This is a genomic window from Candidatus Harpocratesius sp. (assembly GCF_054039255.1).
In genome coordinates, this window is record NZ_JBPLBG010000071.1 from 115344 (window position 1) to 230686 (window position 115343).

111 protein-coding genes, 2 tRNA genes and 1 pseudogene (2 of these 114 cut by a window edge) are annotated in these 115343 nt (G+C 30.3%); 50 read left to right on the forward strand and 64 right to left on the reverse strand.

Translation table 11 applies throughout. From position 1 onward, the window contains the following. The 3 genes from ACXLDF_RS15725 to ACXLDF_RS15735 all read right to left on the reverse strand — a co-directional run. A protein-coding gene (locus ACXLDF_RS15725) for an archaeosine biosynthesis radical SAM protein RaSEA (RefSeq protein WP_457559502.1) crosses the window boundary here: on the reverse strand, window positions 1-417 show its beginning. It extends 702 nt beyond the left edge of the window; 417 of the gene's 1119 nt are visible here — the first part of the coding sequence; its start codon is at window positions 415-417; the stop codon falls past the left edge of the window. Further along, window positions 414-2840 (reverse strand): DUF5591 domain-containing protein, encoded by a 2427-nt coding sequence (locus tag ACXLDF_RS15730; RefSeq protein ID WP_457559503.1) that lies wholly within the window; start codon window positions 2838-2840, stop codon window positions 414-416. The genes ACXLDF_RS15725 and ACXLDF_RS15730 overlap by 4 nt, the downstream gene beginning before the upstream one ends. A 61-nt stretch (window positions 2841-2901) precedes the next feature. Continuing rightward, on the reverse strand, window positions 2902-4131 hold the full coding sequence (locus ACXLDF_RS15735) for an ArsA family ATPase (RefSeq protein WP_457559504.1): 1230 nt from the start codon (window positions 4129-4131) through the stop codon (window positions 2902-2904). Window positions 4132-5008: 877 nt separating this feature from the next. Here ACXLDF_RS15735 and dnaG point away from each other — a divergent pair. Further along, entirely contained in the window at window positions 5009-6355 is a 1347-nt protein-coding gene (gene dnaG / locus ACXLDF_RS15740) for a DNA primase DnaG (protein WP_457559505.1), read from the forward strand. Window positions 6356-6530: 175 nt separating this feature from the next. On the opposite strand, the gene ACXLDF_RS15745 is transcribed toward dnaG, so the two are convergent. The 9 genes from ACXLDF_RS15745 to ACXLDF_RS15785 all read right to left on the reverse strand — a co-directional run bounded on the left by ACXLDF_RS15745 (window position 6531) and on the right by ACXLDF_RS15785 (window position 11047). After that, on the reverse strand, window positions 6531-6737 hold the full coding sequence (locus tag ACXLDF_RS15745; protein WP_457559506.1) for a protein translocase SEC61 complex subunit gamma: 207 nt from the start codon (window positions 6735-6737) through the stop codon (window positions 6531-6533). 70 nt (window positions 6738-6807) lie between these two features. Continuing rightward, complete coding sequence (gene ftsY / locus ACXLDF_RS15750; RefSeq protein WP_457559507.1) at window positions 6808-7710, reverse strand: signal recognition particle-docking protein FtsY; 903 nt, start codon at window positions 7708-7710, stop codon at window positions 6808-6810. Between the two features lie 29 nt (window positions 7711-7739). Continuing rightward, complete coding sequence (gene pfdA, locus ACXLDF_RS15755) at window positions 7740-8165, reverse strand: prefoldin subunit alpha (RefSeq protein ID WP_457559508.1); 426 nt, start codon at window positions 8163-8165, stop codon at window positions 7740-7742. Window positions 8166-8354: 189 nt separating this feature from the next. Continuing rightward, on the reverse strand, window positions 8355-8591 hold the full coding sequence (rpl18a, locus tag ACXLDF_RS15760; RefSeq protein WP_457559509.1) for a 50S ribosomal protein L18Ae: 237 nt from the start codon (window positions 8589-8591) through the stop codon (window positions 8355-8357). Between the two features lie 74 nt (window positions 8592-8665). Then, entirely contained in the window at window positions 8666-9340 is a 675-nt protein-coding gene (locus ACXLDF_RS15765) for a translation initiation factor IF-6 (protein WP_457559510.1), read from the reverse strand. Window positions 9341-9423: 83 nt separating this feature from the next. After that, window positions 9424-9924: a 50S ribosomal protein L31e gene (locus ACXLDF_RS15770; protein WP_457559511.1), complete on the reverse strand. Its 501-nt coding sequence runs from the start codon at window positions 9922-9924 to the stop codon at window positions 9424-9426. 39 nt (window positions 9925-9963) lie between these two features. Next, window positions 9964-10122 (reverse strand): 50S ribosomal protein L39e, encoded by a 159-nt coding sequence (locus ACXLDF_RS15775; protein ID WP_457559512.1) that lies wholly within the window; start codon window positions 10120-10122, stop codon window positions 9964-9966. Window positions 10123-10206: 84 nt separating this feature from the next. Then, entirely contained in the window at window positions 10207-10563 is a 357-nt protein-coding gene (locus ACXLDF_RS15780) for a DNA-binding protein (protein WP_457559513.1), read from the reverse strand. Between the two features lie 52 nt (window positions 10564-10615). Beyond that, on the reverse strand, window positions 10616-11047 hold the full coding sequence (locus ACXLDF_RS15785; protein ID WP_457559657.1) for a 30S ribosomal protein S19e: 432 nt from the start codon (window positions 11045-11047) through the stop codon (window positions 10616-10618). 1123 nt (window positions 11048-12170) lie between these two features. Here ACXLDF_RS15785 and ACXLDF_RS15790 point away from each other — a divergent pair. Then, on the forward strand, window positions 12171-12431 hold the full coding sequence (locus tag ACXLDF_RS15790; RefSeq protein WP_457559514.1) for a hypothetical protein: 261 nt from the start codon (window positions 12171-12173) through the stop codon (window positions 12429-12431). An 863-nt stretch (window positions 12432-13294) separates the two neighbouring features. Continuing rightward, window positions 13295-13570: pseudogene (locus tag ACXLDF_RS15795) on the forward strand (peptide-methionine (R)-S-oxide reductase); the annotation flags it as partial. A 206-nt stretch (window positions 13571-13776) separates the two neighbouring features. On the opposite strand, the gene ACXLDF_RS15800 reads toward ACXLDF_RS15795, so the two are convergent. From ACXLDF_RS15800 to ACXLDF_RS15810, 3 genes are all read right to left on the reverse strand, one after another. After that, window positions 13777-14238, reverse strand: a complete 462-nt coding sequence (locus ACXLDF_RS15800; protein WP_457559515.1) for a Mov34/MPN/PAD-1 family protein — start codon at window positions 14236-14238, stop codon at window positions 13777-13779. Between the two features lie 116 nt (window positions 14239-14354). Continuing rightward, window positions 14355-15002 carry a ThiF family adenylyltransferase gene (locus ACXLDF_RS15805; RefSeq protein WP_457559658.1) on the reverse strand — a complete coding sequence of 216 codons (648 nt, stop codon included), beginning with the start codon at window positions 15000-15002 and terminating at the stop codon, window positions 14355-14357. Then, window positions 14930-15160: a hypothetical protein gene (locus tag ACXLDF_RS15810; RefSeq protein ID WP_457559516.1), complete on the reverse strand. Its 231-nt coding sequence runs from the start codon at window positions 15158-15160 to the stop codon at window positions 14930-14932. The genes ACXLDF_RS15805 and ACXLDF_RS15810 overlap by 73 nt, the downstream gene beginning before the upstream one ends. Window positions 15161-15368: 208 nt before the next feature. On the opposite strand from ACXLDF_RS15810, the gene ACXLDF_RS15815 reads away from it, so the two are divergent. Beyond that, window positions 15369-16223 (forward strand): biotin transporter BioY, encoded by an 855-nt coding sequence (locus tag ACXLDF_RS15815; RefSeq protein ID WP_457559517.1) that lies wholly within the window; start codon window positions 15369-15371, stop codon window positions 16221-16223. A gap of 166 nt (window positions 16224-16389) precedes the next feature. Here the strand turns inward: ACXLDF_RS15815 and ACXLDF_RS15820 are convergent, their stop codons facing one another. The 3 genes from ACXLDF_RS15820 to arsB form a co-directional block, all read right to left on the reverse strand. Then, window positions 16390-16788: a hypothetical protein gene (locus ACXLDF_RS15820; protein WP_457559518.1), complete on the reverse strand. Its 399-nt coding sequence runs from the start codon at window positions 16786-16788 to the stop codon at window positions 16390-16392. 87 nt (window positions 16789-16875) lie between these two features. After that, window positions 16876-17700 carry a TIR domain-containing protein gene (locus ACXLDF_RS15825; RefSeq protein ID WP_457559519.1) on the reverse strand — a complete coding sequence of 275 codons (825 nt, stop codon included), beginning with the start codon at window positions 17698-17700 and terminating at the stop codon, window positions 16876-16878. Between the two features lie 104 nt (window positions 17701-17804). Then, complete coding sequence (gene arsB / locus ACXLDF_RS15830; protein ID WP_457559520.1) at window positions 17805-18896, reverse strand: ACR3 family arsenite efflux transporter; 1092 nt, start codon at window positions 18894-18896, stop codon at window positions 17805-17807. 152 nt (window positions 18897-19048) lie between these two features. On the opposite strand from arsB, the gene ACXLDF_RS15835 reads away from it, so the two are divergent. The 5 genes from ACXLDF_RS15835 to ACXLDF_RS15855 all read left to right on the forward strand — a co-directional run bounded on the left by ACXLDF_RS15835 (window position 19049) and on the right by ACXLDF_RS15855 (window position 22440). Further along, on the forward strand, window positions 19049-19507 hold the full coding sequence (locus ACXLDF_RS15835) for an ArsR/SmtB family transcription factor (RefSeq protein ID WP_457559521.1): 459 nt from the start codon (window positions 19049-19051) through the stop codon (window positions 19505-19507). A gap of 246 nt (window positions 19508-19753) precedes the next feature. Beyond that, window positions 19754-20482 carry a YhbY family RNA-binding protein gene (locus tag ACXLDF_RS15840; RefSeq protein WP_457559522.1) on the forward strand — a complete coding sequence of 243 codons (729 nt, stop codon included), beginning with the start codon at window positions 19754-19756 and terminating at the stop codon, window positions 20480-20482. A gap of 22 nt (window positions 20483-20504) precedes the next feature. Next, complete coding sequence (locus tag ACXLDF_RS15845; protein ID WP_457559523.1) at window positions 20505-20951, forward strand: ribonuclease P protein component 4; 447 nt, start codon at window positions 20505-20507, stop codon at window positions 20949-20951. 34 nt (window positions 20952-20985) lie between these two features. Beyond that, the gene (locus ACXLDF_RS15850) at window positions 20986-21669 is read left to right on the forward strand and encodes a hypothetical protein (RefSeq protein WP_457559524.1); all 684 of its coding nucleotides are present in this window, start codon (window positions 20986-20988) and stop codon (window positions 21667-21669) included. Between the two features lie 384 nt (window positions 21670-22053). Beyond that, entirely contained in the window at window positions 22054-22440 is a 387-nt protein-coding gene (locus ACXLDF_RS15855) for a hypothetical protein (RefSeq protein WP_457559525.1), read from the forward strand. A 48-nt stretch (window positions 22441-22488) separates the two neighbouring features. On the opposite strand, the gene ACXLDF_RS15860 is transcribed toward ACXLDF_RS15855, so the two are convergent. Next, window positions 22489-22560, reverse strand: a tRNA-Gly gene (locus ACXLDF_RS15860). Between the two features lie 127 nt (window positions 22561-22687). After that, a complete protein-coding gene (locus ACXLDF_RS15865) occupies window positions 22688-23353 on the reverse strand; it encodes a TATA-box-binding protein (protein ID WP_457559526.1) in 666 nt (221 codons plus the stop codon). A gap of 1038 nt (window positions 23354-24391) precedes the next feature. Between ACXLDF_RS15865 and ACXLDF_RS15870 the strand changes: the two genes are divergently transcribed. The 4 genes from ACXLDF_RS15870 (at window position 24392) to ACXLDF_RS15885 (ending at window position 28963) form a co-directional block, all read left to right on the forward strand. Further along, the gene (locus tag ACXLDF_RS15870) at window positions 24392-24994 is read left to right on the forward strand and encodes a hypothetical protein (protein WP_457559527.1); all 603 of its coding nucleotides are present in this window, start codon (window positions 24392-24394) and stop codon (window positions 24992-24994) included. Window positions 24995-25865: 871 nt separating this feature from the next. Further along, entirely contained in the window at window positions 25866-26249 is a 384-nt protein-coding gene (locus tag ACXLDF_RS15875; RefSeq protein WP_457559528.1) for a hypothetical protein, read from the forward strand. 314 nt (window positions 26250-26563) lie between these two features. Then, on the forward strand, window positions 26564-27187 hold the full coding sequence (locus ACXLDF_RS15880; protein ID WP_457559529.1) for a hypothetical protein: 624 nt from the start codon (window positions 26564-26566) through the stop codon (window positions 27185-27187). A gap of 150 nt (window positions 27188-27337) precedes the next feature. Further along, window positions 27338-28963, forward strand: a complete 1626-nt coding sequence (locus ACXLDF_RS15885) for a right-handed parallel beta-helix repeat-containing protein (protein WP_457559530.1) — start codon at window positions 27338-27340, stop codon at window positions 28961-28963. Between the two features lie 385 nt (window positions 28964-29348). Here the strand turns inward: ACXLDF_RS15885 and ACXLDF_RS15890 are convergent, their stop codons facing one another. The 3 genes from ACXLDF_RS15890 to ACXLDF_RS15900 all read right to left on the reverse strand — a co-directional run bounded on the left by ACXLDF_RS15890 (window position 29349) and on the right by ACXLDF_RS15900 (window position 30028). After that, the gene (locus ACXLDF_RS15890; RefSeq protein WP_457559531.1) at window positions 29349-29495 is read right to left on the reverse strand and encodes a hypothetical protein; all 147 of its coding nucleotides are present in this window, start codon (window positions 29493-29495) and stop codon (window positions 29349-29351) included. Next, complete coding sequence (locus tag ACXLDF_RS15895) at window positions 29492-29779, reverse strand: hypothetical protein (protein WP_457559532.1); 288 nt, start codon at window positions 29777-29779, stop codon at window positions 29492-29494. The genes ACXLDF_RS15890 and ACXLDF_RS15895 overlap by 4 nt, the downstream gene beginning before the upstream one ends. 72 nt (window positions 29780-29851) lie before the next feature. Then, window positions 29852-30028, reverse strand: coding sequence for a hypothetical protein (locus tag ACXLDF_RS15900; RefSeq protein WP_457559533.1), 177 nt, complete (start codon window positions 30026-30028; stop codon window positions 29852-29854). Between the two features lie 1135 nt (window positions 30029-31163). On the opposite strand from ACXLDF_RS15900, the gene ACXLDF_RS15905 reads away from it, so the two are divergent. Together ACXLDF_RS15905 and ACXLDF_RS15910 are read left to right on the forward strand one after the other, a co-directional pair. After that, a complete protein-coding gene (locus tag ACXLDF_RS15905; RefSeq protein WP_457559534.1) occupies window positions 31164-31613 on the forward strand; it encodes a hypothetical protein in 450 nt (149 codons plus the stop codon). A 262-nt stretch (window positions 31614-31875) separates the two neighbouring features. After that, window positions 31876-32388 (forward strand): hypothetical protein, encoded by a 513-nt coding sequence (locus ACXLDF_RS15910; protein ID WP_457559535.1) that lies wholly within the window; start codon window positions 31876-31878, stop codon window positions 32386-32388. Window positions 32389-32501: 113 nt separating this feature from the next. Here the strand turns inward: ACXLDF_RS15910 and ACXLDF_RS15915 are convergent, their stop codons facing one another. The 3 genes from ACXLDF_RS15915 to ACXLDF_RS15925 form a co-directional block, all read right to left on the reverse strand. Continuing rightward, window positions 32502-33014, reverse strand: a complete 513-nt coding sequence (locus ACXLDF_RS15915; protein ID WP_457559536.1) for a TlpA family protein disulfide reductase — start codon at window positions 33012-33014, stop codon at window positions 32502-32504. Between the two features lie 259 nt (window positions 33015-33273). Beyond that, window positions 33274-36558 (reverse strand): site-specific DNA-methyltransferase, encoded by a 3285-nt coding sequence (locus ACXLDF_RS15920; protein ID WP_457559537.1) that lies wholly within the window; start codon window positions 36556-36558, stop codon window positions 33274-33276. 603 nt (window positions 36559-37161) lie between these two features. Next, the gene (locus ACXLDF_RS15925; protein ID WP_457559538.1) at window positions 37162-38475 is read right to left on the reverse strand and encodes a 4Fe-4S dicluster domain-containing protein; all 1314 of its coding nucleotides are present in this window, start codon (window positions 38473-38475) and stop codon (window positions 37162-37164) included. Between the two features lie 75 nt (window positions 38476-38550). Here ACXLDF_RS15925 and ACXLDF_RS15930 point away from each other — a divergent pair, with 75 nt between their 5' ends. Beyond that, window positions 38551-38730, forward strand: a complete 180-nt coding sequence (locus ACXLDF_RS15930) for an HAD hydrolase family protein (protein ID WP_457559539.1) — start codon at window positions 38551-38553, stop codon at window positions 38728-38730. Window positions 38731-38813: 83 nt separating this feature from the next. On the opposite strand, the gene ACXLDF_RS15935 is transcribed toward ACXLDF_RS15930, so the two are convergent. The 4 genes from ACXLDF_RS15935 to ACXLDF_RS15950 form a co-directional block, all read right to left on the reverse strand. Further along, on the reverse strand, window positions 38814-39002 hold the full coding sequence (locus ACXLDF_RS15935) for a hypothetical protein (protein ID WP_457559540.1): 189 nt from the start codon (window positions 39000-39002) through the stop codon (window positions 38814-38816). 154 nt (window positions 39003-39156) lie between these two features. After that, on the reverse strand, window positions 39157-40944 hold the full coding sequence (locus ACXLDF_RS15940; RefSeq protein WP_457559541.1) for a winged helix-turn-helix transcriptional regulator: 1788 nt from the start codon (window positions 40942-40944) through the stop codon (window positions 39157-39159). Window positions 40945-41020: 76 nt separating this feature from the next. Next, the gene (locus ACXLDF_RS15945) at window positions 41021-42283 is read right to left on the reverse strand and encodes a Loki-CTERM sorting domain-containing protein (protein WP_457559542.1); all 1263 of its coding nucleotides are present in this window, start codon (window positions 42281-42283) and stop codon (window positions 41021-41023) included. A gap of 192 nt (window positions 42284-42475) precedes the next feature. Further along, complete coding sequence (locus ACXLDF_RS15950) at window positions 42476-43465, reverse strand: EamA family transporter (RefSeq protein WP_457559543.1); 990 nt, start codon at window positions 43463-43465, stop codon at window positions 42476-42478. Window positions 43466-43710: 245 nt separating this feature from the next. Between ACXLDF_RS15950 and ACXLDF_RS15955 the strand changes: the two genes are divergently transcribed. Further along, window positions 43711-44259 (forward strand): hypothetical protein, encoded by a 549-nt coding sequence (locus ACXLDF_RS15955; RefSeq protein WP_457559544.1) that lies wholly within the window; start codon window positions 43711-43713, stop codon window positions 44257-44259. Window positions 44260-44646: 387 nt separating this feature from the next. On the opposite strand, the gene ACXLDF_RS15960 is transcribed toward ACXLDF_RS15955, so the two are convergent. Both ACXLDF_RS15960 and ACXLDF_RS15965 read right to left on the reverse strand, forming a co-directional pair. After that, a tRNA-Phe gene (locus ACXLDF_RS15960) sits at window positions 44647-44798 on the reverse strand. Between the two features lie 547 nt (window positions 44799-45345). Then, the gene (locus ACXLDF_RS15965; RefSeq protein ID WP_457559545.1) at window positions 45346-47067 is read right to left on the reverse strand and encodes an acyl-CoA dehydrogenase family protein; all 1722 of its coding nucleotides are present in this window, start codon (window positions 47065-47067) and stop codon (window positions 45346-45348) included. A 224-nt stretch (window positions 47068-47291) separates the two neighbouring features. Here ACXLDF_RS15965 and ACXLDF_RS15970 point away from each other — a divergent pair, with 224 nt between their 5' ends. The 3 genes from ACXLDF_RS15970 to ACXLDF_RS15980 all read left to right on the forward strand — a co-directional run bounded on the left by ACXLDF_RS15970 (window position 47292) and on the right by ACXLDF_RS15980 (window position 49722). Continuing rightward, window positions 47292-47714 carry a hypothetical protein gene (locus ACXLDF_RS15970; protein ID WP_457559546.1) on the forward strand — a complete coding sequence of 141 codons (423 nt, stop codon included), beginning with the start codon at window positions 47292-47294 and terminating at the stop codon, window positions 47712-47714. Between the two features lie 106 nt (window positions 47715-47820). After that, window positions 47821-48606 (forward strand): hypothetical protein, encoded by a 786-nt coding sequence (locus ACXLDF_RS15975; protein WP_457559547.1) that lies wholly within the window; start codon window positions 47821-47823, stop codon window positions 48604-48606. Window positions 48607-49140: 534 nt separating this feature from the next. Beyond that, window positions 49141-49722, forward strand: coding sequence for a 3'-5' exonuclease (locus tag ACXLDF_RS15980; RefSeq protein WP_457559548.1), 582 nt, complete (start codon window positions 49141-49143; stop codon window positions 49720-49722). Window positions 49723-50159: 437 nt separating this feature from the next. On the opposite strand, the gene ACXLDF_RS15985 is transcribed toward ACXLDF_RS15980, so the two are convergent. Beyond that, window positions 50160-51074 carry a 2-oxo acid dehydrogenase subunit E2 gene (locus ACXLDF_RS15985; protein ID WP_457559549.1) on the reverse strand — a complete coding sequence of 305 codons (915 nt, stop codon included), beginning with the start codon at window positions 51072-51074 and terminating at the stop codon, window positions 50160-50162. A 218-nt stretch (window positions 51075-51292) separates the two neighbouring features. Here ACXLDF_RS15985 and ACXLDF_RS15990 point away from each other — a divergent pair, with 218 nt between their 5' ends. Further along, a complete protein-coding gene (locus ACXLDF_RS15990; RefSeq protein ID WP_457559550.1) occupies window positions 51293-52096 on the forward strand; it encodes an SPFH domain-containing protein in 804 nt (267 codons plus the stop codon). 13 nt (window positions 52097-52109) lie between these two features. Further along, window positions 52110-52787: an orotidine 5'-phosphate decarboxylase / HUMPS family protein gene (locus ACXLDF_RS15995; RefSeq protein ID WP_457559551.1), complete on the forward strand. Its 678-nt coding sequence runs from the start codon at window positions 52110-52112 to the stop codon at window positions 52785-52787. 61 nt (window positions 52788-52848) lie between these two features. On the opposite strand, the gene ACXLDF_RS16000 is transcribed toward ACXLDF_RS15995, so the two are convergent. Continuing rightward, entirely contained in the window at window positions 52849-53499 is a 651-nt protein-coding gene (locus ACXLDF_RS16000; protein ID WP_457559552.1) for a CPBP family glutamic-type intramembrane protease, read from the reverse strand. A gap of 59 nt (window positions 53500-53558) precedes the next feature. Continuing rightward, window positions 53559-54293: an ERCC4 domain-containing protein gene (locus ACXLDF_RS16005; protein WP_457559553.1), complete on the reverse strand. Its 735-nt coding sequence runs from the start codon at window positions 54291-54293 to the stop codon at window positions 53559-53561. A 79-nt stretch (window positions 54294-54372) separates the two neighbouring features. Here ACXLDF_RS16005 and ACXLDF_RS16010 point away from each other — a divergent pair, with 79 nt between their 5' ends. The 5 genes from ACXLDF_RS16010 (at window position 54373) to ACXLDF_RS16030 (ending at window position 59551) form a co-directional block, all read left to right on the forward strand. Beyond that, window positions 54373-55071, forward strand: a complete 699-nt coding sequence (locus ACXLDF_RS16010) for a hypothetical protein (RefSeq protein WP_457559554.1) — start codon at window positions 54373-54375, stop codon at window positions 55069-55071. 85 nt (window positions 55072-55156) lie between these two features. After that, window positions 55157-55561: a winged helix-turn-helix domain-containing protein gene (locus tag ACXLDF_RS16015; RefSeq protein ID WP_457559555.1), complete on the forward strand. Its 405-nt coding sequence runs from the start codon at window positions 55157-55159 to the stop codon at window positions 55559-55561. Window positions 55562-55682: 121 nt separating this feature from the next. Further along, window positions 55683-57299: a double zinc ribbon domain-containing protein gene (locus ACXLDF_RS16020; protein ID WP_457559556.1), complete on the forward strand. Its 1617-nt coding sequence runs from the start codon at window positions 55683-55685 to the stop codon at window positions 57297-57299. Window positions 57300-57420: 121 nt separating this feature from the next. After that, window positions 57421-58572, forward strand: a complete 1152-nt coding sequence (locus ACXLDF_RS16025) for a prenyltransferase/squalene oxidase repeat-containing protein (RefSeq protein WP_457559557.1) — start codon at window positions 57421-57423, stop codon at window positions 58570-58572. A gap of 76 nt (window positions 58573-58648) precedes the next feature. Then, window positions 58649-59551, forward strand: coding sequence for a bifunctional 5,10-methylenetetrahydrofolate dehydrogenase/5,10-methenyltetrahydrofolate cyclohydrolase (locus ACXLDF_RS16030; protein WP_457559558.1), 903 nt, complete (start codon window positions 58649-58651; stop codon window positions 59549-59551). A 3-nt stretch (window positions 59552-59554) separates the two neighbouring features. Here the strand turns inward: ACXLDF_RS16030 and ACXLDF_RS16035 are convergent, their stop codons facing one another. Beyond that, complete coding sequence (locus ACXLDF_RS16035; RefSeq protein ID WP_457559559.1) at window positions 59555-60127, reverse strand: hypothetical protein; 573 nt, start codon at window positions 60125-60127, stop codon at window positions 59555-59557. A 276-nt stretch (window positions 60128-60403) separates the two neighbouring features. On the opposite strand from ACXLDF_RS16035, the gene ACXLDF_RS16040 reads away from it, so the two are divergent. Next, window positions 60404-63757 carry a hypothetical protein gene (locus ACXLDF_RS16040; protein WP_457559560.1) on the forward strand — a complete coding sequence of 1118 codons (3354 nt, stop codon included), beginning with the start codon at window positions 60404-60406 and terminating at the stop codon, window positions 63755-63757. Between the two features lie 81 nt (window positions 63758-63838). Here the strand turns inward: ACXLDF_RS16040 and ACXLDF_RS16045 are convergent, their stop codons facing one another. Together ACXLDF_RS16045 and ACXLDF_RS16050 are read right to left on the reverse strand one after the other, a co-directional pair. Beyond that, window positions 63839-65602, reverse strand: coding sequence for a chloride channel protein (locus tag ACXLDF_RS16045; RefSeq protein WP_457559561.1), 1764 nt, complete (start codon window positions 65600-65602; stop codon window positions 63839-63841). 59 nt (window positions 65603-65661) lie between these two features. Beyond that, window positions 65662-66729: a hypothetical protein gene (locus ACXLDF_RS16050; protein ID WP_457559562.1), complete on the reverse strand. Its 1068-nt coding sequence runs from the start codon at window positions 66727-66729 to the stop codon at window positions 65662-65664. A gap of 132 nt (window positions 66730-66861) precedes the next feature. On the opposite strand from ACXLDF_RS16050, the gene ACXLDF_RS16055 reads away from it, so the two are divergent. Together ACXLDF_RS16055 and ACXLDF_RS16060 are read left to right on the forward strand one after the other, a co-directional pair. After that, window positions 66862-67020 carry a hypothetical protein gene (locus ACXLDF_RS16055; RefSeq protein WP_457559563.1) on the forward strand — a complete coding sequence of 53 codons (159 nt, stop codon included), beginning with the start codon at window positions 66862-66864 and terminating at the stop codon, window positions 67018-67020. A gap of 107 nt (window positions 67021-67127) precedes the next feature. Further along, window positions 67128-70085 carry a DUF5814 domain-containing protein gene (locus ACXLDF_RS16060; RefSeq protein WP_457559564.1) on the forward strand — a complete coding sequence of 986 codons (2958 nt, stop codon included), beginning with the start codon at window positions 67128-67130 and terminating at the stop codon, window positions 70083-70085. Window positions 70086-70142: 57 nt separating this feature from the next. Here ACXLDF_RS16060 and ACXLDF_RS16065 read toward each other — a convergent pair whose 3' ends face one another. From ACXLDF_RS16065 to ACXLDF_RS16080, 4 genes are all read right to left on the reverse strand, one after another. After that, a complete protein-coding gene (locus ACXLDF_RS16065) occupies window positions 70143-72083 on the reverse strand; it encodes an FtsX-like permease family protein (RefSeq protein ID WP_457559565.1) in 1941 nt (646 codons plus the stop codon). After that, window positions 72083-72883: an ABC transporter ATP-binding protein gene (locus ACXLDF_RS16070; RefSeq protein ID WP_457559566.1), complete on the reverse strand. Its 801-nt coding sequence runs from the start codon at window positions 72881-72883 to the stop codon at window positions 72083-72085. Before ACXLDF_RS16070 ends, ACXLDF_RS16065 begins: the two co-directional genes overlap by 1 nt. A 155-nt stretch (window positions 72884-73038) precedes the next feature. After that, on the reverse strand, window positions 73039-73272 hold the full coding sequence (locus ACXLDF_RS16075) for a hypothetical protein (protein ID WP_457559567.1): 234 nt from the start codon (window positions 73270-73272) through the stop codon (window positions 73039-73041). A gap of 27 nt (window positions 73273-73299) precedes the next feature. Beyond that, a complete protein-coding gene (locus tag ACXLDF_RS16080; RefSeq protein ID WP_457559568.1) occupies window positions 73300-73434 on the reverse strand; it encodes a hypothetical protein in 135 nt (44 codons plus the stop codon). Here ACXLDF_RS16080 and ACXLDF_RS16085 point away from each other — a divergent pair. Together ACXLDF_RS16085 and ACXLDF_RS16090 are read left to right on the forward strand one after the other, a co-directional pair. Next, window positions 73433-74482 (forward strand): DMT family transporter, encoded by a 1050-nt coding sequence (locus tag ACXLDF_RS16085; protein ID WP_457559569.1) that lies wholly within the window; start codon window positions 73433-73435, stop codon window positions 74480-74482. The genes ACXLDF_RS16080 and ACXLDF_RS16085 overlap by 2 nt on opposite strands. A gap of 94 nt (window positions 74483-74576) precedes the next feature. Beyond that, a complete protein-coding gene (locus ACXLDF_RS16090; protein ID WP_457559570.1) occupies window positions 74577-75386 on the forward strand; it encodes a response regulator in 810 nt (269 codons plus the stop codon). Between the two features lie 3 nt (window positions 75387-75389). On the opposite strand, the gene ACXLDF_RS16095 is transcribed toward ACXLDF_RS16090, so the two are convergent. From ACXLDF_RS16095 to ACXLDF_RS16105, 3 genes are all read right to left on the reverse strand, one after another. Further along, on the reverse strand, window positions 75390-75707 hold the full coding sequence (locus ACXLDF_RS16095; protein WP_457559571.1) for a hypothetical protein: 318 nt from the start codon (window positions 75705-75707) through the stop codon (window positions 75390-75392). Window positions 75708-75870: 163 nt separating this feature from the next. Further along, window positions 75871-76035 carry a hypothetical protein gene (locus ACXLDF_RS16100; protein WP_457559572.1) on the reverse strand — a complete coding sequence of 55 codons (165 nt, stop codon included), beginning with the start codon at window positions 76033-76035 and terminating at the stop codon, window positions 75871-75873. A 57-nt stretch (window positions 76036-76092) separates the two neighbouring features. After that, the gene (locus ACXLDF_RS16105; protein ID WP_457559573.1) at window positions 76093-76287 is read right to left on the reverse strand and encodes a hypothetical protein; all 195 of its coding nucleotides are present in this window, start codon (window positions 76285-76287) and stop codon (window positions 76093-76095) included. A gap of 134 nt (window positions 76288-76421) precedes the next feature. Between ACXLDF_RS16105 and ACXLDF_RS16110 the strand changes: the two genes are divergently transcribed. Beyond that, a complete protein-coding gene (locus ACXLDF_RS16110; RefSeq protein WP_457559574.1) occupies window positions 76422-78512 on the forward strand; it encodes a tetratricopeptide repeat protein in 2091 nt (696 codons plus the stop codon). On the opposite strand, the gene ACXLDF_RS16115 is transcribed toward ACXLDF_RS16110, so the two are convergent. The 3 genes from ACXLDF_RS16115 to ACXLDF_RS16125 all read right to left on the reverse strand — a co-directional run bounded on the left by ACXLDF_RS16115 (window position 78509) and on the right by ACXLDF_RS16125 (window position 84825). Beyond that, window positions 78509-82927, reverse strand: coding sequence for a hypothetical protein (locus ACXLDF_RS16115; protein WP_457559575.1), 4419 nt, complete (start codon window positions 82925-82927; stop codon window positions 78509-78511). The genes ACXLDF_RS16110 and ACXLDF_RS16115 overlap by 4 nt on opposite strands. A 126-nt stretch (window positions 82928-83053) precedes the next feature. Further along, on the reverse strand, window positions 83054-83863 hold the full coding sequence (locus ACXLDF_RS16120; RefSeq protein WP_457559576.1) for a hypothetical protein: 810 nt from the start codon (window positions 83861-83863) through the stop codon (window positions 83054-83056). 167 nt (window positions 83864-84030) lie between these two features. Next, window positions 84031-84825 carry an undecaprenyl-diphosphate phosphatase gene (locus ACXLDF_RS16125; RefSeq protein WP_457559577.1) on the reverse strand — a complete coding sequence of 265 codons (795 nt, stop codon included), beginning with the start codon at window positions 84823-84825 and terminating at the stop codon, window positions 84031-84033. A gap of 194 nt (window positions 84826-85019) precedes the next feature. Here ACXLDF_RS16125 and ACXLDF_RS16130 point away from each other — a divergent pair, with 194 nt between their 5' ends. Further along, a complete protein-coding gene (locus ACXLDF_RS16130) occupies window positions 85020-87122 on the forward strand; it encodes a beta-glucosidase (RefSeq protein WP_457559578.1) in 2103 nt (700 codons plus the stop codon). Window positions 87123-87293: 171 nt separating this feature from the next. Here the strand turns inward: ACXLDF_RS16130 and ACXLDF_RS16135 are convergent, their stop codons facing one another. Beyond that, window positions 87294-87791 (reverse strand): YigZ family protein, encoded by a 498-nt coding sequence (locus tag ACXLDF_RS16135; RefSeq protein WP_457559579.1) that lies wholly within the window; start codon window positions 87789-87791, stop codon window positions 87294-87296. After that, window positions 87772-88773 (reverse strand): diacylglycerol/lipid kinase family protein, encoded by a 1002-nt coding sequence (locus ACXLDF_RS16140; protein WP_457559580.1) that lies wholly within the window; start codon window positions 88771-88773, stop codon window positions 87772-87774. Before ACXLDF_RS16140 ends, ACXLDF_RS16135 begins: the two co-directional genes overlap by 20 nt. A 262-nt stretch (window positions 88774-89035) precedes the next feature. On the opposite strand from ACXLDF_RS16140, the gene ACXLDF_RS16145 reads away from it, so the two are divergent. After that, window positions 89036-89323 (forward strand): histone, encoded by a 288-nt coding sequence (locus ACXLDF_RS16145; protein WP_457559581.1) that lies wholly within the window; start codon window positions 89036-89038, stop codon window positions 89321-89323. Between the two features lie 152 nt (window positions 89324-89475). Here ACXLDF_RS16145 and ACXLDF_RS16150 read toward each other — a convergent pair whose 3' ends face one another. Continuing rightward, window positions 89476-90075, reverse strand: a complete 600-nt coding sequence (locus ACXLDF_RS16150) for a hypothetical protein (RefSeq protein WP_457559582.1) — start codon at window positions 90073-90075, stop codon at window positions 89476-89478. Here ACXLDF_RS16150 and ACXLDF_RS16155 point away from each other — a divergent pair. After that, complete coding sequence (locus tag ACXLDF_RS16155) at window positions 90051-90773, forward strand: glycerophosphodiester phosphodiesterase (protein ID WP_457559583.1); 723 nt, start codon at window positions 90051-90053, stop codon at window positions 90771-90773. The genes ACXLDF_RS16150 and ACXLDF_RS16155 overlap by 25 nt on opposite strands. A gap of 33 nt (window positions 90774-90806) precedes the next feature. On the opposite strand, the gene ACXLDF_RS16160 is transcribed toward ACXLDF_RS16155, so the two are convergent. Next, window positions 90807-91463, reverse strand: coding sequence for an HD domain-containing protein (locus ACXLDF_RS16160; RefSeq protein ID WP_457559584.1), 657 nt, complete (start codon window positions 91461-91463; stop codon window positions 90807-90809). A 306-nt stretch (window positions 91464-91769) separates the two neighbouring features. On the opposite strand from ACXLDF_RS16160, the gene ACXLDF_RS16165 reads away from it, so the two are divergent. From ACXLDF_RS16165 to ACXLDF_RS16180, 4 genes are all read left to right on the forward strand, one after another. Further along, window positions 91770-92987 carry a hypothetical protein gene (locus ACXLDF_RS16165; protein WP_457559585.1) on the forward strand — a complete coding sequence of 406 codons (1218 nt, stop codon included), beginning with the start codon at window positions 91770-91772 and terminating at the stop codon, window positions 92985-92987. 109 nt (window positions 92988-93096) lie between these two features. After that, window positions 93097-93639 (forward strand): pyruvoyl-dependent arginine decarboxylase, encoded by a 543-nt coding sequence (locus ACXLDF_RS16170; RefSeq protein ID WP_457559586.1) that lies wholly within the window; start codon window positions 93097-93099, stop codon window positions 93637-93639. Between the two features lie 72 nt (window positions 93640-93711). Beyond that, window positions 93712-94722, forward strand: coding sequence for a deoxyhypusine synthase family protein (locus tag ACXLDF_RS16175; RefSeq protein WP_457559587.1), 1011 nt, complete (start codon window positions 93712-93714; stop codon window positions 94720-94722). A gap of 76 nt (window positions 94723-94798) precedes the next feature. Beyond that, window positions 94799-95152 carry a hypothetical protein gene (locus ACXLDF_RS16180; protein WP_457559588.1) on the forward strand — a complete coding sequence of 118 codons (354 nt, stop codon included), beginning with the start codon at window positions 94799-94801 and terminating at the stop codon, window positions 95150-95152. A gap of 66 nt (window positions 95153-95218) precedes the next feature. On the opposite strand, the gene ACXLDF_RS16185 is transcribed toward ACXLDF_RS16180, so the two are convergent. The 8 genes from ACXLDF_RS16185 to ACXLDF_RS16220 form a co-directional block, all read right to left on the reverse strand. Next, window positions 95219-96196 carry a DMT family transporter gene (locus tag ACXLDF_RS16185; RefSeq protein ID WP_457559589.1) on the reverse strand — a complete coding sequence of 326 codons (978 nt, stop codon included), beginning with the start codon at window positions 96194-96196 and terminating at the stop codon, window positions 95219-95221. 61 nt (window positions 96197-96257) lie between these two features. Then, window positions 96258-97256 (reverse strand): DUF6206 family protein, encoded by a 999-nt coding sequence (locus ACXLDF_RS16190; RefSeq protein WP_457559590.1) that lies wholly within the window; start codon window positions 97254-97256, stop codon window positions 96258-96260. After that, the gene (locus ACXLDF_RS16195; protein ID WP_457559591.1) at window positions 97256-98599 is read right to left on the reverse strand and encodes a class-III pyridoxal-phosphate-dependent aminotransferase; all 1344 of its coding nucleotides are present in this window, start codon (window positions 98597-98599) and stop codon (window positions 97256-97258) included. Before ACXLDF_RS16195 ends, ACXLDF_RS16190 begins: the two co-directional genes overlap by 1 nt. Before the next feature lie 196 nt (window positions 98600-98795). Then, entirely contained in the window at window positions 98796-100865 is a 2070-nt protein-coding gene (locus ACXLDF_RS16200) for a DNA-methyltransferase (protein ID WP_457559592.1), read from the reverse strand. Between the two features lie 261 nt (window positions 100866-101126). Further along, window positions 101127-101345, reverse strand: a complete 219-nt coding sequence (locus ACXLDF_RS16205) for a histone (RefSeq protein ID WP_457559593.1) — start codon at window positions 101343-101345, stop codon at window positions 101127-101129. Window positions 101346-101891: 546 nt separating this feature from the next. Further along, entirely contained in the window at window positions 101892-102017 is a 126-nt protein-coding gene (locus ACXLDF_RS16210) for a hypothetical protein (RefSeq protein WP_457559594.1), read from the reverse strand. A gap of 16 nt (window positions 102018-102033) precedes the next feature. Next, on the reverse strand, window positions 102034-102213 hold the full coding sequence (locus ACXLDF_RS16215; protein ID WP_457559595.1) for a hypothetical protein: 180 nt from the start codon (window positions 102211-102213) through the stop codon (window positions 102034-102036). 24 nt (window positions 102214-102237) lie between these two features. After that, on the reverse strand, window positions 102238-102390 hold the full coding sequence (locus ACXLDF_RS16220; RefSeq protein WP_457559596.1) for a hypothetical protein: 153 nt from the start codon (window positions 102388-102390) through the stop codon (window positions 102238-102240). Between the two features lie 84 nt (window positions 102391-102474). On the opposite strand from ACXLDF_RS16220, the gene ACXLDF_RS16225 reads away from it, so the two are divergent. Then, window positions 102475-103380 (forward strand): ATP-grasp fold amidoligase family protein, encoded by a 906-nt coding sequence (locus ACXLDF_RS16225; protein WP_457559597.1) that lies wholly within the window; start codon window positions 102475-102477, stop codon window positions 103378-103380. Between the two features lie 119 nt (window positions 103381-103499). After that, window positions 103500-104930: an MFS transporter gene (locus ACXLDF_RS16230; protein WP_457559598.1), complete on the forward strand. Its 1431-nt coding sequence runs from the start codon at window positions 103500-103502 to the stop codon at window positions 104928-104930. Window positions 104931-105163: 233 nt separating this feature from the next. On the opposite strand, the gene ACXLDF_RS16235 is transcribed toward ACXLDF_RS16230, so the two are convergent. Beyond that, the gene (locus ACXLDF_RS16235) at window positions 105164-105961 is read right to left on the reverse strand and encodes a lysophospholipid acyltransferase family protein (protein WP_457559599.1); all 798 of its coding nucleotides are present in this window, start codon (window positions 105959-105961) and stop codon (window positions 105164-105166) included. 432 nt (window positions 105962-106393) lie between these two features. Here ACXLDF_RS16235 and ACXLDF_RS16240 point away from each other — a divergent pair, with 432 nt between their 5' ends. The 3 genes from ACXLDF_RS16240 (at window position 106394) to ACXLDF_RS16250 (ending at window position 108999) form a co-directional block, all read left to right on the forward strand. Further along, complete coding sequence (locus tag ACXLDF_RS16240) at window positions 106394-107287, forward strand: DNA-methyltransferase (protein WP_457559600.1); 894 nt, start codon at window positions 106394-106396, stop codon at window positions 107285-107287. A gap of 65 nt (window positions 107288-107352) precedes the next feature. Continuing rightward, window positions 107353-107592: a phosphoglycerate mutase family protein gene (locus ACXLDF_RS16245; protein ID WP_457559601.1), complete on the forward strand. Its 240-nt coding sequence runs from the start codon at window positions 107353-107355 to the stop codon at window positions 107590-107592. A 159-nt stretch (window positions 107593-107751) separates the two neighbouring features. Further along, window positions 107752-108999 carry a DUF362 domain-containing protein gene (locus ACXLDF_RS16250; RefSeq protein WP_457559602.1) on the forward strand — a complete coding sequence of 416 codons (1248 nt, stop codon included), beginning with the start codon at window positions 107752-107754 and terminating at the stop codon, window positions 108997-108999. 188 nt (window positions 109000-109187) lie between these two features. Here the strand turns inward: ACXLDF_RS16250 and ACXLDF_RS16255 are convergent, their stop codons facing one another. Continuing rightward, the gene (locus ACXLDF_RS16255; RefSeq protein ID WP_457559603.1) at window positions 109188-109565 is read right to left on the reverse strand and encodes a hypothetical protein; all 378 of its coding nucleotides are present in this window, start codon (window positions 109563-109565) and stop codon (window positions 109188-109190) included. Between the two features lie 351 nt (window positions 109566-109916). Between ACXLDF_RS16255 and ACXLDF_RS16260 the strand changes: the two genes are divergently transcribed. The 3 genes from ACXLDF_RS16260 to ACXLDF_RS16270 all read left to right on the forward strand — a co-directional run bounded on the left by ACXLDF_RS16260 (window position 109917) and on the right by ACXLDF_RS16270 (window position 112766). Next, the gene (locus ACXLDF_RS16260; RefSeq protein ID WP_457559604.1) at window positions 109917-111362 is read left to right on the forward strand and encodes a B12-binding domain-containing radical SAM protein; all 1446 of its coding nucleotides are present in this window, start codon (window positions 109917-109919) and stop codon (window positions 111360-111362) included. Between the two features lie 169 nt (window positions 111363-111531). Then, on the forward strand, window positions 111532-112431 hold the full coding sequence (locus ACXLDF_RS16265) for a hypothetical protein (protein ID WP_457559605.1): 900 nt from the start codon (window positions 111532-111534) through the stop codon (window positions 112429-112431). Window positions 112432-112538: 107 nt separating this feature from the next. Continuing rightward, window positions 112539-112766, forward strand: a complete 228-nt coding sequence (locus ACXLDF_RS16270; protein ID WP_457559606.1) for a hypothetical protein — start codon at window positions 112539-112541, stop codon at window positions 112764-112766. Window positions 112767-112772: 6 nt separating this feature from the next. Here the strand turns inward: ACXLDF_RS16270 and ACXLDF_RS16275 are convergent, their stop codons facing one another. Further along, entirely contained in the window at window positions 112773-112988 is a 216-nt protein-coding gene (locus ACXLDF_RS16275; RefSeq protein WP_457559607.1) for a hypothetical protein, read from the reverse strand. A gap of 112 nt (window positions 112989-113100) precedes the next feature. After that, window positions 113101-113982 (reverse strand): hypothetical protein, encoded by an 882-nt coding sequence (locus tag ACXLDF_RS16280; RefSeq protein WP_457559608.1) that lies wholly within the window; start codon window positions 113980-113982, stop codon window positions 113101-113103. 768 nt (window positions 113983-114750) lie between these two features. Between ACXLDF_RS16280 and ACXLDF_RS16285 the strand changes: the two genes are divergently transcribed. Together ACXLDF_RS16285 and ACXLDF_RS16290 are read left to right on the forward strand one after the other, a co-directional pair. Then, window positions 114751-114981: a hypothetical protein gene (locus tag ACXLDF_RS16285; RefSeq protein ID WP_457559609.1), complete on the forward strand. Its 231-nt coding sequence runs from the start codon at window positions 114751-114753 to the stop codon at window positions 114979-114981. A 129-nt stretch (window positions 114982-115110) separates the two neighbouring features. After that, a protein-coding gene (locus ACXLDF_RS16290) for an FAD-binding oxidoreductase (protein WP_457559610.1) crosses the window boundary here: on the forward strand, window positions 115111-115343 show its start. 1354 nt of this gene lie beyond the right edge of the window; only the first 233 of its 1587 coding nucleotides appear in the window; it begins with the start codon at window positions 115111-115113; the stop codon falls past the right edge of the window.

A 115343-nucleotide genomic window follows, 5' to 3' on the forward strand; every position in this document is an offset into this window, starting at 1 on the left:
TTGAAGTTTTTCATCCAATTCTTTAGGATCACAAAAGCTTCCAGAAGTGAACATCTTAAACACAATTTTTTCATTATGATCTTCTAAAAGCGATTTAAATTTCTCAATTGTTGAAATAAATTGTAACCAGTAATGATCTGATGTAATATCGCCTTCAGCTCGATCATTCCAATATCCACACATTGTACAACCTCCCGATGCAGAACCTGCCCAACTACAAGCGCGAGATCGAAAGATTAATGTAATCTCTGTTCCCATTCCAGATTTGAGCCTATCAGGTTTTGAAAAACTAGCAACGGGTTTTGAAAATCGGTGCGTTTTTGCTTTTTTTTGCTTGGATAATGGTCTTTGGCGTAAATACTGCAATTCTTCGCGCAGATAAGAAATTGCAGATGGAAGTCTTTTCTCAGAATTCATTGTTCAATCTCCTTCAGTAAGTCTACATCAGTAGAAGAAGTGGAAAAGTGTTGATCTTTAACTTTTTTTCTCAGTTTACAAACTAAACCATATTTTATATTTCTCAAATCTGCTGGAGCTCGAATTAATTCCCCTACTCCAAGATATTCATTATTGGAATTTAAAACAATTACTTCATCTCCTGGGTGACATAATGAATCCATATTGTCTAAGATTGGTATAAAAACTGTTGTTCCTTTCATAGTAGGTTCAGTAATTTTGACAAAATTCCGACCATGAGAAATTAAACGTTGTGCACCACGAGGTGTGAGCCTAAGAAATCCAGAATTAGTGTGAAGTCGCCCAATCTGAAATTTTCCAGCACCATCATATGTGAATACTTCAAAATATTGAGGATTACGACATTTATTTACAATTATTCCTGTATCCATAAACAAGTCTCCTGCACCTTTACCAAATTGATAATCTAAATTGGCTCGAATCATAATTTCTGCTTCAGTGAGAGATTGAAATATATTTTTTTTTAAAATTTTTTTAGATTGTTTATCTTTATTTGTTATTTGATCTTTTTTTGACAAAACCCAAGATAATTTGATTTCATTAAGAGTGTTTTCTAAGGCTTTTAATCCTATTTTTGATGATGGCGAAGCAGATTCTTCCTGAATTAAAGTATATCTCCAAATGATATTCTTTGACTCCAATTTCAATTTATCTTCAGCTACTTTACACGCTGAGTAATATCCTCCATGAACATGAGCAACAATTATTAAGGGGTGATTATTTTTACTAGCATTTTCATCTTCACCAGTATTTTGATCTTTACCAGTATTTTCATCTTTAATATTTTGATATTTATTAAGCCAATTTGCAAGTAATTTTCCAGTCAAATTAATCTCATATTCATCCCAATCACCAGTTACAGGTATATCGTAATGAGCTGCAGGAAAAATGTGCTCTAATTCTCTTGGGACTACCCCCAAAGGTGAAGTGATAATGACTTGATGTACTTGTGAATAAAATTCTTTTCCCATCGTTTTTCGGATAACCTTCCTAAAATATTGATGAGATTTTGATTGAGAATATGGCTTTTTTGCTGCACATGGAAGAATTACAACAATTTGGTATTTTTGAGCAGGAGTAATTTCATTTTTTACACGTTGAATAAAATTTTGTACTTCAGGTCGAAAATATGATTCAACTCCAATACAATCGACTTTATGAGAATTACATAGTTTATAGCGTGAATTAATTTCATTTGCATAATATTTATCAATAAGTCGAACAATAGCAGCAAATTCAGGTTTTGTATGAGTTTGAGCTTCCAAATATGATCGAAGTGATCCTTCACTTAGATACTGTTCTATACGTCGAATTTCTGTGCGAGCAGTAAAAATATTATGATATAAAATCAAATGCAACTGCTCCAAGTTTTCAGAACCTGTTCCAGGAACCAGTCTTTCCAAATGTTGGCATGCTGGACAAGCGCAAGGAGGAAATTGAAGATTGCGTAGCCATTGAGATGATTGAGAAGTAATGTATAAACCTTGATAAGAATAATAAAAAAGGGAATTTGTTTCAATACAATCAAATCCTAAGTATATAGCTAAAGCATAATTTTGAGGAAAAATCTGTCCTCCAGCGATCCACATCAAATTTGGAGAAGTTTGCATTTTAAATGTGAAAATCCACTCTAAAATTTCTAATTGATTTCTTAAATTGCGAAAAATATTAGTAAATTTTAATCCAAATAATTGATCTTGATGATTCTGAACCCAAGATAAATACAAATTCATGATGGATTTTTGCGTAGTGAAGGGAATTTCTAAAATAAAAAAATCATCTAGATTTTGAGCAAGAATTTGGCTTGAATAAAAATCTAATCGATGTTGAATAAGAGCTTTTTCATAAGATTCATATCGATTATAATCAGTATTTGGAAAATTAGCAGATAATACATGAAAATGCATTTTTGTATTATCTGGAAAAAGAGAAGAATTAGGAAGATGCAAAAGATTATAGTTTAATGTGTTTATAGATGATTGAGAAGATGAAGGATATTCAGTATTTTTTAATTTGTTAATAGAATAAACTCCGAAAAGATCAAGATTTTCAATAATTTGATAAGATTGTTCATGTTCTGGAGAGATAAAATTATTATTTGAAAATAATCCTAAAGGATCAACTGTTAAGGAAGCTAAAAAAGAATGCGTGGTGTTTTTAATTAAATTTTTGTAATCTTCAAATCGTAAAGAGTTTTGATTTGATGAAGAAGAGTTCTCTTTTTTTAAGCTATATGAAAGATTTTCAAATTCATTTATTGGAAAAATCAAATTTGGAGTATAATAGAAAATTTTGCCAGATTTAAATCGCCCTATTCTGCATAATCCTTGTTGATCGCGAATTTCAAATTGCACTTGTGGCATATCAAGAAAATAAAAGCGAGATCATCAAAAAAATTTTGGAATTCGGCTGAATTTATAAATTTTAGCTCTCTCGCCATTTTTGACGAAATTCTTCAATATTTAAGGGATTTTTTTCTTGATTATTTAGAGGTTTCCTTAAATATCGTTTCAATGGATTTAGAATTTCAAAAATAGTCGATTCCTTATAGATCTCTTCAGCTAAGCGTGTTAATCCTTTAATTCCGATTGGTTCATCTTCCAACCAATGTGATTCCCATATTTTTAAATCATGAAATTCATTATGAATTTTTAGGCGATATTTTTCTTGATTGGAGAGAATTTTATCCAGATAGAGTGTTTTTCCCTTTTCTGAAGGCGGGATTAATCTGTTTATATGTAATGCATCTACAGAAATAAATGGATCGGAGAGGATTTTTGCCCTTTTTGCTTCTTCAAATGATGGTTTTTCCGGAATAGAGACTAACCTGAGTGATCCAATTCCTTTTAATAATTCTGCTATACGATCACTGCGTTTTTCCATTTCATAAAGAAGATCTAATATATTTTGGGCTAAATTTTGTTGATCCTCCTTATCTAAAGGGTTAGAAGGTTTTGCTTCCTTATTGATCGCATGTTTTGCCATCCAAATCGCAGGTTGAGCCCATTTTGTTATTGACTTAAATTTATTTAAAGATTCTTGCAAAACTGAAATTATTTTTAAGGTCAATTTCATTAATCGACGCGATGGATCAGCAGGAACTTCAAAAAGTGCAATCATATTTCCTGTTGGTGGAAAATCACAAACCATTATGTCAAATTTCGGTAATAAACTTCGTTCATTTAAAGGTGTTTCTTTATTTTGATCAAGAGCAATATAACGAAGTTTTCTTTCTCCAATACCCTTCATTGGATTTTCTGCATCAATAATACTCTGAAAAAAAAGAGCATTTTTCATAGCAAGGGGTAAATTTTCACTCCGGAGAGATTCTTCTACAATTGCTTCCAATTGGGGAATCATTGCCATAAGTTTTGAAGATTTAAACAATTCTCGTGTTTTTTTCGTTAATTCACCAGTGTAACTTAAAGCATAAAGATCTGGATCAGGTTCAATTACAAATAGATTTGATGTAATTTGTGTTATATCATTTCCAATCTCTTTTTCAAATAAATCGGATAAATTATGTGCAATATCAAATGACACTAATAAAATTTTCTTTTTGGGGAGGTTTTTTGCCAAATATACAGCTGTTGCTGTAGAAATTGAAGATTTTCCAACCCCTCCTTTTCCACCAAATACAAGAATATTTTCCATATTTTAATTATAATTTATCATACTACAATTTCAAATTTTATGGAAAAATATCTTAATAACTCTCAAATTTATCCAAATATTTTTATCTATAAATAAATTTTATAATATTGAGGATAAATATCCTCCAGATACAAGAAAATTCACGGTTCACTTAAGAAACATTCTGGACTTAATAACGAACAAAAGTCAGAAAGGTTCTGTGTTCAACGTGAATGTTAATAGATAAATATTCAAATAACTCTTATATTTCATCTATTATCCTTATCACATCACATATCACAATTATAATTAACATAACAAATATAATCCAAATCAATTATTACCACAATAAAACAGATAATAATTACATTGAGGATAAAAATAAAAATATACAAATTAAGCAAGAAAGTATATAATTAGAAAAGAAGAAAAAGAATAATTCCCTATTGGTTGAAATATGCCAAATATCATATATTACCTGAAGTTGAAATAAATTCAACATATTACGATTGATAATCTTCATTCACAAACAATCAATATCATTGGTTAATATTACTAAAAGATTAATTACTCTAAAGAAAGTAATGGAATCATCAAATTTCGAAAGAATAATAAAGATCAAATAAAACTGCGAATAATAAAATAATAATCAAAGTTAAATTTGAGAATCAATGCAATCTTTAGATAATCTCTTAAAATTATCTTAAATTTACCTTAGATATAAGTTTATTAATAGAATCACTTTAGAGTTATCAATTTATAGAGGTAATATAAGAAAAGACATAATAATAAATCAAAGGGTTAAATTAGACAGACTTTATCATCATTTTTCTGCTTTTTCTAATCAATAATTATATTTTCTTGCGACTCATAAAACAAAAGAAACAGTGAATATATTATGACAAAAGGAATTAATGAAAGTATTGATCAAACAAGTGCAAAATACAATATAATTGCAAATTTTACCGTTAATGGAGTCGTAGAAGTTCAAGATGTTGTAGGAGCACTTTTTGGTCAAACAGAAGGTCTTTTAGACTCTTTAGAATTACGTGAACTGCAAAAAACAGGAAGAATCGGAAGAATTATTGTTAATGCGTCTTCTGAAAAAGGCATAACAACAGGGGAAATCATCATTCCATCAAGTCTCGATCGTACTGAAACAGCAATCTTGGCTGCCACATTAGAAACAGTTGATCGAGTTGGTCCATGTCGAGCTTCTCTTCAGTTAAAAGAAATTAAAGATTTACGAAAATCAAAACTTGCCCAAATTGAAGCTCGTGCAAAAGAATTATTAAAAGATTGGAAAGCAGATACTGCAGATCGAAATTCAATATCAGAGAAAATTAATATTGAATTAGAGAAAGAATCTGTAATAACTTGGAATGGACTTCCTGCTGGAGATAAAATTGAAGAGGCAGATGAAGTTATCATTGTTGAAGGTCGAAATGATATCCAACAATTGCTAAAGATTGGAGTAAGAAATACAGTTGCTGTGAACGGAACATCAATTCCAAAAGTAATTGTAGATTTAACTCAAGAAAAAGAGTGTACTGCATTTTTAGACGGAGATCGAGGAGGAGATATGATACTTAATGAATTATTACAAGTATCAAAAATTAAATATTATGCACGAGCACCTCCAAATAAGGAAGTTGAAGAATTAATTCCAAAAGAATTAGTAAGTTGTTTGCAAAATAAGCGTCTTGTCTCTGATTTGCTTAAAGAAAGAAGAAAACGAAGTGAAAAAGCAGTATTACCACAAACTGCAAAAAAAAATCTAAATCATTCCCAATCATCTAGTGGAAGAATGAATTCAAGTTCTCAACGTCATGGAAGAGAAAAACAAATCCGTACACGACGAAGTATGACATCAGAAAAAGGTTTTCGAGGTTCAAGACAAGATCGTTCCGTTCGTCGTTCAACTCGAGATAAATATGAAAGACCAAAAATCTCACTTTCAAAAGATAAAATCACACCAATTGTGAAGGATTTAATTTCAAGTAATATTGCAGTTGCCTTAAATGATCAATATCAAGAGATATATCGAACAAGCAATGTTAAAATTTTTGAAGAAATGAATTCTAGCATGAAAACCTTGATTATTGATGGAGTTGTAACTCAAAGATTTCTTGATGAAGCATTAAAACAACGAATTAAGCATATTGTGGCTGTAAATATCGAAAAAAATCTTAAAGTTGAAGATCCAACAAGTATAGAACTGTATTACTTTAAAGATTTTCTTTAATATTTAATTAATAATTACATCGTTAATGTCTTTCTTTTTTTTTATCCTTCTTTTCATTTTATCATTCTACTCTTTCTTTCTTTACAATAAAATGTAAATAACAATTAGAATAATCGTGTAGATTAGTTTATTTTCAATTTTTATTCAAAATATAGGAAAAAAGGTTTATAATGGTTTAATTATTGGAAAGTAGGCTTGAAATCAATTGAACGATATAATAAAGGCCACCAATAATCAACATACCAATCGAAGCAACTTTAACCATGGTGAAAAATTCCTTTTTCGTAGGTTTTGTTGAAATTTTAAGAATACGTTTGATATTTAGCCAAAATCGTTGAAATTTATTCATCGTCTCACTAGGACTATTCTTTGCAACTGACATGAGAATTCTTCACCTTTACCAATTTTTTATGAATTAAAATATTTTTGATAAGAGTATTTGTGAATTGTTATTATTTACTTTTTTTACCCATTAATTTTTCAATAAACCAATCAGGATCAAAATGGATTAAATCATCATATCCTTGACCTACACCAATATAAATAATCGGTTTTTTTGTTATATAAGCAATAGACAGTGCTGCACCACCTTTTGCATCTGCATCTAATTTAGTAATGATACTGGCATCAATTCCCACAGCTTCATTAAACTTTTCAGCTTGAAATAAAACATCATTACCAGCTAATGAATCCCCAATAAAAATGATGAGATCAGGATTATTAATTCGTTTTATTTTCTTTAATTCTTCAATCAAATTAAAATTAGTAACTTGACGACCGCTGGTATCAATAATAACTGTTTGAATTTTTTTTGCAATTGCATGATCAATGGCATCGTACGCCACTGAAGCAGGATCTGCTTTATACTTTTGCTTAATTAGTTTCGTATTGAGATTTTTCATATGTTGAGATAATTGCTCAATGGCACCTGCACGGAATGTATCAGCTGCAGCAACAACAACAGAAACATCATTTTTCTTTAATAAATTAACCAATTTAGCAATTGTAGTCGTTTTTCCGGTTCCATTTACCCCTAAAACCATTATTACAAAGGGTTTTCTTGGATTAGGACGATTTTTTATTTTATCAATTAAATCAAATTGATTTTCAACATTTAGTAAAGTATAAATTGCTTTTTCAACTGTCGTGCGAAGTAAATTTTTTTTGCTAAAAGCGCCTACTTCTGTACCAGAAAGCAGTTCTTTTGTTTCTTCGACGATTTTTTCAGCCGCAAAAACAGCCACATCATTTTTTAATAATGTTAATTTTAAATCAGTGAGTACTTTATCCATATTTTTGTCATTTAGGGTTACTTTCAATACTGAAGATAGTCCTTTACGCAATTTTGAAAACATCGAGAAATTTCCTCCTTAATTTCCGTAATTCAACGTTTATAGGTTTGATCAATGATGGGTTGGATCTCTTTTATTTTTAAGCTTATTTCTTGATGATTTTGATTTAATTTTTCTCGAATATTTTCGTATTTTTTCTGTATTTCGCTCATTGTTATCATCGCATCATCAATAGATTTTTCGATTACCATATCTTTCCCAATAGATATTAATATTTTATTAGGATCAATAATTTTTGCATATGTATAGGCATTTACACCAATGTTTATAATAATTTCATGTTCTTTATCTACTTCTTTTAAACCTTGCATGCTTGTTAAGGCAGTTTTTACACCATGAATCTGAGTGTCTAGAAGATTTAATTGATCAATTATCGCTGCTTGTTGATCTTGTAAAACTCGATAAATATAAATAAGTTGATTTATATCTATCGGCGTATTATTTTGGGGTTGGCTCATTGTATATCAGTATTTGGAAAGGTTATTGATTATTTTGGGATTAATTATTGAATCTTGATTCCTAATTTGAATTTTGTTACACTTAAATCGCTTATAGATGAAAAATGAAAGAAGAATTAAAAAAGAGGAAAAGTTATTCAACTGAATTTATTTTAGTTCTGCAAAGTGATCATATTCAATAAAATGGAATTATAAATTTGCAAGTTCTCGAATATATAAATCCGGGCATTCATCCAAAGTTACTTCGGTATTCTCAACAATTTCGATTTTTCTGCGTAAAATACGCTGAGAGGTAATTGCACCAAGAACTTTATCCAAAGCATTTTCTGGTTTGAGCGCCCTAACATATTTAGTAAACTTAAATTTTTGATGTTTTTTAACATATTTTCCTGTGATTTTATAGATTTTTACTTCAGAGTTTGCCATAATCTTTCACATTGTGCTAAATATTAATTTTAAAAAAGAATCATGATTTTAATTTTTTTTGATTATTCTTTTGGTTATTTAATTTGCAATACTTCAAGTAATCGTTGGATTTCTGGTCCGGTTGAATCGCGCCCAAAAAGAGCGCCATAGTCATTTACAACAGCACCTCCACCTAAATAAGGGTTTCCTGTATTAATCGTAGAGACATCAATTTCAACCTTTAAAGTATCTGCAATGATTTCGGCATCATGTTCATCAATCATCGGATGGACTAAAACACCTTTATTATTGGCTAATCCACAAGCTCCAGGTAAGTTGGATCCAGCAAAGCCCAAAACTCTAACAGGAACTTTAAGTACTTTTGAAATAATATCCTTTGCTTCTCCAATTTTTGGTGATATTATCGCACCATGATCATTACATAAAATCAAGTTCCCAAATGCATTTAAATCAGTCTCAACAACAGAAATTTGAAATTCATGAGTCATATTCGCTCGTAAAACTTCCAATTCTGAGTCAAAAATATTATGAGGTACAATAATTCCAAATGAATTCATTGCCACATATGATCCAATGACAGCGCCCCCTCCGATAAAAGTTTCAATCGAAACCATATCGGGTCGAATTTCTTTTATAAATTCAACGATTTTAGGATTAATTTTAGGTGGATGGAGAAAATAAGCATTATTCATGGCTAAATATACTCCGATATTTGGCCCTCCAAAAATATTTTCTTTTTTTATCGGCATATTGAATCAAAGCTCTGTCACATTAAGGAGAAAAGAAAAAATAGTTAAATTTAGGATAAGGTTTAAGTATATTTCAAAAGAATTTATGCTAGATATGCACGAACGATCCCGTCAACACTTTTTGTAACCCGAACACGCACTTTCCGAGGAGGATGTTTGATTCCATTTTCCCAAATTCGTTCATTTAATTCAGGGGAAATATATACTGGACCTTCAGGCTTCATATGGCGGGTTAGGAATTCTTGAAGCACTTTAATGGCTTTTTTGGAAGCTTTCCAACGAGGTGCGCGTTCAAATCCCTTTTTAGCAAGAGGAACAACATAGAATCTTTCTTCTTGAATTTCTTCTTCGAATTCTGCTTCTTCTGCTTCAGCAATTTCTTGTTCAATTTCACTAAGTTCTTCTTCACCTTCAGGTACTTCATCCAAATCGAAAGCATCTACTTCTTTCTTAGCCTCTGCTTGTCTTTTTGCTTCTTCTTCCTTTTTTTTCTGTTCTTCACGCTCAACGCGCTTATCTACTTTTACTGCTTTAAGTTGATTATCTTCAGTTTTAATTTTTTTAATAACTTTCTTTTTTGCCATCTTAATTCATCATCCTGATAAAGAGAATACGATTATCGATTATGATTTTAACCGTTGTGTTCTCCAGTTTCGTCGGCTAAATGGAGTCCAACGAACTTTTCCTTTAGTTTTCATAGTCACCCAAGTTGGAATATTCCCACTTTTCTTTTTATGCTTCATTAAGCGTATTTTTCGGGGTAAATCTTTATTTCTGGCCATTTTTTTCACTTTTTTTTATTATTTCTTAATTATTTTCATTATTTTCATTATTTTCTTCATTTAATTATTTTTCAATTCTTTAATTTACTTAAAAACTATTTTTCCAGTGCGTTTTTTAGTTCGGTTTTGAAGTTGCATGAGTAGGCTTTTAAAAAATTCGTCAGACATGGGAGTTTTGCCACGTAATGCTCCTGATTGATATGCTTGAATTAGTTGAAGTTCAATATTTGCTCCAAATTCAGGTCTAGCTAATTTTATATTAGCCAATCTGGATCTAGCCTCAGATGATAAGATATGCATAAGAAGCATCTGTTTCTGCGCTTCTAAAGCTTGCTTTTGCTGCTGCTGCAAAGCTTCTTGCTGTTGTTGCTGCGCTTGTTGATTTTGCAACTCAGTCATGCGCTGTGCTCTCAATTTTTTTAACTCTTCATCATCACTCATTGGAACAACATCACCTTTAAATAAATTAATTTTATTGATTCTTAAAAATAAATTAGTTGTTTGTCAATTCTGCTCTGATAATTTCTGCAGCGGACTTATCGAGTAAAGAACGACCTTTATTTGTAATATGACGGCCATTCTTTTCAGTTTTTTGAACGTATCCTGCTTTTTCTAGTTGTTGTAAGATTCGCCTAATAATTGAACCAGAACCTTTGGCACTATGCTTTAAATGAACATATCCAGGATCTCTTCCACCATATTCTTTTTTAAGACGGTTTACACCAATAGGCTTACGATAAAGTTTTCGTAAAAGGCTGGCTGCGCGAATATACCAGAAATTTTGGTAATCGACTGGAGGATACTCCTTAAACCATCCGGTTTTCCAAAACATTGCCTCTTTTGGAGCTTTGATGGTTTCCTCAGCTTTTAATTTTTCAGCAACTGCGCTGATCAAATCTTGGGGATATACATCATAGATATTAATTTTCCATTACCTTCCTTTAGCTTGCGCTAAATTTTTATCAATCAAATGTCCGTTTCCACCAATTTTTCCCATACGGGTGGGGCGGAACATCCATTGATCAACACGATCTTTAAAATACGATTTCATTTATTTTTTATGATTTCTACTATTTAGACTTCAATTCTTTAAATTAGTAAACTGATCGAATATCAAATTCATTAATTGTAATTTTTCTTAGGTTTATCAATTAATCGGATTGAAAATTCTTATAATATCGAAATACAAAGAGGTATGTTTTCTCATTTTTCACAAGCAATTCGTTTTATTAATATTACAAATATTAAAACTCAAGAAATTAGCGGAAGTTATTGTGATGGCTCGTAAATCTATGCAAAAAAAGGAGAGAACATTAAAATTGAATTTAATCACATTTTCGGGAATGATTCAGGATTTTTTCAACAATCTGGAATATATATCACCAACTATAAGAACATAAATATTACCTTAAATTCCTATAACGCCACTCAAGATTGAATTATTCAAAATTCTTGTGAAAAATACCATATTAACAATAATATATTAAATACTCAAATAATTCATGGAATTAAGATTAAAAACTGCTCCAACAGAGAAGTAGTACAAAATTTCATTGAAATGCCTGAATATGGAGTAAAATTTTCTGAAAGTTCTAACACAATATATGAAATCAATACTGAAAATTATACAAATTTTGGATCAAATAAAATAATTTTGGATATTTAACATTATCTTTTGTTCCCACTCTTATTAGTCGTGTTTCATATCTTTTTTAATCAATTATAAATATAGAGTGAAGTAGAATGGAGTAAGATGAAAAAAAAGACATTTTTGGAATTTATTTTTCTTTGTCATCGAGATCGGATGGTTTATAGAGTTTTTTATATTAATATTTACCACAAATTTGAATTCTTTTATGGTTTTTTCAATCATTTTTCTTTTTTGCATGATATTCAATAAGTTTTCTACTCTTAAATTGAATAAAAATAATTTACAAGTTGTTTCAAAAAGAAACACATATATAGATTTTTATAAAGGTGGCATACTCCTAATTTCAGCGATAGCGAGTTCAACTTATTTATTATCTGGAAAGTATGACTTTCAATGAATGGTGTTCGAAGATTTTCTGCCAATAAGACCCACCTTTTTAAATCGTGGATATCAATATTTTCATTCAGAAAATTGGCCTGATATTATTACTCTTATCGACTTAGGTCAAATTGTTATTATCTTCCTAATGGTATGGGTTACTTCATTATCGATTCATAAATTAAAAACAAAATATCCAAATTGGATTGTATTTTCTCGAATTATATCAAAAGTTATATCTCTTATTCTAATCTCATTTATATTTGTTGTTATTATTTGAGAGAAATTCAATTTAGAACATATAGATTTTTCTCTTACTTTACTCTATAGAACTTTTTCGGTTTAGCATGATTACTCTTTTTTAGAAGTGGAATAAGTTTTACTAAAAAAATGAATTATTTGCCATATATTTCGTATTTCTTAATAGGCATTTCCTTTTTGTTGAATTTTATGCTCGATATAAATAAATTAAATGTAAATTTTTGTTCAAAAATAATTATTTTATTTCCTTTTCCACTTTTCAATACTACTGTAGTTTTTTTTATTAAGAACATGTTATCAGCGAATATTAATAAATGGGGAATATAGTTCTAAAGATAAGAAAAATATGATTAAAATTGCATATTTTTTCTTTTTTGTGGGTATTGGTATAAATTATTTTCAACCAGCAGAATATTGATCAATTAATGCAATTTTTACATTTTTTGGATTATCTGTCTCTCTTCTTTTTTTTTTTACTTACATACGTTCAATATGAACTTAAATTTAGAAGTCAATTAATTGAAAATCTTGGTCAAAATTTCCTTTTATTCTATTTAATAACAGTGTTTTAGGCACCATGGTTAAAATTGTTTTCTCGAGATCTACTCACTAAAAATCTTTTTCTTGCTTTGACCATTTGTATAATCATTCCAATTGGATTTCTCATTTTATTTGAATGGTTGTTGTCAAAATTCAATATTCGTTCAAAAGTCTATATTTTTAAAAGCCAAAACGTTATAAGGTATTAATTAGGTTTTTTACTGTTTTAAAATTTCCACTTCATTAAAATAGAAGTATTCTAAATTCTTATGAATAGTAGATTTGAAAAAATGAGCAGTAAAAAAATCAGATGCTGAATGGAAATCTCTTCTTACTACTAAAAAATATTATATCTTGCGAAAAAAGGGCACAGAACCTCCTTTTACGGGAGGATATTGGGATTTAATAAAACCAGGTTTTTATTACTGTGCAGTTTGTGGCACATTGCTGTTTTCTTCTAAAGATTAGTTTGTTTCTAGCTGCGGATGACCATCATTCACCCAACTTTGCTCAACAGAAAATATAGATTCGATTAAAGATTTTTCTTTTGGTGTAGTAAGAGATGAAGTTGCATGCAAAAAATGTGGCGGTCATTTAGGACATGTATTCGATGATTGACCCCCCACTGAGAAAGGTTTGTGTATTAATTCAGCGTTTTTAAAATTTTAACCCAAATAACGTGTAAGTCTTCATAATTTTGCAAAATTGTTCAAAATAAAGTAAAATTTTTAGAAATAATTCAAAATTTTTCTTCATCTATTCATATCAATCTTGTATTTTTCTGTAAAAAAAGCGAGAAAAACTTTTAAAATTCAAATTTTTATTCATTTTACAATCTTTAATATACATTGGGAAGGTTTCCTGGAATTTCTATGAAAAATATAAGATTTTATTCTCAAATTTTGATTAGTGATTATCAAAATAATTTCATTTAAAAAATTATATTTTTCATCTCTTAGCATGTCATTCATACTTTTATAATCAATTTGACTATACTTACAAGAACCTTTCGGGTGAGAATGCCAATCTCCAATGTAATCAACATTTTTTTCGGTGTTTCTTACTAAATCTTGAATTTTTGAATAAAGAGATGAAGTATTTCTAATAATACTAAATGGTGATTGATTATATGAATCACTATCAAAAATTATATCTGTAATCTGAAAAAGATTATGCTTAATTTTATATCCAATGAGAACTCCACAAACTTCATTTTTAGATATTCGCGTATACCTAAAAAGTTTTGATAAGTTGGATTTAGATATAAATAATGTGGGTTGATTCACTCTCGAAATTCATCCTCTCTATTTTTAGAAAGTAAATATTGTTTCCATTTCTTCATCTTTTGAAGATTTTTAGTTGCTTTTGGTGAATTTTGAAATTTTTCTCTTATTCCACAAAATTAACAATCGGTTAATCGAAGGAAATGATTTTGATAAATTAAATCAAAATATCTATGAGGACTAATCTTAGATGGTGCATTTTGCCAGATAAAATGATTATATGCGCTTTCTGGAAATAAATTTTGATTGTGAAATAGAGTTCCCAAAGTAAATCGTGCTGTAAATAGTGCGATAAAATTAATATCTATACTGATACCAGGTAAACCAGGTTGATTATATCCGGCAAATTGAATTTCGTGATTATCATTGTCAGGAAGGATTCTAAAATTGTCCAAACTAGGATCTAATAACTGATCTTCAATACACATATAACATGGTGTTTCATTAGGAATAACCCGAAAAATTCTTCCAATTTTTGCATTAGCACCACATAGACTATAAATTACAATTTTATCCAAATCCAAAGCAAATTTATTTAACAATATAGAAGCATTCTTGTTTGCAGTTGTGTTAATTATCAAATCTGCCATTTGCATTATACTAAATAAATCTTCTAAATGATGTACTTCAAAAGGATTAAAACTTATTTCTGTTATTTTAGCATTGGGATTAATTTCTGATATATTCTTTTTTACTACGCTTGTCTTAAATTTTCCAATATCTTGTATATTACCTGTATGACGACAAATATTAACTGGTTGTAAAATATCAAATCACATAAAATAAAATGAGAAATTCCCGATTTAGCAAGTTCACAAGCTATTGTCGAACCTAATGTCCCCAAACCTATTAACATTACTGTTTTTTGGTGTATTTCATTAATTACAGGTTCAAGAATACTATATGTGCGCTGGAAAATATCCATTCAATAATTTGGAATTATCTTCATTTTATGCTTTTAAAGATTCATCTAAAATGATAACTATGATGTCTTTTAATCGTTATCATCATGCAAATATGAATAAATTAGATAAAATCTCTAAACAAACTTATTCGCACTATATCTGTTTTTAGCATTTTTAAACACTTATCTAGAAGATTTTTTATATATATCAATGATTGTCTATATAAGTATGACCCAGTTTTACAATAAGCATGAAAATCAAATTTCTTTGATAAATCTGAAAAATAAAAATGGATATTCTCAATTCTTTATTAGATTAAATGATCTTCTAAGTGTTTTAATGTTTGCTTTATTAACTGGCTTGGGTGGTTTAATTTCGATCAGTCTCCCATTCACACCAGTTCCCATTACGTTTCAAACCTTTTCTGTTCTTTTATCCGGCTATATTTTAGGAAAAAATAAAGGCCCCTTATCCCAAATACTGTACATTTTTGGAGGAATTGCAGGTATTCCATGGTTTTCGGGTATGAAATCAGGAATTTCTGTATTAATGGGTTCAACCAGCGGATATTTAATAGGTTTTGTTCTTTCTGCATGGATAATTGGTTTGATCAAAGAAAAAAGTGATGATCATCTTTCATTTCTTAGAATTCTTTCAATTGGGTTTTTTGCGACTTCAATTATTTATATATCAGGAATTTCTGTGCTTCTAATATTAGGGTTAAAATTGAAGATGGCTTTAAATCTTGGATTATTTCCATTTTTACCTGGTGATATATTTAAATTAATTTTCGTATCTCTTATATTTCGAGTTATTCAATCAAGAGTATCTTACGACTCAGATTTGAACGAAGAAGCATCAAATCCTTATAATAATCAAAAACATTTGAAGAAGATTTTTATCTTTTCTTTGTTGCCTATTGGAATTTTGCTTATATTCATTGTATATCTCTATTCTAATGGTTCAGAAATTCCACCTTATTTGATTTATATTTCATTGATTATTACATTTGGTATGATTTTTTGTTTAAGTGTGATAAATCTCATAATTCCGATGAAAAAAGTGCACAAATTTGAGAATTAGCCAAAAGTAATAGCAATATTTGTGCTCTCTTATTTATTAAGTATGCACATTAAATAATTTTTTAATTTTTCAGTTTGAATTTTAATTTATATTTTGAATATTATTTCATAAATTTGATAATCACTTTCGATAACTCTTAAAATGAATTGAAGGAAAATAAGAAGAATTAAAAAACTAATTTACAATTAGGGTTTGTTAAATGGTGAGGATTATGAATTGCATCAAGAATTGCAGCTCTCCATTTTTTTTCATAGTTTTCTCTTCTTTTTTGTAGATCTTCATTAAAATTTTGTCCATTTTTTTGTGTGATATTTTCATGAAATCCAAACAGTCGAACAATATCATCACTAAATCTTAATGGATCTGTGAAATCGCCCATATTTTTTTGAATATTTTCAGGAATTTCGATTGATTTATTTTTTATAAATGAACCAATTGTTATTGAATTATTATAGATATTGAATAATTCATCTAAAGTTATTTGAATAGTAAAAACAGGCAAAATCTTAGGCCCTATCGTTTCTTGGAAGAAGTATGGACGATTTGCAAGATGGTATACATACAATGTGCTAAATTCATAGTTATATCGTGTATATTCTTTATCTTCTGCTGTCCATGAGAATTCACCTTCTCTACCAATTCTAATGAGAGGCTATTTAGAAATCTCTTCTTCAGGAATATTAATTTCTTCACTCAATTCTCGTATGGCAGTATCAGTATAAGATTCGTTTATTTCATTATGCCCTCCAAAAAAGGCTAAACTCCCAGATCTCTTCCCTCTTTTCTTTGGTTTTACTTGAATGATGATTTTTCGCCTTGTGGGATCTATAAATCCATTATTTTGCATAACTGGAGCAACGAGAATAGCAATAATAGTCTTGTGATAAGCTTGGGGGATGAAATGTAAAAAGGCTCGAGTTGTGAAACCAATTATTGTTTTTTGAATATTATAGATGAGAACTAAGCCAACACTTTCTTGAATTTGCACACCATTGAGCTTTTCAACCATTGCTAACAAGCTTGATTGAAATTCGATTAAATCGTATCCAGTTCGATATTTCTCAATATATTGATTTTTGTAAATATCTGGAAAATACTCTTTTATAATTTTAGAATATTCTTTATTATTCATAGATTTGATGCTCTCAGCATTTAAATCTTCATTTAATATAATGGGAATTATTTTTTTTTTTAATTTTTTGGCTAAATTATATTCTTCCCTGACAGCACTTGATTTTATCGAAAATTCAGATATCAAAATTATAAAGATTTCACTAAAACGAATGTTTCGTTCGATTTCCTTCTTCCATTCTATACCTGGATTTTCTTTCAAAGCATAATCATACCAAAAGCGAAAATTTTTCCCACCAAGAAAATTAGTGATAAGATAAGTCTCATTTTTATCTTGATGAGAATAGCTAATAAATATTTGATTATTTGAGATCTTTTCATGAGTATTAAATTTAGCGATTGCCATAAATAAATTAGGAGAAAAAATTATAAAATATTGTTTATTAACAAAAGGAATTTTCACTTATTGTTATGAACGACTTGTGTAAATTAATTCATTAAATGTGTATATTAGTTTGGAGAATTTGGTGGCCAAAAATGCTTCTTTCCTAAATAACGTCCAAAATAAACTAAACTAAGCATAACTGGAATTTCCCAGAATAAGCCCATAGTTGTTCCTAATGCCGCTAAAGAACCAACTCCATATGCAGCAATTGCAGTAGCTATTGCTATTTCAAAATGACTTGATGATCCAATAATTACTGTAATAACTGCTTCGCGATATTTAAGCTTAAACAATTTTGTGATTAGAACATTAAATCCAACAACAATCACGAATCCAAGTAATAAGGGAATTGAAATCAGCAGCAAATACTGTGGATTATTTAACAATGTATTACCATTTAGGGCAAAAAGAATAATCAAAGTGGTTAATAATGCAATAATTGAAATTTTACCTAATATTGGGCGATAAACATCATTAAACCAATCTTCACCTTTTCTTGGAATTATTATTTTACGGGTCAAAATACCTAAAATTATCGGTAAACCAATAAATACTAAAACTGAAATGGCTAAACTGACCCGATCTACATCAATATCTTGTATTCCAGTGAGAAATGCAACCAATGGAGCGTAAAAAATCATAATTGAAATTGTGTTTAAGCTGGTATTAACCACATTTTGTTCTTGATTCCCATGAGCCATGGAACCCCAAACAAGCACCATTGCGGTGCATGGACTAGAACTGAGCAAAATTACAGCCACAAACAATTGATCGTTATCTCCTAAAAATAATTTAGCCAAAACAAACCCAACTATTGGAGCAATTATCCAATTTGAAAAGAGTGTTAAAACAATCGGTTTTGGATTATCTTTGAGTTTTTTTAATTCAGAAGCTCGCAGGTTCAACACTGCAGGATACATCATCAGAAATAAACAAATTCCAATTGGAATAGAAATTCCACGAATTGACCATGAATCTATCGCAGAACTTAAATTTGTATATTTCGAAAGTAAAATTCCCAGAACCATGCAAATTGGAATCCATAAAACTAGAAATTTTTCGAAAAAATTAAGTTTTTCTTCTTTTTCAATTTCTTGTACTGGCATCATTTTCTTATCAGTTCCTTCATCAGAGACCAAATTCGATTTTTTCATCATATTTACCACTAAGATTTTCCATGCTTTGAAAAATAAAGTATAATTCTGCATATTCTATAATTGTTATTTATATTTAAAAATTGTTATATATATTCGTGATGATAATATTTATAAGGAATTTCGATAATCTATCAAAATAAAGGATGAAAAGGATGCCTTCAAAAGATATTTCCCCTCCCGATTCTGATAACCTTACACCATTTGAAGTACGAATATGTAATATTCTTGGAAACTGCGGTGATATTAAAGACTCTGTGGCGCATTATCGAAATCTTCAGAAAAAGTCAGAGATGATGAGAAAAAATCAAGATTTACAATATATTCGTTCAATTTTTGATGTATTATCAAATTTTGATCGGTTATTAATCTTAGAAGCTTTATCAAAATCTGATATGTGCTCTTGTGAGTTCGAAGCATTATTGCAAAAATCTCAACCAGCAGTTTCCAGGGACTTAAAGAAATTGGAACAAGCCAATCTTATTCAAGGTTGGAAAAAGGGTAATTTCATCCACTATTCTCTTATTAAACCTACTTTTGATCAATTTCGATTAATAATCAATCAGTGGTTGGGGAAATTTGAAAATTGGTTTGGTCAACAACATAAAAATTAAAATTTTTCACACAATACAATTTTATCGCAAAATGATTCAAGATAATCCAAAACTTATTCGCACAATACAAAAATACACTATAACAAAAACTAATCTACACTCAACAATTATTTTATAAAATAAGATTACCATACATTAAAATTCTTAAAAAAAGCACAGATTAAAGAAAATTTGGACATTCTCCTTATTTTTATCTTTTACTCCAAAAATTTATCCATCATGCTTCATAGAATTTAATGACGAGTAATGAACGAAGAATTTCAAACCACCTTACAAAATCGGGCTCACGTTATAATCGGGAAAAATGGAATTACCCCAAATATGCTTATTCATATCACTGAGCTATTTAAAACCAATAAGTTATTGAAAATCAAAATTCTAAAGGATATTGCCCATACTTACGGAGTTGATTATTTTTTAGAATATCTTATTCAACAACTGGGAATATATATATTAGATGTTCGAGGATTTACCGCAATTATATCTAAACGGGCAGTACGCGATGTGCAGATTCCTAAGAAATATCGAATAATGCGAATCCAGAATCTAAAACAAGAAAAACTTAATTCAAATAGTGATTATCAACCAGAAAAGAAAGAAAAAATAGATCAATATGATGAAAACGATAATGAAGACGAACTTGAAGAACCTGAATTTATAGATTACGATGATGAAGAACTTCTTGAACGAATAGATGCAACCAGTGATGAAATTTATGGAAATGCTTCAAAAGATGTCTCAGCACAACCTAAATCACCTTTGAATTCACAAATTGAACCAGAAAAGATTCAACACGCAATAAAAAAGCCTTACAAGAAATCTTCCCCAAAACCCTCTCGAAATGGGCAATATCAAAATAGATCTAATAATAAAAACTCACATCGAAAGAATATAGGAAAATACGGTGGTAATCGTTCCAAACGAGCTCAATCCCGCTCAAAAAAAGCATCACATTCAAAAAAAAGAAGATATTAACTTTTTTGGAGTCTAAGCAATAATGGGAAAATCTAAACGTTATTATTCCAAACGCATGAAACGGCAGAAACTTATGAAACAAGCTGCTCTTGAACGAATTCATGAATTGGTAAAAATGGCAGATGAAATCTTTCCCAAAAATTCTATATTAGCTAATCGGTATATTCAACTTGCCCGGAAACTAGCTATGGCAACTAAGATAAGCTTTCCTTCCGAATATCATCATAAGGTGTGCCATTCTTGTAAACGTTGGTTACGAATTGCTTATAATGTTCGATATAGGATAGGACATATTAAGAATTATGCTAGTTATTTAACTGTAACTTGTTTGAATTGCGGCCATACAACCCGTTATTTATTTAAAGGTCCAGCTTGTCGTAATCTTCGTTGGATTAATGAGAAAGATAAAATTACTCAAAATCCAACAAAATCAATAAACTCAACAAATTCAAAAAATTCTGGAAATTGATTTTTTGCATCAGATTCCAGGAGTGCAACCTGAAATGATTCATTTTATCCTGGTGGACACTGCTATCGAATTAGTCCCAAAAAATATAAGAAAGACACCTAGCTTTAATCGAAATCATCAAAAATATGGAAAAGCAGCTCTATTATTAGATGTCGCATTGCACCATACTACTATGAATAGATTACCAAATGCCCAAAAAAGAGGTCGGCCAGATATTTTACATCACTTTCTTCTTGATTGTTTAGGTTCTCCTTTAAATTTACATGGAAATTTACGACTCCACATTCACTGTCCTTCTGGATTTTTCTTAATTGATTCTACTATGCGCTGTCCAAGAGACTATCTACGATTCAAAGGTTTAATTGCTCAGCTACTAGAATTAGGACATATTCCTCCTAAGAAACCTTATTTAATTTCACAACATAAAGATTCATTCAATAACTGGATTTCCTCGAATTTTTCTTCAGATAGAGCCTTCCTTTTAACTGAAAAAGGACCAACCAAATCTTTTAATGATATTCAAGACCTAATTGGTAAATTTGTGAAGATGTCTCAAGATGTTGTTTTTTTAATCGGAGGCTTTCAAAAAGGGGATTTTTCTACAGAAATCCAAAGTCTTTCAACAACCAAAATTTCATGGGGAAATCACGCTTGGAATTCATGGACAGTAGTAAATCATATGCTGGTCATCTCAGAACTCGCATTAGATTTAATTTAGATTAATTGCACCTCGGTACTCAAAATTCCTTTATAGTAAATAAAAAAAATCTCAATTATGTTAATTATGTGACAATTATTATTTGATATAAACGATTTTTCCTGGATCAGCGAAAAAATATGCTATGATGATTGGATTTTTTAGTTTATTTGCTTATTATCGACATCATTCGCACAATCACAATCACAATCGCCACTACAAGCAACATAGTAATTAACTTTTTCAAGATTTTTTTCTATTTTCTTCTTGTTTTTCTGCGATTTCTTATTTTTTTCTTTTTAATAATGTAAAAATATTATCAAAGATTTTAGTCCAAATTAAAAAAGAACGCATGATTTCACTGAAAAATTTTATTTCTTTTCAAAAATTTACATTTCTATATTTATGGATATCCGTATAACTTTGATTCAGAAATTTTGGGATTTTTTTGATAAGCATCAGTTCGAAAAAGCCCTCTCATTGCTCCACACTGAATTTCAAGCAATATGGGTAACATCTAACGAGTATTTTCAAACAAAAGAAGCATTTATTCAAGCTAATTGTCATTATCCAGGTAAGTGGCACACCCATTTAAAAAGAATTGAGTTATTTGATTCAGAAGCAGTAAGTGTTGTAAAAGTATTTTCTAAATCGAAACCTGCAAAGTATTATGCAACTTCATTTTATAAATTCAAAGAGAATTTAATTTTAGAGATTAAAGAATACTGGGCAACAGTAGAAAATCCACCAGAATGGCGGAAAAAATACGCAACAACTTATTTAACAGAGTGAACCATTTTTAGATTATTCTTGGCTTTTTAAAAGAAAGTATGAAGAAGATGCGTCCACCGGGAATTGAACCCGGGTCCCGGACTTGGAAGGCCCGGATGATAACCGCTACACAATGGACGCAAAAATCCTTTTGAGAAAGAAGTACTGGACTTTTTATGCTGAGTAAAAGAAAGGGGGATGAATTTTAAAATTTACCGATCAACTATTTGAAAATTTTTTCATGAATTGCATCCACAAAATATAAAAATTATAAATCCAGCATTTCGGTGTCTGCATCAGTATTATTTTCGATACTGTTTAATTTTCCCGTATTAAAGAGGTCATTTTTTTTCAATTGAATTGCAAGTTTTTTCAGTGATGATTGGATTGTTGCCAGATTATTAGCTCCGGTGCAAATAACTTTACCAGAACTAAAAATAAGAAAGCAAATTTTATTTGGCTCTGGAATTTTATAGATCAATCCAGGAAAAACTTCAGGTTCGTAAATGGCTCGTTCAAGCATTAACGAAGATAAATCTAAATTAATTTTGGTCTGAAAATCAGCCCTCCCAACCATATTTTCAATACGGATATCTGGTTCTGAAGTCAAAGTGATTCCTGCTAATGAAAGTTTTTTCAATGTTTTTTCCATGATAATTGGGATGTGTTTTTCAAGGCGGACACCAGTGACAACAATTTTTCCACTAGAAAAAATAAGTAAAGTAGCTTTAGGTTTGCTGAATTTGGTGATCACACCAGGAAAGTTCTCCTTTTTCTCAATATCTTTGAATTTTTCGGCTAGAATTGTCAAATTGATAGGGCAGTGAAGATTAATGGTTGCAACTATATTTTCGATCCGCAAGATTAGTTTATTTGGAGTTTTTCGCTCGTTTGTGGAAGAATTTTGAGGAGTATGGGATGATTTTGTGTTCATTAATCAATTTCACTTTAAATGTGCATTTTTTCTAATTTTGGGAAGATTTGGAAATTATTAAGAATTTTTGATAGTTTTGATATTTTTGAAAGTTTTTTTTAGATTTATATGAAATATTAAATTTTTCAGAGTCTTTGGAGTATTTAGAGTCGTTAGAGTCTTTGAATCGTTTTAGTTTTCAGAGTTAATATCATTAATCTAATTATCGATATTATTTGTTTAGATACTATCCGAGATGGTAGATATATTTGAAATACTAAGGATTGAGTCCATTTATTTATAAATCAACAGCCAACTGACATATTAGATTGAATTCAAGATGGTATTGGTGGTGAAGTTGCTAATTTTGTTCGTAATATTGATTGTAAAATGATTGTTTAAGAAATGATTAGTTGATAACTATGAATGTTATTATTGTTAAGAACGATCAGTTTAGTATTTGAATCTTTATTTCGTGAAATTCGCAAAAAATTTGTTAAAAAAAATCCAAAAATATCTTAATTGAGTGGATATTAGGTTTTATCAATTTTAAGTTTTTTTCCTTTACTTTAAATTTTGGCACGTTTTTGGCTAAATTATCCCAAATTTAATTGAATTGTCTTTTTCTAAGTCAAATTTATGTCTTCAAAAATATCATAGTAAATTCATCAGTAAATATATTTTGAATTGAAATAAATCAATATCAGAGATTTCATATGATATATTGAATGAATTTTCATTTTTATTTTTGCATTTTACCCAATAAGCTTATATCCTTTAGTTACTTTACTATATATATCAAGCTTGCGAGAATCCAACCTATGATAATCAATGAGTATAAATATCGACCTATAATTCAGTAATTACAACTTACAGATTATATTTTTAGCTTAAAAATCAATTATTTTCAAATGTGGCAGCCTAAAATGTATCAAATAACTATAAAACCTTTTGCACCTTTAGATTCCTGTTCGACACTATAAAAAAAAGTTAATTCTGCAATATTTTAAACCAAAAAGGTTAATTGAAAGTTATTTTCAAAAATCTGAAACCATATATGTGCCAAAAACAATATATCTACGAAAATTTCGTAGTATTCCTCAAAATACTTTTAGGGATTTTTCAGAAAATAATATATCAAAACGCGAGTGGGAAATGCTTCAACTGTTTCTTGAATTTAAAAGATATTTTATTTATATTTTCGAATTAAATGATTTATCATATTTCGATGATCTCCAAAATGATCTTGAGATAAACGGGACACCTTTTAAAGGAATATTTCTTTATGATATCATCGCTATTGAGCTATTTAGAAGACAACTTGAATTCAAAGATTTTACAGGAATAGAGAAGCTTTCCTATTTCCTTTCTGAACATCCATTTAAAGGAATTGTTCATGATCAATACTATTTTCGTACAGTAAACAATATTAGTTATATATTAAATCTAATTCCTTCAGATGCGTTTATTAAAGTTTTCCATAAGTTTGAACAAGAAGCCATCGATCTTGGCATCATTATTCTTAGTATTCTTTTATATGATTGCCAATTCGTTCATGGGAATTGTAACAATAATTATAAAGATGAAGACGCTAAGCAAGCAAAACGATATAATGATCCTGATGCAGATTTAATCGGCATAACGGTATCAAGAAGGGAGTAGGGTATGAAGTATCTATCTTTTATTATTATTGTGGTTCAGGAAATCATGTTCTCCCTGTACATTTTGAGAAATTTGTATGAAATCGGAATTAAAATCCTATAGTGAGAGAAACTCTATCCAATTTTCGTAAGTTATCAATCAGAAAAGAATAGATGTTCGTGATCATGGATACTGGAGATTATTCTAAAAAGAATTTGGAAAATTGTATAAAACTTAGGCTTTATCCCTTAATTAAGGTTAAAAAAAATTTGAAAAATCAACCCAATAAAGAATTAATAAAGGGTTTTTATTTTAACACAAGATATTTTAAAAATATACAAAATTAGTTCGGCTATTGAAGCGGGCCAGGCTTCAAACAATACATTTCATAACAGTAAACAGCTCAACACCCGTGGTATATGTATGCCAGAAATCAATCGTGTATTAAATTATATTTTAGATTTGCTACGGGCATTAACCGCTGTAAAACTAGGTAAAACTGATCTTCTTGCCAAGTTGAGCGCTTTTTTTCGACTAGAGAACATATGACAAAAGGAACTTGGATTAAAATGGCTAAACAAGTAAATTTTCAACCTTTGCTTCTTCCAAGCATGATTGCATGACAAAAAGCCTTTTGGGATAAACGGCTGAAGTGGAAATCATAATTGAAAAAAAGCGAAAAAACTTAAAACTCCAAAATCTGATGGATTTTAAAATTCGAGGATCTTTTTAAATTTTTAATTTTATTTCCCAATCGTAAATTTTTCTAAAAATATCAATTCATCTGTTTACTATTCATAATAATTTTCTAGATAAACGGTAAATATTCATTCAGAAATGCTTGGTTAAAGATTTCCATAAAGTTTAAGTTACACATTTGTTTTGAATAATTATGACAACTCGCCTTAAAATGCCCGTTACAAAAAAATATCATGATATTGTGATAGAATTTGAAAACAATGACAAGATTGTTCTTAAATCAATTCAAATATGTTGTCGAATTTGTCAATATTCCCTAATTGGAGATGATGGAACAAAAAAGCGAGGAAAAACTCGCGTACAAAGTTACCAATGTCGAAATCCTAAGTGTTCTTTCCTAAATATTGCAAAACAAGGAAAACAATTTATTGTTTATTCAAGTTTATTCATTGAAAACATTATTCAAATATATTTGGAGGAGATTATGACAAAATTGTTTCATTTTCAAGGTAAATTAACTAATATTACAAAAGATTATTCAATTTATTCCAGTTTAATGACTTATCTAAGCAATTAATTTCAAAATATGCAGGGTGACTAACATAGGCTTCAAAACTTAGTTGATAAAACGCAATTAAAACATGCAATCTTTATTTATGAGACATTTTTGAAGATCAATGGTATCTCGTTTTATATTATTATGGTACAGGATATGCAATTCACAAGGTATTAAGCCTTAAAGTGTCAAAAACTCGCACATGGGAAGATATTCGTGATGTATTTTTAGAAGCTGACTGAAATTCACAAGATCCTTTAGAAGTTATCACTGCAGATGCATGAGGAAGCAGTAAATCCTGCGCCAAGAACCTTAAACGCCCAATTACTTTAATCATGCACCGTCATAAAAAACCTTTTGAAGACGTCGTTGTTGAACATTATAATTATAAAGAAAACATAAGAAAGATTACTACAATCGGTGTGAAATCCGATTTTGTGAAGAAAAAAGCGACTCGTGAATATTATTATATGGAATTAGTAGAAGATCTTGCAGTAAAAATGAAAAAAAGGCGTGGACGAAAAAAAGGAACAAAGAATGGACTGCATAAAAAGAAAAAGATACCTAAAACTAAAAAGAAACGGGGTCCTAAAGGATATCGAACTGTATTTGATAAAGGAAAGCGTGGATATGCAAAGATTGACCCGTACCGAAAAACGGTACGAGTCGGTAAAAAGATTCCTCCTGCTGTTGGCACAGCGTTAGGAGAAATCATGAATCTTTACCCAAAACTATGTATTCAAAATAATCTTGCAGAGCATAAAAATAATTTGATTTCGAATTTGTTAGTGTTATCATGGCCAAAAACGGCAGAAAGGATTGAACGAAAGATTCGTGCTTTCATCATTTATCGAAACAACCCTTTAATATTACTTAGTTTAACTTTTAATTATAATTTTCAATTAAATTTCTTAAATTCAATGATACGTAAATTTCCGCAATTAAAACTTATGGTGTGAGAAAAATATGTGAAAAAGATTAAAAAAGTGGTGAGATTTAATAGATCCTTCGTTTTAATAATTCATCCAAAATCTTAAAATACACTCAATTAAAATCCTATTTTTGGCCATCAAAAATATTTAAATTTAATTAGAGCAATATGATCAAATATGTCTTTTTCAAAAAGAAATTATCATTTCATTGGTATTTATCTTCTTCTAGTTATTAGCGGAGTGCTGGTTTTAGGACCTAATCTAAATCAAGAACCAAATCATTCTGCCTTCTTGCCAATTGAGAATAACTCAGAAAAAATACGGCCAAATAGGATTGTAAATGAAACTATCACCTTACGAGGAAATGAATCTCTCGCTGATTATCCGTTTATAACCGGTACGGGTACCCCGTCTGATCCATATTTAATTGAAGGAATTACCTTACGGGGCGATTATGTATATTCCACCTCTTTATCACTTAATGATGAGCGCAATATTAGCAGCGGAATCGTAATCCAGGATGCTGTTAATAGTTATCTTTTCAAAAATTGCGTTATTGAACACTTTAATTTTGGAATTCGAAGCCTTTATATAAGTTCAAATTTAGAACAAAAAATTCGGGTTGAAAATTGCATGATTACGAATTGCAGTATCGGTTTCTATTCAGAAGCTACTGTTCGGATAGAATTCGTTAATAATCAATTTATTGATTGTCAACGGAATAATCAACTTCCTCTCGAACCTATCATTACAAAATACAACCGGTTAGATTTACATGGTCCAGGCGTTGCTGCAGTCATAAATCATTTAACAAAATTTGCAATTTTTGAAGATAATGTAGTAAAAAATTGTGGAATGGGACTATTTTTCGCAGGAAAACAAGGAAATATAATTAATAATTCGTTTTATAATTGTGGACTCTGGTCTTATTTTATGTATTCTTATGGATACGAAATAACTGGTAATACTGTAAATGATCTACCTCTTGGATTTTTCTTTGATGAAGATAATGTAAATTTAAATGGAAATATTCAGAATTATGGTCAAGTAATTGCAATTGGTTGTAACAACTTGCAAATTCATAATATGAAATTTACAGATACTTTTGTGGGATTATATTGTTCACAGTCAAATAATTTGAGCATCGAAGATATTACAATTGAAAACTGTCATATCGGAATTATCATTGAAGATCAATCAAATATACTAATGGTAGATAAAGACTTAATTCTGAAAAATGTGATAATTAAGAATTGCTATGTGGGATCATATTTAGATATCAATTATGCTGATCAATCCGATCTCATTGCAGAAATTGAAATTACATCTTTTGACTCTAACACTTACGATGTAATTTTAAATCCTTTCAGCATACAAAGTGGATACAAACTCGCCGTTCCCATAGGAAGTCTTCTTTACATTGATAACGATGTCAATATCAGAGAAGTTGTCGAAGAAATCAGTTTTAGCGATTCTTCATTTACAACAGTTTCATACGTTGAATCAATCGCTCATTTTATGAATTCTTCACAAATTTGTTGGTTTCCTACTGAATATTTAAATGATGTTAAAGCAATCGAAATCAATATTGACAATTCGGGCGAAACAAGACTTACTATTTCTCAGAAAGCTATCGATTACTATTATAACCAATCTCGAATTCGCATTAAAGTAGATATTGTACTTGTTGGTATAGAGAATTCAGGATTTATTACGATTTCTGGATTTTCTGAGAGCTTACTGGCAGGAAGTTTGTTTGGAATCAGTAGTATAATACTCTTTCGCTTGAAGAAACATGTCTAAAAATATTTCAGATAAAAAATTCACTTAATCATTCTTAGTTTTAGCGGACAAAACTAATTATGTTAAATCACAAAGATAAAGAAAGTATCATCTCAGGATTTTCGTTTTCAAAGTAATATCTTCTTTTTTCTTCAGTCTTTAAGGTTATGATTTATCTCACAAAGAATAACTTCATTTTTTCTTTTTGTAAAAACCACACATTATCTCTTATACTTTCTTGCATCTCCTTTTCAATATATGCCCTCAACTATGATTGATACATAGTTAAGCGTGATTTCCAAATTTTAGTGGCGTTTTTAATTTGCTGCTTGCGGTAAAATTGCCGACAATTAAAAATATATGCACGTAGATATAATTGAGCTAATTGCACAGTTGGATGATGATTTCAGAACGATTCATGAATGGAATTTAGCATGCGAAATCCTGTCTTTTCAAACCACCGTTTTTTATATGTTCGTGAAAGCCATCGGCTCCATCGTGCCAAATTTATGCGAGGTTTCAGAGTAGTGAAAAATCCTTCAATTTCATTCATTGCTTATCAAAATTAATCTGATTTCTTCGAAATTTTTCACGAATTTGTAAAGCGAACTTACTCCTATGTGCAGTCAAAACCAAGTGCACATGAACCGAACTCGGCCATGGTTTAGTTTTTTTAGCTTGTGAAAATAGATAAATGTCGCTTAACTCTCGATTTCCGAGTAAAAATTGCTCATAATGGCGTTTTACTTTTTGAAATTTCTTAGCAGGCATTGGAATTGGTAATTTTTGATCTTTTAGTTTTTTAATCAGCGAGACACGGTAAAATTCACGGTCCATTAATGCGTAGCTCAGATTAAATCCTTGAAATTTGAGCCATTTCACAGAAAGTCCTAAATGTTTTGCCCTGTATTATTTATAACAAAGCAATCGAAACTCAGAAAACAAAGTCATACCACATCCGTGAAGTACCATGCCTTGAAAGAGCCTAAATTTACGGGTTCCTTGTTGTTTATGAGTTCCCCCTTCAAATGGTGGTTTAGGTTCCCCAAAGCACCGATATTCCGTGTTATCGGCCAGTAGATGCATCTTCGAACCTCCTAGAACTAATCTTCGGATCTTTTGATTCAAACGATTTAGAATGTTTCTGAAAATAAAATGAACATATTTTCCGATAATTTTCTGAAAAATTTATCAACTTCCGTTTGATTAGTTACTTATCTCCGCATACGAACACCATTGCTGTAGGATTTTATTTTTAATTTGAATCTCTACAGATAATAATTGGTAAAAAGTTTGTTCAGGTAATCTGAGGCTAAATCGGTCGATTGCTTAGTAATTAAAACATATAGCTTGACCAAGATGTAATCAGAGAATGTATACAACCTTGGACGAAATTTTTAGGCGATTTTGGATTGATCAACCAACTTGTTAACAAAAGATTTAAATTTACCGTGAAGAAATAAATCTTTAAAGAAAGTTGGGATTGTCGATTGTGGAATCGCCGCTTCCATAAAAGAAGACATATTTTATCAAATAAATATTATTCTTTCCCCTCAAAACTGTTTCGGTTCTTGATTATTGGCGATTTAAATCGGTATAGTTATATACTTGAAGACTGTTTCTTCATACTTATACCATCTTTTGAATCAATTATAAAATATTTGTTAAAAAAAATCAAAATATATCTTAAGAGTTTCTAAGAGAATTTAATTATTTAAGGATTTTTATTATTTGAAGACATTTTTATTCCAATTTTATGAATGCATCCGATTTTATTTTTTGTCTCCATTATTAATGAATGAATAAGTTAGAAAATTACAGACAAATAATCAGAGTTATATTATATTAAATTACATGAATAATTGCGGGATAATAACTGGTTTATAAAAGAACATTGATTATATTTGCATTTATAATCTAGAAAATTAACTAATAACTTAATAAAAGGCGCATATCTTAAATTCATAAAATCTTTTGGTTCCTAGCTCATGCTCATATTAATATATACGAAAAAACCGACGATAATTCAATATTAAATTATAGATTATATCGGATTATTCACAAATATGATATTTAGCATGTTTCGTCCCGCAGAAAGTAGAAAAGGCTTAAAGGCATTATTCCCTCAAAAACCACCAAAAAAGCGTGAACGACATAAATCTTGCTTATAAAAAAACCAGTTGCCTTATTTCATTATCTGGTACGATCTAACTCGCAATATATGAGCGTAAGTTATCTACTTCGATTTTCTCGACACACTAAAACATTTTTTGAGTTTGGAAATATTTATTATAGTAATTATGGCCGAATTCTTTATTTTGAAGTATGTAATTTTATATGTTTTTTTGATAAATTGTTCTTGACGCAAGATCTTTCTTATTGGGAGAATTGGGAAAATAAATTAGAAGAGACAGGCCATTTGCACCAAATTCTTTGTCTTTATGACATGTTTATATATGAATATTTGAGAATTTATTTAGGAGTTGAATGCTATGCACAATTTTGGCGAATTCTATCAATTCTCAACCCAATAGCGATTTTTCCACTTTTACATTGCAAGAATTTTGTACCTAATGAGCAAAATTTTTGTGATTTTTACCATAACACACCTCTTGATGCATTTGAAGGCCTTTTCTATCCATTAGTGAAGCAACTTGTTGAAAAAAGGTAAATTTCACATAGAGTTTTAATATGGGGCAGTCATTTCATACATTCTAATGCTTCTGAATACAAATCTCGGAATTCACAGTTTTATTCGGACAAAGATGCAGGATTAGGGCGACTCAACAATAAATTTTTAGGTGTGGATTATATAATCTCAATTATTTACACTTACTATGGGGATAAGTTGTCACTGTTTTTTGTATGTTATTTCTTGCCAATGTTTATGACAAAAAAATTTTTTTGATACTATGACCTATTTTTTATAAAAAGTGACACAACCACTAAAACTTATAATAGGTGATAGAGGGGCATATTCGTTGGAGAATTTAAGATTGTTTGCACAGAATGGTGCGATCAGATTGATTGGTGCGACTAGGAACATTAAAAAACATAATTTAGTACGGTTAAGTAAAAATCTAATTCTTAATCGGGATTTCGTTCCACAACAATGGACAGATGAAGAATTACGCAAGCTTTTTGGCATAAGAACTTGCATAGAACGCCTATTCCCCTACAATACTTTAGTTTGTAATACAAGACGGGTCAATATTCAAGGTATTGCTGAAGTTTCGAAACCTTGTTATATGATTCTTTGTTTAGATCTTTTAAAAACCATTGCTTGTCATAACTTAGGTCGAGGTGACTTATTTCAACCTTTTACTACATTTTTTATGGTAAGAAATTCACATGTTGGTCAGATGCTTAAATTAAGTTTAATGTCTCAAGGATATGCCTTATTTCCAGAAAAGCAAGAGGGAAATAATCGATTAATTAAAAATTAGTATGCATTATGAAAATGAGTAAAAAAATTTTCTTTAAACTTGAAAATCTCTAAGTAAATAATTCTCCTTAGAACCTCTTAATTTTCAAATAAAATTTTTCTCAACTTTTGTATCTATTTTTCCAAATAAAACAAAATTTCTTCTTCTAAAGTAGATTTATGCTCTGGTTTTTCATCAATTTTTCCCAGACATTTACCTTTTTTATTAAAAAGAAAGATGGCAGGAATATGAAACATATCAAATCGTTCATCGAGTGTTTCAGGGGGAGATGGAGGGCACTTCCAAATAACCTTTCCTTTTTCTCTTTGGTAAGGCGCTTTTACTTTGATTCCTGTAAGTACGCGTACTTCCATACGAGGATCATTTAAGCTTCTCTCGATTTTTACTAATCGTGGTAATTGAATTTTACAATCTCCGCACCAGTTTGCCCCAAACGCAACAATTATCAAGATTTCGTCATTTTCAATCAACCAAGATTTGATTTTTTGAACAATTTCAGATTTTGGTTCATATTTTTCAAAATTTTCACGGTATACTTCTGTTTGAGGGATGTAATCATGTCCTACTTTCCAATCAGATTTTATATCATCCAATGTAATTTTAGTGTTATCAAATTTTTTTGACATAAGTCGCTTAAGAACACCATATAAAAAAAGATTAGGCTTGACGAATATAACAAGAACTCTATTTTTCCCTCTTGTAAATGCTAATTGTGAAAAAAATGATTATAAAAAGAAAGAATCGGAAAAAACAGAGGAAAAAAGAGTGAAATAAAAATAGAATGCAAAGAATAAAAAAAACAATTGGGTAAATGATTGAAAAATCAAGAGAGTAAAAAGAATAGGAAATTGTCACAATACGATAAAAAGATTAAAGAAAGAAAAATCAAAATATATCAGGATTTACTTTTTGTGCATTAATAAAAACTTCTTTACAGGAATATTTAGCAATATTCTTCTTTAGAAAGGTTTTTTCCTGATTATGATCGATTGAGTCTGCTTTACTATACCAAATAATTAATATTCGTTTTTCTGCTTTTATTCCAAGAATGAACAAATATTCTACGCCATGATGCTCGTGCCATTGATAAGAATCAATTTGAATGGAGTATAAATAATTAAAAGTTTCAATCAAATCAACATTAACTGATTTTATTCCTGTATCTGATTGAATATTATATATACTTCGAAAAGGATTAGGAACAGGAAGATTACTTAACATATATGGATAGTTTTTGATGAAATCATTAAGATTTAATAAATTTAGATTTGAAAATGATATATTTTCGAAAGTATCTTCAAATTGTTCGAGAATGTGATATTTTATTATAATTGATTTCGGTTTTGATTCTTCAGCATTAATAATATGTCTTTTTTCGACAAAATTAGTTGTAGAATTACCACCTTTAAGATCGATGAATTTTGGCTTTCCTGCGCGCCAATCAGGAGAAAAAATAAATTTAATTAATCTGGGTTTTAAAACAGATTCAAAATAAGAACTTTTCTCAATTAAAATGAATTTTCGATGACTTTTCGAACTTTGATTCAATTCTAAAACAGCTTGTCCTGTTGTTCCTGAACCAGCAAAAAAATCTAATATCCATGAATTTTCAGCCGATCCCAACTCAATAAATCGTTTGATTAAGTCGGTAGGTTTTGGATTAGAAAAAACAATTTTTCCAAACATTTGTTTGAGATCTGTAGTTGCTTTAGTTGTTGTTGGCAAATCTGTCCATAATGTATTTGTTACTCTACCACGATTCATGGCTTCAAATTGATATCGTTTTCTTTGAGGTCCAGCTTCTCCTGATTTACCAAAAACAATTCTCCCTTCATTTAGCAATTTTTGAAAGGTATTATAATCATTCTTCCAACTGCAACCAGGATTTGGATAGTATTCTTTACCTGTCTTTGGATTTCTAATCACATATTGTTGATTTGGTCGCCAACCACCTACTTGAAAAGGGTCAGCTTTCCATGGTCCTTTAGGATCATTATCAGGATTAGCAAATCCCTTACCAGATTCTGGAAGACGAAATTCATTACGGTGACTGCGATAATAGGAAATATTTTTCGAAAAAATAAGATTATGAGTATGGGCTTGGGAGATTAGAGCAGTATTGGTCATGGATTTAGTCGAGTGCCACAATATGTCTGCGATAAAATTGTGTTCTCCAAAAACTTGATTAGATAATAATCGGAAATAGTGGGTTTCATGATCATCTAAGCTTGTAATTAGTAATCCTCGTTCAGAAAGTAAGGGGTAAAGTTCAATAAGGCTTGATTGCATTAAACTTAGCCAATAACTATGAAGAAATCCATCATGATAAGAAAAAGTGGTATTTCCAGTATTGTAAGGAGGATCAATATAACATAAGTCGATATTATTCCGATACTTATGAAGCAAATTTCGTAATGCTTGATAATTATCAGATTGGAACAAAATTCCTATTGTTTTTTCATCAATATTAGAAATTGAAGCGATTATTTGATTACGAAATTTCTTAGGAAAAAATTTAGTATCGATCATCAAATTAGGAAAAGTTTTTTTGAATTTCTCACAGAATTCAATAAGATTTGAACTTTCTTTCATTTTATAATCCTCTTTAGTGATAAAAGAAGAGAATTCTTTCAAGCTTAAAGATCGACCAAAAAAATGTTTATTTTTTATTATCTGAATTAAATTGAAATCTAAATGTTCTTTCCACCACTCTGTTTGTTTTTTATTTAAAAGAATCTCAGGAATATAATGTGTAGGAACCAAATCAAGAGTCAAACAATAATCAGTTTTCAAAACCAATTTCGGTTTTTCCCAAATATCCTTAAGTATTTCTTCAAAATTAGCTAAATGATTAATTAATTGAAGAGAAAATTTCGTAAAAAAATAACTACGAGTACGAATTTTCATCATTCTTGCAGTAAAAACATCAGAAAACTCAACAGCAAACTTATCACTAAATATATCTATTAATTTATCATTAAACTTATCAGTAGATTTAGTAGGAGAATTATTTATGATTTTATCGACAAATTCATTTGTGCGTTCATTTGGGAATTCATTTGGGAATTCATTAGTAAAATCATTTGAAAAAATGTCTATATAAGAAGAAGATAGAGAGTGAAGAGAGGGAAGAGAGTGAAAAGAGCAAAATGAAGGAAAAGGAAAAAAAGAAGAAAAAGAAGAAAAAGAAGAAAAATGCAAATCTTTGATGAATTTTTCAAGCTCTTTTATTAAAAAAGATCGTAAATCTCGATGGATTAGAAATTCTTCCCCTTTGTATTGGCAGAATTGTCTAAAATGCCATTCGATTGTAGAAATCATCTTCGTTTTTTTTTTAATTTTTTTTAATTTTGTTTTTTGATTTGATTCATTAGCCGACTTTCGCACTTTTTGAGCATATTCTTCAGAGAGTAATGGTTTGTAAGGATCTAAGAGATTTTGAGTAATTAATTCTTGATAACTAGAAATAAAGTGTTGAATTTGCTCCAAATTATCTTGAAATATATGAATAGACGAAACTCGAGTTAATTTTCTTTTCTTTTTTAATGAATGATATTCTTCAGAAGATAGGGGTCTATAATCAAATTGAAATTTAAGATTTGAGGTATTATTATCCCATGTAGAATCCTTTAACAGAAAATATGGCTGATGAATCCCTTTTTGTTTGCTTTCTTGCATTCTTTCTAAAGCTTGGTTACAAATAAATTCTACTTGGATATGGTGACTTGAAAATTGATACCGAATTTGGTGATCTCTGGGTTTAACATAGTATTGATCTTCAGTTGCCCACCATAATCTGGTATCTTCTTGTGATTTTACGTCTAAATTGAGTTTTTGGGGGATAAATCTTCCATTATTATAATAACGCTCGAAAAAATTAATCAGATCTCCAATAATCTGTTCAATAATCTCTTCTTCATCAATTAGATATTTTTGAAAGGAGAGTTTTCTATTCCAATAATGAATATCTTCAGCCAAAGAAGGAAGGATATCTTGAGAAATGATTTTTGATAGTTCTTTGGATCGAAAATTGAGAAATTGATGAATACCCCCTTTAAAATTTGAAAGATCTCCTGTCAGAATCTGTTGTAATTGAATGATCAGGTTCTTTTCTCTTGCAATGAAATCCTCTTTAAATTTGTTTTTCAAGGGTATATTGCTTTTCTTCATTTTTTCTCTCAATAATTAATAGTTCCATAGTGTTTTTATAATAATTTATGGAAAGTATATCAATAATTATTTATATATGAAAGTAAAAGAGGTGCGTTTCAATAAAGATTAAAAGAGAAAATACCCTAATAATGTTGAGGTACTGTAAAAATCGGGTATCATGTTCTTCTCGAAAGGTATTTCGCAAGCTAATATTGCTAATTTTATAGCAAATGCTCGTTATATCATACATTCGAGTCACTCTCCCCATTATTTCAATTTTTTTTTTACAATTGATTTTCATTTTTTTTAACAGATTTTATTTCTGGTATCATTTGTATTTTTTATTAAAAGAATGGATTCAATTAAATATTGATTTGAAATCTGCCTCTCTTCTTCTTTAATCTAAGATATTTTAATCTAAAATAAAAAAAAAGTGAAAGATCATTCAAGAATTTCTAATTAAAAATTAAAAAAAACTGAAAGGAAAAAGAATTTTTGAGTTTTGTGGATTTTAGTACTATTTGAGATTACAAAAATTCGAATATTAATCGAATCTTCGTATTTGATGCTAATTTTAATTATTATTAAACCCAAATCGACACTATCAAGAGAATTAACAATTTAGGTCAATTCAGGGTGATCATATTTAGCCAAATCAAATCCATCCAAGTCATCTTTGGATATTTTTTGATACATCTTCACCATCGCTTTAATATATCGGGATTTTAACTGTTTTTCCACCATTGAGCGCTTTACTGGCTTGAGTTTAAAGATGAATTTAAGAAATCGATTCAAAATTTGATTCGACACTGACGAAAAATTATCACAAATCAAATTTTGTAAAGTCCCTGTTTGAATAGCTTCCAAAATCACCCGTTCAAAGGAATCCTTAGGGACAAATTGCAATTTTTCTCGGCGATCTAACTGGATTGCCTCACTGTTACAAAATCGCGTGCAAACACCACACCCAATACACCGATCTAAATCAACCACTGCAATATTAGTGCTTGAATCAAGAGAAACAGCATCAACTGGACATTTTTCTTCACACACACCGCACCCAATACATGAAGAGTCATCTACTTTAGCATAGAAATTCGTACATATATTTTGTGAATAACCAAACCGCTTATACCCGAGTAACGCCTCACAACAGCAACCGCAGCAATTGCAAATCCAACTAACGCCTTCTTGTGTATTATCACCAATTTGAACTAAGCCTAAATCCCGAACACGCTTCAAAATTTCCATAGCTTCCTCTTTCGTGATTTCTCGGGCAATACCATGTTTGGCTAAGGATTCTGCTGCACTATTGAAAGTGAGACACACATCCAGCGGCATATGTTGTGGACAAGGTTTACCTATATGTTCCATTTTATGACGGCAGTAGCATGTGCCAACTGTAATACATGTTGCAGTTTGAATAATATGAGAAGCCCGTTCATAATCCAGAACCTCAGATTTATACTGTTCTGGAATGGCATCTTCGTTTACCAAACACCTATCAATTGCAGGTTCCAATGCCCATAGCATTTTTCCAAATTCTTCTTCAACATTAAGATATTGATAATATAACTCTGAAAGAATTTTTCGATCAAATTTACCATCAGTGCGCATTAACGAAAATTCGATGAATCCTGCCATCGGAGGGGCTAAACTAAATGTTCGCACACCATTACTTTCAAGATCAATAAGGATTCCTTTATCAGCCAATGTATTCAAAATAGTTTCAGTTTCTTGTTCGGATTTTTTCCAAATTTTCGCAATCCGGGAAACGGAACACCCCTTTACAGGAATTAAGGAGAGTAAACCAGCCTCTTCTTCCGACAATAGTATTTCGAGAAATTTAAATAAAGTTTCTGTGGCTGGGGCCCCTTGCGGCATTTTATTCAATCGCTTTTGAAAATCATCATACTTTCCGTGTATATGACCCATTAGTAATCTAAAATAAATTCCAAAAAAAAATTACCGTTTGAAAATTGGAAATTTTTAAGTGTGAAAAAGTAATTAGTGCGAATAAGTTTTGAGGATCACACCAACGATATCCTGATGTTTGAGATTGCTGATGAATCATATACAGTTCAAAATGCAATTCCAGCAGCAAAAAAAATCGCAATAGGGATCATCGCAGCGAATACTAAAGATGGCGTAGCAAATTTCTTCAAGCAGCGAAATATGAAATTTATCTAGCTTATTTAAATTAATTAAATCAAATAATTCAATTAAAATAAAGAAACTTATTCGCACCAAATAAATCATATAAATCACATAAATCATTCAGAATAAAGCAAAATAAGTCTTTTTTCCAGTTCTTTTAGAAAACTCGCCTTTTCTTCATCAATTTTTGATGTAGATACTTGTGAATTATTCTTTCTCTTCTTGGTTGTTTGTTTACTTGATTTGTTTTTTGAAATCTGATCTAACAAGAAAAATAATTCTTTACTTTGCTCAGATGTTTTCATTTTTCTCTCCTCTGACTAAAATTCTTGAGAATACCTATGAAATAAATCTTTATAGAGTTATTTAAAGAGATTGATAGATTTTTCACCCTATTTTTTAGAGATTAGAAAAAGAAACAAAAAAATTCTTATTAATAATCATTAGCAAGTAGAATTCTTATTCATAGGAAAAAGCATGAATCTTTTTCCCCTTTTTTTCTAACCGGATTAATTTCGCTTCCACCAATTTGTCTAAATGGTATTTAATGGTTTTTCGGTCGAGTTCCATGCGGGTGGCGATTCGTTTTTGAATGATCCCTGGATTTTCTGAAATGATTTCAAATATTTGAAGTGTTTTTTTACTTTTTGCGATTTTCGGATTAAAATTCGCAAATGGATTCTTTTCTAAGTAAGGAAAATACACAAGATAATTGCTAACTCTAAGTTTGTAAATCACTTTATATGATTCTAATATATCCAAATGCCACACCAAGTTGCTGGATGAAGTTTTTACTTGCCTTAATAACTCACTATAATGGATACCCGGCTCTTCGATAATAAGATCAATAATCTTACTTCTAAACTCGTTCTCTAACACTTGTTCTATTGTTAACCTGTGAGGATAAGTATTCATGAGGAGAAAGCGATTAGCTAAATAATTTCGATATTGTTCTTTAGTCATGGTGAACACAAATACGATTACTATAATTCCCCCTATAATGAGCACGTAGAATAGCGGATCGTTGAAAATATTATATGGGATGATTGTAGATGGCTTGATTATAATTCCTAGCACTCCCACCTTTGGATCGTGAAAAATAACTTCCCCTTGAGGATAATTCAGAAATAAAATGGAATCTTCTTCATCAAAACTAATCGTTACATTTTCTTCTATACCGTCGGCAATTACAGTGTTTTTCCAGCTAAACATTCCTGCAGTCTCGGTATTATTTATAAATAAACCTTCTTCATTTTGGGCATAACCTTCTCTTTCATCTTCAGTTTCATCCTCAAATTCATATTTTTCTTCAGATTTAATTGCAGTTGAAAGAGCAATCCGAGAAGAATTTGAAATAAATGGAAAATGGAGAATCTGAATATCAAACTTCATTTGGGCAGGAGTGATTATATTTCCTTCAATAGGTTCAAATTCTTCTACAATATAGAAGCGTAAACTAAACACACCATCGATAGTAATCAGTTCCAAGATATTTATAGTTGAATTGGTTTGTGTAGTAATGATAGAATGAGAAAAATCTTGAAAATTCTCTAATTGATATATTTGAAAAATTTTATCTTCCCCAATATCATATACATCATTTTGATTTACATCTTGATATTCAATTAACGACGAAAAGAGGATTTCGAACTTTATATCGATCTTTTGCGAATTAACTTCAGATGAATATTTCATTTCTAAATCAACACCTTCATCTTCAATCTTTATTCTGAATTCAATTTTATCTTTAGATTTATCAATTTTCCTGACTGATTTGATGCTAGCTTCATCAGAAGATACTTCAATCTCCAATTCTCGTTCATTTTCATACTCTTTTTCATCATCGATCTCATCACCATCTTTGTCTTCTTGTTCCTTATTATCATTAGAATCATTTGAATATTCATGATCTTCTGTTTCTTCATCGTCTTCAGGGTTTTCAGGATCTTCTGGATCTTCAGGGTTTTCAGGATCTTCTGGATCTTCTGGATCTTCAGGATCTTCAGGGTCTTCAGGGTCTTCGGGGTCTTCGGGGTCTTCAGTATCTTCGAAATCTTCAGACCTTTTAAGGTCTTCAAATTCTTGGCAATAATCCAGATCAACCATCTTGACAAAATTTTCAGATTCTGTAAATATTTCTTTTTGTTTAAGTGAACTTGCGGCAACATTCCAAATAAAACTATTTGAAAAAAACACAATCATGAAAATTAATCCCAGAATTTTTCGACGATTTCGCACAAGTGTCATAAATGAACCCCATTTTGATAAATAAATTAAAAAAGGAAAGAAAAGCCTTTTATAAAAAATCATCGCCTCTTAATTATTATCGTTTTCTTTTTAATATTAGAGTAATAACGGCCATACTTGCAACACCAAGCAGAACCCAAGCAGAATATCCAGGAATACTTGAGAGAAAATCAGAATTTGTTCCAGTTGGTAGATTTTGTATAACCGGTTCTGTCAATAAGCCTTTTACACCCATTTTTGGATCATGATATATGTTTATCCCTTGAGGATAGTTGAAATACATTTTTTCTTTCGTGGAATCTTCATCATCTTTTGAAATAGAACTTACCAATACATTTTGAGTCACATTATCAATTAATGCATATTCCGCCCAAGAAAATGCCGCAGCGAAGCCATTCATCATACTCGAAATCCCTGCTTCTTGGCTAGCAAAACCGTATACTTCATCTTCTGTTTCATTTTCTTCTTCGTATTCATACTCGGATTCCAATTTGGTATAGACTGCTAAACGGGAAGTATTTTCTATAAAGGGGAAATTATTTATCTCAAGATCAATTTTTACTTGAGTCGGAGTGATTGTAGTGGATTCTACATTCATAAATTCTCCTGCAGCAAATAGATGGATTGTAAAAATATTATCTAAAGTACTGATTTTGATATAATGTAATATTGAACTATCATTTTGAACAATTGGAGTATATTCAGGGCTTTTAAAAGTGTCAATATTATATTCTTGAACAGTGGTATCATTCTCTTTATTAAAGATCTTATCCCCATCATTATCAAGATATTCGATTATTCTTTTGAAAGCTACTTTAAAATTTACTTCTAGTTCGCTTTCAACCGAATTATTTTCAAATTCGGATTCAAATTCTAATTTTAAAGAAATACCATCATCCCATTTAATCTTGATCTCAAATTTATTTTGAGTATTATTACTTTCCTTAGATGATTCTAGTTTAATTTCATTATTAAATACTTCAACTTTGACTTCGCGTTTATTTTCATTTTCATACTCATCATCGATATCATCTTTATCTTCATCTTTTTCTTCATCTACTTCTTCATTTTCCCCTTCTTCTCCTTCTGAATCATCCACGGTATCTTCATCATCTGAATCGTCGTTCGGATCATCATCTGTATTCTCTATTTTATAATTATCATCGTTTTCTTCAACTGAACTCATACTTATATCAGTTTGAATCTTATCCATTTCATCTAATTTGATAATTTCTACTGATCTGGTTTCCGATAAAGCCAAAGCTAATTGTCCTGTTGTTATCGCTACAGAAAGAAAAAGCGATACTATTAAAACAATACTAATTTCTTTTTTTTTCATATTATTCACCATGTGAATCTAAGAGAATAATCTTTTATGACATATATAAGCAAGTTGGGGGTTTTTTCCCCCTATAAGCAGAAAAAAAATAATATTGTTCAGTTTTTTTTTCCAAGACTAATCTACACTTATTTACTGTAAAGATCTTAAATTCTATATAAAAGTGAAATAGTTGATTCACATAAGCCAATATCATTTAGCATTGTGATTTCCGCGCCAAATTAAACAATAAAGAGCAACAATTACTACGATCATGCCCACAATTTGATATGTATGGGGTTGTTCCTGCAAAAAGAGCATAGCTAACAGCATAGTTAAGATGGGTGTTGGTGTGGTAATGGTACTCGCTACAGAAACATTTACATGCTTAACTGCATAAAACCAGTTCACTAATTCAAGGTAGTAAATCAAACCCATAAAAAAGGCGTATTTTTGGAAAGAAAAATTAAATAATCCAGAAAATACAACGTAAGAAGGTTCAATAATAATAGATAAAATGAAAAGAATTAAACTAGAGAGGAAGACTCTGAAAAATGTAACTTGATTCGGCGTTATTGGCGATTGATCCATCATATTTTTTATCATTACATGAGCAACACTCCATAATAGTGGAGTAATTAGCGCAATACCAAACCAAATAGAAAAATTATGAATAACGAAAGTACCTTCTGTCCCAATATAGTAAATTCCAACAATTATCAAACACGTGAAGATAAGTTCATCTACAGGTTTTGGCTTTTTTAAAAAAATGGTCTCCCATAATATAGAAAATAGAGGATAGGTTTGAAGTGCAATAGCAGCATTAACAGTACCTGCATGTTCAAATGAAAATACATAAAAAAAGGTTGAGATGGAGAAAATTATTCCTGAAATTAACATAACTAGGTAGGATTTTGATCGAACTCTAGATGAAATATTTGGAAGAAAAATACCTTTGCTTTGAGATTTTAATTCATAAATAAACAAAGGTAGAGAGCATAAAAGTTCCCATATTGAAAGATAAAGAGCATAACTTAACGCAGAAAGATTGTTAGGTCGACTATTAGAAATGATAGGAAGGATTCCCAATAAAAAGAGAGAAATAAAAGATAAAGTAATTCCTTTTACTCGATTTGATTGAAATGTGGGAATTTGATCCCTAAGATCATCCAATATTTGAACAGAATCTGGCTTTTGCCCCATATTTTTTACATCAAACACCATAAATATAAATTTTGGCTTTTTTGAAGAAAAAAATAAATTATTTCATAAGTTTTTCTTAAAAAAAATCTAAAAAGTATTAAAAACTAATTTACACTCGGAACAGAAAAGAAATCTTCAAAAAACTCGAATGATCCTTATGATTCATATGGAGAAATGACTTTAACTTTACCAAAGTTATTAAACTTTGATCCTCAAGCGAAAATTAGGATTAGTTCATAATTTCAGTGGATGTTGATTTTAATGGAAAAAAAATTTATCAATGGACGAATAAGGATAAAATACTTTATGCACTCGCGCTATTTCAATTTTTACTTGCATTTTTTGGCGCTACATTGATACTCGCAAAAATTTCAATATTTTTGGTACTGATTTATCTTGGTTTTTATATCTTAGGCAATTTTTTTCAAGCCGGGGCTTGCACTGGTTGCCCTTATAAAGGAAAATACTGCCCACCAATATTTGGTGTTTATTTAGGAAATATCCTCTCTCGATTTTTATATAAGCATAAGGAATTTAATGCCAAATTTATTCATAAACAAGGCAAAATCGCAGAATATATTCTTTATTTAGTATTTCTATTTCCTGTGTATTGGTTATTTACAACAAAATGGTATTTAACAATTATCTATTTTCTCCTTTTATTACTACACCTTATGCTTTTTATGCCGACTCAATGTGAAAAATGCAGTTATAACGAAAGATGTCCAGGAGGAATTACATGGAATTCATGTAAATCTTTGTTATTTCAAAAGAAACTTATTCGCACCATTTAAGAGTATGTAGATTAATTTAAAACTTAAATTAAAATGTACCTTTCTTTTAGAATTTTCATGCAATTAATAGAGGTTATAGCATAATACGAAAAAAGAAAATAAAAGAATTTCTGAAAATCTTGCGCAGAGTTCCCCAAAACCCCAAATTCATACCAATTTCAATTTCATCGAATTACTGTTTGACAAAAAAAAATCGAAATGCATCAAATGTACAGAGAAAAAGATCGAAATAGGATATTATTACCAGATTTCAGGTGCTCTAAAATACTAACAATAAGTTGAATAAAAGGAGTGCAAATAAGTTTTTAAGTCAGTACGAATCAGTATGAATAAATTCTGTGAAATTTTGATTATTATAAAAATCGCTAAAAAATGAATGTATAATGATGCCTCGGGTCGGATTTGAACCAACGATGCCTGGATGAGTGCAAATTGCGAGAGATTTGCAAAAACAATCCTTTTTCGACAATTTTCTTCAGTCCAGTGCCTTCGGAAGAGATTCTTGATGAATTCCCCTTCCCGGGCTAGGCCACCGAGGCAACAATTCTGCACCGCTTTATTTTTCTAATTACGGTGCTAATGTAAAAAAAGGGGCATGATATTTAAAATTTATAGATTGATTCTTGATTTTGAATTACCTTATAATTATTCATAGAGTGCGAATAAGTTTTGATCACTTGAAATAAATTGTAATATTAATTTATTCCAAATAATTAATCAATATATAATAAAATCTGGTAATTTTGATATTGGAAGATGTAGACTTAAGAGGCAGTGTAGAAAGTTTCAAAACTCTATGGCAAACTAATTTACGCTGAATTTACGATGACATCAGATTTTGCCTGATTAATTAATTTATATTGAAATTCTAATTAGAAATAAGTATGAACTTTGATTTTTTCGAAGATTGGTTTTTAAAATCATAAATATGGCTCATTAATAAGGTGAAATACTGTGACATTATTAAGAAGCTAATCTACACCAAGTAACTTTCATTAACTTTAAAAAAAAAGCTAAAAAACTAATTTACACAGGTTTTATAGTGTAAATTAGTTTTATAGTGATCAAATATTCTTTTTTTATGGATTATGGATTCATTTCATACAAGTCTTTCAACACCAGCACTTGTTTTTCCCATACTCTTTTAAATCGTTCTTGATTGGATTTTGGACGACTGAGCATTCGCTTGCAGAACCAGGTTTGTTTCCATGTACATTGAGGTTTTGATTGCAAAACCAATGCATATTTGGCAAAATCCCGAATCAGAATGTCAAATATTTCTTCTATTAAATCAGTGTCTATATTGTAATATTTTACATTTTCAAGAATAAGTTGCCCGTAGATTACCAAAGTGAATAATTTTCCTAAATTTAGCAAAAAATCAAAATCTTTTGCTTGGTTCTTCGAAGGTGGAGCAACAATCAACAACATCTTCAGCCATTTAATATTTTGCTTAAAGCGATTGACATTGGGGAGATTGAATTGATTGTATACCTTCCGATAATCGTGAAATCTTATTTTACCTAGATTTTTTGCAGGTGGCTGTTCAAAGAGAAAATCATCATTCTTTGCTTCAGATATTTGGGGAATTTCATCATATTCAGCATGGTTAAAGAAGTAGTTCTTCATGAATTTTAATACAAGTGCCATATTGACATGAACAGTGCCTTCTAACTTGGGTAATGCTCGAATATCTCGAGTTGCTAGGGAAAAGTAAGTACTCTTCTCAAAACCTTTTGCAGCAATGATATCCCATAATAAATCGATTACTTCTTCACCTTGTAATGTTACCCACATCTTGACCATTGGATTGTATAGGAGGTAGCGTCGATCTTTGGTATTAGCGGCACGGAAATAATCAGCAGCGCGTAAAGCAAATAATTTCATAGCGATCAATCGACAATAAGCTTCCACAAAAAAGGATTGAATGTGAGGAAACTCAGTTACAGCCTTTCCATATAAGATACGGTGGCTGGCATGATTGATTGCTTCATAAAAGGCATGAGTTGCAATTCCAATTGATGCAAATCCAAGATTGAACTTTCCAATATTTACAGTATTTAGCGCCATATCCCATGCTTCACGTCCTTTTGCTAAAATATCTTCTTCAGTTATAGGATAATCGTGAAGGCGATATTCGGCTACGTAACTACTAACAGCAACCAAATTCCGCACACATTCATATTTTGGATGATCTGTTTTTGCTACAAAAAAGGTGTAATCTCCATATTTCTCATCTTCAGGAAAAAATGGAGGTCGAGATTTGCCAAAGATTGAAACAAATGCCGCTTTATTACCGTTTCCAATATAGTATTTTGATCCTTTGGCAGTGTAGTCGTTTTCTCCATGTTTTGTCAAGATCATATCTGATGAATAAATATCGGCGCCGTGTTCTTTTTCAGAAAGGCCAAAGGCGAATATTCCCCCATCTTTCAGCAAACGTGCGGTTTCTTTTTTGACTTTTTCATTCTTACTTAAAAATATCGGCCCTAATCCAAGAATGGACACTTGCCAGGTGTACCAATAATGTAATCCATAAAATGCTAATATTTCATTAAATTCACAATTGCGCCATGTATCCCAGCGAGTTGTTCCATCACCGTATTGAGTGGGAGTGAGTAGTGTGGCGAAAATTTGATTTTCTTTTAAGAAATCCAGAAAATCTTGATACCAAACGCGATCAAAATCATCTTGAAGTAGGTGGGTTTTACCACGGTTTTCAAACCATTGGACGGTTTTTTCCATAATTTGTTTCGAAATTTCATCTGGATAGTATCGATCCATTTTATGGGGATTGAGTAATATCATAGATTTTTCTTTTGTGAAAATCCTTTAAAAAAATACTGTTAATATTTTCTAAAATACAGTAAAATATCAATTATTCACTGATCAAAGTGTTTAAATTAGTGTAGATTAGTTTAAGAGTTGAAATTTCATTTAACTTTAGTACTCCTAAATGAATTTGACACATACTACGAAAAACGAAATTTGTTAAAGAAGAGTACATTTTTTAATCATGTAATTCCATGAATATGAATAAATTCTACGGTGTGGCGAAGATAAATTCACGCGGACAGATCTGTATTCCCAAGCAAGCTCGAGAAGATTTTAGAATCATTGCAGGTGAAAATGTAGCTTTACTTATTGGAGTCCTCCCACACAGTAAAGATGCAATGATGCTTTTAAATGCAGAGAAATGGTATAAAATGCCTGAATCAGCACCGCTTAAAAATTCTAAAAATCACGAGTTTGTCGGATTGCTTAAAGTTGCTGAAAGAGGGCAGATCGTTATTCCAAAAAAAGTACGAGATACTTTAGGAATTACACAAGGATTACAAATTTTAATTTTATCTCATGAAAAGACTCAGAGTATAGTATTAGCTCTATTAAATCAGGATGCAATTGGAAAATGGGCAGAAAATATGATTGAAGGTCCAAAAAGAAGAGAATCATAAAAAAAGTAAAACAAGATTTTTAAATGATCCATTATGGTTCATATTTGTATGAATTTCATACGAATCAAACAATGAATTATAAAAATATTAAAGAGAATGATAAACTATGGTGATGATTGAAAATGTTCCTTCAATTGTGTTTTTATGGAGTTATATGGCGATAATATGGGGAAATTTAATTCAAATTTGGATTCAAAAACCTAAAAATCCTTCTAAATCATGGAAATATTTATTTAATGCCTTTTTTTTGCTTGCATTTGGAGATATATTTCATCTTCTACCCCGAACTTATCTTTGGTATCAATATTCCATAAAAGGTCAAGCAGATATATATACTAGTTCAATGGGAGTTCTAATTTATGGTGCAGGTTTAATTATAACTGGTATTTCAATGACATTCTTTTATTTGTTATTTTATCTGTTTTGGAAGGAGACTTATTCAACAAAGGAAGAAATTGTGAATTTAAAATCTTTAGGACAAAATACTAAAACACTCGATGCAATAGCATATATTTCTGTTATTGTAAGAATAATACTGATATTGCTCCCTTGGAATCAATATGGCGCAGAACCAATATATTATTATACAATTTTTAGTTTTCGCCTGCTAACTAATTTGCCATTATATATTATTGGTATAGAGGTTTTGTATTTATTCATTAAATCATATAATCTTACCAAGAAATCAAATAGCGTTCATCCAGAAATCAATAGAGCAGTTAAAAACAGCGCAATTTGGATTATTGTTTCTTTTCTTACTTATACAGGAACCTTGTTAGGAGTGCATTTGATTCCACTACTAGGAATGCTGATGATTCCAAAAACAATCGCATATATTATTGTTTTGTATTATATGAAGAAATGTATATTACTAAATCCTGATGTTGAATGAGTGTTAAGGCAATAAAAAGTTTTAAAGAAAAAACACCATTTCAAAAGGTGGAGAATTTTTCTATAACTTTTATAAAGGAATAATTCTCCTTTTTGCTTGTTAAATGCCAATAACGATTTCAATATAGGCAAATAACATACTGGGGGAATTTTTATGAGTGATCATAATTTTTGTGGCGACTTTTTATGTTATGGGTTTTTATTTGTGATATTATTAGGAGTTATTTATCTTTTAAATCCAACCAGCACATTCTTTTCTTTTGGATAGACAAAGATAAAATTAAACTCGATTCAACTCGATTCAACTCGATTCAAATTAATTCAACTCGATTCAAATTAATTCAACTTAAATCAACTTGCAAAAAAAATTGACAAATTTACCGCAAAATCTTTTTTCTTTTTAATTCTTATTGAAATAGAATTCTAAAATTACATCTATTTTTTTCTCATAAAAATGAGTTAGAAATATAAAAATAAATGATATGATATATACTTAATAACCTAATTTAAATTATTCCCATATATACAATCATTAATGCAAAATATGCGAATTGCTGTTCTTGATATCGAAACCACTGGAAGAACACCACAAACAGGCACAATTGTTGAAATTGGTATTGCGATGATCGATTTAAGAACTCATTTTGTTACAAAATTGTTTGATTCATTATGCCGTGAACCTGAGTTTGAAATGAAATTTGAGGCAAGGATGTTGGAAGATTGTTGGATTTTTCAAAATTCTACATTAACAATTAATGATATACGAAATGCGCCTAAATGGAGCGAGGTAGCACCAAAAATTCAAAGAATTATGAATAAATTCCCTGTTACTGCATATAATAAGGCATTCGATTTTTCTTTTTTAAAAAATCGGGGAATACGTATTCCTCGAGAATTACCTTGTCCAATGATTGCAGCCACGCCTGTATTAAAACTTCCCCCTCGATTTGATGGTACGGATTACAAATGGCCAAGTGTGGAAGAATGCTGGGAATTCTTCTTTTCAAATGATCACATTTACAGTGAAATCCATCGTGCCTATGATGATGCTGTTCATGAAGCAGAAATTATTTATGAATTATTCAAGCGTGGTGCATGGAAACCAATTATTTCTTAATAAATTATCAACTCAAAGATTATCTATTTTTTAAGTTAATTAACAAACTCATGAAGTAACTTAATAAAAACTTAATCAAATAACTAAAAATCTGTTTAATTAAATGATGTTTTATCTAAAACTAATAAGTTTTCTTGTGATTGTGCGGATATTTTCAAAGCTGTTCAGATTTTCATTAAAAATATTGCATTAATTTTATATATGTGTATTTTTCCACATTTATTAGTGATTATAATGTTCAAACAATTCATTCAATTTATTCGAAATTATATTAATAATTGGATTTCCATAATGGAAGAATATCATCTGGTGTTAAATTAGATTATTACAAGATTAATAAGCCACTTCTATAAATTAGAAAAAAAATATATAAATATAGAGCAGAAAATAAAAAATGAACAATAAGGCATATAAAATTTTAATTTAATACAGCTTTTTTATTTTTTATCCCATTTTCCCAATCGTTTTTCTCGATCGATTAGAGCCAATTCACGTAAATTTTCTTCAGGAATTTCAGGAGGCTCAATTAATTTTTCTGGATTTTCGATAAAATCGGTAATTGCTTTTAAACCCAAATTGTAATACATTCCTTCACTTATTCGTTCATCAACAGTTACTCCCAATTCAACAGTATCTTGAGCCACTACTTCACCTTTCTCATTGACGACAGGCGCTTTATGGATCTTTCCGATAGTAATAAACCAACTAGAAGTCCCCCACTCAAATATATGATGATAAGGCGCCGGAAGACCCACTGATCCTAAATTTGCAAAAATCACACTTGAATAGAGTGGATCAGGTTTTGTTAAACTTTTAGGCATTCTACCAAAGAATTCAAGTATACGAAAGATTTTTACTGCCAACATAAGCAACCAGCGTGGATATTTCCCCCAATCATCAATTTCTTTTTCGGTTGCATTCCCTTTATCTGTTCGCGCTTCATAGATAAAAGCATGAACACGTTTTCGAACCGTTTCTAGTGTATCAAATGGATCAAAGTCAATTTTTGCAAATGTTTCTTTTGCATAAGCTTCAAGCTTTTTCTTAACCACAAAAGAGAATTGAAGTCGATTATGCTGCCAATATTTGCGTCCTGAAATAAATCGATTCAAATGGGGATATAATCCAAATGTACGCGCAGTAGCACATAATATTATATGGAAAAGAGTCAACCGAGTGGTTTTGTCAAAATTATGTTCTCGATTATATTTCTCAATAAAAGGCAAAGTTTTCGTTAAATTAAGTGTACATCGAAAATAACCTATAGATTCATCTCTTGTTCGCATGACATGCGGTTCTATGAGGCGAAATCTGGGCAAATTCAATGGTTTTGTTCCATCATAACGTTTCATATTAACACCATTAAATGAAAAAATTGATTATTATAATCAATTTCTCAATAAAGCATAATTAGATTTCGGTGCGAATAAATTATTTAATAGAAGTATTTAAAGAGGCACAATGATATAAAAATGATGCATTTTATCAATTAATCATTCATTGAAGGAAGGATTATTAAATAAGAGGGGTGAAAAAATTATCACTCATCCTAACCCTAACCTTCTGTTCAATGAAACGAGGTTTAATAAAAATGGCTGATGGAACAGTATTTGTTTTTATAGGAATTGTGCTTTTCTTCTTATTTTGCATCTTTCTTTCAGGATTGAAAGTTGTTGTCGAATATGAACGCTTAGTTGTCTTTCGTTTAGGGAGATATAAGAGGACTCTTGGACCAGGTTTAGTATATGTGATTCCAATACTTGAAAATGCCAGAAAAGTAGATTTACGGATAATAACTCAAGATATTCCGAGACAAGAAGTCATGACAGTGGATAATATCCCAGTATTGGCTAATACTGTCGTATATTTCAAAGTAGAAAGACCTGAAGATTCAGTAATCAAGATAGAAAACTTTATCTATGCAGTACGCCAATATACTCAAGCAGCTTTAAGGGATGTAATGGGAACTATGAATCTAGATGAAGTACTACAAAACCGAGACAAAATTGCATTAGATATTAAGAATATCGTTGACAAAGAAACAAGTGAATGGGGAATTGATATTCGAGGAATTAAAATCCAAGAAATGGAATTACCTGCAGAAATGAAGCGTGCATTTGCCCAACAAGCAGAAGCAGAACGTGATAAACGTGCAGCCATCATTAAAGCTGATGGGGAATTCATAGCAGCAAAGAAACTCGCTGAAGCCGCAGAAGTAATGGCAAAAAACCCAGGTGCTTTGCAATTACGAGCATATCAGACAATCCGAGATATTGCACAAGATCCTTCGGAGAAAATTGTAATTTTCATGCCTTCTGGCACCGGAGTTGGTCCAGCAGTTATGGATACACTAAGTAAAACGTTTAAATCATAGGAGGTTAAGGATCATGCCTGTGGGCTTAACCCCTGATCAGAGATATATTCAAATAGCATTTAATGATAATATCCGACAAGTTCGCAAAGTTCTTCCCCAGATTAGATATGATCCGCGAATTTGGATAGAAGCAGGAACTCCCTTTATAAAAAAAGAAGGAACACATGGAATTTCATATATTCGTCGTATGTGGAAGGGGATTATTGTTGCAGATATGAAAATCACAGATGGTGCAGTTGATGAAGTCAATTTCGCTGTAAATGCAGGAGCTGGAGCAGTTACTGCTATGGGGAGCTCACCTACAGCAACTTTGGATCGTTTTATAGCTGCCTGTCGAACACGTAATGTTTATTCTATGATCGATATGCTTGGTGTTTCAGATCCGATGAAAAAACTTCAACCTTTAAAAGCAAAACCCGATTGTGTTGTTATTCATAAAGGTCGAGATGAAGAATCTGTTGCTCGCTCAATAATCCGTTATCGGGATATTTCCAAAATTCGAGGCAAATATGATGTGTTTATCAGTGTTGCGGGTGGATTGGTTCCACTTCGTGTTCGAACTGCCTATTTTAACGGTGCAGATATTGCAATTTTGAATGTTATTAGGAGTTCAGATACTAATGAGGGAATTCATGAAAATTCAAATTTCCATCAGATAATTTCCAAAATTCTGAGTGAAGTTGGCCAATAATTTCTTTTTACTCTTTGTAATAATTTTTTATGATATTTTTTGGATTTTTTTTCTTTCTTAATTATCTTTGTAATTCTTCACCTTTTTGACTCTTATTACTTAAATTTCTCTTTTCTATCAAGTACCAGCGAAGATAAATAGCACTAACTGCAATTAGATGATAAATCCAAGCACCTATAATGCCAATTAATGGGAAAAAAGTAGCTAAAATTATCCCTAGTATAAAACTTAAGATTAGATATAAAAAGGTTAATCGCCATTGTTTTGAAGAAATATAAATATGCAAATGGTATAAACTAAAAATGGATGAACTGATTACTATACTTTCAATTCCACCAAAAAGTAAATTTATCTCAATTAATAAGATGCCCCGAAATAAAATTTCTTCAAATAGAATAATGCTTGGAAATTGAATTAGTAATCCAAAAAAATCGTGTTTTAGAACAGCTACTAAAAAAGAACTTTTAGTTACATCTACAAATCTATATTTTTGATTAAATTGTGTCAAAATTTCAGTAAACAAGAGAAAAACAAAAAACGATCCAATAACCCATCCCCAAGAAAACAATTTAAGATTTATTGGCCAAATTTCATTCTGTGGTTGATAAAAAAACCAAGGGATATCTCCTGGTAAGACTAAAAATAAACCAATAATTGCAATTATGGTAATAAAAGGTGTAAATATCTTTTTTACTGTTATTAATTTCATCATTTTAACCATTCAATAATATATCCAAAAAAAAAATCGATATCCGTTTTTCTTATTATTTCTTACACAATTTTTGTTTTTCGTTTTTCTTTTTTTGCTTGTTTATAAGAATAATGCAATAAGATATTATTTCTTTCGACTAATTTTGGTCCAATTCCAGAAATGGAACCTAAAACTCCAGAAATTTCTTTGGGTTTTCCTGATTTTGTGCGAGATACTTTGGTTATTTCAAAAGCGTATAGAATATGTTCAGGTGTTAGAAAAAAATCGAGAAATTGATTAGCACGTTGAATTCCCACATCAACTAAGCCTTGAATAAAATACTCTTGATCCCCTCGAGAAACAATTCCATCAGTAAAATTCTGTGGAACGAATATATCATCTCCAAATCTCCCATTTTCTTGCTCCTTCTGAGCAAGTTTAAATAGAATGTTTGCAGTGTGAACTTCATCTCTTGTTGGAATAACAGGAATTTGAAGTCGAGTGCTTACATAAATTAAAGCGCCATAAATTGCCTTTGGATTGACAAATTTCCGCTCAAACAAACGCTTAGGATTTTCTAAAATCATAATAGGATACGGATAGGCATTTTTCAATTTCTCAAGCTGTAAAAAAAGGCGTTGATCAAAAATACTGGATACAAAATCATCACCACGCTTTCGTTCAATTGCACAACGGGATGAAATAATATAATCACCGAAATCTAAAGTCTGAATTTCAAGATCTATAGGCAAAGATTGCATTTGAGATCGAATTTCACCCCTTTCACGCTCATCCATAATGATTTTAATTCCCATAAAATAATTTTCTCCAATATTCTTTAAAGGTTAGAAAAGAGAATATTTTTTCCCATAAAAGCTTAGTTAAATATGACGAATGCCGTTTTCTTATAATCCATCTAGTGAATATTCTCAATATCATATACAAAGTGGAACGTCTCTTACTCAATCACAGCAAAAAATTGTTCAAATTTTGCGTAATCTTGGTGTTAACGTTTCTTTTAGTACAATTTCTGAAAAAATTTTTCTAATTCCACCAAATGGTGCAGTATTCTTATTAAATAGCAATGATTTGCGCCCTAAAAAAATCGATAATCTCCTGAAATATATTAAGCAATTTTTGTATCAATATCCAATGGGCATAATCATTGCAGAAAATTTTCAAAGGTGGGGCAATTCCACGAATGAAAAATTCCAAAATTTACTTCTTCTGCTTTTTTTTAAAGTAAATCGATCTTCAAATATACTACCAACTTTTATTCCTTCAAGAAAGATTGAAGATTCAGTTGAAATTCTGCTACGAATTGCCCATAGGGAGCAGGTATCTGATAAGCCACCAACACTTTCTCGAATTTCAGGAAAGAATATATATTTAGCGAATGCTCAAATCAATTTTATCCAAGGATTGCTGAATTGTGGAAGGAAGAAAGCAGAAAAATTGCTTGAAATTTTCGATTCCCCTTATACGATTATTCGTACAATAATCGACGAGCCGAATAAAATTGAAGAGATTCAAGGATTTGGATCAAAATTTATTTCTCAAAACAGAAAAATGCTGTCAGATTTCTTGAACTAATTTACACTAATATCTTTTTTTTTTAATTCTTTTTACTCACTATTAAAACAATCTTATTTTTAAGATACTTCACTAAGATCTTTTTATGGAAAGTGAGATTAAAAAAAAGGAATTTTCATCTCCTCTTGGAAACTTTTCTCTCCACCTCAAATTTTGGATTCAAGGTGAAGGAGATTTTACTTTAGGAAAGGGCGATATCAAATTGCTCTCTGAGTTAAAGCGCACACAAAATCTTACCCAAGCAACAAAATCTTTAAACTATTCTTATAAATACGGATGGGATAAATTACGAAAAATCTCGAAAAAAACAGGAAAAAAAGTTGTTATTACTAAAAAGGGAGGGGCAGGAGGAGGAGGCATGGTTGAATTAACTGAATGGGGTAAATATTTACTACATTTGTATGAGATTATTTCTAAGGATGTTGATGATTTTTTAATACATGAATCAGAAAAAATGAAAGAATTCTCGAAAAAGGAAAACTTTGAATAAATAAAAATCAAGATTCATCCTAATAAAAAAGAATGAATAAATTCTTACGAAAGAATTAATAGAAAAATAATCCAAATATATGATAATAAAGGGGAAGAAATCAACTTTCGGTGGTAATATATTGAGTTACAATGAATACACAATTATCATGGATATAGGAGAAGGTTTCACCAAGGTTGGATTTGTGGGTGAAGATAAACCCAGAGCGGTGTTTCCCACTGTTGTAGGAACGCCTAAGTATCGCCAAATGGCAGGTACTCAATCACAAGAAATTTATGTCGGTGAAGATACCATTAGAATGCGGGGTGTACTGAAACTTGATTATCCAATTCATCGCGGCAATGTAACAAATTGGGAGCACTACTATGCAATTTTAAATCATATTTTCTATAATATCCTTAGAATAGAAGATCCTTCCCAATATAATATTGTGTATATCGTTCCGCCATTAACTCCACCAGATATAGCACAATATTTTGCCCGTCTTTTATTTGAGACACATAGATTTAATAAAGTAGCAATTATTGACTCTGCAACAACAGCTGTATTCTCAATTGGGCTTACTACAGGATTATCGATTGAGATCGGCACAGGTATTTCATCAATCACACCAGTAATGGATGCTCAACTATATTCACCTAGTATACGTCGATTAAATATCGCAGGTTCTGATATTGAAGAATATCTTAATCAATTACTTACACAATATGGTATTTTCCAAAAACGAGAAATACTTAAAGATATTAAAGAAAAATGCTTACGAATTAGCCTTGATCCAGTGCGCGCATCTCAAGATCCGGTAAATGCAGTTGATTACATGCTTCCTGATGGAGAAAAACTTCACATTTATGAAAGTATTATAATTAATGCAGCAGAAGTTCTATTTAATCCTGAACTTATCGCCCCTCAATCAGAGAGTATTGCTCAAGCTGTAATAAACTCTTTATTATTAGTTAATCCGCATTATATAAAACCACTTCTTCAAAATATTGTTTTGACAGGCGGAACTTCACTAATCACAGGATTTAAGGAACGACTAATCCAAGAAATTAAAGCCTCTTTAGAGACCTTAAAAGCACGATTACCTAAAGATGAATCTAAATCTAAACAAGAAAAAGAAGATACACAACTTTTTGGAGAAAAGCAAAAAATGGTTCAACTCGATGGTCGAAGTGCTTTAAAGGAAGGAAATTGTCCAAAATGCGGAGAAATTGTAAATTTCGAAGAAAGCGAGTTCTGTCCTTTTTGCGGCGCTGATCTTAAACAAACGTTGGTTCCTCAAATTGATATAATTGGAGCTGCTAAGCAACATTATCCCACAAAATGTCCTTATTGTGGTAAAATTTTAGATGGAGAATCCCCTTTTTGTAATAAATGTGGTGAAAAATTAGAACCGATTATTGTTGAGGATAAAATTGATCGAAAAGAAAAGCGGTTGCTTAAAAAAACATCAGTTGATGATAACGAATTTGCAGAAATAACAAGTTCAATTGAATCAGAATATGATAGTGAAGAATTAGAAGAAATAATTCAATTGGACAAAGAATTTGAAGAAAAACACAGAGACGAGTTGATAATAAATGTTATTCTTCCCCCAAGTAGAATTTATGCGGCTTATCGAGGTGCTGCAATATTGGGAGCGCTTCCTTCATTCCGAAAATTTATGATTTCTTATCAAACATTTACTGAAAATCCAAATTCTTGTATTGTTGATTTCAGCAAAGTATTTACAAAATAACCCCTCTTCACCTCCATTAGGAGGTTCTCTTCTTCATTTTAAATGGTTAATACCACACTTTTTAAAATCAATCGTTGATTTTAAGGCACAAATCTAGAATTAAAAGTTAGGTTTCGGAAAAATGAAACGTCGTCACCAATTAACGATATTAATATCAATAACATTTATGTTCTCATTGATTCTATCCGCACAATATGCTGTAGCGACTTCACGGAAAGAATTATTGGAACAATTTTGCCTCAGTAATCAGCATTCTTCAGGGGCATTTCTTGATTCTCCCTCCGGAAATGGGGATAACGAAGCTACCCTTTCAGAATTTACCACCTATGCAAATTTATTCATTTTATCACAAATTGACCCCGAATTAAACAATCTTAACGATCAAGGGATTATTCGGAGCTATTTACGCGATCGTTATTTACAATTTTCAGATGTAGGAGTAGGAATTATTTCACAAGTTTATTATGCATACTTTGCAGGATTATTAGTTGATACTAATTTTACAACCACATTAATTGAAGATGCAACCACAAAGCTATTCGATTTACAGAATGCAACCAATTCTGGTTTTGCGAGTAAAGATGCAAAAATGCCTACATTATCAAATACCTTCTTTGCTGTCAAATTACTCACATCTTTTGGTAAAATAAATGAAACTTCTCCAACAGATATTGCAGAATTTGTTTTAAGTACTTGGAACTCAGAAGAATTAGCTTTTGCATCCGCACCAGGAGCAGAAGCATCGTTAATTGATACTTATTATGCAGTTGCAATATTAAATGAGTTGAATTTATTAAACCAATTAAATTCAAGCCAGATTGATGGAATGACAACATATATTGAAAGTTTTTACTTCGGAGATCAGAGTACAGGAAAACATTTCGGAGGATATGGCATTAAATCAGGTATTATGCAGAGCTCTTTAATGTTAACATATTATGCAGTAAATACTTTATCTATATTGAATCAACCATTACATGATGAAACATTTAATTGGGTTTTATCCAGACAGAATCCAGTTGATTATGGATTTGCTGATGTAAATGTAGATAGTTCAGATGCAATTTCTTCCGCTAAATTGTCCTATTATGCAGTGAAAGTTATCTTAACGTTTGATTCTGATGCTTTTAGTTCTTCCAGAAATGCTGTGATGAATGAAGAGATTTGGCAGTTATCAACTAATCCTTGGGCAATCGTTGGAATTGTTGCGGGATGTGTTATTGCAGTATCTTTAATTATTTTTGGAATTTGGAAATACAAAAACAGAATCTAATCTTTGATCTCGAAATTAAAACTTTTTTCTCTGTTATTTCCTAAATTTTTTCTTCTTTTCTTAATATAATCTAAGTATGACAATTCAAAAAACTAATTTAGTTGAAGATCAAAAACCAATTATTTTAGATGGTAAATTGATTTCTAAACGCACAACTGAACGATTAAAGGAACAAATTGCTAATGATCCAAATCTTAAAATTCGAGTCCCTGGTTTAGCTACTGTTCTTATCGGAGAAGATGAAGCTTCAAAAGTTTATGTGGGAATGAAAAGGCGTACATGTGAATATATCGGAATGAAATCATTTCATTATTCCCTTCCAACTGAAACTAAAATTGAAAAATTGCGCGATTTAGTTGAAAAATTAAATAAAGATGAAAATATTGACGGAATTCTTGTCCAAATGCCCTTACCATCCCACTTACGCCAATATGAACCTGAAATTATGCGTCTTATACACCCTTCAAAAGATGTTGATGGATTTAGTCCAAATAGCATAGGAGAAAATACTTTTGGAAATGAAACCTATGGGTCGTGTACACCAAAAGGTATGATTCGATTGTTAGAAGAATATAAAATCCCCATAGATGGACAGGAAGTAGTAATTATAAACAGAACTAATGTGATAGGAAAACCATTAGCAATGATGTTTCTTAACAGACATGCAACAATAACAGTTTGTCACAGCCATACACGGGATTTAAATTTCCATCTAAAACGCGCAGATATTATCGCAGTTGGAGTGGGAAAAATAAATTTCATTACACCAGAACGAATTAAAGAAGGTGTGGTAATTTTAGATGCAGGAATAAATCGGAATCAAGCGGGAAAATTGGTAGGAGATGTGGATTTCGAGAATGTTAAATCAAAATGTCGTGCGATTACCCCAGTTCCAGGTGGTGTTGGGCCTATGACAATTGCAATGTTGATGGAAAATACATATTTAAGCTATCAAATTCAAATGAAAACAAAAAAATAATTTCTATTTAGGTTTTGCAAAAATTGCATTTATCCGTAAAGAATCTATCATACGCGAAGAAGCAGCTTTTATCCAGCAACATGTATCAGCACCAAGGCCAGTTCCAGAAATTGTAATGATTTCTTGGCCCATTTTCACCAAACCAGCATCAACGGACATTAATGCCATTTCCATAGCAACTTTAACTCCATCACCAATAATTGTTCGAATTAATCGTGAAAATATGGAAATAGAATCAAAATGCTGATATTTTCGAATTAGTGCGCTAGAGACTCCAGAGAAAGGTAGAGTCCCAGTAATAAAAATCACACCATGCTGCGACAATTTTTTTTTTAATTCTAAAGGAAATGCTTGATTTTCTTGTTTGCTGAAGCTAAAGCTATGAGTTACACAAATTAATGTAAATTTTGAAGGTGGAAAAACCCCAACAGCTTCAGAGATAGTAGTTCCAGTAGTAGAAGCAATTAAAACAGTGTCAATTTTCAAAGCAACAGCATTTTGATATGCATTTTGCAGTGTTGGGATTAAATTTTGTTCCCCTTTATTTTCAAAGAATTGAAATTTATAAGAGTTCATTATACACATTTATTTTTTTATTGTATTTATCAATTATTTTTCTTTATTATTTTACCTTCAATAATTCTTCCCTTATAATTTCAATAATACTACTTTTTGCATAGAATATAACAGCAAATTTTGAAATATACAATTTTGTGATTTGGAATGATTATTTTTATTAAGGCAATTTTTCATGGTTTTATTAACACAATAAAATGGTTTTTTCACTAACAATTACTTTGAAATTGTAGCAACGAAACCTTTATTGTATTTTTTATTAATTGGTGAAGAATTATGTTAACTTTGCAAACAAAACGCATCGTTTCCATTATGTTCTTGGGAGTTTTATTTGGTGTATTTGTTTTAGGCACGACTTCGTATCCTTTAACAAATGGTACTTCGTTAAATAATTCTCAATCGAACAAAAATGGTTTGGAATATACAAATCCAAATTTGCAGGCACCTGGTGGAGTTACTGTCGATCATCTCGATAATGTAACTTTCATTGAAGGTGATATGAATATGACAATTCAATTTACACCTCATTTAGATGGGAGTGTAACTGAAGACTATTATGAAATTTGGGATATAACAACCTCTCCAATATTGCTAGCTTCAGACGCATATATAAATAACTCATTAGTAGAATATAATTTAGCAGGATATCCAGCAGGAAATTATACTTTTGAAGCTCGTTTCTATACCTATGAAAATGTTAATGGAACAGCAATCACAGATGTATTTATTATTTCTAAACCCCAAGTTGATGTTGTTGGTCCTGGATATTTAAGTTTTCAGGAAGGAGATTACATGGAATTATATTTTACACCATATCTTTTTGGCGCTCTAACACCTGATTACTTTGAAATTGTTGATGTAACTGATTATCAAAATGAAACACTATTGTATATGGATAATTTGTACTATAATGAATCTACAGTATATTATGTCTTATCGGATTATTATGCTGGTTCCTATATTATCCAAGGCCGATTTTTCACCTTTGAGGGAGAAATGGGATACTGGAATATCACTGTTGATATTTTTCCCTATGATGATCGATTTGTTGATGTCGAACAGCCTTATGGATTGACATTTTATGAGAATGAAACATATTTACTATATTGGACACCGTTTCTCTACGGTAATTTAACTCCATACTGGTATGAAATTGTAGAAATAAGCGGAATTGAAATCCCATTATACAATAATAATAGTTATGTTAATGGAACTACTGTATACTATGAATTAAATGGTTCAAACTATAGTTCTGGAATTTATAATATAGAAGCTCGTTTCTATACTTATGAAAATATAACCGGATTTTGTTCGATTATGGTAAATATAACAAATCAAGCGTTTGTTGAGGTGATTCAACCAGATTACCTAATTTTTACTGATACAGATACAAAAATACTTACTTGGACACCAATACTTCATGGACCACTCACACCAACGAATTACTCTATAATAGATGTTAATAACGGCTCATTTTTAGTAGTTGATGTGCCTTATTCAAGTGGAATTGAAGTTTCATATCTTTTAGACGGATACGGTCCAGGATATTATGAGTTTGGAGCATATTTCTATACTCTTGAAGGAAAAATAGGTTACTGCTCAATTTATGTAGACATTTACGATACAAGTAGTTATATTGAAATATTACAGCCCGATCAACTAACATTCTATGAAAATGAAACCATTTTGTTAAGTTGGACTCCAATTTTATATGGAGAGATCTACGAATTAGACTATGTTATCTCAAATGCATTGAATGAATCAGAAATACTATTTTACGGAGAAACATATCAAAATAATACTCCAGTTGATTTTATTCTTGAAGGTTATGGCCCCGGCGATTATTTTATTCAATGTGAATTCTATGCTGATAATGGAGGATATTTTGCAGGAGAAAGCGGGGGAGAGACGTTCTCAACAGGAACCGGTCAAGAAAGTTCAATAATTTTTAACTCATGTGTTATTGAAGTAATCATTCTTCCAATCGACACTTATATTGAAGTTATCCAACCAGAGTATTTGAATTTCACATATGGTGAACAAGTTGAATTAAGGTGGATTCCAATATTATATGGCTCCTTAACACCAGATTACTATGAAATTATTGATATCTGGGGAAATAACACAGTTTTGCAATCAAGTAGTCCTTATTATAATAATACACCCGTTATTTTTATGATGGATACATGGAGTCCAGGATATTATAATATAGGTGCCCGATTTTATACATATGAAGGTATTGAAGGATTTTGCAGCATAAATGTTGAGATCTTTCCAAATGAAACACAAGATTTGTATGTTGAAGTAGTACAACCAGATTATCTTTCATTTATTGAAGGTACAAACTATGATTTAGTTTGGACACCAATCTTACATGGTCGATTGACTCCAACATCATATGAGATTGTTGATGTTTGGAAAAACACGGTGCTTTTTGTTGGTGAATCATACTTGAACAATACAGATATCTATTTCACCTTGAATAGTTCATATGGTCCAGGAAATTATAGTATTGGTGCACATTTCTATACTGTAGAAGGATATGAAGGATTCTGCAGTATTTTAATTGAAATATTCCCAGCAATCCAAAATGATTGGATTGAAATTATTCAACCAGATTCTTTGACATTTTACGACAATGAAACAATTATTTTACAATGGATTCCAATTTTGCATGGATATTTAGTTCCTTATGATTATTATATAATCGATGTAAATGCTGGTGGCAATGACTTATTCCATGGAGCAAGTTATATGAATAATACACCTATTTCGTTTGATATGTCTGGTTGGCTACCTGGTACTTATATGATTGGTGCAGAATTTTGGGCATTTACAGACTATGGTGAAGGAGAATTAATTAATGGTTTTTGCAGTATAGAAGTAATCATTCTTGATTCAGGGTCATCAGGAGGTTCAGATATTTATATCGATCAGCCTGATATTGTTACAATTTATGAAGGAGATAATGTAGAACTGAATTGGACAATTACTTTGATTTATCTTTCACCAGATTACTATGACATCTATGATGAAGATACAGGAACAGCTCTGATTCAACACGGATCGTATAATAATGGTTCAACAATTCAATATAATGTTTCTTCATATAATGTTGGAACATATCACATTGGAATAAGAGTGTATACAATTGAAGGAATGACTGCACAATGTAAAATCGAATTGCGTGTTTTATCATTGTCAGATATTGACATACAGTATATGGATTCATTCACTGTTAACTACTCTCAACCTTTAGAAGTATGGTTTGTTGCTACAATACCTTCAGGATTTGCCCCATTATCATGGGAATTACTACAAGATGGATCAGTCTTAGCTAATGGATCTTTTGAAAGTGGAATTGAAACAAGAATTAATGTAACTGATTTTCTTTTACATGTGGGAACATATCAATTCGATTTAATCGTATATGGAGTTGATTCTGCAGGTCAAGTGATTCAAGCCCAAGTAAATATTACTGTAAATGTAGTAATGGAAGGCGATGGAGGAGAATCGCCATTTGGAGATCTACTTAATAATATTCCAGGGTATCCATCCTATATTGTAATTGGAATAGCAGTTGTATCAATATTGACAATAATAAAACGAATTCGCAAATATAGAAAATGATAAAGGTTCTGAGTTAAATTTTCAAGAATTTTCTTAAAAGGAAATTGTTTTTTTGTTTTTTTATTATTTTCATGAATACATTTATTCTACTTTTTTAACTTTTTTTGTATGCCAAGTAGCAATAATATCATTTAATGTTATTATTCCTTTTAAGAGTACTTCTTTATTTCTTTCAGATTGCTGCAAATTATCAGTTACTAGTAAAGCACCTAAATGGAACTCATTCATTTTATCAATCGCTTCTTGTAGAGTCGCATTTGGAGATATACAAACATTTTTTTTTCGGGAAATTTCTTTTACTGTAATATCTTTCCACATCTCATAAGGAATTTGATATACATCATCTATAAATGCAACTCCTTCCAAACTTCCAAAATTTACAACAGGAAATTGGTTTAAATTATTATGTATTGAACTTAGATGTAAAAATTCTAAAATTGGAAGATCTGATGCAATTGTAACCAAATTTGATGACATAATTTCGTGAACTTGTATCTTTCCCAATAAAAATAATGTATCTGCCTTCAAACCTCGACCTTTTTTACCTAATATTAGAGTATAAATCGAAGCACCCTTAAAAAATAACCGTCCAGTATAATAACTACTAATTGAAGTAATTATTAATGGAGGAAACACATCAAAATGTCCAGTCATTTCTGCCATAATGAGACAAATATTCAAAGGAGCTTGAGCTGAAGTTGAAAAAACAGCCGCAGCGCCTAAAATACAGTATAATGTTGGATTGGAAATAGAATCAGGGATTAATATTTGAAAGAATAAGGAAAATAATCCTCCAAACATGCATCCAATATAAAGTAATGGTGCAAAAACACCACCACTTCCTCCAGAACCTATTGTACTTGAGGCAGTAATAATTTTTAAAAGACCTAATATAAAAAATGCATTAATAGTAAATTTCATATCAAAAGTCATTTGCATACCATTAAAACCGCTTCCATACAATCCATAAGAAGGAAAAAACATTACAATTATTCCAACTATTAGCCCCCCAATTGCGGGTTTGAATGCAAAAGGTATTTTAATTTTCTGAAACCATTTTGAAATTTTTCTATAAGTAATAAAGTGAACAAAAGAGATTCCTGCAGAAAATACACCTAAAAGAATAAATATTGGATACTCTACAGTATGAATTGAGGAAATCTCAAAATTTACAGCAAAATGCGGTTCAAATCCATAAAAAATACCAGTAATTACAACACCAACAACACTTGCTAAAAATACAGGTATACTTGCTGATAAAGTAATTCCTTGATATAAAATCTCTAATCCAAAAAGTGCTCCCCCAATTGGTGCTTTAAATGAACCAGCAATACCCGCAGCTAATCCACAAGTCATTAAAAGGCGTTTATCTTCGACATGAAGATTTAATTTTTGTCCAAAAAATGAGCCAAATGATGCTGCTATTAATGCTATTGGGCCTTCTTTACCTGCATTTCCACCAGATCCGATTGTTATAGAAGTACAAATGGTTTTAAAAAACCCAATTCTCGGAGAAATCTGCGCACTTTTGAATGTAACAGATTCTAATAGATATGGAATGCCGGATCCTTTTGATTCTTTAGAAAATTTTGAGATAATTACTCCAACCAATAATCCACCAAAAGTAGGGATTAAAAGATAACTGAAATTAAATTTCTCCACATTCCAACTGACAAACGGCAACATTATATTTCTAAAAAAATCTTCAAGAAATTCAATAAGAAATCGAAGTAAAGCCGCAAATAGGCCCCCAATAATGCCCATCAATGTAGAAAGAGCTAAAATCACTAATTTAGCGGAAAACGATTCTTGATCATGATTTTTCGATAAGGAAGATCGAACCATATGAATGCCTCGATAAATTGAAAAAAAAATCAATCATGGATCAAAATTTTCAAAAGTTTTTAGATTTCACCGTAAACGCGATATTTTTTTTCAGAACCAATTGCATATACTTGAAATTTCCGACCCTTTTTGGTTTCACATTTAAGTACCAATACTGGAAAGAGATAAATTGGTAAAGATATGCTCAGATCGGAATCCTTTTGTGCGTTTTCCCAATCTTTCTTAGCAGATTTTGCAATTTTTTGAATATCTTTCGAAAGAAACCCTAATGAAGGTTCAATGAATTTTTTATCTAATTGTTTATCGGGTTTAGAGATTAAAATTCCTTCAACTTCATCAATAGCTTGCTGAATATCTTTCCCAATCATCGATTCCAAACCAGATAATTTCATTGAACTATATAAAATGGGTTCAGAACGTGATTCGCGTTTAAAAGGAACGGGTCGGATCTCATATTGATAAATAATTCCATATCCATCACATTCATCACAACGATACACACCTGATGCATTACAATAAGAGCATGGAACTTTACCTCTTCCACCGCATTTTGAACAAATAATATGACCTGACCCAAAACAAGAATTACATTGATATGAGATTTCTTTTTTTACTTTTTCTCCTTTTTCATTCACAATTGTAATACTTTCAGTTAATTTTCCTGTACCTGAGCACTGTTTACATTTTTTCTCATTACCACCACAATCAGAACAAACAGAAAAACGTTCACCTTTACATTTATTACAAGTTACGGTTCCTTTTCCTTTACATTTTGAACAAGACACAGGTTTCAAAGAAGAATAAAAGGGAACAGCAAAATCATCCTTCCAATCACTTTTTGAAGGCGATTGACGAAATTCATAATATTTTTCTTTATTAATTTTTTTTGGTGAAACTTGTTTGATTTTAGGTTTTACATTTTCTGGTTTTGAAATTTCTTTTCTATTGTAAAAAATAATAGCTCCCTTTTCTACACTCTTAACATATTCTGCTGCAGTAATATTTTCAAGATTAAATAGTGAACCTTTAATTTTATAATGTTTTTCTAGATTTTGAGATTTAACATTCTGGCGTTTCCATCGATTCCAAATATCGTCAGAATTTGGAGATTTAATACTTATAACCATACATCTAATTAAGCTTTCATCTTTAAAAGTTCTTATAATTTAATGGCTTAACCTTTCAATATATGAATTGCGAAAATTTTTAACTTCAAAAATACAAGTATCAACAACGTATAAAGAATGGATTGATAAAAAATGTCAGATAACCGAGCGACTGTAGAAATGTTTTTAGATTGGGTCAAGCAAGGAGATCAAGGATTAGCAGGATGGATCAAAAGTGTTATGGATGATCCTCAAAAATTGCAGGAAATTTCCAATATTTACACAAACATCAAATCCGCGTTTGGATTTTAGCTCTTTTTTTCTATAATTAAATTATATTAAGATATTATTTTCTAATTGTTGATCCATTAGAAAGAGAAAAACAAAAAAATTGCCAATAATTTTCATTTACTATAAGTATGGCTCCCAGTATTTCTGGAATATTGCAAAAAAAAAAATATTTTATTATTCTTGATAAAGATAACGAGCACCCTCGAAAAAAATATTTTGATGTAGTTTGTTTTGAAATCATTAAAGATGATCCATTTTATCATGAATTAAGATATCGTGAACGCCCTTTTTTTACAGGTTTAGTCTTATTTGATATTGAAACTGAAAATGGTTCATTTGTCCCATTTAAATTCTGGAAACGAAATTTAAAAGCAACAGTGCCTGAAAATGCTTTAAAAGTATTAGATCCTACAGAGTTTCGCAATTTTATTCTCAATGCACAATTTTGTATTGTCGGCAACCATTTAAATCGCCCACAAGGTCATCAATTGGAAAATTATCAAGTTGTTGAAACTGAAGCACATGAAGTTCAGAAAAAACAAATGGATGATTATCTTAAATCTTTGCAACCCATCTACAAGTATTTAGAGAATTTACAATATCCCCATATCAGAAATTACCTTTTTTGCCATTCTTGCAAGCAAGAAAAACGATATACCTTAATTGATGAATTTAATCGCTATAAAAATCAAGCATTTTTTGTTTGTCGTAAATGTGCAGGTAATGAAATTATAAACAGTTTAAAAACTAGAATTGAGATATCTTCTGCATTTAAATCCTATTTACGACAAATGTTGAAACGTTATAATGATGTAGTTAAAGTTTTGAATATATTTAGTCCTAATTTTGATATCTTAGCCCATAGAGAAGCCACTCTAGTCAATATTAAAAAGAAAAAAATCAAATCAACTGAAAAAAAACGACAGACAATCTGGGATTTTCCCATCCCATATCCTTTACAGATTTATTATTCACAAAAAAATCGCGTTGAATTACTTCCTGCTCAAATCATGGCCTTAGAGCATGGATTACTCCATAATCAAGATGAATTAATTGTATCATCCACATCTTCAGGAAAGACCATGATTGGAGAAATGACAGGGATTGGTAAAATTATAGAGAATAAAATTGAAATTTTAATTAAAATTCAAAATTTGATTTCACCATTTCCACTTCAAGAAAAAATAGAAAATAAAAAGCTCGAAGCGTTCCAATTTTCTGCAGAACAGCAAAAATTTCTCAAACAAATGAAATCTATTAAATCAAGCAAAAAAATGTTATATTTAGTCCCAATTGTTGCTTTAGCCAACATGAGATTCCAAGAATATAAAGAGTTTGAAAAGATCGGGGTAAAATCTGCTTTAAAAATAGGGATATCTCACATTTCCCGTAAAGATGGAATCAAAGAAGATTTTGGGTCTTTGACAAAAGCTGACGTGGTTATTGCAACTTATGAAGCAATAGATATTCTCTTACGAAGTGGTCACCCATATTTACTCCGCGATTTTCGAACAGTTGTTATAGATGAAATTCAAATGTTAGCTGATTCGGAGCGAGGATTTATTTTAGATGGATTAATTGCAAGATTGCGGATATATTTGCCTAAAGCTCAAATGTTATACTTAAGTGCAACAATATCGGACCCAGAAAAACTAGCAAATCACCTACATGCCACTTTAATTCATTATAAGGATCGTCCAGTTCCTATAGAGCGACATATGGTTATGTGCATGGATGAAGCAACAAAATTTAAGCATATGCGTCGATTAGTTCGAGAAGAATATAGAAAACGTTCCAGTTTTGGATATAAAGGTCAAACAATTGTATTTACAAATTCAAGAAAAAATACTGAAAAATTAGCAGAGCAGCTAAGAAAAAACAATATTAAGGCATATGCATATCATGGTGGACTGGATTATGGAAAGCGAAAATTCATTGAAAAAAGCTTTGAATTGCAAAAAATTGCTTGTGTGGTTACGACTGCAGCTTTAGCAGCAGGTGTAGATTTTCCAGCAAGTTTAGTGATTTTCTATAATCTTACTATGGGAATTCAACCTTTAACTGTTGCAGATTTTGAGCAAATGAGCGGAAGAGCAGGAAGATTAAAAAAACACGATCTCGGAAAGGTTTATTTGTTAATTACACCAGGTAAATCTTTTATAGCATCATATATGGAAACAGAAGAACAATTGGCAATTCGATTGCTAAAAGGAGAAATTGAACCACTTAAATTAGCACCTAATGATGACAAGCAATATTCTGAGATTTTAGCAATAATTAGTATGTATAGTTTTGATCGTAAACTTGAACGAGGAATCAGCAAAAACAATCTTAGGTTTTTTCATTCCTTACTGTTTAATGGCGAATTTCATCTAAAATCTGCAGTAAAATACCTATACCAAGAAAAAATGATAAAACCAGTTTATAATAATACCGAATTTAGAACAACAAGATTTGGAAAAGCGGTAGCAGAGTCCTACCTATCTTTAAAACAAGCAATTGAAATTCGAAATGAACTTATACATCAAATTACAGAAGAAAATCCCCCTGCAGATATGCTTCGTTTGGCTCAAAATTTGAATTCGTTTATGAATGTATACGTTACTAATCGGATGTTGGCAGAGTTAAGTCTTAAAAGTGAACGTCAATCTAAATCAAATAATCTCTTCTCAAATTCAATATTATCTATGATTCATGCAGATTACATGGGAAAAAAACGCAGGACTCGCATAAATCGTCGTGTTTATGAAGTAATTTTACGCTGGGTCGAAGATATATTTAATTGTACTTGTGAAGATTCTCCATATTGTGATTGTGGGCGAAAAAATGTTGAAGGATTTATTTTTGATTATCGATTAAGTGGATTAACCATTTCTGAAATTATTGAAGCATTTAAGGAAGAATTTGAAATTAAAATCTTTCCTGGAGATTTAATTGACTACTTGGAGCGAATAATATATAGCTTATTGGCAATTCAAAAGATCGGAAAATCTATTGCAATCCCCGCTCAAACTATGTTAAAAATTAAAGAAATCCCGAAAATTATTAATTTATTTATCGGTCCACGTAAAAATAAGGTAAAATAAAGAATAGATTAGAAAAATATTGTGAAAAAAATATAATAAAACGAGATCCCTTGATCTTTACGCAGAAATAGACAAATAATCAATATATTTCTTAAATCGGAACATTCTGGAAATCCCCATAGCCAATCCTATGAATAATATCATCATTCCAAAAAGAATACTTAAGGGAACCAAAATACTCGGACGAATTGCATTTTGCATTAAAAATAGGGAAGTGAAAAACATAGCACTAATGAATCCAAGAATAACTCCTATTCCACTAAAAAATAGCAATTCAAAGAAAATTGTTTTACGAAGTGTCCAGAATCGTGCCCCTAAGGATAAAAGAATCGCATAATCCTTTTTATCTTCATGTATTCGACCTCGTTCAAAATTGTATAAATTATAACTAACAACTATACTCATTAATGCGATCAAGCTTAATAACGATAGAGTGTTAATTTGAAGAGATTTCATATTCTTTGAAAAGATAGAACTTAAATCAACAATTCCAAAATTACTCCCCATTTTAGCCTTCACAAGAGTGTCCAATCCTTCTAAAAATGAATTTTGAATATTATTTTCTGCTGAAAACATGAGAGAACTATAATCAATTAGAATTAAATTAATATAATTTGGTCGTTTCAAGGTCTCTTGGAGAGTATTCAAATAAATGTAGGCAGAATTTCCATGATTGAACGTATCAAACACAACTGCATTTACTTTAAGTCGATAAGTCCGATTTGTATCAAGACTCGAATATATCAACCATTGTACATATGGATTTTCATAAATTTCACCTGCTAATGTATCACCGATTGCCACCCCATACTGATAATTAAGCAACGCTCCTTCATAATACCAATCTTGAAAAGTTTGGTTAAAGATGACTCCTTGAATTGGGATTGTTCTAGAATCTTTACCTCCAATAAGAACATATTCTTGATACTCAATTCCTGTTGAAAGATTTACATAAGTTTGTAAAACAACACCAGGATCTTCAGTAATAGTTTGAACTGTAAAAAGTCTGGCATCAAAACCATTTATATCATAATGATCTAAATAATTACTTAAATCTGATGAAAAATCTGTTAGATTCGAATTAATATCAAGAAAATCTTTTTCCAATAAAGGTGAAACATCTGAATTCGTAAAACTGGAATATCCATTTGCATATGTCTTTAATAAAGTATTCTCTCCTATCGCAACAACATAATCACTTTGCGCTTTTGCAATATAATTTTGTCCAGTCGAATTAATAATGACTAATCCAAATAAACTTGAGAATACAATCAAATTTGCAATCGATATTAGCCATAGTGTTTGGCGAACTTTATATTTTTTTCGTAGTACATTTCTTACTGCTAAATTTATAGAAGATGATCGTTTTGCAAGCCATTTCTGTATTGCAGGTTGAATCTTCCAGTTTGTTTCTGCTTTGATTATTCCACTTTTTGCTTCACTATATGTAATCCTTCCAATTTTTCGAATTTCCCATCCATTTACCATAAAAGTAGCAAAGAGCATTCCTGCAAAAAATAAAAATGAAAATGTTTGATCAGAATTCCAAGAAACAATAGAGATAATAGGACTTAAAATTAAGTAAATCGCTAAATATATAAAAAAAGCAAAAACCCATGCTAAAAGAAAACTTATTATAACTAAAAATAACAATTCAGAAAGGTAGAAACTGTATAAATGAGAAGGATAAGTCCCTATTGCCTTCATAATTGCAATATCTTTTTTTCTATCTTGGATAATCGCATGATTATTTAAAAGAATAATTGAAATGGCTAAAATTGAAGTAATTATAAAAAGAAAGAAATAAAATTGAGTTATTATTTCATATATTGTATAATTTAACATCTGAATGGAACTCGGCATAAAGAGAAATCCAAATCCTCTTATCACATTCCAAAATACGAAAAACAATGTAAAAATTGAAATAGAATTTCGAAAATAAGCACGAGTCTGCTCTGAATGTCGAAATATATCTTTTAATGCAAAACTAAACCCCACTATATCGCCTCATTTAATTCTTTATCTGTTTCTTGAAAAGTTACTTCTCTAATTACTTCATCTTTGAGAAATTTTCCTTCTGCCATTTCTAAAATTCGATGTGCATGTTTGATCAATTTCTCATCATGAGTGGCAACGATTATGGTTTTTCCTTGTTTTCTTAATGTCTCAAAAAGTCTTCCAATAAACTCAGCATTTGTTTTATCTAAATTTGCAGTTGGTTCGTCTGCTAAAATTATGGGCGGATCTAAAGCTAAAGCTCTTGCAATTGCAATTCTTTGTTGTTCTCCTGCACTAAGTTGAAAAGGGAGATGATCCGCCCGAGCAGATAATCCTACTTTAGTTAAAAGATTCTGAGCACGAGTTAAACTCTCATCTGCATCAAATTCACATAATTGCATGGGAAATAATATATTTTCAATAGCAGTTAGAGAAGAAATCAAATTATAATTCTGAAAGACAATTCCTACATTAAAAATTCTAAAAGTAGCAAGTGTTTCTTGATCAAAATATGATAGATCTACATGACTTAAAATTACATTACCTGAACTTGGAAGGTCAAGACCCCCCAAAAGATGTAAAAAGGTGGTTTTTCCTGCACCACTTTCTCCTACAATCGCGATATATTCATGTTGTTTAATAGATAGACTAATTTTATCTACAGCATGGATAACATTATTATTAATTTCAAAATTTTTTGTTAATTGATTTGTTTGAATAAAAGGTGTAGTTGGTTTATACTCTAATTCTGGAATTTGGACTAAAATTTCTTTATATTCTTCTAAGCGTGTTTTTTTCAAAGTTATAACCATGGATCTTTTTATTATTACTAATGTGATATAAGCACGATTCTTTTTCTATTTTTTATTTTTCACCTTAAGGAGCATATCCAACGGCTTGGTGTTCCCTTTGAATTCCAGATAAATTTAAATTGGTTTCCTTCAAAGGTTCATTCTCACTCCAATTTAAGATCAAAATAAAAGTGGTAATCTGAAGAAAATTGGGGATTCATTACAACAAACGGAAATTGAATTTCGTTTAATTCGGTATAATCGATAATCATTGGATCAGATAAGTCAGATAATAATGTTTCATCAACAAATACATCTAACCAATCAGGTTTTTTCTCGATTTTTATGCGTAACAGCCCCTTATCTTCTTGTGCTTCTTGAACTGACAGCGGAACCACTTCGTATGGAAAAAAATTCCCCATTGTTCAACCTAATTTACATGAAGTAATTATTGCAATAGCAATATGGCCATCTGAATCACTTTTTTGCTCTTCACTCATTTCACGCAATTCAGATTTCATATATTCAATAAATGGGATCGTAAAATACCATTTTACCATGTTAAAAAACTCCTATTTGATTCTAAATAATATTTTAATTATAATTCAATTTTCATTAATTATTATTATACTTTCTTATGAAAAGAAATTAATTGTCACAAGTTTTTCATTAGATATGGCGGGCGAAATTTTAGCATTATCAGCTACCCTCTCATTTGTGGCATCAAATATACTCTTTAGAAAATGTGATCATGAAGTTTCTCCAATATTCATTAATACATTTCGAACTTTTATTGGTGTTCTAACTTTTATCATTATAGCCTGGTTTGCAGGCATATTATCATCAATTTTTCTTCTTTCATGGGAATTGTGGCTTTTACTTATTCTTAGTTTCATATTCGGACAAGTTATAGGAGATACAAGTTATTTTACAGCTCAAAAAGAATTAGGGCCTACAAAAGCTTTAGCAATTTCAATGACTTATCCTTTATTCTCTTTTGTGCTATCTTTGATATTCTTAAATGAAACATTTAATTGGTCGATAATTGTGTCTTTTTTATTTATTTCGGCAGGTGTTTTCATTATTTCTAAAGAACAAATGAAAATTCAAACAGAAACCATAAAATCCAATTTATTATCAAAAAACACTAAGAAAAAAGCATTTTTTTCTGTTTTATTTGCATTTTTAGCGAGTTTAGGATGGGCTTCAGGCTTGGTAATTATTGATTTTGCTACAAATAAAATTAATGACCAGCTAGATTTAGGCCCTTACAGTAGTATATTAGGCAATGTGATCAGGTTTCCTGCTGCTTTTTTGATTTTAACAACTTTACTTTATTCTACTGAGAAAAAAGCAGTGCGAAAAATTTCTAAAACTTCATATGGATGGTTAATTGCTGCTTCATTAATAGGAACTTCATTAGGTGCTTTTTTATATACAGAAGCTGCTCGAGTTGCTGGTGCAACAATTATGTCTTTAATGGCCAGTGCCAATCCACTCTTTTCAATTCCTCTTGCATATTTGATAAATAAAGAAAAAATTACAAAAATAACATTTTTTGGAGTAATTCTAATTATAATTGGAGTTGTGATTATTATTATAAGATAAGTAAAATTAACAAAGTAAAAATTATTAGAACAAAGGCTCAAATAATTAACTAATTAAAGATAATTTGATGAATGATATTAGGAGAATTATTACTATGCAAAAAATTTTGATAATTGAGGACACATTATACATTAAACAATCTTTACGAAAACTACTGAATGAAGCAGGATTTAAAGAAATTTTTGAGAGCGATAATGAAAAAGAAACTTTAGATATATGTAGAAACGAGAATATTAATCTTATAATTTTTGATATATGTATTCAAAATGTAGATTGGCTTCAATTATTAAGATATTTCATCGAATTTAAACCTCAAATAAAAATCCTTGTTCTTTCAAGGTTAGAAAATCGTGAAAATATAATAAAAGCATTATATACTGGTGCTATAGATTATATTATTTCTCCATTAAATGAAAAACAATTTCTTCGTAAAATTCAAAGAATTCTTTCTTTAAAAGACAATCCAACTGAAAAAGAATTTCTACTATCATTTATCATACAAATAATTGAAGATATAGAAATATATATTGATTCATCAATACAAACGAATATTCAAAACCAAATTGTAAACATTTTTCGCACACTTGAAAATGATTATCCAAAAACATTTCATTTTGGTGAAGATAAAAAACAAATTCAGCTAATCCATGAAGAAAATTTAACAATTGATCTTTTAAATAACATTTTAATTAAAATCTTAGAAAAATGTAAAGAAAAAGTTGAAAATTATCTTCCTTATGCTATAAACATATTTATTGAGGCATTTAGATTTACTTATTTAAAAAATAGGCGCCATATTAAGAAATTGAAATATATAATAAAGTATCCGAGTTGGCTTAGTAAAGAAGTTAAATATATTGATGAATTACTGGATTTTCTTTTTGAAAAAAAAAAAAATAATTAAATCCTACTCATCTATTTCTTGGATCTTATCATCTTCATCTGATAGATCATTATTTTCTTGGTTTTGGGAATTAAGAGATTCCTTTTTTCTTTCTCTTTCACGAGCATAAATATACTCTTTGATCCATTCAAAACGATTCTCTTTTTCTTGTGAGCGAATATAAAAAACTCCCAGAGTAATTCCTAATAATCCCACAATTAAATATAAGTATCCAGGAAAATCATTAATGGCAAAAATGACCAAAAGGAGAACAACTATAATCAAACCACCTAAAAAGATAGTTTTCTCTTCTTGTTTTAGGTCTCTATTATTATCAGACATAGTGATTTACCTTAAAGATATGTTATTTCATATACATACAAAATATTAAAATTACTAGTTAAAATTCTATAATTCATTATGATTTTAAAAGTATCACTTCTTTCTAATTTGAATGTTCATTTATTCATGAAAATGAATAATAAAAGAAGAAAAATAATGAAAATTATTTTTGGTGGCGAGCATTTAAGAGATCATCATATATCTTTTCAATAAAAGAAATATAATTCAATGCAATTTTTGATTCATTTTTTATTGAATTTAGTAAGTTTTTTCTAATTGGATTAATTTTATCTTTTAAATTAGTCGTAAATTTATTTTTTTGGCTCAAAATTATCCCTCCTTATTTTCCAAGCAAAATAATTAAAAAAAAAATACTATATAATTATCAAAGGTTTTGAGTTGAAACTTGAGTAAGCTGCATATTCCTATATGATCCACGAATATCTGTGAAATATAAAAATATGATAAATAATAACATATAAGTTCCAAATAGATATGTAATTACTGGGGCAACAGAATAGAATAAGAGTGATACAAACAACCCTATTATTGTAACAATAATCCCGATTTTGTATTTCATAATTTCCACTAATATTTATTGTCGGGCACTTTCTTAAAAATATAAGTAAATTACTTCCCATACCATACTAAAATATATATTTACCATTTTCTTTAACTTAAATGCAAACAATTTAATCCAGAGAAATTTATACAATGAATCCTGAATTTAGTTCATATTTATTGAAAAAAGAAAAAGAACTCTTAAATAACCCAGGAAAGGTTGAATCTGAAATTCAAAAAAGATTACCTTTAGCGAAAAATTTAGAAGAAAAACTTCATATGTTAAATCTACTTGGAAGATCTTTAGTTAATCAATCTAAGTTTTCATCTGCAAAAGATATTTACTTTCAAATTTATGATCACGCTGTGAAAAACAGTCTTTCAGAATTTGAAGCTGATGCATTACAAGGATTAGCAATTATTGAAATTGAAAGAGGAGAACTACAAAAGGCAGAAATTCACTCAAAAAATGCATTACGAATTTATCAGAGTCTTGGTTTTTCAGAAGAAGAAGCAAAGACTGCAAGTATTTTAGGATCATTATTTTATTCTCAAAAAAAACTTGATATAGCTTTGAAATATTTAGATTCAATTCAAATTAATCAATTTCAACATAATATTCCATTAATATTACAAATATTGATAAATAAGGGATTAATTTATCGAAAAATGCAAAAATTGATGAAATCTTATAAAATATTACTTAAGGCGTTAAATTTAGCAAAATCTGAAAGAAATTGTTTGTGGAAATGTATAATATATTATAACTTAGCTGAAACTAAATTACAAATAGGAGACTATCAAGAAGCTAATCAGTTTTTCCAGGAAGGAATTGATTTTGCAATCCATCATCAAGATCTTCGGTCGCAAGCAATGTTAAGCGTAGGTCAAGCACATCTCCTTTTATTATTAGGAAAATACTATAAGGCTAATCAATTACTTAATAATGCAATCACAATCTATCGTGAAATTGAAGATCCAATTGGATATTCAAAAGCTTTATTTTATTCTGCAAAATTTTGGGAAATTAAAGCACAATATTTACGAGCGAGAGATTTTTTGAATAAAGCGATTAATATCATTGAGGAAACAGAAAATTATGAATTATTATCAGAAATATATATTTTTTTAGCTGAAATTGAAGAAAGACTTGGGGAAACAAAAAAATCTTATGAAAATTTAAAAATTGCAGATGGTTTTTCAAAAAAATATAAATTAATTTTAATTCATATTCAAATCCTTTTTTTTCGAGCAAAAAAAACTATGGAAAATGGGAATAATTACGAAACAGAATTCTTGTTATCAGAGGCGAGATTTATTAGCCAAAAAGAAAATCATCTTTTATATCAAATAATTTCTGATTTACTATTAGTTCGTAATTTATATTTCCAATTATATCAAAAAATGGAAAGATTTCAATTGGAAAAAGATATATTTTTCAATAAAATTCTTAAAATTCTAGATAATACTTTAGAAACGTCACATCAGATTAATCAAATAATTTTAACACTGTTTATTGAAGAAATTTCAATTATGACTAAAATTGCATTTGGTAAAGGGGATAACATTAAAAAGAAATTGGAGGATAATTTAAAACGATCTCAAGAATTACAACTTGATTTTTACTACCAATTAAATAATGAGATAATAAATTTTGTTTTTCCAAATAATTCTCTTGATTTAATAAAAAATGGTATTGAAGGATATTTGATCCACAAAATTATCAATTTATTGCAAGATCCAATATATCCATTTAAGGAATCGCCATTTTTAGATAAAGATATTGACGAAATCGCCATTGTTGTTTATAAAATAGATGAAAAAATTGGACCAATGATATACAAAACAATAAATTTAGATATAGCAGAACCAATTTACCAGGCAAAAGTTTTGCATTCTGGAAGTCTATACTCTATTACTCTAGGTCAAGGTCAGCTATATCATCAAGGATTATTTGGTCCATTACCGTTTATTAATACAGATAAATCTGCTTTAATTTACAGTCAAACAATAAAAGACATTACCCAAAAGGAAAAACGAACAAAAAAACATGCATACTTTTTATTTGCATTAGTCTATCCTGAAAATTTAAATGTAATATTTTATGAAAGAAATAAACTGAGCCAAATTTTTATGAATGAATTAAAAAGAATTGATGAAGCAAGAGATATAACTTATGATTTTCTTGAAAATTTGTTAAAAACTATTAAGATTGCATATACTGAAAAAGAAAAAGAGAATTAAGTTAACTCTTGTAATAATGGTTCCAAAAAAGGATTCTGAGTTTTTTTAAAAACTTTCTTAACATGCTTCTTGAGTAGTTTTTTATATTCTGCTTTCTTTTGAATAAGTACTCGACAAGCAGGGAGAATGTTCTTAATAATTTCAGAATAATTTGTACGTAGGAAATTCGATATAATATGTAGATAAATTGTACTATATTGAGAATATTGATTAATAAGATTAATTATATTTTGAGAAACTAATATTTGTATTTCAATTGATTGATCTGCAGACATTCTAAGAACAATTTGATTAACTTTTTCAACAATTTCTAAAGAAACAGGAAGATTATTAATAATATTGAGGATAAGTTCCAGAGAATCCCTCCGTATCTCATGGTCATCCTTTTTAGTTAGAGAAAATAAATTTTGAAGAAAAAGTGCAATCAGTGAATTATCCTGGCGAAATATCTTGAAAATAATATTAAAGACTAATTGTCGGATTTCTGTGAAATTACTAGTTGTTAAATTGAATATTATTGGAAAAAGTGTACTGATTTGAATTTTATTCTCCCATAAACGGGCAATTTGTTCTGCCATAATTTTTTGAACAGAAAAGTGAGTAGAATTAGAAAATCTATAAAGAATTACCAGTTCTTCACCAAATTTCTTCTGATTAAAATCAATAAAATTGAAAAGAAGCGAAACAGCTTGTGAGGCAAGAGATTCATCAGGTTCTCGAGATAATTGTTCTAATATTTTTAAAGAAACAGGAAAATTCGGTTGGATCAAAAGGATTGTTTGTAAATGTGCAATAATAATAGCGCGAATTTGTATAGGGGCTAAAGGTGAATAAGAATCATAAAAAGCACGATATAATAAAGTCCGGACGATTCTTGCTTCAGATCTTTTATCATTCGCACTAATTGTTGGAAATGCACGCAAAATAATACCCAATGAATCAATGGCCTGAGCTTTTACATCAATACTTGATGATCTTAGTTGTTTCGAGAATAAAGAAATACTTTCTCTGTTGTTTATCTCAATAGAAAGAGAAGTAAAGAACTTCATTGCAGATGATTTAATCTTAGGATCTCTTGAATGTCGAATTGTGTGAATCAAAAATTCGCGAATTTTACCTTCATCTGAAAATCCAATCATTAACAATTGAAGGGATTTTAAAAGAAATCTCTGAATTTCAGGATTTGGATCTTTCATGCAAAAAAGCATAAATGGATTTAAAACATCTTTATAGGGAATAATTAAAATTGATTTCTGCTTCTGAAAATCAAGCAGAGAAATACTAGAAAGATAATATTGTTCATTATTTGAGATCGTTTCGGTTAAAAATACTAAAAGGTTTCCCTTTTCAATTGCTGTTAATTGAGATTTAAATTTTAAAAGATTAAAACCAATCTGAAAAAGATTGTGATGAGAATCTCCTGCAATTTTTAATAATTTCGGAAGATATTTTATCAAAACACCAGCACTATGATATTTTATTTTTGAAAAATCATTATGAACTAAATTTACAAATTGTGAAATAGAGAAATCGATGCCAACTGTTCGTTCTAAGCTTAATTCTTCATAAACGATTCTTGCATAAAATTCAAATTTTTTTGCAATGCTTAAATCACTTTCCAAATTTTGATGACTTTTGGAAAATTGAATAAGAATTGGATATTTATCTGGAATATAGTAAGTTAAATCATATAAAAGGGCAGCAACTGAATCAAAAAGAGTGAAAGCGGAATGAAAACGAGTAAATCCAAATAAAGTTGTCTTATCATCTTGTAAATTTTGAATGACAGAAAGGTTAACTTTATTTTCAGTAGTATCAAATGATTGTTGCATTAAAATTGAAAAAAGATCAATATCATCAACATAAGGAATAATTGAGGGAATGATCTGTGATAAAATATTCAAAAGATCGACTCTTATTTCCAAATCCAATGGAGTTTTTAATAAAACAGCAATATCGTTAAGAAGATATTCAGGATCTCCATCTTTGAAAAAACGATAAACTTGATGCCGAATTTCAGAATGAGGATCAACAATTAAATATGTAAACAATCGATGAAATCGAGAATCTTTATAAATATCAAGACGTGTTTGCGCAATTACAATTAATGATGAAATAACTGCTTTTCGTACTTGTATTTCTTCAGCTTGAATGTTTTGAAGTAAATAAGGATAGATATGATCAAAAAACTGATATATTGAAATGGGTGAGGTCATTGCCCCACAAGCAATAAGAGCATCTGCTTTGATTCTATAGTTATAACTTTCCAAATAAATTTTAAGGTAATCGAAAAATTGCATAAACCACTCAGGACGCAGCAAATTAAACTGAACAACACCACCAATTTTCTCTTGAATAATTGGTTCTTCATTTAACGTAATTTGATTAAATTCTTTCATCAAATCAGGAATTAAAGTAATATCAATTGTGACAAAACGAACAAAAGCATGTAATGCATTCTGAACCAATTCAACATCCATTTGGGTAAGGAATTTACGTAAAGAAGAGATTATTGATAATTTTTCATTTTGAAGAAATTTAGGAAATTGAGTAATAAAATTTAACCCTAGCAAAATTTCAAAGCGATGAGTTGATTGAATAAAAGATAAAACTAAATTTTGAGTTAGTTCAGGAAAATATCTGCGTAGACTACTAAGAAAATCAGTAAGCTGGGAGAATATTTTCTTGTTATAGGATTTTAGAGATATCTTTTTCAATGTTTCTAAAAAAACATACAATTCTGTACGACTAAGCAATTTTGTCGATTTTAAAATTTGATTTAATACTTGAAAGCCCATTTTTATGGATTGTGGTGATTCTTTAGCAATTAATCGATATGCAAGTTGCAATTGTTGGGAAAAACCGAAATATCCAAGTAATAGTGAAGAATTTTGAATAAAATTTTGGTGGATTTCAGGATCCTCATCAAAAATAAATGAAGAAAATATATCTGCAAGTTGTTGCTTGGCATTTTCAGATATTTTTGGATCAAGTTTAATATAATCGAGAAGATGCTTAAACAATTTTAATCGTATTTGCGGATCGTTATGATTCATATATTTCTGAAAAATGGAAAAATCTTCAGAAATAATCGCCTGATTTAAAATTAACTTTTCCATCTGTTGTTTTATTGATTTATTCACAAAAATAAAATTAATTAAAAAGAAAAGATTTATAGATTTCTCAATTAATAGCGGTATAGCAAAAATCCGTAGCAAAAGAATCTGATCTTCTACTTTTCGAGTGCTTAAAGGAAAACCAATTGAATTTAAAAATTTTGTTGGAAACGTATATGGAAAGCTTACAATAGTATTTATGAAAATTGAAAAAGCAATACCAGTAATAATATAAGCAGCAAATAATACCATTTTTGGGGTGTTAAGAGGTTCTTTACTCAGAAATTTTGCATAGAATCCGACAATTCCAAAAATAATAGTTGTAAATATAAAACTAGTGAAACCTAGGGGAAATATGGCAAAAAAGGCTAAAATTGATTCAATTTGTTCTTGTGTAAACCAGTTGCTATGTTCTTTGATAAAATTAAATATAATTGGCCAAAAATCCCCTTGAGCGGCTACCGGATTTAATGCTGTATCAGGACGGGCATCAAATATCAAAATTAAATATTTCCCAAAAGAATAAATCGTACTAATAATACCTAAAATCGCAATGTAATAAAAGAAAGCAGACTTCTTATCTTTTTTTAAGTTAATTTTCCTTCCACGATAAAAAGATTGTGCAATTCCTATCTGAGAATAATAAGAAAGGTAAAAAATTGGTCCCAGCATAATCCAAACCAAAAAGATTAAAACAACAAGCCAAATTTTTGCATTAGAAGGCAATCCTGTCCAAAACTGTAAAGATATTTTTGTAGTAATGAGAGGAGCAAGAAGAACAACCACAAAAAAGACAATAAGAGCCATTATATAACTCCAAGGTGGGTGAAATCGATCAATAAATGTTTTTTCAATCCACCTTTGAATCTCCATAGGGCCATCTTGGGAAGGTTGAGCCAATAAAATGTACTCAATAAAAGAATAAAAAATCGCAAAACTTCCCATAATTAGCAGAATCGTGGGTAGGAAAACAGGAAATTGAAATGTTGCAATAAGTTGATTGTAATTGGAAAATTCTCGCCTAAAATTATTAATATAATAAAGAGCATTTACAGCGATCATTGATGAAAGCAATGCAAAAATAAAAGTTACAGTGCAGGCAACCATTAATGAATATGCGAATGAACTCATAAAATTACTACTTTTCTGAAGAAATTTATAATTTGGAGCAGTTTTTAGTTCGGCCCGTGAATGAATCATCATTCGAATAAAAATAATCAACCCAATTAATGTATTAAATCCAATCAAAATAGAATTAAGATGATTCAGTAAGAATTCTCCAAATTGTAAAATAATCATTAAATTCAAGAACATTTCAATCTGAATTAATCTTGGATGGAATCCTTAAAATTATTTTTATCATGATGAAAAATAGGTAATCAAATAACAAAAAATGATGAATACATAAGTGATTGATCAAGATTTTTAATTTTTTAATTGATTTTGAAGTTCTTTATATTTTTTTTCAAATAAATCTGCTCTTGCTTTCTCTTGGTCTGCTCTTGCTTTCTCCTTCTCCATTTTTGTGAAATATCTTTTTAAGACAGTTGGTTTTATTATGATAATTCGATATAAACTTAGATTCCCTTCATGTTTTTCCTTTAATTTCATAATTCCTAACCTAAAATTAAGAATTGGACGTAAATCAATAACAACAGAAGGATTTTTGCACAAAGTTTCCTCATTTATAGTTGTTTCTCTTACTTCCACTATTTTATAATCACCTGTTGATTGAAGAATATATGCTCGTAAAAATGGAGGTTTATAGATTGCAGAGGCTACATGGTAGGCACTAAATACCACATAAATAGGAATCTTCAGTAATTTACAGTAATCAACATGTTCTCCAACATCAGCCCGCCATGTACTTTTGGAGAGAATATTTATGACCATTGTTGGTACTCTATTTTGGTATAACTGGGCTTTATATGATGATAAAGTATAAGGTATCGATAATCCTTTAAAAAATGAGATATCAAATTGTAAATCAATTTCTTGATTTTCAATAATAAAATAATGATGTAAATCCCAAATAACACGATTATCCTCTTTAAAATTTGTATTTAAAACATTATAAAGATATGAAACCTCAGCAGAATGGGGTTCACTTTCACGACGTCCCAAACGCGGAGTATTTGGATCGAATAAATCAGGAGGTGCATTTTCAATCCGAGTGCTTCTAAACTTTTTTGTTGCTTTTTGTGGAAGAGGGACAGTTTTTATTTGATCTTGCAAAAAATATCACTTCTTTTTAATATACTTAATTATATTTAAAGAAAATTTGATTATATAAATTAATCTCCTTCAAAATTTTTTACTTTTTTTATTATTAATCAAAAAATGATATTTTTTCTCAATATTATTAGAATTAAAAGAAAAGAGATCAAATATAAAGGCAATATTTAAAAAATCGATAATAAAATTACTAAAAGGATAGTTATTCCTCCTAAAATAAAGCAAATTAAATCAAATGACAGTTTTCGCGCCATTCGCAAAAGAAAACCCATACTCAAATAACCTACTAAAGCTGTAATAAGAATCAAGATTAAAAATTCTCCATTTAGTGCAAATGAATATTCTTGTGTAAAAAACAGATCAAATAATACTGCTCCAATTACAGCTGGTAAACTTATGATAAAGCTCATATAAAAAGCATCTTCCTTCTTATATCCTCGAAGAAGGAGATATGTAACAGTTGTTCCTGAACGACTGATACCAGGAAGGATAGCAAAACCTTGACAAACACCTAGAAAAATTTCATCTTTAATACTTCGTTCAGAAAAGGAAATTTTATCTGTTGCTTTAATCTTTCCTGTTTTTAAAAGTGTTCCAGTAATTAACAAGGTGACTCCAATTAAAAATGTTAGAATCATTCCTGTCATTGCATTACTACTTAAGAAATCATTTAATAAAAGATACAAGGGGATTCCAAAAATTCCAGTTGATATAGTGGCAAGAATTAAAAATCTTAATACATCTCGGTTTTTTGTTATTGATTCCCAGTAATCGCGCCAATATTTTACGAAAACAGCAAATGCAGTCCCTAAATGAAAATATAGTGCTAAACGAAATGCTGATGCTTCTGATTCATGAAAAAGATTAACAGAAAATAAAAGTAGAAATCCTTCACTACTTACCGGTAACCATTCTAAAATACCTTGAATGAATGCTAAAATAACTTCTTGCCAAAAATTCATAATTTTCTCAGTTATCTGCAAAGTGCGATTCCTTTAAAATACTGTTGTTCTACCATTTTGCAAATTATGTTAGAAAATTCAATGTAGATAAGTGACAATATAGATACGATTCCATTTTTTCAACACTTGAAAAAGGAGAGAAGAAAAAGAAGATATTTACCAAGTTGTGAGTTAATGATCCTCAGTTGAATATTATGAAGAATGATCATGATAATTTTGATTATAACCCACTAATAAACGAACAGATCGAAATTCTATTAAGCAAATTAACTCTTAATGAAAAAATTCAACTACTTAGAGGAAAAGACTTTTGGACTACTAATTCTATTGATCGAATAGGCTTACCTTCTTTTGGAATGACAGATGGACCTTTAGGAGTGGCCTATCATTCAAGTAGGAAAGGAATTCGTACTCGGTTTCCTGCAACAATTGGATTAGCTGCGACATGGAACCGTGATTTGGCATTTCAAATGGGTAAAGCTATGGGTGAAGAAGTTAAGCTTTCAGGGCGTCATCAATTACTTGCACCAGGAATTAATCTAATTAGGAGTCCTTTATGTGGGCGAAATTTCGAATATCTAAGTGAAGATCCTTTTCTTTCTTCTGAAATTGGAGCAGAATTAGTTAAAGGTATTCAATCAGAAAGAATTGCTGCTTGTGTGAAGCATTATGTTGCTAATAATTCAGAAACTAAGCGTATGAAAATCAGTGTTGAAATCGATGAACGTACATTATTTGAAATCTATATACGTAATTTTAGGAGAGTTATAAAAAAATCTGATCCATGGGGAATAATGGCTTCATATAATAAAATAAATGGAGTCTATGCTGCAGAAAATCAATTTCTTCTTCAAACTGTATTACGAGAACAATTAGGATTTACTGGACACGTGGTTTCTGATTGGGGAGCTGCAAATTGGACTAAGGGGGCTGCAAGTTGCATTAAAGCAGGATTAAATTTAGAAATGCCAAGTTGGAGTAAAACATTAACACCGAAAAAAATATTAAAAGCACTACGAGAGAATGAAATCTCCCAATCAGACATTGATTTTGCTCTTAGACCGATGCTTCAAACGTTTTTCCGAGTAGGTTTATTGAATGATAAAAATATCTTAATGGATAGAATTCCGAAAGTTATTGATGATCCTTCACATCAAAATGTTGCTCAACGAATTGCTGAAGAAAGTATGGTGTTATTAAAGAATGAAAATAATCTTCTACCGTTTTCATTATCGGATATGAAAAAAATCGCAATTATTGGGCCAAATGCGAATAAGAAATTTGGAAAACCCTTCCAAGGGGGAAGTTCAGCCGCAGTTCCCCCCTTTTTTATCACTCCCAAAGAAGGAATCATTAAATATATCAATAATTATAATGAAAAAGCAAAAAAAAGTGAAGAGATCAAAATCATAGATAAATTTGATAATATTGATGAAGCTGATGCAGTGTTATTGGTTCTGGGTTTAGATCATGGCGGAAATATGTTCAGAAATATAATTTTTGGTGTTGATGGTGATACAGAAGGTTCAGATAGGAAAAATTTTGCTCTTTCTGAAAAACAAGAAAATCTTATTTATGATACAGTTGCAAAAAATCCTAATACTGTTGTTATTTTGATTGCAGGGAGTCCTGTGGATATATTTCGCTGGTATGATGATCTACCAACTATACTTAATGCATTTTATCCTGGTATGATGGGAGGTAAAGCACTGGCTCGGATTATTTTTGGTGAATTATCCCCTTCAGGAAAGCTTCCAGTAACTTACCCAAAATACCTAAAGGATCATCCTGCACATCAATCTCAAAACACATTCCCTGGAGATTTAAAGGCGAAGAAAATATATTATAATGAAGGTATCTACATCGGTTATCGTTATTTTGATAAATATAGTATTGATCCACTATTTCCCTTCGGTTATGGCTTATCATATACCACTTTTTCAATTCGAGATATAGCATGCAATAATGAAATATGTACAAAAGAAAAGCCAGTGCTTATTAAAGGAACAATTGAGAATACAGGAAAATATTCAGGAGCGGAAGTAATTCAAGTATACGTCGAACCAATTCACTCAAATGTCGAAAGAGCACAAAAAGAATTACAAGGATTTACGAAAATTTGGTTGAATCCAGAAGAACAAAAGAAATTTGAAATTGAAGTAGAATCAGATTCATTTAGATATTATTCTGAAGAAAAACACGCATTTATTGAAGAACCAGGCGAATACACATTATGGATTGGAACATCATCTCGAAATCTTCCTTTTTCAATTCCAATCCGTTATTTAGAAGCATAAAACTTACATTTTCTTATTTTATTTCTTTTTTTATTTGGTATGTAAAATTACCAAAAAATTAATTGAAATGAAGGAAAATTCGAATTGACACTATTTTCTTTGTGCGAATAAGTTTTACTAAATAAAATCCTCGAAAATCCCTAACAATCGTTCATAGAATATACTATATTATTACTTTTTTTCACTGTTCGCAGGTTGAATTCCAAGTTGGTCGATAATGTGAATAGTTGCATTTCCATAGGCTCTTACTAATCCACCTTTTCCTAATTTTATTCCACCGAAATACCTAATTACAAGCACAAGTATATTAACTAATCTCCTTTTTTCTAGCACAAATAAAATTGGATCTCCAGCTGTACCTGTAGGTTCTCCATCATCAGACGAATTTTGAATTATCCCCCCAGATTCAAAAATACGATATGCATAACAATAATGATTGGCTTTCCGATGCTTTTTTTTCATTCTTTCTAAAAAAAAAGGAACTTCACGTTCAGAAAAAACACTAGTAGCAACGGCAATGAATTTGGATTTCTTAATATAAATTGGAAAACTTTCGCCAGATTGCTGGAGCATCTGATAATTGGTCGAATCTCGGGACTTTTTACCGATTTTCTTTTGTTTTCTAAACTTTTGCGAATCTTTTCGTTTTTTAATAATAATCAATTCCACTTTTCTTTAGTTGTTCTACATATTTAAAGAATTTTTTTCCATAACGTTCTTTAAACCACATTTCAGCTTCATTCTCTCGCGGTTTAATGAAAATATAACCATCCTTTATACACTCGTATTGAATAGGAAGATTCCCTATGATTTCACCATCGACTTGGGCAATGTAGGAAGGATCATCTTGAGAAACCATTTCGATCTTAACTGTACGACTGATAAATTCTTTTATATGTGGATCTGGATGTAAAGTTTTAGAATACATTGTGTTAAATTTATAAAGTAACTCAAATCTACCCATATTTACCATAGAAATGTGAAATAATCCATCATGAACATCAGCCTTTGGACACATATACATAAAGCCTCCATATGTTGGTCCATTGCCTACTGCTACCAAATTGCATACACCTTCATAGGTTTCGTTATCTAAAGTAAGGCGTATTTGTTGTTTTTTAAAACCAAAAACAGTTCTTACAACTGAAGCAATGTAATTCCATGTTCCAGGTAGCATTTTTGAACCTTCATTGGTTCGTTTAGTTACTTCAGCATCAAATCCTTGGCTTCCAATTCCTAAAAAGTACCGTTTTTCACCAGTTGAATTTAGAGATAAGCCAATATCGATAGGTCCACTTTCACCTGATGCAATTATTTCACAAGCGCGCTTTACTTGTTTTGGTGCATATCCTACAGCACCAGGAATATCATTCCCAGTTCCAATTGGAATAAACCCCAATAAAGCATTAGTTTTTGATGCAATTACACCATTTAATACTTCATTACATGTTCCATCTCCACCAGCTGCAATAACACGATATCCATCTTTAGCTAAAGTCTCACCTAATTCAATAGCATGGCCAAAATGTTCAGTTTTGAATAAATCAAAGGAAACATTCAAATCTTCAAGAGTTTTTACTGCAAGATCAAATTGTTTTTTGGTCTTTCCTGCAGCTGCAATGGGATTATTAATAATTGCATAATCTTTCATATACAAATTATACTTGGTCCTTGAAGTATAAATGAATTCACATCTTATGATGCACGGACTCATTTGGATAATTAATTTAAAAATCATAGTCGTTATTTGTCGGGAAAAATTCTAAGGAGATAGAAAAGGATGGAAGGAATTTCACCCAAAGGCGACAACATTTAAAAGTGCAAAATGAGTTAATCAAAATAAGGAGTATATGAAGTTAACTCCTTTTTGCGGAGAATTTTTTTTATCATAGATCAACCAAAAGTGATATATTATGGCTAAGAAAAAAGTAAATAAAGCAAAACCAAAAAAGAAAGCTGCACCCAAAAAAGCGGCTTCTAAGAAGAAACACCCACCCAAGAGTGGAGGACATATCGCAAAAGCACCTATTAGGCGATTAATGAAAGCAGAAGGGGCAGAATTAGTTGCAGAAGATGCAGTAACCATGTTGATTAAGCAACTAGAAAAAGTTGGAACAAAAGTAACTAAAGATGCTTTGAAAATTGTTAAAGCTGAAAAGCGAAAACGAATAACAGCTGCAGATATTTTGGCGGCCCAATAAATACAATTTTATATATTTTATGCGTATTAGTTTTTTTTCTTGTTATTTCATGTATTTTTCATTTCAATTTCTATTTTGCTGGCATTTTCTCTTTCATTTCCCATTTTATCACAAAAAAAGTTAAAATATATATAATTGTAAGACTAGAAAACTTATTCGCACCCATTAAAGCTAAATTTTTTATCATTAGTGGAATCATCATCAATATAGTTATCAGAATCGTTATTTGAAGAGGTCTGGCAATATTCATCGAAAAAAGTATCACTTATTTTTTGAGATTCTTGAATTGCAGAATGATAGGTATCCAAATAAGCGGACATATTGCTTTTTACTGATTCTGATGAATCAGAAATTGTGAATGCTAAAATAAATACGCATAATTCCGAAGATTCAATTTGAAGACTTAATTCTAAGAATGTAAATTGGATAGATTGTTCATCTAAAATTTGAAAATATGTGTTTTTTACCCCTTGTTCCCACTCTGATAATGATGAATCAGATGATCCGAGCAAAAAGATGCAAAAATAACTACTTTGATCAACTGTAAATAGCATTTTTCCAATATCCTTTTCTCCAACATAGAATTGTAAAATTGATACAAATGTATCTTCTTTCCTGTCAATAGATGAAAAAGTGACTTTTTTTCTTATTGCAAAAGTTAAATTCCCAAAAAAATATCTAGATAAGGAAAATGATTTACATTGCTCATCGGGGATTTCGGGTTGGGGTGGTTGAAAATACTTTTCAAGCATTTAATAAAGCAACACAATTATTGATGGATTTTATTGAACTTGATGTTCAACTTTCACAAGATAAAGTGCTATATATTCTCCATGATGCACGATTAGATCGTACTATGAATGCAAGCGGAGAATTATCACAATGGAACAGCCAAGAATTAGATAAAATTAGATCGAAGGATGGAAAATGGCCAATTCCACGTTTATCAACATTATTTGATAAATTTGAGCATAAATCAGTTCTTTTTCCTAATTTAATGATAGAATTGAAGAGAAAGGGAACAGGTATACAAACAGCTAAAATGATTAAAGAAAAAAAATTATCATCTAAAATAGTATTCAGCGGTCGTTCTTTACCAGAATTACAAGATGCACATTTAATTTGTCCAGATGTGCCAATATGCCTAAATATCACCAAATGTAAAGAATTTCCTCTTGATCAATTATATAATATTAATTCACAAAAACACCTACCTTTACCTTTCAAGATGATTTCTTTAAAATCCCAACTTATTGATTCAGAGAAATTTATTAATAAATGCCATTCTCTGCAAATTCAAGCACTTTCATGGAATTTTATTGATTATTCCAATCCAATCGAAGTAATGAAGCAACTTATGAAATGGAAAATCGATGGTATCTTATTTGATGATCCAAAAACAGTTATGCCTATTAGATCTTTGGAAGACCAGGAAAGATCAAAATCTTAAATGAAAATATGAAAATATTAAAAAGTGGCATCATTAATGTGAATTCAACAAACCTTCTTTCGAAAACAAGTCATGAATTGAATCCATCCTAGTTTTCAGTCGATCTTCAATTATCTGGATAAATGCAAGCATCATTTGCTCACCTTCCAGCCCAATATCTTTACTCACTTTATAATGGAGCTTTTTAAAATCGTGTTTTCGTTTTTCCATATAAGTATACATAATTTTATCCATCGCACCATTTTTTCCAATGAAACCACGTAATAATCCCATCAATCCAAGACGATCTAAAGTATCTGCATCATATACTGCTTTTTCCTCTGGTGTTTCAGGTGGAATCATTGATGTTGGAGTATGTCGAATCACAACACGGCAGATTGCATCCCGAAGTTCAGAATCAATTTTTAACCCATCTAAAAATTCTTCTGCTAGTGCACCTCCAAAAAGTCCATGAATGTGGGAAAATACATTATTTGTCTTTCCAATATCATGTAATAATGCCCCTGCACTTAAAATGAAGGGATCAACAGGCTCTTTAATTTCTTTCCCAATTTGAATTGCATATTTACACACACTTAATACATGAGCATAATCATGTGAATTTGATTCAGCATGTGCAGAACGCACAAAATTCTGCAATTTAAGAAGAATTGCTGTTTCTTCTTTTGTTAATTGTCGAGTAAAAACCATTTTAATTACCTTCTAATTATTAATACTATATAGAAGAGTCAACCTTAATGATCTTTGCTATATTATATAATATTTATTTGCGAGATTTTTCATCATTGCGCAAATTTCTCTAACGTTTTGAAAAATATTGATAAATCTTGATTAATATTGAATAAAGGATGATCGATATGAATTTCATATTTCTACTTACAAAAGTTATCAATTCATTCTTTTAGTTGATAAAAATACAAAGTTCTTTGAGATACCAAATTTGGTTCACTTTTTTAGCGAAATGTTTATTAACATGAATCTCCTTCTAGTTGTTCAATGCAACCAATTTCGAGCTTGTCAAAGGTAGATTTACTTCACCGTGCAAAATCCTTCTACTTTTCATTAGGAGTTGAAGATGGTGCATCTTCATTATGTCGCTGGAATTTTAAGTATGGCCTCGCAAAAATTCATTATGCGCAGGAACAACTCGGAAAAGAACCAAATGCCACATTTATATCGACACCCGATGAAACAATTTCTCGAAATAAGATTAGATGGCAAAATGGATATGGTTATGGTGGTAAATTAACTTGGGGAGATAACAAAGATCCTTTAATCTTTATTGATACAAAACCAAATGCTTGTGGAATGTTAGTGGGTGGTTTGGAAACTTTACCAGAACCAAGTGAAATCATCCAAAATATTAACAAAATTATTCAAAAAGAAGTATTTATAGATAATATCCAAATTCAATGGGATTTTAAAAAAGGAAACCACTTTATTGATATTTTTGAAATTGAGAAAAACTATTCAGAATCTACAAAATATCCAAATTATATGTTCGTTATCCATGGTTCAGTGCCAGAATTACGGCAAAAAACAGAAAAAGGACCTGGTTTATATTATGATAAATCTCCCGATTTAAGAAATATATGTAAAAAAATAGAAACACCCTTTGGACCAATTCTCTATCTTGATGGAACAGATGCAAAGGATTTTATGGAATTTTTCAAATATGCCCATTGGTATGCCGCAGAAAAGCGTAAAAAAGCCGCAGAAATGCTTTTTGGAAAAATAGAAGTAATATCTAACCCCATGCATCAAGGATTAATTTCTTATGGAGAATTACTATTAGGATCTCAACATATAACAGAAGATCCAAAGAAATTATTTCCAGTGGCGTTACGATCCGATCTACCAATGTATATTGTTAGTGCATTACCAAATCTAAACTCAGAACAGATTGTGAATTTAGGATTTGAAGAACGAGCGAAAAAAAATAACGTTTATCATCATCTGGCTAATTTTAATGTTGTTCCTCACGGTGGTGGCTATCTTCTCTCTCATATTAATAGGGTTACCGATGTCCTCGAAATTGATGGTATGCGATATTTTATATGCGAGCAAGAAAATGAAGAAGCAATTACCATATTCAGCGATGTAGCTGAAACCCAATTTTCATATCGTGGTAAAAAAGTTGTCAATAAAATTGAAGATTTGCAATTGGGAAAGATAGAATTAAAATTAAAACCAAAATTTGTGCTCAAAATTTAATTTTTTACTTTTTTATCAATCTTCAAAACAAATATAGAATTTTTTCTTTTGCTAATTTTTTGTGATAGAAAACAGAAAAATTAAAATTCAAAATGCCTTGAACAACTCAATGATTCCTAAATATGTGTTCTTCACGAAAGGAGTAGGCCGTGCAAAAAAATCACTCCAATCCTTTGAAGCAGCATTACGAGATGCGGGGATCTCAACATTAAACTTAGTACAAGTATCATCAATTTTGCCCCCAAATTGTCAAGAGATACCCCGAGAACAAGGATTAAGCATGTTAAAACCAGGTCAAATTGTTTACCTAGTTCTCGCAAAACACAGTTCAAATGAAAAAAACCGCCTAATCTCAGCTTCTATTGGTGTAGCTCAACCAAAAGATGAGAATCATTATGGTTATTTAAGTGAACATCATTCTTTTGGGCAAGATGAAGAAACCGCCAGTGATTTTGCTGAAGATTTAGCTGCAAGTATGCTGGCTTCGACTTTGGGAATTCCATTTGATCCAGATGAAGCATATGATAAACGTCGTGAAATTTTTCTTATGAGTGATAAAATTGTTAAAACGATGTCCCATACAGCTACAGCTGTTGTCGAAAAAGATGGTGAATTTACCACAGTATTATCAGCAGCAGTTTTCATTCTCTAATTTTAAAAACTCAAATATAGATTTTCTTATTCTTTTTTATATTCATAATAATTTTATTTTCAGGTGAAAAATATGCAAAAAGATCATTTTTTACATAAAAAAATACACCCATATAATCCCAATTCAGTCAAATCAGTCGAAGATGCACTGGTTAATCTTCAGACTTGTTCTTTCCAAGGACGAAACTTAGGTAATGCATTAGAAGTACTTACTAAAATGACGAAAACACAAAACTGTCTCAAAGTTCTTACTTTAGCTGGTGCAATGATTCCTGCAGGAATGGAGGAAATAATAAATCAAGGTATTGAATTGGGCGTATTTAATGCCATTGTAACCACTGGAGCAAATTTAATTCATTCAATAGTTAATGTTTTTGATCCAGAACCAATGCACCAAGGTCACTTCATTGGATCAGAATTCGTTAATGATCATGAACTATATACACATAGAATTAATCGAATTTATGATACGTTTTTACCTGAAAGTGGATATGCATTAGCTGAAGATGGATTATTAGAAATAATCAAATCTCATTTTAATCCAGGAGAAAAGATCATTCTAACACCTTCAGCGTTCTTAAAATTTCTTGGAGAAAAATTACCAGGAAGAAGTTTTATTTCAATAGCTGCGCAACATAATGTACCAATTTATTGTGGAGCACTTTCTGATTCAGAATTAGGATTAAATCTGGTGAAATATCGAAAACGAAAAGACTATCAGATCATTATAGATGAATTAGGAGATATTCCAATCTTTGCTGAAAATATTAAAAAGCATGAAAAATCAGGTTCAATTATTTTAGGAGGAGGAGTTCCGCGTAATTGGGCTCAACAGATATTTCCATTCTTAGATCAGATGCGATTAACAGAAGAAGATCGAGTCTATGACGGATACAATTTTAGTGTAAGATTTCATACAGCCACACAGTATGATGGAGGATTATCAGGTTGTACCATTTCTGAAAGCATTTCATGGGGAAAATATGCAGTTAATGCAGCTCACCAGAGTATTTGGGTCGATAGTACCATAGGTTTCCCATTAGTAATGACAGCACTATTTCAACGCATAAAAAAAAAAGGTTGATTAACTTTCTAAAAAAATAAAATTTTATAGAACGAATTCTATTATTACGATAAGCACTTGAGGAGAGAATTTGAGAGTGGCACGAAAGAATCTTTCTACCAGCAAGTCGCGTAAAAACGGGAAAAAGCAAAGGAACAATCCAAAATATCACCCAAAACGAAAAAATAAAACAACATTTCACAGTCCTGAAGGACATATGGGATTTGAAAATTTATACGATTCAGAAGGATTTATACCTGAATTTAATAAAGATTTGGGATATTTTGACGATGATCCCACAATTGTTCCTGAAAAAGTCATTACTTACGAAGAAAAAATGCGATTAGAAAAAATAAAATTACTCCACCAGAAAAAGAAAGCAATGGCAAAGGAAAAAGGGAAAGGAAAATCAAGATCGGTGGATATAAAACAAGTTGAATTAGATTTTTAGATTTTGTTTATTTTAAATTTTTAAAAATTTGCTTCTTTGTTTTTATTTTTGTTTTTTTTTATTTTTTTAACTCTTTTCGGATAATATAATTAGATTTTGGCGATTTTTAGGCAATATTTCAATTGTAAGAAAAATTCCAGCCATTATTAATGTACCTCCAACAATAATTTGCCATGTTAATTCCTCGTTTCCAATAATCACTGCAAAAAATGCCCCAAAAATGGGTTCTAAAGCAAAGACTATTGCAGCCTGAGTGGCAGAAACCATTTTTTGCCCTTTCATTTGAAATAAAGTTGCAGCTGAAGTAGCAATAAGGCCCATATATAAAATATACCACCCAAATGGAGGTTGTACTAATGAAATCAAAGAAAGGGTAAACTTTGAAAATGAGTTTTCAAAAATAAAAGAAGCGATAAAAGAAAAACAGGAAAGAAAAGCCAGTTGAAAAGCACTAAAAGCAATTAAATCTACATGAGGTAATTTCTTTTCTAAGTATAAAATATACAACGCATAAAAAATATCACACAGAAATACTAAAAAATCTCCAAATTCAAATCTATTAAGACCAGATAGCGACATTAAAGAAATTCCAATCAACGCTAACAACGTGCTAATCCATATGATTTTTCGAACTTTTTGTCTATATATGAGTGCTGCAAAAATAGGAACCATTATCACATTTAATCCTGTAATGAAAGCAGATTTTGCTGCAGTTGTTAATTGAATTCCTATAGTTTGTAAAGCAAATGATGCCCATAATAAACTGCTAGCTTTAAGTGTGATCTTCCAAAACTCAAGATTAGTTTGTCGAAAATGGTGAAAGAAGGGTAAAAAAACTAAAAACCCAATTAAATAGCGAATGGCCATATAAAACATTGGTGAAACATACTGAGTAATCTGATTTGTAATAGTAAATGTAGATCCCCAAAGGATAGTGGTAATAAGAAGAAAGATTATCCCAAGATATGAAGGAAAGCGCGAAGAATTTCCCGCACTTGATTCTGTATTTGAATTAACTACAGTTCGAGGAATATTTTCAGCCATTGGCTATGTTAACTCTACATAAAAAAAAAAGTTAATTATTTAATTACTCCTTTTAAAGTAATCAACGTTTAATTTTTTCAGGAAGATAAAAATCATATTTCTGTCTAAGAATTTTTGTTTTTAAGAAACGATCGAATCTTCTTAGGCCTAAATAGAGCTTCCAGATGAATTTATCGTGTTTGTAGTATTTTGCGACTTCTTCTTCAGAGATTGGTTTGATTGCCATTTCAGAGAGATCTTGTGAAATAAATTCATTGATTTGAGCAATCAAAGCAGGAATCAAATCAGGTCGCTGTTCTTTGTAAAAATTGGCAATTAAATCAATGAGTACATCCCGCAAGCAGTAATAACGATCCACTACTTCAGTGGCTAATGATTTTAACATCCATCTAAGAAAACTCGGAGCACTCTTAAGAAACAACGCAACTTCCATAGCTTCTTCCCCTGCTCTTCTAAATAGTGGTGTAGAAGTATCGAGATACTCCACATGAGTACCTTCATTTGATTCGATATAAGCCCAATTTGAAATTTGTCCATCTAGACCGATCTCAATCTGATCTTGGTTTTCTCTATTATAATACCATACTTTTTTAAATTCAGCCAAAATTAAATCAACAATTGGATGCAATTCGTCAGAGGTGATTGTTGCCAATTTTGAGCTAATAACAGTTTCTGGAGGTATTTTCTTCTGAATACAATAAAGTGAAATTTTTGTATGTTTTTCATTCATATAAACCCAAATACTTCTTTGTTCAGGAATGATAAGTCCCACTTTCTCAGTCAAAAGTGAATAATAATCTTGATATGCTTTAATGTGTCGTAGCACTTGTGTTTCACTTTCAAATAGTGGTAGACGCTTAAATGCTAACCCTTTTAATTCTTCAGTAAGGATTTCAAATACAATACTAATTTCGCCGAAGCCCAGCAATTTTATAGGAATTTCGCCCTTCTCGGGATGAACTGTATCTAAAGATCGTTCAAAAAGCTGAAGAATTTCAAATTCTCCTGATTCATTCTGAATTTTGCTTAGATATACTCCCATTTTTCCTTTCATACTCATTACTTATCTCCTCCTTGTTTATTTATGGTTGGAAGCTTTTCAGCAGCAATAGTTAAACGCCGTAGAATTTCAGAAATATCTTCTTCAGTAGAATTTAAAGGTGGCATCAATTTGATTGTTTGCTCATTATTACCGCAATAATCAGCAAAAACACCATTTTGAATCATATAAAGGGTATAACCGATACCAAATCGTTCAGAAATAAATTCTAAACCCCACATCAATCCCCGACCTCTAATTTCTGTTATAATATCTTTTCTACTTTCTTTAATCGACAGCAATCCTTCCTCCAACTGATTACCCCTAACTTTTACATTCTCCAAAAAACCAGGGGCAGTGAGCATCCTTAACATTTTTCGGGTTACATAACAACCCAATTCAGAACCACCTGTAGTAGAAATATGTATAAATGGATCTTCTTCAAAAACAGCTTCAATTTCAGGACGGTAGGAACATGTTGCCATGGGATATAAGCCAGCACTCATTCCTTTGGCTAAAACCATTATATCAGGCTCAACACGTTCTTCGGGATAAATGCCTCCATAGATCCCCCATAATTCACCAGTTCGTCCAAGACCTGCCTGAACTTCATCAGCAATATAGATGGCACCACATTCATCACATCGTTTTCTTATTGCGCTCAAGTATCCTGGTGGAGGAATAAGAATACCACCTGTTGCTGGTATTGTTTCCAAGATTACCGCTGCTGTAGATTCATCAATAGCTTCTAACATTTTATCCAGATCTCCGAACGGTACTCGATGAAAATCGGGAAAATCAAAATGAAATGGACCGCGGAATCGTTCATTTCCCGCCGCCATAGCTAATCCAGTAACCCCATGATAACTACGAATAGCTGAAACAATTTTTTTCCGATTGGTAAATGCACGGGATAATTTAATTGCCAAATCAATAGCTTCCCCACCACCTACGCAAAATTGGGTTTTTGATATATTTCCAGGCAAAATTTGTGCTAAATCACGAGCCAATAATGCCCGTTGTTCACTAATCATGTGATGATCGCCAATATCCAGCCCTTTTTCCAAGCCTTCTTTCAATGCTGCAATCAATTCAGGATTACGATGCCCAAAATTAAATACACCACCACTGGTTCGACAATTAAGCAAATCAATTGGAGGATCTTTCTTTCTGTGTCCTGAAACAGTATATAAATGCAAACCTTCACGACGAGCTTGCACAACCCCTAAACTTAGGCTTTTGAAAAATGTAGCTTTAGGTTTATTCACATACTTAGCATACATGCGAATAATTTCTTTCTGAGATAGATGTTCATCAGTTGTCGGTAGGACATTTTGTTCATTTTTAATATTATTCTCCGACATTTTTTCCATGCTCTTTTGTATTTGAATAGAGAAATTTTTCTCTGTCTTATCACTGTTGATCGTTGATTGCTATAATATCTTCTGTTTCAAAATATCATTTACAGTATTGTCGAGACTAATCTACACTTTTTTCCCCAAGTTTTCTGATTTCTGCATCATCAAAAGTTCATTAAATTTCTCACCACAAATGAATATTTCAATCAATTAATTTTTCAAACATTTTTTTTAGATCTGGTATATTCATTTCAAGATAATCGCCAGGGTTCTTTCCATTTGAATTTGCCATTACAGTCTGGAGTTTTAAACCGAACCGATTTACAAATTGAACATAAACATCATCAAGATGTAGAATTTTCTGTAATGTTAGCAAATCTTCAATTTTCGGTAATGAACCACCCATATCTTTCCTTAACCAATGACCAACTGTATGCTTATATTCAGGTGGAAAGAGATTAGTTAATTCATTCTTCGATAATCCCATATTTTCACGATGAATATTCAGATAATCACAAAACATACTTTGTTTAACTTTATAACATCGTTGCATTGAGAAATATTGTTCAGAAACAGAAGCCCGCGCTCCTGGAGATTGACCCATATTGATTCTTTCTACATCTTTAAACTTTCCATGATAATCCCGTTTTGTTTGTTTTTCAACAATTTTCATTTCTTTTTCTGAAATGATAATCGGTGGTTTTTTATTTTGTTCCAATTTCAATTTTGGAATGGAAAAAATATCACCTTTTCTCCATAATTGTTTATTGCATTTACTACATATTATCTTTTTTCGACTTAAATGATACTTAATTAGTTGTTTATTACAAAATGGACAAGAAAATATAATTTCCGGCGCTTTTTTTGATGGATTAATTATTTCTTCTATACTAATTGAAGAATCTTCCCACCGTACAACCACCCATTTTGGCAATCCATTGGAATACTTCCCAATTTCTTTTATTATAATCCCATTTTGAGGATTTTTCGTAATAGCCCGCGATTTTATGACCTTATACCCTAGAAAATTAATCTTTTTCCAGTTTTCTTCGATTTTATGAAGATGATTAATTCGAATATTATCAATTTGAAATTGATATCTAACCATTTTTGTGTCTTTAACTAAAAAAAAGATCGGAACCCAATCCTTCTTATCTTTTGTAGGGATAACAAGCATATTGCGGATAATCCATCCTTTTGCCTTTGAAATACTATATATTTTTTCAATATCATGATCAGGTAAAATAATAAATAGTAATCCGTCATCATCCAAATTGTCAGAATAATCATTATTAAATAAATTAGGAATAAATTCATTGAATTCCTCCTGCGTTTTCAAGTGTTTTATGATGATAGATTCAGGAATAATATCATCATAAGCGATATTATTAGAAGAAATGGAGATTTTATCGATTATTTTTTTATTTTCATACGGAATAAAATCAATACAAATAATATTCTCTTTTTTAATATTACATCTTTTCATTATTATGCTAACATAATCTGATTTAGCTTCAATCATAATGCTTTTCATTTTGAAGTTATTTCTTTCATTCAAATTTTGTACTGCTTTACATGTCGTACCGGCTCCTGCAAATGGATCTAAAATAGTTGCATTTTTTGGTAATCCTAATTTTAGTAAACTTTCAACAAGTTTTTCAGAAAAAGTCGCCATATGTGCATAAGAAATTGTTTGAAGATTTATTTTTAAGATATTTGAGGAATTATTCAATTTCCTATTCAGACGATAGTAATTATCTGGCATTTTTGCAAAAACAAATACAGGTTCATAAGTGTTTGTAAATCTATTTTTTACACTTGAAGGCATATGATTCGGTTTATACCAGATAATAATATCTTCAAGAATCCATCCTTCTTGAATCATAAAATATGCTAATTTATATGGAATCATACCAAGAGGTTTATTTCCATATTTATTTATGTACTTATCACCAATATTATGGAAAAAAATACCTTTGTTATTGATTTTCTTTCGTAATAAGCTATAAATAGAGAGCATTTTTTCAAAATACTCATCAAGGGTTTTTTCATTTCCAATCTGATTTTCAAATCCATAATTACGCTGTGACCAATAAGGAGGGGAGGTGATTGCGCAATCAATCGAATTATCTTTAATTTTTTTGAGAGAAGCGTAAACATCACCGTAATAGACAATATGTTTAGCCAAAAGGCTTTTATCTGATTTATTTGGTGTTATTGCTTTTTTAGAGAAGCGATCAATTGCCTTAGATTGTTTTGTTATTTTTTCCAATATTCTTTATCACCTAATGAACTAATAATAATTATAATAGTTTCAATTTTCTTTATGTCAAAGTAAAAATAATTGATTTTTTTTAATCATAATCCTTAATGATTATTTTAAAAGATTTTAGTAAACTTATTCGCACAAAGGTTGAGATGTCTTTAATTAAAGATTACTATTCATTTGAATTATAGAACCTTTATATAGAATCAGAATAAAATTTCAAGCACTAAATGAAAAAAGAAGAAAAAAAAACGTAATCCGCCACAATTACAAATATTTAATGGCAAGGTCCATGTCTTCTTTTGCAATCTTTTTGCGTTTTGCGTGTCTGGCAAAACCCAAAGCTTTCTTGGTTAATTTTGTAGCGGTTTTTTCTAAATCTATGATTAAGGCTTCAACAGCGTCACGAGCAACGATGTTGGCGCCACTTTTCTTCATTAATTTTCGAACTGGTGACCATGCGAATGATCTCTTTTTTTTAGCCATAATAATCTCTCCGTTTTACAGATTGCAGTTTTTTGGGGTAAAACATGCATTCTTTCCCCAATATATATTGGCAATCTAATTAATATATTTCAGAATAAGTATTTAAATGTTTGGGAATTTTGGGGTGTTTTGGAGAAGAAGATGAACGGATTTCAGCAGTTCGACAAAAAAAATAGTGATAGGAATTCAAAATTTTCATACATTACCCGGTTAATTTACGATAAGTAATTTAAAATTCAATAGCAAAATAAACATATTTTTTAATGAAATGGAAGAATATTGATGAAAAAGCAATATTCTTAAAAAATATGCACGATAGACTGGCGAGCCGGACATCCAAGATATTAAAAAAAACGCAATAAATAAAGATGAACTATATAAAATCAGTGAAAATAAATGGATTATAACTATGGTCAGAAAAAAAGGTTCCTAAAAATAGTGTTTTTTGAAAGCATTTGAAAGTATGATCAAATGAATAATTAGAAAACTTACACTTAAAAAAAAAAATAATGTAAAAATAGAAAAAAAGAATCTTATGATTTTAGATTAATCAATCAAATCAGATTCCTGTAAATGATTAGCGATACTCCAAATTATAGCTAAGCCACCTAATACAAACAGTGTTAACAACATATTACGTTCTACTGCTTTACCAATGATTGGATTGAGCATAAGCAAAATAACCATCCTAATCATTGAAACAGTGGAAATTGTAGCGGCACATTGCTCTTAAGAAATATTTATTACTGAAGACAACAACCCAGCAAGTATCGAATATCCCCATAAGCAAGAATCCAAGCCCAGTTCCAAATGAAGCCCCTTGAATGATCAATAACTTGGCTTTTTGCCATCCAAGCGCTTCAAACATTCGCTCCAATGGACAGAAAACTGATTAGCCCAATATTTGGGCAAGGATCATCCCAGCATGAATCATTCCGAACCAAGCAACATTCAATGCTAATGACATTACGCGTTTTTGCCAGATCCACAAGATATAATATGTAATAACCGAAAAAACAACTGAATCGGCAATTAATCTTTTCAAGGAAGCATTTTTCCAAAAATTATTTGAACTTTAAGAACAAATGATATCCGATTACTTTAAATATCAGCTCATAATATTCGCATCATGGGTCAATTAGTTATAAGAATTTTGGGAATTTGCGGAGGGGTTCTTTTTCTCATAATCCTAATATTTCTATTTTTGTTCATTTGGCGTAAACCGCCTTTTCAAAATGTCTGTAAACCATTTATATATTTCCCAAAAAAAGGGACATTCAATTATAAAATAAGAGAACGAATGCGTCAAAAAAATTATCCAAAAATCTATACAACAATGGCAGATAAGTACGCTGTCAGAGAATATGTAAAATTAAAAGGTACTAAGGTCAAACTAGCTAAACTTCTTTATGTAACAGACGAACCAGAAACAATTCCTTTCGATCAATTACCGAATGAATATGTTATTAAAGCGAATCATGGTTCAGGTTGGATTATGATCATCAAAAATGGATATGATTTTGTTTCAAAAAAGAAATATACACAAAATGAGATTGTTCAAAAATGTAAAAAATGGTTGAAAATCACTTATGGAAAATTTATTATATTTAATGAACGACATTATTGGCCTATTCAACCAAAAATAGTTATTGAAGAATTAATTCAACCTAATGATGAGGAAGATGTGGTTCCTGTTGATTATAAATTTTATGTATATCATGGAAATGTTCGTTTTATTGAAGTACATACAAAAAGGTATATCAATCACATTCAGAATATTTATACACGTGATTGGGAAAAATTGAATGTAATAATTGGAGAACCAATTAGTCCAGAATTTGATAAAAAACCTTCTAATTTTGATGAACTGGTTATCATTGCAGAAAAATTAGGTGAAGATGTAGATTTTGTGAGAGTTGATTTATTTTCAGTAAATAATGACATATATTTTGGAGAACTTACATTAACACCTGGTTCTGGAACAGCAAAGTTTGTTCCTGAAGAATACGATACTATTTTTGGCCAATATTGGTGAAATGTTCATTTTTTAGAAAATTTTTTTGATAAGTATTTGACTCCAATTAATTCTTAATCTATGATCATAAAATTAACATTAAAAGTAACTATGATAAAATTATCAATCGAGGAATATCTATGAAAAAGCTTTTGATAAAACAACGAGAAAAATCATCACTTTTTCAATTATGGCCAATATTTTTTACATACTCTTTAGTCTCAGTTGTTTATTCAGTAATATTAATTAATATTGTGAATATTTCAGGAATCATCTGGCCTTATACTTCTTTTCATGTTCATGCAATTCAATCAAGTTTAATTCTTTCAGTAAGATCATGGATGTGGGCAATTGCGGGTCTATTTTTCGGTTTATTGGCGGATAGATTCAATCGAAAAATCCTATTTATAATAACAACATCATTTTCTGCTTTCTCATGTATATTATTTGGAATTATTCCTAATTCAAACCATAAAAACTTATGGAATTTCTTTATTATAGCAAGTATCATCGCAGGAATCGGATTGGGAGGCAATTATCCATTAGTCCACAGCATTTCTAGCGATTTTTTGACAGAATCACAACGATCACAATTTTTTGGTATATATTATGCACTCAACCTTATATTAAGTAATGCTGGTATGATCCTTTCTGCAATTGCGTTTAAACATGGATGGTGGCGTATATTTTTCATAATAATTGGTTTACTGTTAGGGGGAAGTATAGTTATTTTGATTGTTTTTCTAAAAGAACCTCCACGCGCACATCATTCTTCGAAAAAATTAGCACACATCTTGAAGAAAGAAAAAATTAACTACAATTATCAACTAAACCGCATGAGTTTTCGACAATCAATCCTTACAACAACAAATATCGTTGCAATCATTGAAGGGATTTTTACATGCATATTATTTGATGTAATTTTATTTTTAATTATACCTTATTTAAAAGAGCCACCAATTAATTTGGATTCAAATAATGTATCAATTTTATTTGTAATTTTTGCTCTACCTGCAATTATTATTTCTGTTGCCTTTTTTGCTCAAAAAGTAGACAGGTGGGCACAGAAAGGGATTAAAATTAGAGTAGATTTTATTATTATTTCTGTTACATTATCTGTTGTGGGTTTGATTGTTGCGTTTTTAACACCATTAGATTATGTTTCAACTGGAGGTCAGATTAATTGGGGAGAAGTATTTAAAAAACCGAGTTTTTGGCTATTTGGAATTATTATTTTTACAATTATTACAGCGAGAGTTCTCTATTTAACCAATCAACCCCCAGTTCTTCAAGCAATCAATCTCCCAGAAGCTCAAGGATTTATTTCGAGTGTAAATCAATTTTTAGAAATTTTTGCTTCAGGACTTGCTCCTTTAGTTGGGGCTGCAGCGTTAAAATATACGAATAATAATTTTCTACTTACAGCTTTAATTTGTTCATCCATTGGAATTCCTGGAATATTTTTATGGATTTATGCCCGAACTAAAATTATTAATGATATTGCAAATATTCAATCAATCTTGGAAAAAAGAGCCGATGTTTTACATCAATCCCCAATAATTGAACCATAATAACTTAAATCTAATAAATCTCAAAAGATTTCCTTAGTGTAGATTAGATTTTTTTTATTTATTATTCTTTTTTTATATGTCTTGATATTTTTACCTTATTTCAAATCAATTTAAAATTAATAAGAATTTGATAAATACTAAGAAAGAAAGAAGTAAAAATAGAAAAAGTGAAGAAATTATAAAAATCATTAATTGAGCTAAAAAAAGAATGTATGTTATTTTATTATTTGTTATTATAATGTTTGATCTACATATAATTCCTTGAATTGTGCTGGAATTACAGCAGGGGCCAGCATTGCGGGAGGAATTTCAATAGTTTTGTTAACATCGTATTTCTGTAATAATTTTACAATATCTTGTCGCATTAAATCAGTAAACCACTTTGAATTTTCATAATTTACTTCAATTCCTTTGGGAGGATATCTTGGTTTTCCTATACGTACGTCAATTTTATCACCAATTTTACACTTATAAGAATTAATTACAACACATGGAACATAAGGAATACCATATTCTAAGCACATTCGCGCAGCACCTGTGTGAAATCGACCCAATTTACCCGTTCGAGTTCGAGTTCCTTCTGGGAAGATACCTACCATTTGACCTTTTTCTAACTTTTCTCTAACTAATCGAATAGCATTTTGATCAGATTGTCCTCGTCTAACAGGGATACAACCTGTTGTTTGCAAAATTGGTCGGAAGAAAGGAGTATAAAAATTCTCAATCTTTGAAAGCCAATGAACTGGGCGATGAACTTGAGAAGCAGATAGGAATGGGTCGAATAAATGACTATGGTTTGCAATAAATATACCTGCTCCAGACATAGGAACATTTGCCACTCCTGTGGTTTTGCCAGGGAATGCTTTACGTTTGAGTATTCTAACTATTTTCCATAAAATCCAATATGTCTGACTGTCTAAATAATCTAATATCCCCAATTTTCGATAAAATGCTCGCAACCATGGAATAAAGTAGTCCAACGGGTTATACCGAATAATGTGTTTGACAAACCTTTTCATTAGCTTACCCATTTGTAATCATCATTGATGTTTAATCAAAAAACCATTTATACAAATATTACTTTGATCAGAACCTTTAAAACCTTTTTTGTTTCATTCCGAGTAGGAAATGTATGATCTCAAATAAGCAAAACGGAATATCATAAATTTTGCAATGTTTTCACATCAAAACAGTTAGTGATTTGTAAAATCTTGTGATCATAATTAAGAATTTTCATGAATTTCTTTCGTACGCAAAAATATTCTGAAAACAGATGATTTTAGATGGATAGAATATATGTAGATAATATGTAGACAATATATAGAAAATATATTTAATTATTTCTAATTTAAAAAATATGAAAATATAGGATAAAATAATGTCAATAATCCCTTAAATTTGGTTGAAAAGCTTTAATTATCAAGAAATCCATAAATAATGCAAGGAAATCCCAGCTGATTGAAATGAATAATCTTAAAAACCAAGATCACTTAGAAAATTCTAGTCCCCACAATCATATTCTGATTAATTCGATCATCAATGCGAATTGTCTTGATATCTTGCCACAAATATCGTCAAATTCAATAGATCTTACAATTACAAGCCCACCTTACGACAATTTACGTGACTATCAAGGATTTCAATTTAATTTTGAATTCATCGCTCAAGAATTATATCGAATAATAAAACCAGGAGGTATTGTAGTTTGGATTATTGGTGATAGCACAATCAATGGTTCTGAGACAGGTAGCTCATTTAAACAAGCATTAGGTTTTATGTCAAAGGGATTTAAACTGCATGATACCATGATTTATCAAAAAAGTGGATTTGCATTTCCTTCCAAGACACGTTATCATCAGATTTTTGAATATATGTTCGTTTTCTCAAAAGGAAAACCTAAAACGTTTAATCCATTAATAGATCGCCCAAATAAATCACAGTATACTTTTTCAAAAAAGAGAAGGAAAAAAGATGGAACAATTTCACATAAAGATGATACATCAAGAATAAAAGTAAATGAATATGGAATGCGTTTCAATATATGGCGATATAAGACAGGTAGAGGACATACAACAGCAGATGCGATTGCTTATGAACATCCAGCGCTGTTTCCTGAAGCATTAGCAAAGGATCATATTCTTTCATGGTCAAATGAAGGTGATTTGATATTAGATCCACTAAATGGTGCAGGAACAACAACAAAAATGGCATATATGCTCAATCGAAGATTTATTGGAATTGATATTTCAGAAAAATATTGTAAAATCGCTTTAGAACGCTTAAATTTGATTAAAGAAAGAATTTCTTCAAAGTTTCCCCAATTTATTTCTCATGTGATAAAATTTGAGATGGTTTAAATTCAATTCATTCATAAAAATGCAAAAAACTCGATAAAAAAAACGTTGAATAAATATAATTGTTTATGAAGGAAATTATTCTAATTCTGAACGGTCAATCTGAACATTACGTTAATGAATTAAGTGGAGGATGGATGGATACTCATCTAGCTGAATTAGGAATAGAACAAGCAATTATCATCAGAAAAAGATTTAAAAAAGAAATAGTTCCAAATAATTTTCAAATTTTTTCATCTAATCTAAAGCGTGATTTACAAACAGCTGAAATTATCAGAAATTATCTCATTTTATTAATTATTATATAAAAGATCTACAAGAAATAAATACCGGACTAATTTACAACATCAAGAATTTAATGAAGGAAAATCTCAATTCTTTGGCATTTGTATTAAATCATTTAATATTCAGATTAGGTTGTATAATAAGTAATAGATTTATTTGCAAAAAAAAGTATATGTTACTTCATGAATTATTCTAAACATGGAGATTTAATCTCGTTACAGAGAATTCGGGAAGAAAATGTTGAAAGTGCTGTATTTAAAGCATTAGAAGATATTCATGCATCCCGACTATTCCCTAAAAAAGGAATGAAAATTCTTATTAAACCGAATGTTCTTTCGGGTAAACCTCCTGAAAGAGCAGTCACCACTCATCCTTTAGTTTTACAAGCTGTCATTCGATGGGTAAAGCAATTTTCTCCTGAGCGGATTATTGTTTGTGACAGCTCTGGTGGAAGAAATCCAGGTTTAACTGAAAAAGCAATGAAAGGTTCTGGAATCAAAGCCCTTTGCGATAAAGAAGGAGTGGAGTGCTTTCCTTTTGAGAAATCACCTCGTAAAACCTATCATGTGCCAAGTCCTTTAGTACTTAGTGAATTCATCAGCAGTTCATTAATTGGCGAAGCAGATCTTATAATAAATGTGCCTAAAATTAAAACCCATGAATTATGTACACTTACATGTTGTATCAAGAATATTTTCGGAACAGTACTTTTAGGTAATAAAGCTAAAATGCACACACTTTTTCCAAGAGTAGATGAATTTACAGCAGCATTAGTCGATATCTATTCAGTGGTAAAACCACAATTAACTGTTATTGATGGATATTATGCTATGGAGGGATTTGGTCCTGCAGCGGGTGATGTAGTTAAATGGGATCTTATTTTGGCAGGATATGATGGATTAGCCTTAGATCGCCTCGTGTGTAAACTTACAGGATTAGATCACAACCAAGTTTTATATCTTGAACATGGAGCAAAAAAAGGAATAGGAACTCTAAATTTAGATAAATTTACTATTAAAGGCGAAACCCCTGAGCAAGTTTATCGAAAATTTAAGCCTCCAAAGAAATTACCACTCGGTCTTCTTAAATTGGTTCCGCGGAAAATTCATAATTATGCTGCTAAAATTCTCTATCGATCTCGTTGGCAGGTATCATCTGAGAAATGTCGTTTGTGTGGTACTTGCTGGCAAAATTGTCCCGTAGAAGCACTCACACCACCTAATGGAAGAGAAATTGGAAAAGATATACCAATTTGGGATGGAAATGCATGCATTACGTGTTATTGTTGCACTGAATTATGTCCATATGAAGCGATCCAATTTAAGGTTCCAATCGTTAGGAATTTCTTATTCTCTAAATTTGGAGCGTTTTTAGTTGGATTCTTGTGCGGATTGGGTATTTTGATAGCTTTACTTACCATTTTCTTATAATTTTTTTAAAAAACCAATAAAATTTCTGAAAAATTTTAAAATTTCAAGTTAACAATGAAAAAAAAACAGAGAAGTAAACAATTAAACTATTGGAATCTAACCGCAGTGGGAAATAGTGGATATTAAACAAGCCAAATCTTATTTTCTCAGACTTTATTGCAAAATCAAATAATCTTCTCTTTAATTATTTAAGATTTTCGAATTTTTCCACATTTACTACATCTTTCTTGTTTACGATCTTCTACCCAATCGATAATTACCCAATCATGAGGTGGACAATCAGGATGAATTGCCTCCTTTAAAATTTCTTCTTTAGATTTTGTGATCTTGGGAATCCGATCTTTAGGAGGGCGTAAATGGACACATTTTTCACAAAATGGGTGAATTTTACTTGTTCTCCATCTTCTACCACATCTATGACAATATCTTTCTTTGTAATATTTATTATGATATTTCTCCCAAATTAATCCACAATCAAAGCAAAAAGGATCTTCTGGATCATATGATATAGCATACCCACAACGAATGCAGTAGGCATTACTTTTAATGATTCTTTTAGAATTCATTTTTATCATTATTCTTTTGTCTCAATATTAAGCTAAGAAATATATAAATTTATAGCGAAATACATTTATGGGATTATTTCAAATGATATAATTCCTTAAAAATCAATTATTCCACGCTATGGCTATGAAATTGGCTAATATCTTGATTTTGTGTGTTTTTTTCTCTGATTTGTACGGTATCTACTTAATTTACAAATTTGATCTATAATTTTAGATTGAAATAAAAAAAATTCTTCCGTATATGATAAAAATCCCAGTAAGTAGATTTAACAAAAAGTTTATAAGATAGTAGATCTAACAATATATAGAACCAACAATATGTAGATTTAACAATTGTTGGGGATGATAATTATGCCTCAAAAAATAAAAACGATCATTTTTTGTGAACCAAAAACTGAAAAGCTGCATATTTACTCAAAGTTTCAGTTGCCACGAATAGGATCAACCCTTTTGGCGACGATCTTACGTGATCTCGGATATATTACCAAAGCATATTATTTAAAAAAAAGTGATTTCTTAGCGTTGAATTTAAAGCCAGATTTGCTTTGTTTATCGACTATTACCACCACTGCCCCATTAGCTTATCAAATAGCTCAAGATTTCCGTAAGCGTGGTATTACAACTGTAATTGGTGGGCCTCATGTCACTGCACTTCCTGAAGAAGCATTGAAATACTGCGACTTTGTAATCCGAGGTGAAGGAGAAATCCCACTTCCTGCTTTGGTGCAAGCACTTAATGAAAATAAACCATTAAAAGATGTTCCCGGACTTTCTTGGAAAGATGGAGAAATCATACAACATAATGCACTCCCACCACCAATTGAAGATTTGGATTCACTTCCTTTTCCAGATTATAATCTTCTCGATACAGGTGGAGTAAAAATGAACGGAATTTCACTTAAACCTACAATACCATTTCAAACATCTCGAGGGTGTCCATTTGATTGTAAATTTTGTTCAGTAACCGCCATGTTTGGAAGGAAATATCGTTATCGTTCAGTAGAAAATGTCATTGAAGAAATGAAACAGTATGATCCTAAAAAAAATATCATTTTCTTTTATGATGATAATTTTTCTGCTAATAAATCCCGTACTAAAAAACTTCTCCGGGAGATTATATCCCATAAAAAGGTGTTTGGGGGAACATTTTCATGGAGTACGCAAGTGCGTGTTGACATTGCTAAAGATCCAGAATTATTAGATTTAATGAAAGAAGCAGGATGTGTGACGTTGTACATTGGTTTTGAATCCATCAACCCAGATGCTCTAAAAGAGATGAAAAAACATCAATCTGTTAAAGATATTAAGTGGGCAATCAAAGAAATTAACAAACGTAATATTATGATTCATGGAATGTTTGTACTTGGTTTTGATTCTGATTCAAAAGAAACAATTAAAGCTACCGTAAAATTTGCAATTAAACAAAAAATCGGAACAGCACAATTTCTCATTTTAACACCATTACCTGGGACGGAGTTTTATTTCGAAATGAAGAATTCTAATCGTTGGATAGATAATTACTGGCAGGAATTCGATACTCACCATGTAAAATTTATTCCAAAAAATTTTACGCTTTGGGATTTACAACAGATGCAAATTTGGGCACATGGAAGATTTTACAGATATAGATATGTCTTCAACAAACTATTTCATGGAAAGATCACAGAATTTTTAGTTGGAATCTATGCAAATCATCTGAATCGACGTTGGCAAGTTTGGGAGAAGAAATATTTGAATGGATTACAACATATAAGTGCAGTAAAAAAATATAACCACCATCAGCTTATAGCGGGTTAATTAACTACTGAAAATTTTGATTTAAAAATGTTTTTCAATCTTTTTTTTATCCATTTTTTATCATCTTTTTAATTTGAAAGAAGGAAATGCTATACATTCTAAATTAACAAATTCCATTGGTTATTATTTTGCAAAGGTATTTATCTCAATTCTTTTTTGATGTCATTATATGAAAATAAGGAAAGATCCCGCCCTAATATTAAAAGAAAAAGTACAATTGCAAGAATCATTGTCAGATCATGAAATACAAGCCTTTTTAACGAAATCTCCATTAATTACACAACTCTTGACTGATCCAAAATGGGGACCTGAGAAATTTGTAGGGTTACGGGCCATCGAATGGCGATTATTGGAACTGAGTGAAATTCCTCATACATATACCATGAAAAAAGTAAAGCAATGGATGGAACTTTTAGTTAAATATACGAAAATTGACGATGGATTTTCTCTTCGTGGCACAGCAAACACAGTTTTAGCATGCCATAATGCGATGATAACTACGATTTTAATCCGTTTACGGTTTCAAAACCACCATGCAATCGAACAAGGAATCGATTGGATTATAAAATATCAAAGTACCGCCCGAGATCAAGAGTGTGCTTGGGAAGGAACAGATCTTTATACTAAATATGGAGGTTGTATGAAAAAAACACCGTGTTATGATGGTGTGGTTAAATCTATGGTTGCTTTAAGTGAATATTGCCAAAATTTTGGCGGGTCGAAAAGAATTAAAGAAAAGCTACGCACAGGGTTAGAATACATTTTACAACATCAAGTGTTTAAAAGATTCTCTACCAATCAGCCCATTGAAGATTCCATAATCTTGAATTTTTACCCGTTTACCTACAAAACCAATATAATTGAAATCTTATCTCTTCTCCATTCAAATCAGTTGTTAAATGACCCAAGATGTAAATCAGCCCTTGAAATGGTCAAAAAAAAACAAAGGGCAGATAAATTTTGGCAGGCGGATACTTCATTCATGAAATCTTCTTGGATCGATTTTGATCAGCCAAAAAAGCCAGGATTATGGATTACAAATTATATCCAGCAATTTATTTTTAATTAACCCAAATATGAAAAATCATGATATATTCGCTGTAGCAATACAATTCATTTAATTTTTTAACCGAGATGTTAAAATTTTTATTATTTTTTATCTTTATGTAACTATTCATGTCAACACCAGTTCAACGATATCGTAATCGCCTCCGATTATCAGCTTTATTTTTACTTTTTCCAATCTACAAATTTATTATAGGCTTAATTACTCATAATATTGCTTTAACTATAACAATGGGGTTACTTTCTTTAGTTTATGCAGGTGTGTTAATTTATCTATATATTAAGAAGAATCCAACAAAAAAAACAGATGCAGGAAATTTAATTAAATCAAATGATTAAACAAATTTATTTTTCAAGTTTTTTTTTCATTACATCAAGTAATTCAAAATATAAATTTTTGTACATTGCCAATTCCTGCTTTAATTGATTATTTTCAGCCCGTAATTCAACAATTTCTGAGATTTCTTCTTGGATCTTTTGTAACGTTGTATTTGAGACACCACTACCAAATTTTCGTTTCAATTCTTCTTGAACTTCACGATATGTTAGATTTATTTTCAAAAGATGTCTAATATAGGCATACTTTGCAAGATTTGTTCTAATAATTAATTCACCTCTTTGGTCATATAGTGAAACAAGTAAATATCATTTCATATATAATAAAAAAAAGCAGTTAGGGATTTACTGTATAAATATGATAATCATTGTCTTGTTCTTCGATTTTCTGAATAATTTTTTGATGTTCGCGCAAAATTTCTTGTCTGGAAGGCTGATATATTTCATTTTTCATTATTTTTCCACCACAATGTGAACAATAAACCGTGTCTTGGTTTAAAAGAGCCATTACAATAACATCCGATAATGGAGAATGACAATGTGAGCAGTAGAGTTCATTTTCTTTCGATTTTGAGAAAAATCTATTTCGAAATTCTAGTTCATAGTCTTTTGCACTATTATCAAAAAACGACCAGATTTGCCAAATTAATATTATGATAAAAGTATAGAAAAGTAAAAATGATACTGGATTTCCTTGAATTCTTATTAAAAGTTGACTCGAAAGATAAAGTATACTGTAACACACAATAAATAAAAGAGTGTGATAAAATATATTTTCAAGAAATGATTTAAACCATTTCTTTATCGGAAAATTCCAAGAGATGATTATTTTATCAACGATAAAATAGAACATTAGAGAATATATTAAAAAGTAAATCTGGTAAAATGATTCGACATTAAATAGAATGAGAGTTGACATCATTACAAAAATTGATGTTGTTATACATAATGCAAACATTTTCAGGCGTGATATTTCTTCTATATTTTCGATGAATTGTGTTGTTTTGATAAAAATATTAATATTCTTATGTAGAAAAATACCAATTTCAATAAAGGTAATAATCAAGAGAAATAAAAATTGACTTATTATAATATAGTCTGCATAAATTTCCCAATAAAAAGGAGAATCTTTAATTTTAACAATTTTCAGAATTAACTGAACAAAAAAACCAATATAAAACACAAATCGAATCGCTTTAAATATTTCAGTCCATTTCATTTTTATCATCCATTTTTATCTATGTAAAAAAAAATATTAATAATAATAATATCATAAGTTTTGCTTTTATAAATTTATCTATTTGTTATCAATAAGATCAAATTAAATACCCATTTAATTAATTTAATTTCAATTAAGACCAATTAAAACAGTTTTATTTGTTATTCTTTTTTTACTAAAAACATACAATAAAATTATTTTTTACTCCTTTAAATGTCTCACTTTAAATAATATTTCTTTAGATTTCCCACAAAAAATATCTAGGTCTAAAATAAAAAAATCCATAAATTTGCTGGAGAGAAATTTCATTTGAAACATCTTTTCTTGTATTGGAAATAAAACTTAATAATAAAAAGGAGCTAGATATAAAAGTCGCTTAAATTATCATTTTAGAGATATATATCACATTTCATAAAAGTTAAAAACGAGCCAAAATATGCAACTTTGTGGGAAATCTGGTTAAAACTTTTGTCGATTTGGGCAAAACATTTAAATAATCAAAGAAGCATGTATCATTTAGATCATCGAAATTTACTCCCATTTTTGCCAATTTATAACGACTTCATCTCAAAACTGAATTTCAAAGCGAATTTTCCATGAAGTTCACACAAATATCACGCAAAATATAAAAGCTTTACTTTATTTTTGTCGCTTTTTTCACCCAAACTATTGAAATAAGCATATATTTAAATAGACGGCCTCAGTAATTCTATTAAGAATCAGATCTTTGTTCTGATTCGAAAACTATCAAGTAGGAGCATGATAAATTTGGGCTATGACACAAAATATATTCGTGTATCGAAAGTAAAGGATTTATTCGTGGAAGGAGACAAAAAAATAAGAATTTCTGGCGAAGCTAAAGATTTAGTCCACGAATACCTAGATAAGGCGGTTGAAGAAGCGGCTAAAGAATTAATAAACAAACTGCCGCGAAAATCTAAAGGTTCGTCGAAAGGCGAATTGAAACGAATTACCATTCAAAAAGAAGATTTTGAATAAATTTTTTAAATTCCTTCTTGATCAAAGGAATGAGGTGTTTTTTTGACATTTTTTCTTATTCCTCTTTATCATCTTTAACTAAATACCTAATCAAGAAATTAAAGAATTATGCTTTTTATTTTATTAAATATGAACCTTGATCGAATAATTAACCAAAATAATTTAGAAGATTTCATTCGAAAATTAGAAGATCAAGGATTTCATAGGAGATACAAACCTCAGAACCAATCTGAAAATTTTAAAGAAATTTTAGGATATGATATTATTGTTGATAATCCAATATTAGCATATAGTATAAGAGATTGTTCCTTTCTTCATTTAAATCCGAAAATTATTTGTCAACCGCGTACATTTTCTCAATT

What these genes read in the sequence shown, in the direction of transcription:
- ACXLDF_RS15875 (WP_457559528.1), top strand. Translation starts at nt 25,866, where the DNA reads ATGACAACTCGCCTTAAAATGCCCGTTACAAAAAAATATCATGATATT.
- ACXLDF_RS16265 (WP_457559605.1), top strand. Translation starts at nt 111,532, where the DNA reads ATGAAAATAAGGAAAGATCCCGCCCTAATATTAAAAGAAAAAGTACAA.
- ACXLDF_RS15985 (WP_457559549.1), bottom strand. Translation starts at nt 51,074, where the DNA reads ATGAAACGTTATGATGGAACAAAACCATTGAATTTGCCCAGATTTCGC.
- ACXLDF_RS16235 (WP_457559599.1), bottom strand. Translation starts at nt 105,961, where the DNA reads ATGGGTAAGCTAATGAAAAGGTTTGTCAAACACATTATTCGGTATAAC.
- ACXLDF_RS16140 (WP_457559580.1), bottom strand. Translation starts at nt 88,773, where the DNA reads ATGAAAGATTATGCAATTATTAATAATCCCATTGCAGCTGCAGGAAAG.
- ACXLDF_RS15975 (WP_457559547.1), top strand. Translation starts at nt 47,821, where the DNA reads ATGGTGATGATTGAAAATGTTCCTTCAATTGTGTTTTTATGGAGTTAT.
- ACXLDF_RS15855 (WP_457559525.1), top strand. Translation starts at nt 22,054, where the DNA reads ATGGATATCCGTATAACTTTGATTCAGAAATTTTGGGATTTTTTTGAT.
- ACXLDF_RS15845 (WP_457559523.1), top strand. Translation starts at nt 20,505, where the DNA reads ATGGGAAAATCTAAACGTTATTATTCCAAACGCATGAAACGGCAGAAA.
- ACXLDF_RS16095 (WP_457559571.1), bottom strand. Translation starts at nt 75,707, where the DNA reads ATGTCTGATAATAATAGAGACCTAAAACAAGAAGAGAAAACTATCTTT.
- ACXLDF_RS16045 (WP_457559561.1), bottom strand. Translation starts at nt 65,602, where the DNA reads ATGGTTCGATCTTCCTTATCGAAAAATCATGATCAAGAATCGTTTTCC.
- ACXLDF_RS16175 (WP_457559587.1), top strand. Translation starts at nt 93,712, where the DNA reads ATGCAAAAAGATCATTTTTTACATAAAAAAATACACCCATATAATCCC.
- ACXLDF_RS15790 (WP_457559514.1), top strand. Translation starts at nt 12,171, where the DNA reads ATGGTGTTCGAAGATTTTCTGCCAATAAGACCCACCTTTTTAAATCGT.
- ACXLDF_RS16050 (WP_457559562.1), bottom strand. Translation starts at nt 66,729, where the DNA reads ATGGTTATAAGTATTAAATCTCCAAATTCTGACGATATTTGGAATCGA.
- ACXLDF_RS16005 (WP_457559553.1), bottom strand. Translation starts at nt 54,293, where the DNA reads ATGGGAATTAAAATCATTATGGATGAGCGTGAAAGGGGTGAAATTCGA.
- ACXLDF_RS16015 (WP_457559555.1), top strand. Translation starts at nt 55,157, where the DNA reads ATGGAAAGTGAGATTAAAAAAAAGGAATTTTCATCTCCTCTTGGAAAC.
- ACXLDF_RS15895 (WP_457559532.1), bottom strand. Translation starts at nt 29,779, where the DNA reads ATGGACCGTGAATTTTACCGTGTCTCGCTGATTAAAAAACTAAAAGAT.
- ACXLDF_RS15765 (WP_457559510.1), bottom strand. Translation starts at nt 9,340, where the DNA reads ATGCCGATAAAAAAAGAAAATATTTTTGGAGGGCCAAATATCGGAGTA.
- ACXLDF_RS16145 (WP_457559581.1), top strand. Translation starts at nt 89,036, where the DNA reads ATGGCTAAGAAAAAAGTAAATAAAGCAAAACCAAAAAAGAAAGCTGCA.
- ACXLDF_RS16040 (WP_457559560.1), top strand. Translation starts at nt 60,404, where the DNA reads ATGTTAACTTTGCAAACAAAACGCATCGTTTCCATTATGTTCTTGGGA.
- arsB (WP_457559520.1), bottom strand. Translation starts at nt 18,896, where the DNA reads ATGATGAAAAAATCGAATTTGGTCTCTGATGAAGGAACTGATAAGAAA.
- ACXLDF_RS16130 (WP_457559578.1), top strand. Translation starts at nt 85,020, where the DNA reads ATGAAGAATGATCATGATAATTTTGATTATAACCCACTAATAAACGAA.
- ACXLDF_RS15935 (WP_457559540.1), bottom strand. Translation starts at nt 39,002, where the DNA reads ATGAAAACATCTGAGCAAAGTAAAGAATTATTTTTCTTGTTAGATCAG.
- ACXLDF_RS16250 (WP_457559602.1), top strand. Translation starts at nt 107,752, where the DNA reads ATGAATTATTCTAAACATGGAGATTTAATCTCGTTACAGAGAATTCGG.
- ACXLDF_RS16025 (WP_457559557.1), top strand. Translation starts at nt 57,421, where the DNA reads ATGAAACGTCGTCACCAATTAACGATATTAATATCAATAACATTTATG.
- ACXLDF_RS16010 (WP_457559554.1), top strand. Translation starts at nt 54,373, where the DNA reads ATGCCGTTTTCTTATAATCCATCTAGTGAATATTCTCAATATCATATA.
- ACXLDF_RS15905 (WP_457559534.1), top strand. Translation starts at nt 31,164, where the DNA reads ATGAGCGTAAGTTATCTACTTCGATTTTCTCGACACACTAAAACATTT.
- ACXLDF_RS15965 (WP_457559545.1), bottom strand. Translation starts at nt 47,067, where the DNA reads ATGATATTACTCAATCCCCATAAAATGGATCGATACTATCCAGATGAA.
- ACXLDF_RS16080 (WP_457559568.1), bottom strand. Translation starts at nt 73,434, where the DNA reads ATGGTAAAATGGTATTTTACGATCCCATTTATTGAATATATGAAATCT.
- ACXLDF_RS15735 (WP_457559504.1), bottom strand. Translation starts at nt 4,131, where the DNA reads ATGGAAAATATTCTTGTATTTGGTGGAAAAGGAGGGGTTGGAAAATCT.
- ACXLDF_RS15815 (WP_457559517.1), top strand. Translation starts at nt 15,369, where the DNA reads ATGACCCAGTTTTACAATAAGCATGAAAATCAAATTTCTTTGATAAAT.
- ACXLDF_RS16000 (WP_457559552.1), bottom strand. Translation starts at nt 53,499, where the DNA reads ATGATGAAATTAATAACAGTAAAAAAGATATTTACACCTTTTATTACC.
- ACXLDF_RS15950 (WP_457559543.1), bottom strand. Translation starts at nt 43,465, where the DNA reads ATGGGGCAAAAGCCAGATTCTGTTCAAATATTGGATGATCTTAGGGAT.
- ACXLDF_RS16195 (WP_457559591.1), bottom strand. Translation starts at nt 98,599, where the DNA reads ATGTCGGAGAATAATATTAAAAATGAACAAAATGTCCTACCGACAACT.
- ACXLDF_RS15810 (WP_457559516.1), bottom strand. Translation starts at nt 15,160, where the DNA reads ATGGATATTTTCCAGCGCACATATAGTATTCTTGAACCTGTAATTAAT.
- ACXLDF_RS15835 (WP_457559521.1), top strand. Translation starts at nt 19,049, where the DNA reads ATGCCTTCAAAAGATATTTCCCCTCCCGATTCTGATAACCTTACACCA.
- ACXLDF_RS16205 (WP_457559593.1), bottom strand. Translation starts at nt 101,345, where the DNA reads ATGGCTAAAAAAAAGAGATCATTCGCATGGTCACCAGTTCGAAAATTA.
- ACXLDF_RS15865 (WP_457559526.1), bottom strand. Translation starts at nt 23,353, where the DNA reads ATGAACACAAAATCATCCCATACTCCTCAAAATTCTTCCACAAACGAG.
- ACXLDF_RS16115 (WP_457559575.1), bottom strand. Translation starts at nt 82,927, where the DNA reads ATGATTATTTTACAATTTGGAGAATTCTTACTGAATCATCTTAATTCT.
- ACXLDF_RS16190 (WP_457559590.1), bottom strand. Translation starts at nt 97,256, where the DNA reads ATGAGTATGAAAGGAAAAATGGGAGTATATCTAAGCAAAATTCAGAAT.
- pfdA (WP_457559508.1), bottom strand. Translation starts at nt 8,165, where the DNA reads ATGAGCCAACCCCAAAATAATACGCCGATAGATATAAATCAACTTATT.
- ACXLDF_RS16225 (WP_457559597.1), top strand. Translation starts at nt 102,475, where the DNA reads ATGGGTCAATTAGTTATAAGAATTTTGGGAATTTGCGGAGGGGTTCTT.
- ACXLDF_RS15915 (WP_457559536.1), bottom strand. Translation starts at nt 33,014, where the DNA reads ATGTCAAAAAAATTTGATAACACTAAAATTACATTGGATGATATAAAA.
- ACXLDF_RS16030 (WP_457559558.1), top strand. Translation starts at nt 58,649, where the DNA reads ATGACAATTCAAAAAACTAATTTAGTTGAAGATCAAAAACCAATTATT.
- dnaG (WP_457559505.1), top strand. Translation starts at nt 5,009, where the DNA reads ATGACAAAAGGAATTAATGAAAGTATTGATCAAACAAGTGCAAAATAC.
- ACXLDF_RS15780 (WP_457559513.1), bottom strand. Translation starts at nt 10,563, where the DNA reads ATGAGTGATGATGAAGAGTTAAAAAAATTGAGAGCACAGCGCATGACT.
- ACXLDF_RS15840 (WP_457559522.1), top strand. Translation starts at nt 19,754, where the DNA reads ATGAACGAAGAATTTCAAACCACCTTACAAAATCGGGCTCACGTTATA.
- ACXLDF_RS16185 (WP_457559589.1), bottom strand. Translation starts at nt 96,196, where the DNA reads ATGGCTGAAAATATTCCTCGAACTGTAGTTAATTCAAATACAGAATCA.
- ACXLDF_RS16150 (WP_457559582.1), bottom strand. Translation starts at nt 90,075, where the DNA reads ATGCTTGAAAAGTATTTTCAACCACCCCAACCCGAAATCCCCGATGAG.
- ACXLDF_RS16255 (WP_457559603.1), bottom strand. Translation starts at nt 109,565, where the DNA reads ATGAATTCTAAAAGAATCATTAAAAGTAATGCCTACTGCATTCGTTGT.
- ACXLDF_RS15885 (WP_457559530.1), top strand. Translation starts at nt 27,338, where the DNA reads ATGTCTTTTTCAAAAAGAAATTATCATTTCATTGGTATTTATCTTCTT.
- ACXLDF_RS16170 (WP_457559586.1), top strand. Translation starts at nt 93,097, where the DNA reads ATGATTCCTAAATATGTGTTCTTCACGAAAGGAGTAGGCCGTGCAAAA.
- ACXLDF_RS16215 (WP_457559595.1), bottom strand. Translation starts at nt 102,213, where the DNA reads ATGTTTGAAGCGCTTGGATGGCAAAAAGCCAAGTTATTGATCATTCAA.
- ACXLDF_RS15825 (WP_457559519.1), bottom strand. Translation starts at nt 17,700, where the DNA reads ATGGCAATCGCTAAATTTAATACTCATGAAAAGATCTCAAATAATCAA.
- ACXLDF_RS16125 (WP_457559577.1), bottom strand. Translation starts at nt 84,825, where the DNA reads ATGAATTTTTGGCAAGAAGTTATTTTAGCATTCATTCAAGGTATTTTA.
- ACXLDF_RS16260 (WP_457559604.1), top strand. Translation starts at nt 109,917, where the DNA reads ATGCCTCAAAAAATAAAAACGATCATTTTTTGTGAACCAAAAACTGAA.
- ACXLDF_RS16270 (WP_457559606.1), top strand. Translation starts at nt 112,539, where the DNA reads ATGTCAACACCAGTTCAACGATATCGTAATCGCCTCCGATTATCAGCT.
- ACXLDF_RS15900 (WP_457559533.1), bottom strand. Translation starts at nt 30,028, where the DNA reads ATGCATCTACTGGCCGATAACACGGAATATCGGTGCTTTGGGGAACCT.
- ACXLDF_RS15945 (WP_457559542.1), bottom strand. Translation starts at nt 42,283, where the DNA reads ATGAAAAAAAAAGAAATTAGTATTGTTTTAATAGTATCGCTTTTTCTT.
- ACXLDF_RS16165 (WP_457559585.1), top strand. Translation starts at nt 91,770, where the DNA reads ATGCAACCAATTTCGAGCTTGTCAAAGGTAGATTTACTTCACCGTGCA.
- ACXLDF_RS15775 (WP_457559512.1), bottom strand. Translation starts at nt 10,122, where the DNA reads ATGGCCAGAAATAAAGATTTACCCCGAAAAATACGCTTAATGAAGCAT.
- ACXLDF_RS15995 (WP_457559551.1), top strand. Translation starts at nt 52,110, where the DNA reads ATGCCTGTGGGCTTAACCCCTGATCAGAGATATATTCAAATAGCATTT.
- ACXLDF_RS16060 (WP_457559564.1), top strand. Translation starts at nt 67,128, where the DNA reads ATGGCTCCCAGTATTTCTGGAATATTGCAAAAAAAAAAATATTTTATT.
- ACXLDF_RS15730 (WP_457559503.1), bottom strand. Translation starts at nt 2,840, where the DNA reads ATGCCACAAGTGCAATTTGAAATTCGCGATCAACAAGGATTATGCAGA.
- ACXLDF_RS16280 (WP_457559608.1), bottom strand. Translation starts at nt 113,982, where the DNA reads ATGAAATGGACTGAAATATTTAAAGCGATTCGATTTGTGTTTTATATT.
- ACXLDF_RS16035 (WP_457559559.1), bottom strand. Translation starts at nt 60,127, where the DNA reads ATGAACTCTTATAAATTTCAATTCTTTGAAAATAAAGGGGAACAAAAT.
- ACXLDF_RS15920 (WP_457559537.1), bottom strand. Translation starts at nt 36,558, where the DNA reads ATGAAGAAAAGCAATATACCCTTGAAAAACAAATTTAAAGAGGATTTC.
- ACXLDF_RS15745 (WP_457559506.1), bottom strand. Translation starts at nt 6,737, where the DNA reads ATGTCAGTTGCAAAGAATAGTCCTAGTGAGACGATGAATAAATTTCAA.
- ACXLDF_RS15990 (WP_457559550.1), top strand. Translation starts at nt 51,293, where the DNA reads ATGAAACGAGGTTTAATAAAAATGGCTGATGGAACAGTATTTGTTTTT.
- ACXLDF_RS16110 (WP_457559574.1), top strand. Translation starts at nt 76,422, where the DNA reads ATGAATCCTGAATTTAGTTCATATTTATTGAAAAAAGAAAAAGAACTC.
- ACXLDF_RS16230 (WP_457559598.1), top strand. Translation starts at nt 103,500, where the DNA reads ATGAAAAAGCTTTTGATAAAACAACGAGAAAAATCATCACTTTTTCAA.
- ACXLDF_RS15925 (WP_457559538.1), bottom strand. Translation starts at nt 38,475, where the DNA reads ATGGGTCATATACACGGAAAGTATGATGATTTTCAAAAGCGATTGAAT.
- ACXLDF_RS15850 (WP_457559524.1), top strand. Translation starts at nt 20,986, where the DNA reads ATGATTCATTTTATCCTGGTGGACACTGCTATCGAATTAGTCCCAAAA.
- ACXLDF_RS15940 (WP_457559541.1), bottom strand. Translation starts at nt 40,944, where the DNA reads ATGACACTTGTGCGAAATCGTCGAAAAATTCTGGGATTAATTTTCATG.
- ACXLDF_RS16085 (WP_457559569.1), top strand. Translation starts at nt 73,433, where the DNA reads ATGTTAAAAAACTCCTATTTGATTCTAAATAATATTTTAATTATAATT.
- ACXLDF_RS16245 (WP_457559601.1), top strand. Translation starts at nt 107,353, where the DNA reads ATGAAGGAAATTATTCTAATTCTGAACGGTCAATCTGAACATTACGTT.
- ACXLDF_RS15880 (WP_457559529.1), top strand. Translation starts at nt 26,564, where the DNA reads ATGCACCGTCATAAAAAACCTTTTGAAGACGTCGTTGTTGAACATTAT.
- ACXLDF_RS15980 (WP_457559548.1), top strand. Translation starts at nt 49,141, where the DNA reads ATGCAAAATATGCGAATTGCTGTTCTTGATATCGAAACCACTGGAAGA.
- ACXLDF_RS15970 (WP_457559546.1), top strand. Translation starts at nt 47,292, where the DNA reads ATGAATAAATTCTACGGTGTGGCGAAGATAAATTCACGCGGACAGATC.
- ACXLDF_RS16240 (WP_457559600.1), top strand. Translation starts at nt 106,394, where the DNA reads ATGAATAATCTTAAAAACCAAGATCACTTAGAAAATTCTAGTCCCCAC.
- ACXLDF_RS15890 (WP_457559531.1), bottom strand. Translation starts at nt 29,495, where the DNA reads ATGAATGAAATTGAAGGATTTTTCACTACTCTGAAACCTCGCATAAAT.
- ACXLDF_RS16090 (WP_457559570.1), top strand. Translation starts at nt 74,577, where the DNA reads ATGCAAAAAATTTTGATAATTGAGGACACATTATACATTAAACAATCT.
- ACXLDF_RS15770 (WP_457559511.1), bottom strand. Translation starts at nt 9,924, where the DNA reads ATGGCAAAAAAGAAAGTTATTAAAAAAATTAAAACTGAAGATAATCAA.
- ACXLDF_RS16160 (WP_457559584.1), bottom strand. Translation starts at nt 91,463, where the DNA reads ATGGTTTTTACTCGACAATTAACAAAAGAAGAAACAGCAATTCTTCTT.
- ACXLDF_RS16055 (WP_457559563.1), top strand. Translation starts at nt 66,862, where the DNA reads ATGTCAGATAACCGAGCGACTGTAGAAATGTTTTTAGATTGGGTCAAG.
- rpl18a (WP_457559509.1), bottom strand. Translation starts at nt 8,591, where the DNA reads ATGGCAAACTCTGAAGTAAAAATCTATAAAATCACAGGAAAATATGTT.
- ftsY (WP_457559507.1), bottom strand. Translation starts at nt 7,710, where the DNA reads ATGTTTTCAAAATTGCGTAAAGGACTATCTTCAGTATTGAAAGTAACC.
- ACXLDF_RS16105 (WP_457559573.1), bottom strand. Translation starts at nt 76,287, where the DNA reads ATGAAATACAAAATCGGGATTATTGTTACAATAATAGGGTTGTTTGTA.
- ACXLDF_RS16210 (WP_457559594.1), bottom strand. Translation starts at nt 102,017, where the DNA reads ATGCTCAATCCAATCATTGGTAAAGCAGTAGAACGTAATATGTTGTTA.